Genomic DNA, 115,343 nt, shown 5'->3' with positions numbered 1-115,343 from the left:
CGAGGACGTGTCGCGTTCCTGGCCCTTTCCCTTGTGTCCGGTGTGTTTGGCGCTGACCGTCTCGGACGTGAGGCCGTGACGGTCGCCGTTGCATCAGACCGCGATTTCTGCGTTCTGCGTTCTGCGTTCTGCGTTCTGCATTCTGCGTTCTGCGTTCTGCATTCTGCGTTCTGCGTTCTGATTTCGGTTTCTCTGTCTCTCGCTTCGATCGCCCCCGCCCAACCTGTCCTTCCGTCCCTGTCGAATCGGTCAACCCCGAGGTCAGCAGACTGCGATCTTGCGACAATCCCCCTCGGCGGATCACTCGGGACGGCCGAAGACCTGGACGTAGTACGGCCTCCCGACCGCGTCGGTGGCAATCGCGACGCCGAGTTGCTCGTACGAGTCGTCCAGGAGGTTGCGCCGGTGCCCATCGGAAGCGAGCCAGCCGTCGACGGCCAGGGCGGGGGAGTCGTAATTGAAGCCGATGTTCTCGCCGATGGCCGAGAACGCGTAGCCGACGGCCCGGGCGCGATCTTCCAGGGTCGGCGTACCGGTCTCGGTCTGATCATGGGAGAGCCGGCCGAGCCGGGCCATGTTCTCCGCCTGGATCCGAGCCGCCTCCTGCAACCTGGGATCGACCTCGAGCGGGGCCAGCCCGGCGTCGACTCGGGCCTGGTTGGTCCGGTCGATCATGACCTGGAGGCCGAAGTCGTCCGGGACCGGGGGAGAGGCCAGGGGCGTCGGCTCGGCGAATGGTGAGGACGAAGCAGGCTCCGGTTCCGGCGCCGGCACCGGCCCCGAGGAATCCTCGAGCGGAGCCGGCTCGGGGACGCCGTCGATGAGGTCGGTCCCTGGGCCGCCGTCGATGAGGTCCAGCCCTCCTCGGCCGAAAATCGCATCGGAGCCGGGGCCGCCGATCAGGACATCGGCCCCGGAGCCTCCGAGAATCGTGTCGTCCCCGTCACCGCCGACGAGCCCCATCGGCAACACGGCTCGGCCGCGGTCGTCAACCGCAACGAGGTCGTCTCCGCCTTTCGCGTCGACGACGACCGAGGCGAACTGCCTTGCCACGAACCACCGGGGGATGCCGGAAACCCGGACCAGGGGGAGTTCCCCCCGGGGGGACCGGACGGATCGGATCGTCACCTCAACCGCGTCGGGGCCCTCGGTCCCGCTGACGAGCAAGACATCCCCGACGATCTCGACGGTTGGCGAGGCCGAAGGCAGCACCCGGGAGCCGAGGGAATCGACTCGGGGCGTGAAGGGGCGTCGTCGCTTCCAATGGGGCACGAGGGATCACCCGGTCGGGGCCAGTCGGCCGGTCGGGCGCCGGGACGCTCAGTCCCCGGGCCGATCGGCCAGTGCGGTTCGATGCGACGCTCCAAGCGCGCCCGATCCGGCGCGCCCGGCAAGCCTTCCAATTCTCGATCATCGACCGCCGAGGGTCGCCGGCTTGAGCGTTTTCGGCCCGGCTTGACCGCCGCACCGGGCCGCGCTACGATGGACAGATGTTGACGCAACCTTCGATCGGCCCGGCCGATCCGTCTCCCAGCGTGCCTCCCCCCCGAGGGCTAGTTGCCGTGACCATCACCCTCAACGGCGATCGTCGAGAACTCCCCGGTCCGCTGAGCGTGGCCGAGGCGCTCCGGCACTGGAACCTGCGGCCCGAACTCGTCGCCGTGGAGGTCAACCGGACGCTCGTCCCCCGCGTTCGGCACGCCGAGACGACCCTCAGCGACGGCGACGAGGTGGAGGTCGTCACCCTCGTCGGCGGCGGGGCCCCGGACGAGGCCCCCGGCCCGTTCGGCCCCGACGAGCTGACGATCGGATCGCACCGCTTCCGCAGCCGCCTGTTCGTCGGCACGGGCAAGTACGCCTCGATGGAGTTGATGCGCGACTGCCTCGACGCCAGCGGCGCCGAGGTTGTGACCGTCGCGGTCCGCCGCGAGCGGCTGTTCGACGCCGAGGGCCGGAACCTGCTCGACTACCTCGACCCCCGGCGCTACACCATCCTGCCCAACACCGCCGGCTGCTTCAGCGCCGAGGAGGCGCTCCGCACCGCCCGGCTCGGCCGAGAGTTGCTCGAGGGGCTGGGCAACCCGGGGGCCGACTGGGTGAAGCTGGAAGTCCTCTCCGACCCCCGCACCCTGCTGCCCGACCCGGTCGCCACGCTCCGGTCGACCGAGGTGCTCGTCAACGACGGCTTCAGCGTCCTCTGCTACACCAGCGACGACCCGGTCATGGCCCGCCACCTGAAGGCCGCCGGCGCCGCCAGCGTGATGCCCGCCGGCAGCCCCATTGGCAGCGGACAGGGAGTGCTCAACCCGAACAACATCCGGATCATCCTGGAGGATCTCAAGGCGGACGACCCGGCCTACCCCGTCATCATCGATGCCGGCGTCGGGACCGCCAGCGATGTGGCGATCGCCATGGAGCTGGGCTGCGATGGCGTCTTGCTGAACACCGGCATCGCCAGGGCGGCCGACCCGATCCGAATGGCCCACGCCATGCGCCTCGCCTGCGAGGCCGGCCGGCTCGCCGGCGGCGCGGGGAGGATCCCGAGAACGCTCTACGCCACCGCGTCGAGCCCGACCGAGGGAATGATCCATCGATGAGCCGTCGCCGGAGCACCGCCAGGTGACTCCCGGCCGCCGCTCCGATTCCCCCTCGCCGAGACCCGACCCATCCGTAATGGCTGCCAGCCGGTCGGGAGGCCGGGCATGACCGAACTCGACTTCGACCCGAGCCCGATCCTCGGCCCCGGCGGCGCCGTCAGCCGGCGACTGCCCCGCTACGAGCCTCGAGCCGAGCAACTGGAGATGGCCCGGGCCGTGGCGAGGGCCATCGTCGAGGGAAGTCACCTCGTCGTTGAGGCGGGGACCGGCGTCGGCAAGAGCTTCGCCTACCTTGTGCCGAGCATCCTCGCGGCCTCGGAAGCAGGGAAGAAAGTCGTTGTCTCCACGCATACGATCAGCCTTCAGGAGCAATTGCTGCACAAGGATCTCCCCTTCCTCCGCGCCGTGATGCCTTGCGAGTTCACGGCCTCGCTGGTCAAGGGCCGATCGAACTACATCAGCCTGCGTCGGCTCGAATCGGCCGGCGCTCGCGCCCTTGCGACCTTCCAGCACCCGGACGAGTTCGACCACTACCACGCCCTCCGCTCCTGGGCGAAGGAGACCGACGACGGCAGCCGCTCCGACCTCGACTTCCGCCCCGCCGCCGCCGTCTGGGACGCCGTCGCCAGCGAGAACGGCAACTGCCTGGGGAAGCGCTGCCCCCGGTTCAACGACTGCTTCTACTTCAAGGCCCGGCGCCGGATGCGGACGGCCAACATCCTGGTCGTCAACCACGCCCTCTTCTTCAGCGACCTCGCCCTTCGGGCCGAGGGGTTCGGCCTGCTGCCGGATTACGACGTTGTCGTCTTCGACGAGGCGCACACGTTGGAGGCGGTCGCCGGCGACCACCTCGGGCTTCGGATCACCTCGGGACAAGTCGACTACCTGCTGACCCGGCTCTACAACGAGCGCTCGCGCAAGGGACTGCTCGCCCATTTCGACCTTGACGAGGCGATTGACGCGACCCGACCGGCCCGGATTGCCGCCTCGGCCTTCTTCGGGGAGATCGCCCGGTGGCGGGAGTCCGACGGCCGGCCGAACGGCCGCCTGCGAAGTCCGATCGGCCTGCAAACCGAGCTGCCGGAGGCCCTCCGGCGGCTCGGGTCGAGCATCCTCGAAGGGGCGAAGGAGATCGAAGACGAAGGCCAGCGGCTCGAGCTCACCGCCGCTGGCGACCGCTGCGACCTGACGGCGGAGATGATCGACCGCTGGCTCCAGCAGTCGGAGCCGGATGGCGTTTACTGGGTCGACCTCGAAGGGAGCCCCTCGAGGCGCCGGACGGTGCTCGCGGCGGCTCCGATCGAGGTCGGCCCGGTGCTCAACCGCCTGCTCTGGCAGGAGGGGCCGACCTGCATCCTCGCCTCGGCGACGCTCTGCTCCGGGTCGCCGCCGGACACCCGGTTCGTCCGGGGCCGGCTGGGGCTCTCGGGGGGCCAGTCGCTCCAGTTGGGGAGCCCGTTCGCCTACCGGGAGCAAGCCCGATTGCACATCGCCCGGGGCATGCCCGACCCGTCGGAAGACGCCGACGGCTTCGAGCGGGCCTGCCTGAAGGCCATCCCCCATTACGTCGAGCTGACCGGGGGGCGGGCCTTCGTGCTGTTCACCTCCTACCGGTTCCTGGAGGCGGCCTCCCGGCTGCTGCTCCCCTGGTTCGTGGACCGGGGGATCCCGCTCGTCTCGCAGAGCGACGGACTGCCCCGGTCGAAGATGGTGGAGTCGTTCCGGTCGCGGCCGGGCAGCGTGCTGTTCGGGCTGGATAGCTTCTGGCAAGGGGTCGACGTGCCGGGAGAGGCGCTCTCGAACGTCATCATCACCAAGCTTCCCTTCAGCGTCCCCGACCGCCCCCTGCTGGAAGCCCGCCTGGAGGCGATCCGACGCCGGGGAGGCAACCCGTTCGTCGAGCACCAGGTGCCCGAGGCGGTCCTGAAGCTCAAGCAGGGCTTCGGTCGGCTGATCCGGTCCCGGGAGGACCGGGGCATCGTGGTGATCCTCGACCCGAGGGTCCTGACCAAACCCTACGGGAGAACCTTCCTCGACGCGTTGCCGGACTGCCCCCGGTCGATCGACTCGGCGAGGTTCGACGGCCCGGCCCGCTGAGGCCGGCAGCGGTCGGCATCGGATCAGCGGGATCGATTTCTGGAAAGAATCCACAGATTCTTGTTGGCCTCCTGCCTCAGGGGTGTTAGATTCGCGTTTGGTGTCCCCCGCTTGACACCTCGCCCTTGGGTCATCACCTCGTGTGACCAATCGATCGGAGCCCCCCTCTCCCCGGCACCGCCGGGGAGGCCGGAGGAGGAGGATCCGTTATGCAGCGGCACATGGACCATTTCCGGGACGCGAAGCTCCTGCTCGACAACCAGCCGATCCTCGAAGGGTTCGAGGGATACATCGGCAGCCGGGAGAAGTCGGGCCGCCGCAAGGAATGGCATGGGTACTTCCTGGCCGAGGCAACCGTGCACCTCGACCCGGAGCAGAAGTACACGCTCGTCCTCGGAGACGGCACCACCGCCATGATCCGAGGCTCCGACATCGCCGCGTGCGAGGCGGACGGCGGCACTCGGCACGCGGTCGAGTTCTACGTCGTCGGAGATCTCCGAGGAACCGGCCGACGGCACCACGGCCTGGAGCACGAGGCACGTCGGCCGCTCTCTTGAGCCGGACACGGCCGCCGCTCGGGGCCTCCCGAAACAGCCCGGCGGAAGCAACCCGTCCCGATGGGCCATCCCCGCTGCCCCTAGGATTGCGCTCCCTCTGGGGGTACAATTTCAGGCGTCGGAGGCTGGCCGATCCCGATCCCGATCGCGGATCGCAGCGGGCTCCGGGCTGTATCGCTGTCCGTCCGGGCTGACGGCCAATGCTCGCCAAGCGGATCATCCCCTGCCTTGACGTGGACGCGGGCCGGGTCGTCAAGGGGACCAACTTCCTCAACCTCCGGGACGCCGGCGATCCGGTCGAGGTCGCCTCCCGGTACGACGCCGAGGGGGCCGACGAACTGGTCTTCCTCGACATCACCGCCAGCCACGAAGGGCGCGGCATCCTCCTCGACGTCGTCCGCCGGACGGCCGAGGTCTGCTTCATGCCCCTGACCGTCGGCGGCGGCATCAAGTCGCTCGACGACATCCGCGCCCTGCTCAACGCTGGGGCCGACAAGGTGTCGATCAACTCGGCCGCCGTCCGGGATCCGGAGTTCGTCCGGCGGGCCGCCCGGCGGTTCGGCCGCCAGTGCATCGTGGTGAACATCGACCCCAAGCGGGTCGACCGCGACGGCCGGGAGGTGTGGGAGGTCCACATCAACGGCGGGCGCGTGCCGACCGGGCTGGAGGCCGTCGCCTGGGCCCGGGAGGTCGAACACCTGGGGGCTGGTGAGATCGTCCTCACCAGCATGGATGCCGACGGCACGAAGAACGGGTATGATTTGCCGATGACCCGGGCCGTCAGCGACGCGGTCACGATCCCGGTGGTCGCCTCCGGCGGCGCCGGGAGTCCGGAGCACTTGCGGGCCGCCCTGGTCGAGGGAGGGGCCGACGCGGCCCTCGCCGCCAGCATCTTCCACTACCGGGAATACACCATCGCCCAGACCAAGGACTACCTCGCCCGTCACGGGGTGCCCGTTCGCCAGCCCTCGGCCGCCTCGTCGGAGCGCCGGCCTCCGAATTGATCGTCCGATCGTCCGTCACCCACTCTCGGAGCGCACTCATGGCCACCGGCATCGAAGCGCAGACCCTCGAGCCCGTCTCCCCCAGCGAGCCGGAAGCCAACAAGCTGTTTCGGATGGTCATGAAGCACAAGGGCTCCGACCTGCACCTGAAGGTCGGCCTGCCGCCGGCCATGCGGCTCACCGGTGTGATTCGGTCGATGGCCCTGCCGCCGCTGACGACCGCCGACATGGAACGGCTCATGTTCCCGCTGCTGACCACCCGCCAGCGGGCCATCCTCGAGGACGAAGGGGGCGTCGACTTCGCCCACGTCGTCGTCGACCCCGACGGTCGTGAAACCCGCTTCCGCGTCAACCTGTTTCGCCAGCGCGGCAAGCTCAGCCTCGTCGCCCGCCGCGTGAACAACACCGTACCCGACTTCGAGGGCCTTGGCCTGCCCCCGGTGCTCGCCGAGATCGCCAGCCACGACCAGGGGATCGTCATCCTCGCTGGCGTGACCGGCTCGGGCAAGAGCACGACGATCGCCTCGATGCTCCAGTACGTCAACCAGCGTGAGCGCTGCAACATCGTCACCATCGAGGACCCGATCGAGTTCACCTTCGTCGACGAGAAGTCGATCATCCACCAGCGTGAGGTCGGCATCGACGTCATCGACTGGGACACCGCCCTGAAGCACGCCGTGCGGCAGGACCCGGACATCATCCTCGTAGGCGAGATGCGCGACCGCGACACGTTCAACGCCGCCATGCACGCCGCCGAGACCGGCCACCTCGTCTTCGGGACGATCCACGCCTCCAGCGCCCCGTCGACCATCGGTCGTATCCTCGACCTCTTCCCCCGGGACATGCACTCGGCACTGCGGCAGTCGCTGGCCTTCAACCTCAAGGCGATCATCGCCCAGAAGCTGCTGCCGACCGCCAAGGACTGGGCCGAGAAGACCGGCCAGACCCGCATCCCGACCTGCGAGATCATGCGGACCAACCCCACGGTGCGCAAGCTGATCCTCAACGAGGAGGACGGCAAGCTCGGCGACGCCATCCGAATCGGCAAGGAGGACGGGATGCAGGACTTCACTGAGAGCCTCAAGCAACTCGTCCAGGCCGAGAAGATCGAGCGTTCGACCGCCTTCGAAGTCGCCCCCAGCCCCGAGGCGTTGAAGATGGCGCTCAAGGGGATTACCATCGCCCAGCCCGGTATCCTCTGACCCCCGGAGCCGGTGTCGGGGCCCGCTCGGCGGAGCGGCCCCGACCCGTCCCGGATGCCCCCAACCGCCGCCTCCCCCTCCCCCACCGGAGCCCCCCACGATGATCCGCCCGCGCCTGGTCCTGGCGACGCTCGCCCTCGCCATCCTCGGCGTCGCCGCCGGGGCCGAGGCCGCCGAACTGCCGGCGCTGCTCTTCGCGCAGTCCGGCGCCATCAACGCCCTGCGCGGGCCCGGCCTCTACATCAACCTCTTCAAGTTCGTCCCGGTCGTCTTGATCTACCTCGCCTGGGTCAAAACCGTCGACTGGGTCGACGACGACATGAGGGAGCTGCAGAACCTTCGGTTCGAGATGTGGAACTCCCTGGTCTTCTTCTCCGGCGTGCTCGGGTTCCTCCTGGTCTGGATCCTGCCGGTCTACCCGATCGGCCTCCTGCTGCTGTTGATCGCCTACCTGGCCCCGACACTCACCTACGTCTACTCGCGCAACCAGACCGTTCCCGACGACCAGAAGGTCCTCACCCCCTACCACTTCGGCGAGCTGCTCAACCAGCTCTTCCGCCGCCGGATCTTCAACGTGGAGCAGGGGGTCGACTACCAGGGCGGCCCGCCGATCACCTTCATCGGGAAGACCTCCTCCGGCAAGGTGGAAGACGACCGCGTCGCCCGGGCCGAGGGTTCGGGCCAGTTCATCGCCGCCAAGGAGCTCGTCTACGACGCCATCCTCCGCCGGGCGACCGACATCCACCTCGAGCCCTCCCCCGACCAGCTCTCCGTCCGCTACCGGATCGACGGCATCATGCACGCCGCCGAGCCGTTCGACCGGCCGACCGGCGACGCGGTGGTGAACATCTTCAAGGTGCTCTGCGCCTTGGACATCGCCGAGAAGCGCAAGCCGCAGGACGGCTCTTTCGCCGCCAAGTTCGAGGGGCGCGAGATCGACTTCCGCGTGGCCACCTCCGGCTCGAAGGCCGGCGAGAAGCTGGTCATGCGGATCCTCGACAACGCCGCCACGATCGCCCGGCTCGAAGAGGTCGGCATGCGGCCGAAGATGGTCGCCCAGATTCGAGAGATCGTCACCCAGCCGCACGGGATGTTCCTCTGCTGCGGCCCCACCGGGTCGGGCAAGAGCACCACCCTTTACGCCTGCCTCCGCGAAATCGACCGCTTCCAGAAGAACATCATCACGGTCGAGGACCCGGTCGAATATCACATCGACAACGTCACCCAGATCGAGATCAACACCAAGGCCGGCCAAACCTTCGCCCAGCAGCTCCGCTCGATCCTCCGGCAGGACCCGGACGTGATCATGATCGGCGAGATCCGAGACCAGGAGACCGCCACCATCGCCTGCCAGGCGGCCACCACCGGCCACATGGTCTTCTCCACCGTCCACGCCAACGACACGGTCACCGCCCTGTTCCGACTGCTCGACCTGGGGGTCGAGCCGTTCATGATCTCCAACTCGATCACCGCCATCCTCGGGCAACGGCTCGTCCGCCTCCTCTGCGAGACCTGCAAGGAGCCCTACAAGCCCAAGGCCGAGTTCCTCAAAAAGGCGAACCTGCCTCCCGAGAAGGTCGACGTCTTCTACCGGCCCCCCAAGGAGCCCGAGCAGGTCTGCCCCACCTGCGGCGGCACCGGCTATATGGGCCGCACCGGCATCTTCGAGTTGCTGGTCATCACCGAGGCCATGCGCGAGCTGATCCGAGAAAACCCCTCGGTCAAGGCGATCAAGGACGAGGCGCGCAAGAACGGCATGATCTACCTCACCGAGGATGGCCTCCGCCAGGTCATCCAGGGGAAGACCTCGATCGAGGAGCTGATGCGCGTCGTCAAGTGACCGCGCCCCCGATCGCCGAGTCCCGGACCTCCGCCACCGTCATCACCCCCTCCTCCACCTCCAGACCCGTCCCGATCGGGCCGCAGCGATCGGCCGCCAGGGAGCCTTCCTCATGGACATCGCCGTCAACCTCGGCCTGGTCGTCATCATCCTGGGCCTCACCTACGCCATCATGAGCGAGGGGCTCTGGGGGGCGGCGCTCATCTTCTTCAACGTCCTGTTCGCCAGCGTCATCGCGTTCAACTTCTACGAAACGCTCGCCGGGCTCATCACCCAGAACGCCGGCTCCTGGTCCTATGGCTATGCCGATCTCGTCAGCCTGATGCTCCTGTTCCTAGTCTCGCTCGTCCTGCTGCGAGTGACCACCGACTCGCTCGGGCCGACGATGATCCGCTTCCCGCTCCCGGTCTACCACGCCGGTCGCATCCTCTTCGGCCTCGGCGCGGCCACGATCGCGACCGCCTTCATGATGGTCGCCTTCCATACCGCCCCCGTGCACAAGAAGATCTTCGGCGTCGTCGGCCACGACACCAAGCCCCCCTTCGGCCTCGGCCTCGACCACCGCTTCCTCGCCTTCTTCCAATACACCAGCGGCTACCCCTTCTCCACCTACGACGAAACCGCCTACGACCCCTTCGGGGAGTTCCTGAACAAGCGGGTCTTCGACCCCGAGGGCCGCTGGCTGATCGACCACGAGGATGCCCGCCCCTTCGGCGAAGGCTGGCGCGAGGAGGCCGGCTCCTCCCCCGGCGCCAGCCCCGGAGGAGCGGCCGGGGCCGGGGGTGATTCCGGCCTCTCTTCCTCCAGCGGCAACGGCCCCGGCATTCCCGGCGGCACCGCCGGGGCCGCCGCCGGCCTGGCCCCAACCAACACCGGCTTCTGATCGATCCCCGATCATCCCCCCGAACCCAAGGCGGCCTCGGGTGTCGTCTCGCGTCGACGGTTTACTCGGCCCCCGAGTCCGAGGCGGCCTCCTCCTCGCCGAGCCTCCCCATCCGGCCCAGCGCCGCCTGGGCCTCTCGGTGGAAGGGATCCCCCGCCAGGGCGACCTGATACCAGGCCCGGGCCTGGGCTTCGAGCCCGATCGCCTCGCATGCCGAACCGATCTCGACATAGCGGTCGGGCGATCGGTCCGCGTCCACCCGGGCAAGCTGGTGGAGCAGGTCGTTCAGGTCGTTGATCCGGGTCAGGCGGGCGACCGCCTCGGCGGCCTCCTCCCGGTGGCCCGCCTGGTTCAGCGCCTGGGATAAGCCCGAGAGGGCGTCCCGGTCGTTCGGCCTCAGCTCAAGCGCCCGGCGATAGGCCGAGACCGCTGCTTCGGGGTCTCGGCGGCGGAGGGCCAGCTTCCCCCGCAGCAGGGCGAGGCCGGCATGATCCTCCGGGGCATCGGCGAGCAACTCGGCCAGCAAGCCCACGTCCCCCCGCTCCAGGGCCAGGCGGCCGAGGGCGGCCCTCGCGTCGGCGTCGGCCGGGTCGAGCGGCTCCAGGATCGCGGCGGCCTCATCGAAGCGATTGAGCTCCAGCAGGGCATCAGCCAGCGCGATCCTCGACGCCGAGTCTTCCGGCTCGGCCGAGACGGCCGTCGACAGCCGATCGACGATCTCCTCCGGGGTCCACTGCACCCCTCGGCTGAGCGACCAGAGGAACGTATCGTCCGCGGTCAGCAGGCCCGACTCCGCCAGGCCCCGGAACTGCTCCCCCATCGCCACGGTCTGAGATCGATACCCGTAGATGTAGATCAGCTCCCGACGCGCCTGGGACAGGTTCGGATCGAGCTCGAGGGCCTCCGAGAAGGCCCGCTCGGCGGACCGCAGCCGATCCCTTCTCAGCTCGAGCTGTCCGACCAGCAGCAAGGCCCGGGGGGTAAGCTCCCCCTGCTTGGGGAATCGCCGGAGGATCGCGATCGCCTCGTCCGTCCGATTCCGGGCGATGGCGACCTGGGCGCGGAGCATCCAGTCCCGCTCGGTCGGCTCCCGGAGCCGGGAGAGCCGCTCGGAGGCCCGCTCGGCCTCGTCGATCCGGCCGGCCTGGAGGTGGCTCTGCGCCTCGATCCAGACCGCCTCGGGGTCGGGACGAGGCCAGAGCAGCGCCAGCCCAGCCCCGATCGCCAGGACGATCGCGGCGATGACCGCCGCCCGCCGCCCGATCCGGAAGCCCGGACCCCGCCCGCGCTCCTGAGGAAGCCTGGGGGACAGGGACACCGGCTCTCCTCGGTCGGGAGGGTTCATCGGGGAGTCGACACGAAGGGCCTCGGGAGGGATCCCGGCGGCGACCCGCCCGGGGATCGACTCGGATCCCCTTCATTCTCCGAGCCTCCCGACCCCTCGGCAAGACTCGGCAGGTCGATCAAGGGAGCTTCTTCAGCTCGAGTAACTCGAAGACGGGGGGCTGGACCCCACCTGCCCGAACCGGCCCCTGGGTCACGCGGTAGGTGGCGACCTGGCCGGTCGTCGTCTCGATCACGAACAGCGGCGCCCAGCCCCCGCCAGGACCGAGGCCAAGTTGGCCGACCGTCATCAAGAACCGAGGCGTCGTCCCCCTCGGCGGCTGGAAGTCGGCCACGAGGTCCCGCACGGCGAAGTCCCCGAGCACCTGCGTCCCCGCCGTCGACTGGCGGAGCGTCGGGATGGTCGCCATCAACCGACCACCCGCATAATCGAGGTAATACAGCGCATCGGTCTGGCTCGCCTGCCGGGAGAGGCGGTCGAACTCGACCGAGACAGTACCGGTCGCCACCACCGATTCCCCCGAGCGATCGGCCTGACCGGCCCTCACCCGCGGGGTAGAATACGACGACGCCACCCAGCCCAGGGCCAGGCCCGCCATCAGGCATGCGACGCTCGGCACGACGGATCGAATCGCCATGATCTGGATCCTCCCCCGTTCGGTTCATCCTTCCGAGCCGGCCCGGCATTGTGCGGCGAACCGAGCAAACGGTCCAGCCGGGTTCTTCTCGGGCCAAGCGGCCTTGGCCTGCCTCGCGGCCACGGCGATCGCCCTGCCCCCGGCCGCCGCCGGTCCCTCGTCGGACGCGATCACTCGAGACCGCCTGCGCCTGAACCGCTCCGAGATCCGGGAGGCCGAGTCGACCGCCCTCTCCTCGATCGCCGACCGCCTCGACCGCCAGGGAGACTCCTCCCGGGCCGCTCGGGTCCGCGACCTGATCCCTCCCCCTCCTCCGATCGAGGGGCCCCGGCGGTTCGACCCGCTCCCCGAGATCGTCCCTCCTGCCGAGCCGTCGGCTCCCGACGCATCGCCGGACGACCCGATCGCCGAGGAGATCGCCACGATCCGGAACAAGGCGGCGGACGCCTATGCCGACCTCGCCCGCCGCGCGTTCGAGGCCGAGCGGCTCTCCCTGGCGGATGCGTGCTTGCGCGAGGTCCTCCGCCGACGCCCGGACGACCCCGAGGCGAGGCGCCTCCTCGGCTTCGTCCCGCACGAGGGAGGCTGGGCCACTCCCCATGCGGTGTCGCGCCTGAAAAACGGCGACATCCTTCACCCGATCTACGGTTGGATCCCCTCCGAGTACCTCCCCGAGCTCGAACGCGGGCTCCTCCCCGCGCCGAGCCGACCCGGACGGCCCCCCAGCCGCTGGCTCCCCGCCGAGGAGGCCGACGCGATGCGGCTCGGCTCCATCTCCTCCGGCTGGCAGATCACCACGCCGCACTTCAAGATCCAGGCGAGCGTCCCGCTCGCCGAGGGGATCGCGTTCGCCCGCCGATTGGAGGCGTTCTACGACCTGTTCACGTCACTGGCGGCCGATGTAATCGGCCCCCGCCTCCCCCTGGCCCAGCTCTTCCGGAATCCGGACGCGACGGCTCCGGCCGTGGCCGCCCGGCAGCACCAGGTCCTCTACTTCGGCACGAAGCGGCAGTACGTCGACTACCTGACCTCCTTGCTCCGCGACACCAGCATCGAGAACACGCTCGGCGTCTACCTCGACGACCGCAAGGTCAGCTCCTTCTTCAAGGACGAGGGCGGCGACCTCGCCGTCGAGGCGACGCTCTATCACGAAGTCTCCCACCAGCTGCTCTTCGAGCTGGCTGGTCCCTCCGGCTACCGCCGGAATGCCGGGGATTACTGGGTCTTCGAAGGGCTAGGCACCTACTTCGAGACCGTCGAGGCCCAGCCCGACGGCTCGCTCCGCTACGGCGGCCGGATCGGCCCCCGGGTCGCCGAGGCAAGAACCCGGCTCGTCGAGCGCGGGGAGCTGGTCCCGACCGACCGCTTCGTCCGCTTCGACCGAGAGGAATGGAGCCAGGACACGGACCTGCTCCCGCTCTACTACGCCCAGGCGATCGCCCTGACCATCTTCCTGATGGACGACGATCTGGCCTCCCTCCGGGACGCCTTCCTCGATTACGTCGCCGACGCCTACCGGGGCCGGCTCCGGGCCGGGGCGTCGGCCTCCCTCTCGTCCCACCTCGGGATGTCGTACGACGAGCTCGACCGGGCGCTCATCGCCTTCCTCTCCCGGCCTCCCGCCCCCGGGGCCCCCACCGATCGGTGATCGCCCCGGGGCCGATCCTCCCGCCGGACCTCGGCTCGTCCCGGCGGATCGGCCGGGAGATCACTCGCCGACGTAGGGCAGCAGGGCCATGTAGCGGGCCCGCTTGATCGCCTCGGCGGTGGCGCGCTGGAAGGCGGCGCAGTTGCCGCTCCGCTTGCGGGAGAACATCTTGCTCTGATTGGTCAGCATCTTCTTCAGCAGGCCAATGTCCTTGTAGTCGACATAGGCCGGGCGCGGGCAGCCTTCGGGGGTGCAGAAGCGGCAGCGATTCTTCCGGCTTCGACCGAACCGTTTCCGGGGCATTGAGGTTGCGTCCTATGACGTCGGGATCGAGGGAGGCGAACCTGTCCTGTTCGCTCGGGAGCGAAGAAACGGGCATCGTACCGTCCCGGGCCTTCTCGTTCAAGGTCAACCGAACAAGCGCCGAACGGCCATCCCGGGTCGTCGAGCAGGTTGGATCAGAAGAGGGTCTTGCCGAGGAGGACCATGGCCACCCAGGCGATCGGCCAGGTGAGCATCAGCCCGAAGGCGACCCGGTCGGTCCAGGAGCGAGCCCTCAGGCGGGCCTCGGGGGACCGGGGGCCGACGACTCGGAGCACCAGCGCCGCGGCCACCGGCAGGACCCCGAGCAGCGGGTGGACGGGGAGCCGGGTCGGCACGACCAGGGCGGTCAGGGCGAGCCAGTAGGCGCCGATCAGCAGCCAGGCCACCTGGGCCCAGCTCAGTTGCCGGGTGGCGTCTCCCAGGCCGCGTCGGTCGATCAGCAGCAGGACCGGCCCGGCCATCGCCAGCCCGAGCCAGAGGTGCAGCAGCCCCAGCACGGCCCCCACCCCCGGCGTCATCGACCGGCTCGACGGCCAGAGCGATCGCAGCAGCAGCGCCGCCGCTCCGAAGCCGACCATCAGGCCGATCAGGTCGATCACCCGGGGGCCGGGCGGTCGGGAGGGATCAAGGGGAGGGTTCGGCACGGGAGACTCCGTCCGGTCGACGTTCGGCCCGGGGGGAATCACCCCTGGGCCCCCAGGACCACCATGCCCAGGCCGCATTGCACCGGCCAGGCGACGCCGAGGGCCAGGCCGATCCGGTGGGACCAGCTCCCCGGCTCCTCGACCTCCCGGGCACCGGGGGGGACCATCACCCATCGGGCCCAGACGATCGCCAGCGCCGAGACCGAGGCCACCGCCAGGCCGGCGACGAGCACCAGCTCGTAGAGCGGATCGCCCCCCTCACCGCCCGGGGGAGGAGCCGAGGCGACCCTCGAGAGCGCCGCCAGCACCCAGGGGGCCCCCATCAGCGCCCAGAGCCGGTCGCCAAGCCGGCAGGGCGGACCAGGACGGCCGGAGAGGCGGCGAACCGCCGCCAGGAACGGGCCCGAGGCGGTCAGGGCGACTCCGGCGAAGGTGAGCCAGAGCAGAGCCCAGCCGACGGGGGCGAGCTCCCCCCCGGGGATCGCCTGCCGGAAGTGGACCGAGGCGATCGCCGCCCCGGCCACCAGCGCGATGCCGTCGAACAGCGTGACCCCCCCGGGTTCCGCTCGGGCCTGGTCGGCCAGTTCTCCCCCGCCCTGTGTCATCCGATCGGGTGCTCCCGGCGTTGTCCGGCCCCTGGAGTCGGTCTACAATGACGCAAGTCCCGAAGCGGCCCGTCGCCCCCCGAGGGGAGGCCGATGATCGCCCCATCGGATCGACCCGCCGCGACTCCCCCATTATAGAGGATCGCCCCGCGGCCGAGTCCCGCGGCCGGCCTCCCCGGCCGCCCCCTCGGCCGGGGAGCCCCACCGCCATGCCCCTGCCCCGCGTCGTCATCGTCGGCCGCCCGAACGTCGGCAAGTCGTCGCTGTTGAACTGGCTCGTCGGCCGCCGCATCGCCATCGTCGACGACGTCGCCGGCGTCACCCGCGACCGAGTCGCCGCGCTCGGTGAGATCCCCGACGGCAAGCAAACCCGGTTCGTCGAGCTGATCGACACCGGCGGCGTCGGGATCGTCGACCGCGACGACCTCAGCGAGCACGTCGAGCGTCAGATCGAAACCGCGCTGGGCGAGGCCGACGTGGTCGTCTTCGTCGTCGACGTCCGCGACGGCCTGATGCCGCTGGACGAGGAGGTCGCCCGCCGCCTCCGCTACGTCCACGCGCCGGTGATCCTCGCGATGAACAAGGCCGACGACCCGAAGTTCGACGAGCAGGGCCAGGAGTTCTACAAGCTCGGCCGAGGCAAGCGCCTGCCCATCTCAACACACCAGAACCGCAACAAGGACGAGCTCTTCCGGCTCATCGCCGAAGCCCTCCCGCCGGAGGAGGACGGCTCCCGGGTCGAGTCGGAGGCGATGAAGATCGCCGTCGTCGGCCGCCCGAACACGGGGAAGTCGACCTTCATCAACACCCTCGCCCACGCCGAGCGGATGATCGTCTCCGAGGTCGCCGGCACCACCCGAGACTCGGTCGACGTCCGCTTCGAGCTCGATGGCCTGCCGTTTGTCGCCATCGACACCGCCGGCGTCCGCCGCAAGGCGAAGATCCGGGACAACCTGGACTTTTACTCGATCCACCGGGCCGAGCGCTCCATCCGCCGTGCCGACCTCGTCCTCCTGTTCCTCGACCCGACCCAGGGGATCACCCGGCTCGACAAGCAACTGGCCGACTACATCGCCAAGCAGTACAAGCCCTGCGTCTTCGTCGTCAACAAGTGGGACCTGATCCTCTCCGACCTCTCCGGCCCCTCCCGGGGCGAGACGGGCCGCTACGCCACGTTCGTGCAGCACGCCTTCAAGGGGATGTCCTACGCCCCGATCGCCTTCATCACCGCCAAGACCGGCAAGAACGTCAAGGCGCTGATCAACCTCTGCCAGGCGATGTACAAGCGAGCCAACCGCCGCATCAGCACCGGCACACTCAACCGGGTCCTCCGAGAGGCGGTCGAGGCCCACGCTCCCCCTGTCCGAGAGAACCGAGTCCCGAAGATTTACTACGCCACCCAGGTCGGCGTCGCTCCTCCGACGATCGTGCTGTTCGTCAACCGCCCGGGCCTCTTCGAGCCCCCCTATCAGCGGTACCTGCTGAATGTCTTCCGGGAGCGCCTCCCCTTCTCCGACATCCCCCTGAAGCTCTACCTCCGAGCCCGCACCCAGACCGATCCCTCCCGCCCCCGCGTCGAGGCGGACGAGCCGCCGGAGATCGTCGAGCGCTTCACCGGCGAGGACTTCCACGTCGACGACCTGGACGAGGAGATCAACGAGATGCTCGGCGGCCGGGACGAGGGCTGAGCTCCGATCCCCCCGAGGCCCGGCCCCGATCTCGGGTCCCGGCTGGCAGACCGGGACGAATCATGCAATGATGGTTCGCGGATCGACCCCGGATGCAATTCGCCCAGCCAGCCACTTCTCGCCCTCGGGGGAATCATGCGCACGGTCCTCATCGCTGCCGTCGTGGTCCTCGGTGCGGGCATCGCCACGGCGGTGATCGTCGGCGCCCTGGATCGTCCCGATCAGGAAGCCCCCCTGGTCTCCGCCCCTGATCCGACTCCTCCTCCGGAATCGCCGCAGGCGCCGGCGCCTCCCCCCGGCCCGGATCGTCCGGCCAAGGCCCCGATGACGCTCCGCGATCCGGACCTCATCGTCATCCCGCAAGACGAGTCGAAGAGGGAGGAACGCAACCAGGGCATGATCGCCTGGACGCGCCGGACCCTGGCCGACCCGTACGATCGCGTCGGCTCCCGGGACCCGCGCTGGGATGACCAGGTCCACTCCCTCATGGAACTCGCGGCCAACCGGTTCAGCGGCCAGGCCGCGGACGGCGTCTCCTTCGCCGAGGTCTTCGAGGCCGCCAGGGCGGCCCTCGACGCCGGGTGCGACGACCCGATGGTTCGTTATCTGTATGCCCGCACGTCGATCGCGGAGAACGACCCCGGCCCCGTCGAATACCGCCGTCGGATGGACGACGCGGCGGACGCGCTCGAGGCGAGCGCGTATCCTCCGATCCGGAGGGCCTCGGCCCTGATCTACGCCGCCATCGAGAACGCCCGGGTCCAGGACGATCCCGAGGCGGCCGCCGAGGCGTCCCGGCAGGTTGACGCGGCCCTCGCGCTGCTCGGCGAGAGCGTCGAGCAGGACGGCTTCGGCCCGGAAGCCGCCACCACCTGGTTCTCGATCGTCTCGCAGGCGATCGCCCTCCGCCAGGCGATGCTGGGGGACAGCGCCCAGGGGTATCAGACGGTCGCCGATGCGATCGCCGATGTGCCGGGTGTCGATTCCCTTCGCCAGAAGGCCCGGGGCAGCTTCCTCATCGACCATGCCTGGGAAGCCCGGGGCAACGACTTCGCCCCCATGGTTTCCGAGGAGGCCTTCCGGGTCTTCCACGAGCGGCTCCAGCAGGCCAGGACCGCTCTGGAGGCCTCCTGGGAGGCCAGTCCCGGAGACTCGGTCACCGCCCAGAAGATGCTCTCGGTCGAGCTGGGCCTCGGCGAGGGGGACCGCGAGCGCGTCACCCTCTGGTTCCGCCGGGCGATGGAGGCCGACCCCGATAACTACGACGCCTGCATCGGCCTCCTCACCTGGCTCGAGCCCAAGTGGTACGGCTCCGCCGAGGAGATGATGACCTTCGCCCGAGCCTGCCGGGCCACGGACAACTGGGAGGGAAGGCTCCCCCTCGTCCTGGCCGAGGCCCACCTTCGCCTCATGTGCTACCTCGACTCGTTCAATCAGAGCCTCTACCTGCAAAAACCGGAGGTTCAGCAGGATCTCGGCGAGATCTATTCGGAGTATCTCGAACGGCAGCCCGACGACGTCGTCGCCCGCACCAACGCCGCCATGACCGCCGTCATGTGCGGCCAGTTCGTCGCCGCGGCGGAGCACTTCGACCGCCTGGGGCCGAACCTCGTGGCAACGCCCTACTTCACGATCGATTCCGTGCTCGAGGCCCGGGAGAAGGTGCGGGCGCACCTCGCCTTGTTCGAGTCGCTCGAAGACGAACCGGCTCCGGAGTGATGCGAGAGGCCCCGCCCCCGATCGGCCGCGATCCGGCGCGATCCAGGGCGGGGCCCCTTCGATCCCGGGAACCAGGAACACGTCAGGCGACGATCGCCAGCGCGTCCTCCTCCTCGTCCTCGGGCAGGTCGGACCACTCCTCCGGGTCGGCGGCGTCGGCCCGGAGCTGGGCCTTCAGCCGCTTGCGGGCGGTGTGGAGCCGACGCTTGACGGTGCCGATCGGGACCCCGAGATCCTCGGCGATCTCAACCAGCGACAGACCCCGGATGTAAAAGGCCACGAGGGCCTCGCGGTCCAGGGGCTTCAGGGTGTTCATGGCGTCCCAGAGCCGCCGGGCGCGCTCTCGGGCGATCAGCTCGTCGATCGGCTCGTCGCGATGGGCGGCGGCGCCGTCGAGCACCTCGTCCTCGATGCTGGCCGGCGGGACCCGGCGGGTGGCGCGGTTGATCGCCATCCGCACGGTGACCTGCCGCAGCCAGCCGGCGAACCGCTCAGGCTCCCGGAGCTGGTCGAGCCGGCCCATGACGTGGAGGAAGACCTCCTGGGTCAGCTCCATGGCCTCGCTCGCGTTGCCCAGTCGGGAAAGGGCCACGGCGTACACCGTGCGCTGGAACTGCTCGACCAGCTGGCCGAACGCCTCGCGGTCCCCCTCCCGGGCGCGGACCACGAGGGCCGCAACGTTCGACCAGCGGACGGAACGGACCTGCTCCTCCGAAACGGTGGCGATCACGATCGTGCGTCCCCATCCTCAGGGGTCTCACCCGCCCGCCCCGGCCGTTCGTGGTTCGGCTGGGCGCGAGGTCGGACGGGCGGCGTCGGTGGTCCACGGGTCCGGACACGGGCTCGGGGCGGCCTCGGCCTCGGGGTCCCGGGGCGGGGGAGCGGCTCGCGGGGAGACCGATCAGTCTCCCGTCGCGGCGCAATCCGGCCGGGAGTCGGAGGCGGGCCGGGCCCCGGAAACGATCCGGACCCGACGGTTGACGGCTCGGGCACGCGACACCAGCGCCGGTGCGGCCCCGATCGGCGAAAGCTCGCGATCGAGACGGCGGCGCGGTGTCCCGCGCGGGCCGACCACCCGCTCGGCTCTCAGGGCGTCGGCGACCGGAGGCGTCCAGGGGCCGAATCAGCCCGCTCCCGACGCTCGGTCGGGGCGGATCGGCCCGGGACGAGCTCCCGGCGCGACGGTTCCATCAAGGGATGAGCTGGGGGTCGACGTTCACCCCCCCGTCGGGGCGGGCCGTTTCGAAGCGGCCTTGACCTTCTCGGGGGCGAGGGCTCGGACAGGCTCGTCCGCTCGGGCGGCCGCGGCGGCGACTGCGGGTGCGGGGCGTGCAGGTACTCCTACGACGACCCCGACCGGGACGACTCGACATCCAAAAACGTCGCGTCGCCCCTCGCGCCGGACGCCCGAAGGCGACGGGCTCGAGGACCTCGAGCTCGACGGTTGGGACTGGCCAAACCTCAGCCAGTCGCCGCCGAGCGGCGAACCCGGGATGCGACCGCCCCCATCGATCCAAATCAAATCCGGATCGATCGGTTCGGACGGGATCCCGGCGGGCATCGACGGCCCGAAGTGGAGGATGGAGACAGGGCGGCGGCGCGCGGAGCGAGCCTGCAGCATGTTGACATCCACCACCGGGGCGAGCGCCCGCGTGCCGTTGGTCAGCAGGGTCTGCGTGGCCGAGCGGGTCAGGTTGGTGAGATTGGTCAACATCGCAGGGGCCCTCACAGCCGCCTCAACGAGGCGGGAAGATGGTGAGGCGACGTTCAGAGCGGCGGCGTTCGGCCGCCGTCGGATGGCCTCTCCCGGAAGAAAAAAAGGGAGGAGCCGTCGCGGGGGATAAGTCCTCGGACTGACTCGGACGAATGAGGAAACGGCGGTACCAGCTCCCCGCCCGATCTCCTCAAGGGATGGTCGGGACGAGGATTCCGACAGGACGGACGACGGCCCGGGGGTGCGAATCCCGGCCACCGCTCGCGACCCTAGACAGCGACCGCCACCAGGAGGTTCGCGCCTTGGGCGAGAATCTTCCGAAAAGGGTGATCGCGACGGCCGCCCATCCCTGATCGATATTCTAGCCGATTGGCCGACACCGGGCGACGTTTCCTCCGCCGATCGTCCCACCCCCCTTCCGGAGATCGAACCCCGGCGGCCGCTCCCCCGCTCCCCCGAGCCATCGGCCGGCGAAGCCATCGCGACCGATCCCGACCCGACCGGGCAGGTGGCGTTCGGCGACCTCCGCCATGCGGTCCCGGTACTCGATCGTCAGCGAGTCCGGATCGATCTGGGCCATCGCGGCTGGAAGCCCGGTCTGCAAGGTCCGGGAGCCGGCCGGGCTGCCGTCCCCGCCGATGAAATGGTCGAGCACGACGGCATCGGCGGCCTCGGCGACCCGGGAGAAGAAGCCGTCCGGGTCGGCGATCGGCAGGAGCGGGGCGACCGTAACCACCACGTGGAGCCCCGATCGCTTCAGGAGGGCCGCCGCCTCGAAGCGACGGGAGATCGGACTGGCATGACCCGGGAGGCCCGGAAGGCGGTCGCGATCGGTCTCGATGGACAGGTGCACCCGAAGCTCGCAGCGTCCCGCCAGGTCGACCAACAGCGGCGCCTCGGCCGAAACCCGGTGCGAGTGGGTCTGCACGATCAGCAGGTCGGGGGGCTCGTCCCTCAAGGCGCCCAGCACGCTTCGGGTGATCCCCAGCCGGTCCTCCTGGGGAGGGAAGGGCTCGGTCGCGCTGGAGAGGAAGATCCCGAAGCGTCCCCGAGATCGCCTCGCCCACCGGCGTTCGCGGTCGACCTGCTCCCGGTACGCCTCAGCGGCGTTGACTCGGGCGTCGAGGAACGTCCCCCAGACCCGTCCTCCCATCAGGTGGCGAGCGTGCCGCACATAGCAGCCAACGCCGCAGAGCGAGGTCCCGAACGGGCAGCCCCGGTACGGCTGCAACGAGTGCGAGGCGATCCCATCCAGGTAGCCGGACGCCCGGGTCAGGATCGACCGGACGGTCGTCGCTTCCACCCGCATCGGATCCCTCCCGCTCCGTCCCGAGGCGGCCCCTTCGACCGGGGCCCCAGCCATGATTATAGTGAGGGGGATCGGCGAGGGGTCGAGGACGAGCCGTCGGGTCGCCCCCAGCCGAGGGTTCGGACGGGGAGGTTCGCGTGAGGCTGGGCCGCGTCGCCATCTTCGGCGCCGGGGGGATGGGCACCGCGATGGCGGTCCTCCTGGCCCGATCCGGCCATGAGGTCTGGCTCTGGGCCCGCAGGCCGGAGTTCATCGCGGAGCTGGCCGGCTCTCGAGAGAACGCTCGCTACCTGCCCGGGGTCCCGCTCCCCGAGCCGATCCGGCTGACGAGCGACCCCGAGCAGGCCGCCCGGGGCTCAGACCTGATCGTCGCCGCGATCCCCTCGTCGTACCTCCGGGCCACGCTCCGAGCGGTCGCCGGTGCCATTCCCCCCGGGGTTCCTGCGCTGAGCGTCATTAAGGGGATTGAGCAGGGAAGCCTGCTCCGGCCCAGCCAGGTCATCCGGGAGGAGCTGGGGCCGAGGCCGATCACCGTCCTGAGCGGCCCGAGCCACGCTGAAGAGATCGCCCGGGGACTGCCGGCGTCGGTCGTGGTCGCCGGGGAGAGCCCGGAGCTGAACGTCCTGATCCGCGACGAGCTGACCACGGGGAGATTCCGGGTCTACAGCAATCCCGACGCGGTCGGGGTCGAGCTGGGAGGGGCCCTCAAGAACGTCATTGGCGTCGCCGCCGGCATTTGCGATGGCCTGGGCTTTGGCGATAATGCCAAGGCGGGTCTGCTCACCCGGGGCCTGGCGGAGATGACCCGGTTCGGCACCGCCCTGGGGGCGAGCCCGGCCACCTTCCTCGGCCTGGCCGGGGTCGGCGACCTGATCACCACCTGCTTCAGTCCCTTCGGCCGGAACCGGGCCCTCGGTGATCGGATCGGCCGGGGAGAGACGCTCGAGCAGATCGAGGCGTCCACTCCCAAGGTCGCCGAGGGCGTACCGACGTGTCGAGGAGTCGACGCGATGGCCCGGCAACTCGGGATCGAGATGCCGATCACCGCGGCGCTCCGCGAGATCCTGTTCGAGTCCAAGCCTCCGCTGGAGGCCGTCTCGGAGCTGATGGAACGACAGACGAAGGACGAGTGGCCGTGACCGCCGAGCAGCCCATCCCCCCCCCCTGCCCCATCGCCTTCAAGGAGTGGGCCGGCGTCTGCTCGGCACTGGCCGACGGCCGCCAGTCGCTCATCCTCCGCAAGGGGGGCATCGACGAGTCGGCCGGCGAGTTCCGCCCCGAGCATCCCGCCTTCTGGCTCTACCCGACCCACCTCCACGAGGCCCAGCAAGGGCTCCGGGACTCCTCGGTCCCCGAGCCGATCCCCGACGAGCCCGGTATGATCCCCCTGCCGGCCCTGGCCGTGGTGGAGGAGGTCGCCTGGGTCGACCGCGACGAGGTGCTGGAGGGTCTGGCCGACCAGCATGTCTGGACCGAGGAGACCGTCCGGAAGCGGTTCCATTACAAGCGTCCGGGGCTCTGGGTGCTTGGCGTCCGCGTCTGGCGGGCGGAGCCTCCTCCCCGGGTGGCGATCACCCCCGAGCATGCCGGCTGCAAGAGCTGGGTGCCGCTGGAGGAGCCTCCCCCGATGACCGGGCTGGTCCCGACGCTCGACCCGGCGACCCTCGCGTCCCGAATGGCCCGGATCCGAGCGATCGCCGCCCCGGAGGCGCCCTGATGCCCGTCGAGGAGCCCGACGGGGAGGTTCGGCCCGGCATCCTCCAGGCCCCGGCGACCCTGTCCCTCGCGATCGCCTGGGTGGTCGTCTTCCTGGCCCTGGCCGTCGTCCGGGGAGGACCGATCCCGATCCCGACCGCCCTTTACGGCGGCTACATCCCGACGAGCGTGAGCCACGCCTTCGGCGACGTCACTCCGGTGGCCATCTACGGCGGGCAGCTTTGGCGAGCCCTGACGGCCACCTTCATCCACTTCAACCTGCTGCACCTGACGCTCAACCTGATCGCCTTCGTCCAGCTCGGCCGGGTTGTCGAGGAGTGGTATGGCTCCTGGACGCTGCTGGCGATCTACCTGGTGCTCGGAGTGGGGGGGAACCTCCTCGCCAACCTGATCCGCCCGTGGATGTCCGGCCCCCCGGCGCTGCTGATGCACAGCGGCGGCGGCTCGACGGTGGTCCTGGGCCTGATCGGCCTGGTCACGGTGGTCGGCTGGCGGAACCGATCCGAGTTCCCCCGGCTGGCGCCGATCTGGATGGTCGTGATCCTGGGGGTCAACGCGCTGCTCGGCGTGCTCGTGCCGAACATCGACAACCTCGGCCACGCCAGCGGGGCGGCCGTTGGCGCGCTGGTCGGGCTGGCCGATCGTCGGCTGATCCGATGGGCCCGCTCCCGACCGTCGAGGCTGGCCGGCGCGATCGCCCTGGTCGCGTTGCTCGGATCGGTCGCCGTCCAGTTTGATCAGTCAAGGAGGGAGTCGCTGGCCGCCGGCCGGTTCGCCGTCCGGGACGCGGTGGTCAAGGCGCTGATTCAGCTTGACCTGAGCTATCATCAGCTCGCGGCCCGGGGGCCGCACCCGGCGTTCCTGATCCCCCCGAAGCCGCCGAACCCGCTCGGCCGGGGGCCGCTCGTCGTGCCGGAGGATCCGCGGGTCGCCCAGCTCTTCAAACTGGCGATCCGGTCGGCGCTGGGCCAGCTCGACGCACTGCCGGACGAGTTCAACACTCCGGAGATGGCCGAGGCGTACCGAACCGTCCGGAGGCTCGCCTGCCGGGCCTACTTCAAACCGCCGACGCCGGAGGAGCTGGCCGAGTTCGAGCAGCAGATGCCGAAGCTGACCGGGCCCTCCTGGGCCCGCTGGACCGCCGCGAGCCGGGAGCTGGAGCGCTTCCGACGCCCCGAGCCCCGGTTCGCCTCCGGGTTGCTCAAACGACTGGCCCGCCCACCAGCGCCACCCCCTGGCGATGCCTCGGCCGCCCGGATCGGGCCTTCAACGCCGAGACGAACTCCGCCAGCGTCCGGATCGAGCCCGGAAACTCCGTGAAGTAGCAGCCCACGGTCATCGGGTCGTGGGCGTCGCTGGAGCCGGTCGCCCCCATGCTCGGGAAGCGGCCGAGCATCGCCTCGATCTGCTCCCTCATGTCGGGGGTGACGTTGTTGCTCACCAGCTCCAGGGCGTCGAACACCGGACCATGCCGCGCGACGATCCCCTCGAAGTCCTGATCCCAACGGAAGGGGTGGGCCGCGACGATGGCCGCCCCCTGGGCCTCGACCACCTCCAGCAGGGTCTGCAGCCGGACTCCCGGCGGACACTCGTCGAGGTCGGTCAGCCCGTAGACGAGGAAATGCCCCTCCCGGGCCGAGACCTCGACGCCGGAGAGCACCGTCAACTCGCCGGCTCGGGCCTGCAACTCGGCCAGCTCGTCCGGCTCCCAGAGGCGGTCGTGCTCGGTGATGACGACGCCGTCGAGCCCGGCCTCCCGGGCGCGATCGATCAGGTCGTCGGGGTCAATGAAGCTGTCGGGCGAATGCCTGGTGGTGTGGATGTGGTGATCGATCCTGGCCATGAATCCGCTCGCGGAGGGTCCGAAGGAGGGAGCCGGGAGGAGGGTCGCCGGGGGTTCGAGGCCCGGTGCGCCGACTCGGTGGGAAGGAACGGGGGAGTTCGGAGGCAGGCGAAGGGAGTGCCGTCACCAGCCCCGATTGTAGCCCAAGGCGGGGTCCAGGGGGGAACGTCCTCACAAAACCGACAATGGCACCGTCGAAGCCAGCGGCCGATCGGCGACAAACTGGACGCCGGAATCGTCGATCCGGGCGTGGCTCGACCCGCCAATCCAGTCGCCGAGCACGATCATCCTGCCGGCTCCGATCGGCTCGTCGAAGACGTCGTGCACGTGGCCCAGGAGCACCAGGTCGGCGGCACCGGCGTCGATGAGGGAACGGGCATGGGAGCGGTATGTGACCAGGTGGCGGCGGTGCGTCCGTGCGAGCGACCGCGAGTTCGAGCGTTCCAGGCGGCCGGCCAGCCCCCGGGCGATCGGCCCGGGCAGTGCCCGGAAGCCCTGCAAAAACGCCCGGCCTTCCATCATCCCCTTCCACGGCGATCGGGCCCCGAGCCGGTGGCCGTGGACCGCCGAGAGCCGGACGCCGAAGCTCGATCGCTCCAGGGCCCCCTCGACCCACTCGGCCCCCAGCGCCTCCTGGTAGAACGGGCCGAGCCAGGCGTCGTGATTCCCTGTCAGGATCGTCAGCCGGCCCCCCCGATCCCGGAACCTCGCCAGCGAGCGCAGGCCGGGGCATCGCATCGGGTCGAGCCCGAGCTGCCGGCTGGCGAACCAGAAGTCGCAGAGGTCGCCGACGACCGTCAGCGAATCATCCGCCTCCAGACCGAGGACGAAGGCCGAGAACCGGGACGAGCGCTCGGGCCGGTCGAGCCTCAGGTGGACGTCGCTGACGAAGTAGTCGGGCACGGCCTCGGCCCCGGGGGGTCCCGATGGTGGATCCGTCTTGTCACGATTCCCAGGGGAAACCGGCGGGGGAGGGAGCCCTCGGCCTCCGGGCGGGTTTCACCCAGAGGTCCGACAGGGGGGCGGCCTGCGTCGCGGCGAAGACCGACGCCCGGCGCCCCGACGCCTTGAGGGCCTCCGTTGCCGTCTGGACGGCCAGTCCCGGCCGGTTGCAGTCCTCACTCAGATGCAGCAGGACGACCTGCCTCACCGCCCCCGGGCCCGACCGGGAGAGCACGGCCGACAGCAGCGCCGCCCCCTGATCGTTCGAGAGGTGGCCCCGATCCCCCAGGTTCCTCCAGATCAAGGCGGGCGACCGGCCGGAGTTGCGCTCCATCTGCTCGTCGTGGTTGAATTCGAGGCCGAGCAGGTCGACGTCGGCCAGGGCGTCGGCCACCCGGGAGTCCCAGCACCCCGTGTCGGTCAGGTAGCCGATCGAGGAGGGCCTCCCCGAACGGCCCAGTCGTCCCTGGAGCCGGAAGCCGAAGGTCGGGCCGCTGTGCTTCAGCTCGAACGGCTCGGCCCAGAGCCCGGGGCCGACGAGAAACGGCCGGTCGTCGAAGGTGCGGATCAGGCCGACCCGGGCCAGCTCCCGGAACCCGGGGCGGTGGCCGGCCTCGTCCAGGTGGGCGGGGTGGCAATGGAGCGGCACGCCGTGGCGGGCCATCCAGCGGAGGGTCAGGTCGTGCGCGTGGTCGCCGTGCGTGTGGGTCAGCATCACGCCGCCGAGGTGCCGACGGTCGGCGCCGACGCGCTGGAGGCGGGCGTCCAGCGTCCTGGGTCCGAGCCCGGCGTCGATGAGCACGCTCGCCCCTCCCAGGCGGATCAGGGTCGCGTTCCCCTTCGAGCCGCTGGCCAGGACCGAGAACCCGATCGCCATCGACGGCCTCCGAATCCTCCCTGACTCTCCCGACCAGGCGGCCGGGATGCCGCCCGATCGCGCCGCGCTCCGGTTGCCTTCCGGCGTCCTCATTGTAACCTGGTGGCCGGACCTGTCCACCCGGCCAGGGGGGACCAACCGACTCCTCGGCAACAACAAGGGGGAGCCTCGTGCCCTTGGTCTCCGAATCGACCCACCCGCTGGTCAAGCAGAAGCTCGCGATGCTGCGGGCGGCCGACACCCCTCCTTCGGTCTTCCGGCAGCTCGTCCGCTCGCTAGCGACCATCCTGGGGGTCGAAGCCACCGCGTCGTTGCCCACACGCCCGACCGTTGTCCGCACCCCGCTGGGCGACGCCCCCGGCGTCGAGCTGGACGGCCCGGTCGCCATCGTCCCCATCCTCCGGGCCGGCCTCGGCATGGCCGACGGCCTGCTCGACCTGATCCCCGAGGCCCAGGTCTGGCACATCGGCCTCTTTCGGGACGAGGCCACCCTTAAGCCGACCGAGTACTACAACAAGCTTCCCTCCCGCTGCCAGGCCCGCTGCGCCCTGGTCGTCGACCCGATGCTCGCCACCGGAGGATCGGCCGTCCGAGCCTGCGAGATCCTCCGGAACTCCGGCGTCCCGTCGCTCACCTTCGTCTGCCTGATCGCCGCCCCCGAGGGAATCGCCCGGCTCTCCGGGGCGATGCCCGACGTGCCGATCGTCGCCGGTGCGATCGACGAGCGCCTCACCGACATCGGGTTCATCTACCCCGGCCTCGGCGACGCCGGCGACCGCCAGTTCGCCACCGGCTGATCCCCCCTCCCGGACCCGGGCCCTGCGAGGCGTCCCCATGACCATCCGAGCCGTCGACCTGATCCGCCGCAAGCGCGAAGGCGGACGCCTCGAACCGCCGGAGATCCGGTGGCTCGTCCAGGGCCTCCTCTCCGGGGAGGTACCCGACTACCAGTGGACCGCGCTGCTCATGGCCGTCCTCTGGCGAGGCATGGACGCGGAGGAAACCGAGGCGCTCACCGCCTCCATGATGCGGTCGGGCGAGGTGGTCGACCTCTCGATGATCCCCGGCCGGAAGATCGACAAGCACAGCACCGGGGGAGTTGGAGACAAGACCTCGCTGATCCTCGCCCCGATCGCCGCCGCCTGCGGCGTCCCCGTGCCGATGGTCTCCGGCCGGGGCCTGGGCCACACCGGAGGAACGCTCGACAAGCTGGAGTCGATCCCCGGCTTCCGGATCGACCTCGACCTGGCAGGCTACCGCCGCGTGCTCGCCGACTGCGGAGTCGTCCTCATCGGACAGACCTCGGAGATCGCCCCGGCCGACAAGCGGCTCTACGCCCTCAGAGACGCGACCGCCACCGTCGAGTCGATCCCGCTGATCACCGCCTCGATCCTCTCCAAGAAGCTGGCCGAGGGGATCGACGGCCTGGTGCTCGACGTCAAGACCGGCGACGGCGCCTTCATGGAACGGCTCGACGACGCCCGAGCCCTCGCCGAGTCGATGTGCCGCATCGGCCGGGGCCTGGGAAAGGAGATCGTCGCCCTCATCACCCGGATGGACCAGCCGCTCGGCCGGGCCGTCGGCAACGCGGTCGAGGTCGCCGAGTGCGTCCGGGTCCTCCGAGGGGAGGGGCCCGACGACCTGAGGGACCTGTCGATCGCCCTGGCCTCCGAGATGCTCGTGCTCGGCGGCGTCGCCGCCTCCCGGGAGGAGGCCAGGGAACTTTGCTTCCGATCCATCTCGAACGGTCTGGCGCTGGACCGGTTCCGGCGGGTCATCGAGGCCCAGGGGGGCGACCCGAGGGTGGTCGACGACCTGACCCTGCTGCCGGTCCCGACGCTCCTCCGAGACGTCCCCTCCCCCCGGAAGGGGGTCGTAACCGCCGCCCGGGCCCGGCCGATCGGCCGGGCCGCCATGCTCCTGGGCGCCGGAAGAGCTCGGGCGGAGGACGGCATCGACCACGCCGTCGGGGTGCTCTTGCACAAGAAGGTCGGCGACCGGGTGGCCGAGGGAGAACCGCTCTGCACCGTGCTCGCCAACGCCGAGGGACCGGCGCTCGACCGGGCGCTCGCCGAGATTGCCTCGGCGTTCGAGGTCGGCGACGGGCCGGTCGTCGTGCCCGATCTGATCGTCGATCGCCTCTGAGCCGGCATGCCGACGGGCATCGGGGATGAGTCCCGGGGGCCCTCGGGTTAGACTGGCGGTCCGAATCATCCGGACGACCGCGGCGGAGCCCGGTCCTCCCGCGGCTCGGCCCCTCGGATGCCCCCGGCACCGACGACGGAGCGCCTTCGATGCCAACGACCACCGGCTCGTTCACCATGTTCGACGTACCCGAGGATCTCAAGGCTATCCTCGACGCCTGCCCCGGCTGGCAGGTCGCCGGCAGCGTCGCCGAGCTGACCGAGCTGGCCGTGGGCGACGCCGTCGACGGCTGGCATGAGGTCGCGTATGACGTCCCCGGCCGGGGCCCGGTCGTCGAGGCACGGGTCTGCCGGGTGAACAACGGGATCGCCGCCAACTACCTCGAACCCTACATGAGGCGGCGCGACCCCGACTGCATGGTCATCGGCGACGCCCGGCCCACCAACAAGCCTCGCTACGCGGAACGCTTCGGCGTCGGCTTCGAGCAGACCCGCGCCGAGACGTTCGACTGGCTGAAGACGCAGCCCCTGGCCCTCTTGCCGTTCATCTCCGGGGTGCCCGGCAAGGGGATCGACGCAATTGCCGTAGTGCCGGCCAACGCCGGCTTCTTCGCGCTCGGCCTCGCGCTGTTGCAGGGCATCCTCGGCCCCGACGAGATCCGCCCCGACTTCCACCCTCGGGCCGTCGTCTACGTCGCCCCGCCGTTCCGGCACACGCACTTCGACGGCAAGCAGGTCGTCGTGCACAACCGCCTGGAGCACCTGCACGAGCTGTTCAGCTACAACCTCTACCCCGGCCCGAGCGCGAAGAAGGGCATCTACGGCGTCTTGCTCGCCCTTGGCGAGCGCGAGCAGTGGGTGACGGCCCATTGCTCGACCGTCCGGATCATCACCCCCTACGGCAAACGCCTGACCGTGATGCACGAGGGGGCCAGCGGCGGCGGCAAGAGCGAGATGCTCGAGGAGATCCACCGCGAGCGCGACGGCCGCCTGCTGCTCGGTCGCCGCCTGGCCGACGGCGATGAGCGCCACCTCATCCTCCCCCGGGGCTGCCAGCTTCAGCCGGTCACCGACGACATGGCCCTCTGCCACCCCAGCCTCCAGGACGGCGACGGCCGCCTCAAGCTCATCGACGCCGAATCCGCCTGGTTCGTCCGCGTCAACCACATCGACCGCTACGGCGTCGACCCGCACCTGGAGGAGCAGACGATCAACGCCCGGGAGCCGCTGCTGTTCCTCAACATCCGCGCCGTCCCCGGGGCGACGGCCCTGATCTGGGAGCACATCGAGGACGAGCCTGGCAAGCCCTGCCCGAACCCCCGCGTCGTCATCCCTCGGCAGACGATCCCCGGCGTGGTCAACGGCCCGGTGCGGGTCGACGTGCGGTCGTTCGGTGTGCGGACGCCCCCCTGCTCCCGGCAGGCCCCCAGCTACGGCATCATCGGCCTGTTCCACGTCCTGCCGCCGGCCCTGTCGTGGCTCTGGAGGCTAGTCGCCCCGCGGGGGCATGCGAACCCGAGCATCGTGCAGACCGAGGGGATGAGCTCCGAGGGGGTCGGCTCCTACTGGCCCTTCGCCACCGGCCGCCGGGTCGACCAAGCGAACCTGCTGCTCACCCAGTTCCGGGAGGGCCGCCGGATGCGCCACGTGCTGATCCCTAACCAGCACATCGGCGGCTGGAAGGTCGGCTTCATGGGCCAGTGGATCGCCCGCGACTACCTCGCCCGCCGCGGCCCCGACCCGTTCGACCCCGATCAGATCACCCCGGCCCGCTGCCCGTTGCTGGGGTACGCGTTGAACAGCCTGGTGATCGAAGGCCAGGACATCCCCCCCATCTTCCTCCAGGTCGACCGCCAGAAGGAGGTCGGCGAGGACGGCTACGACGCCGGAGCCGCCATCCTCACCGACTTTTTCCGCAAGGAGCTGGCCAACTACCTCGTCCCCGACCTCGACCCGCTCGGCCGCCAGATCATCGAGTGCATGCTCGACGGCGGCACCGTCCGGGACTACGAGGCGCTGATCCCCGGCCTCGCCATCGTTGCTGACGAGGACCTCTGATGGCCCCCCGCCGCCCGGCCCGGGCCCCTGCCCCTCGCCCGAAGGAACGCCTATGCCCCGATCGTCGCTGCTGATCCTGCCGATGCTCGTCGCCCTGATCGCGGCGGGGGCCTCGGCCGGTCGACCCGCTCCGCAAGACGACCCCGAGGCGGGCGATCCCCCCGCGGCGGCCGGGACTCCTGCTGACCCGGTCCCCGAGCCCGATCCAATCGGCGCCGGCCGGTTCCGGAGCTTGCTGGGGATCGCCGCGATCCTCGGCGTGGCCGTGCTGTTTTCCGAGAATCGCCGGGCGATCTCCATCCGGACGGTCGCGCCCGGGCTGATGCTCCAGGTCGGGCTCGGGCTGCTGCTGATCCTCGTCCCGAGCGGACGCCAGGGGATGAAGGCGGCGTCGGAGTTCGTCGTGGTCGTGCTGAACTGCGCCATCGCCGGCGCCGAGTTCGTCTTCGGGCCGACCCTGGTCGACCCGGCAGGGCCGGCCGGCTTCGTGTTCGCCTTCCGGGTCCTGCCGACGGTCATCTTCGTGGCGGCGCTGTTCGCGGTGCTCTACCAGATCGGCCTAATGCAGCTTGTCGTCCGAGGCTTCGCCTGGGGAATGGCCCGGCTGCTTGGGTCGAGCGGGGCCGAGTCGCTCAATGTGGCCGCCTCGCTGTTCCTCGGCCAGACGGAGGCCCCGCTGACGATCCGACCGTTCCTGGCCGGTCTGACGAGATCGGAGTTGATGGTGGTGATGGTTTCCGGCATGGCGCTCGTCTCCGGAGGCGTGCTGGGTGCCTACATCGAGGCCGGTGCCGATCCCGGCGCGTTGCTCACGGCGATCCTGATGAACGCTCCCGCCTCGATCGTCCTGGCCAAGATCCTTGTCCCCGAGACCGGCCTGCCCGAGACGCTCGGCCGGGTCGACGCCGACGCGACCCCAAAGGACGCCAACGTCATTGACGCCGCCGCCCGGGGAACCCGGGAGGGGCTCCACCTGGCGCTGAACATCGCGGCGGTGCTGATCACCTTCATCGCGCTGATCACTCTGGTGGACGCCGGGCTCGGGGCATTTGGCCGAGCCGTGGCCGGGTGGTCCGGCGGCCGGCTGCCGCTGGAGGGGCTGTCGCTGGGGGGGATCCTGGGGGTGCTCCTGGCGCCGTCGGCCTGGCTGATGGGGGTGCCGTGGAGCGATTGCGTCGAGGTGGGCGGTCTACTGGGCGCTCGCCTGGTGCTCAATGAGCTGGTCGCCTACGGCCTGCTCGGCGAGGCGACCTCGCAATTGCATGCCCGATCGGCGACAATCGCCACGTTCGCCCTCTGCGGCTTCGCCAACCTCAGCTCCATCGGCATCCAGGTCGGCGGGATCGGGGCGTTGGTCCCCGAGCGTCGCACCGACCTGTCGAGGCTTGGGTTGAAGGCGCTGCTCGCGGCCACCCTGGCCAACTTCCTTTCCGCCAGCATCGCGGGGACGCTGCTCTCGTGAGGACGACGATGCTCTATACCCGGGCCTCCGAGGCCGCCAACGTCATCGCCGGCCGGGCCCCGGGTCCGATTGGCGCCGGCGTCGTGCTCGGCTCGGGGCTGGGAGGGCTGGCCGACCGCCTGTCGGATCCGGTCGCGATGCCCTATGCCGAGCTGCCCCACTTCCCCATGACCACGGTCGCCGGCCACCCCGGACGGCTGCTCATCGGCGGCATCGGCGGCCTGCGCGTCGCCATGTTCCAGGGCCGGTTCCACCACTACGAAGGGCACGACCTGGAATGCGTGACCTTCCCCATTCGGGTGTTGCACCGGCTGGGAGTTCCCCGGGTCATCCTGACGGCGGCGACCGGAGGGATCCGGGACGACCTCGGACCCGGCTCGATCGTCTGCCTGTCCGACCACCTGAACCTCATGGGGGTTTCCCCGTTGCGGGGCCGCAACGACGACCGGCTCGGCCCCCGCTTCCTGGACCTCTCCGAGGTCTACTCCTCCCGGCTCCGGTCGCTGGCCCGGGAGGAAGCCGCCCGGCTCGGCTTCGTTCTGCCCGAGGGGGTCTACGCCTGCATGCCCGGGCCGAACTACGAGACACCGGCCGAGATTCGGATGCTCCGAGCCCTCGGCGCCGATGTGGTCGGCATGTCCACGGTCCCCGAGGCGATCGTCGCCCGTCACAGCGGCCTGGAGGTGCTGGGCCTGGTCATCGTCACCAACTGGGCCGCCGGCATCAGCCCGGCTCCCCTCTCCCACGCCGAGGTGATCGAGGCGAGCCTCGCCGTCGGAGGCCGGCTCGCCGACCTGATCGACGCCGTCCTCCGCCGGCTCTCGACGGAACCGGACGCCGGTCGCTCCCCCGTCCCCGTCCCCGTCCCCTGAGCCGGCCGGGCGTTCCCTCTCTCCCCTGGAGACGACCCGATGCGTCGCCCGAACCTCCTCTTCACCCTGCCGATGCTCGCCCTGATGGGTTGCAGCAACGCCGCCGCCCCAGTCGAGGCCCCCGACCTCGACGCCGTTGCTCCCGGAGCCGGAGCCGGTGCTGGAGCCGGAGAGGGGAACGCCTCCTCCCCCCCAGTCGGGCCCGGGGCCGACGATTCCCGACCCGACGCCCCCGACCCTGCTTCCGGGGAGGCCAACGCCGCCGACGGCGCCGGCACCCCGTTCGGCACCGAGGACGGGCCCGTCCCCTTCAATCTCAGCCCTCCCCGAGACCTGGAGGACCTGCCTCCCGCGCCGGAACCCTTGGCCGAGCCGGAGGCCCCGGCCGAGGAGCCCGCTCCCCCCGTCATCGACGACCCCGAAGGTCCGGGAACCGGCCGGTCCTGAGGGCCGATGATCGGATCGAAGCGATGCGAGCGGGAGGACCGATCGGAGGGGGTCTTGCCGCCCTTGAGCCCGTCGCTGAGGGAACCGAGCGCCCGGGGTCCGGTCATTCACGCCGGGCTCGGGGGATCGCTTCCGGCTTTCCCTCCCTCAGCCAGTCCCCTTGTAGGCCCGGTCGAGCAGATCGATCGGGTGCTCCACCTGGATCGAGCTGCCGGCTTCCTTCGCCTTCCGGGCGATCTGGAGGATGCAGCCCACGTTGCCCGTGACGACCGCCTCGGCCCCTGAGGCGAGGATGTGCTCGATCTTCCGCCTCCCGAGCCGCTCGGACATCTCCGGCTCGGTCAGGTTGTACGTCCCGGCGGCTCCGCAGCAGATCTCCGTCTCCTCCAGGGGCACCAGCTCCAGGCCGGGGATCAGTTCCAGCAGTTGCCTCGGCTGCGACCGGATCTTCTGGGCGTGCGCCAGGTGGCAGGCGTCGTGGTAGGTGACTCGGGAATACGACACCGGGTGGGACGGCGGAATCGGCCCGAGCTGGACGAGGAACTCGGAGATGTCCTTCACCTTGGCGGCGAACTTCGCCCCGAGGGCGCGATCGGCCTCCGGGAGGAGGTGGCCGTAGTCCTTGAGCATCGCTCCGCAGCCGGCGGCGTTGACGATGATGGCGTCGACCGAGTCGAGGTCGAAGGCCCGGAGGTTGGCCCGGGCCAGGTCGAAGGCGGGCCCCTCGATGCCCGAGTGGTAGTGGATCGCCCCGCAGCAGGCCTGGGAGCGGGGGATGACCACCTCGCAGCCGTTGCGTTGCAGCACTCGGGCGGTCGCGGCGTTGGTGTCCGGGAACATCGCGTCGGCGACGCATCCGAGGAACAGCGCCACCCGGGCCCGCTTCGGCCCGATCGGCGGCAGGACCTCCGGCAGCTTCCTCCCTCGGCCGGAGAGCCGGGGGAGCATCGCCTGCATCCGGCGCAACGTCGGCGGTAGCAGCCTGGTCAGGCCAAGCGTCTCCGCCGCGTCCAGCGCGCCGACCCGCTGCAAGAGCCGGGCGGGGGCCAGGGCCAGCCGCACGCGATTGCTGTAGGGGAACAGGTGGCGGAGGATCATCGCTTGCAGCCAGCTCCTCCGTCCCGGAGGGGCCGTCTGCCGCAGGGCGACCTTGAACGGTTCGATCAATTGCCCGTACTTCACCCCGGAGGGGCAGGCCGACTCGCAGGCCCGGCAGTCGAGGCACAGGTCCAAATGCCGGCGGACCTGGTCGCTCGCCGCCATCCGGCCGTCGACCACCGACCGCATCAGGTAGATGCGTCCCCTGGGGCTGTCGTTCTCGTTGCCGGTTTCGACGTAGGTCGGGCAGCTTGCCGTGCAGAGCCCGCAGTGGACGCACTCCTGGAACCGGCGGTAGTTGATTTTCGAGGCAAGCCAGTCCAGGTCGACGCCAGCGTCGGTCGGCCGGGAGAGGCCGGAGGGGGCCGGGCCCGGTCCCGGCTCGGGGGCCGAGTCCGGCCGATTCGGAGAGGCGACGGTGGTCATGGCTCGGCTCGCAATCGGGAGGGTCGTGCGTTCGATCGGATCGGGTCCAATCCGGGCGGGGCGGGGCGGGAGTCGGCCGACGGTCAGGGGTCGATTGTATCAGAGGAAGCGGCCCGGGTTCATCGCCCCGGCCGGGTCGATCGCCCGCTTGACCATCCGGGCCAGCTCCCAGTCTCCCCGGGGTGCCCCCCAGATGCCCAGGGAAGGCTTCCGGTCGGTCGGGCAGCGGGGGAGGATCAGGTTCCCCCCGGCCGACACCGCCGCCTCCCGGAGGCGGGTCACATCCTCCGCCAGCCGGTCGACCTCGATCCCCGGGCGGCCCAACCCCCAGACAATCCCGTTGCCGGCGTGGCTCTGCACCTCCCATCGGCCCGGGTCGATCGACTCGACGAAGGCCACGACCGACGACGGCAGCAGATTCGCCTTGAAAGAGAGCGCCGAACTGGCCTCCCCCTCTCCTCCGAGGGCCAAGCCCCCCGCCGGGTGGTCGGTGAGGGCCCCCCAGAGCCGATCCGCGTCCGATCCCCGGACGGGGACGAGCCCCGACGCCCCTCCAAGCTCGGCCTCGAGGACGTCGAGCTGCCAGGAGACGAGCGTTTCGGTCCCCTCCAGCCCCACCGCGAGCACCACGCCGCCGGCCGGCAGGTCGAGCCCCGATCGTCGGGCGACCGCCTCCGCCGCCGGGCCGTTGAGCAGCTCCAGCGCGACCGGCCGCGTCCTCGAGGTGTTCAAGACGCCGAGCACTTCTTCCAGCGGCTCCATCCCCGGCCAGGTCGACCAGCAGAGCGCCGTCGCCTCGGGGCGGGGCCTCGTCTTGAGCGTCAGTTCAACGATCACGCCAAGACTCCCCATCGAGCCGGTGAGCAGCTTCGGCAAGTCGTAGCCGGCGACGTTCTTGACCACCCGGCCGCCCCCCTTGACCAGCTCCCCCTTCGAGGAGGCGAAGGCGACCCCGATGATCAGGTCCCTCGGCCGGCCGTTGCCGAATCGGCGAGGCCCGCTGGAGTCGGTGGCGAAGACGCCGCCGATCGTCGCGAGATCGGCGGCCGGCGCCTCCAGCGGCAGCCGCTGGCCCTGCGCCCCCAGGGTACGCTGCAACTCGGCCAGGGTGAGGCCGGCCTCGACGGTGATCGTCATGTCGGCGGCCGGGTAGTCGACCACCCGGGAGAGGCCGGTCACGTCGATGGCCACCCCGGGCCGGGCCGGGATGCCGCCGCACTCCAGCGCCGTCCGGCCTCCTTGCGGGTAGAGGCCGATGCCCTCGGCGGCCAGTCGGCCGAGGGCGTCGGCCAGCTCCTGGCGGTCGGTCGGGCGCTCGACGGCCGAGGCGAAGCGGCCGTCGCCGAGGGGAGTGTCGTTCGGGGAGTCGGGCCAGTTCATCGGGGCGATTCCGGAGGGGACGCGAGGGTCGGATGCGGGGAGGAGGCCGAGCCCGCCGGCTCCGCCGCCTTGAGGGAGGGCCGGGAGGGGGGCCGCAAGGGCAAGCGGATGGTGAAGCAGGACCCCTCCCCCGGCTGGGAGGAAACCTCGATCGTCCCGCCGTGGTCCTGGATGATGCCGTAGCTGATCGACAGCCCCAGCCCCGTGCCGATGCCGACCGGCTTGGTCGTGAAGAACGGGTCGAAGATCCGGTCCCGGATCGTCTCGTCGATGCCGCAGCCGTCGTCGATCACCTCGATGCGGACCCCCTCCTCCCCCGGACAGGAGCGGGAGCGGATGATGACCCGGCCCTCGGGCTCGCAGGCATCGATCGCGTTTACGATCAAGTTCATTAAAACTTGATTGATCTTCGCCGCGTGACACTGCACCGGCGGCAGCTCCCCCAGTTCCCGGATGATCTCGACCTGCTGCTTCTTGGCATATCCGAGGATGATGTTCACCGACGACTCGATCCCCGAGTTCAGGTCCACCTCGGTTAGTTCCCCCTCGTCGAGCCGGGCGAAGACGCGGAGGTCCTTGACGATGTCGTGGATCCGGCGGAGGCCGTCCCGGGTCCGCTGGAGCAGGCCGCCGAGATTCTCGAGCGTGTAATCGACGTCAATCTCTTCGCAGTAGCGCCGGATCTCCGCCGCCAGCTGAGGGGCGTGCTCATCGATCAGCCCGTCGGCCGTGCGATAGAGCCGCAGGAGTTGGTGCAGCTCCCCCAGGTCGCGCTGCAATACCGCGACGTTGTTGCCGACGAAGGCCAGCGGGTTGTTGATCTCGTGCGCCACCCCGGCGACGAGCTGCCCGAGCCCGGCGAGCTTGGCCGACTCGACCATCCGACTCTGGGCCTGCTCGCGCTCCTCTAGCGCCCGGCGCTCGGACTGGGCCATCTCCTGGAGCAACTGGTTCTGGGCCCGGAGCAGGTCCTCGGCCATCTTGCGGTCGTGGATGTCGCTGATCGAGCCGGCCATGCGGATCGGCCGGCCGCTCTCGTCCCAGACCGCCTGGCCCCGGGCGAGGAACCAGCGGTACGGCCCGGTCTTGGTCCGGAGGCGATACTCGACCACGAACGGCTCCCGGTCCTTCAGGTGCCGGGCCGCCGCCCGGCGCACCGGATGCCGATCCTCCGGGTGGAGGTACTCCAGGAAGGTCTCGATCCGGTGGGGGAATTCGTCCTCCCCGAAGCCGAGCAGTTCCTTGAAGCGGGGGGAGTAATACGTGTCGTTGGTGCGGAGATCCCAGTCCCAGAGGCCGTCGTTGGTCCCCCGGACGGCCAGCGCGAACCGCTCCTCGCTGGCGGCCAGCGCCTCCAGGGTGCGGTACTGCTCGGTCACGTCCCAGAAGATGCACTGAAGGCCAACGACCCGCCCGGAGGGGTCGCGCAGCGGCGACTTGGTCACCTGGACCCGGCGGATCTCCCCCTCGCTGGTGACGTGGGCCTCCACATCCTCCACGACTTCTCCGGTCCGCATGACCCGGAGGTCGTCCCGGCGGTACTTCTCGGCCAGCGCCTCGGGGTAGAAGTCGCGGTCGGTCTTCCCCTGGATCTCCTCCAGCGTGCGGCCGAGCGAGGCGCAGAACCGCCGGTTGGCGAAGGTGAACCGCCCCTGGGCATCCTTGCGGAAGATGTTCTGCGGCAGATTCTCGACGAGCGAGTGGTAGAACGCCTCGGAGGCCAGCCAGGCGTCCTCGGCTCGGTCCCGCTGCAACGACTGGGCGCGCAGCTCCTCGCGCAGGCGGCTGGCCCGCTGCCGGAGCATCCGGATCGCCAGCACCGCCCCCATCAGCAAGGCCGCCAGCAGCACGATGCTGGCCAGGGCCAACGGCTGCTCGTAATGCAGCGTCAACTGAGCCAGCAGCGGCAGCATCGGCATCGGCATCGGCATCGGCGACGCCGAGGCGGTGCGGGAGACGGCCGGTCGAGGGCGGGGGGCGGGGCGGCGGCGGTTCATGAAGAGGAATAGTACCGGATGTCCTGGCCCGAGAGGACCCGATCGACCCCCTCCTGGACCAGCCGAAGCAGATCCACCGTCTCCTCGTCCACGCTCACTCCCGCCTCGGTTGCCAGCACCTGCCCCTCGAAGGCGAGCTTATGCAGGGCGTAGGAGAGCCCGCGATCGAGGAGGGAGGCCCCCCGATGCTCGACCTCCAGGTCGACCAGTGCCCGCATCAGCTCGCGGCCGATCTCCGCCGGGATCGGCGCCCCGGCCCGCAGCAGCGTCAGGAAACCGCCGGGGGAGTCGCCGAGCAGGCCGGCGTGGTGGAAGATGACCTCGGCGGCCGGACGTTCCACGATCGCCTCCGGTGACGGCCTTCCCGCCTCAGCCTCAGCCTCGCCGTCTCTGTCGCTGTCGCCGTCGCCGGGAACCCTGGCGATTGGGGAGGGGGTCCCCCCGCCGGGAGGCCTCCGGAGCGAGGCGGTCCATTCGACCAGATAGTCCGGATCGTCGGCGATCGCCAGCAGGCGATCCAGCCGTCCCCGGCGGGACTGGTCGGACTGGTCGCGGTCCAGGGTATCCTGAGCCTCGATCGCCCTCATCAGCAGCGCCTCGCAGTAGCGTTGCACCGATTCGACCCCGGCGAGCATCGCCTGCCGCTCGGCCCGGTCCAGGGCGGCGATCGGCAGGTAGAGGACGATCCGCTGCTCCTCGGCCTTCGGATCCGGCCCCTTGCGCTCGAAGGGCCGGAACGTGCCGGGGACGTGCCTCCTCCTGGGGATCCTCGGACGCTTGCTCACGACGCCTCCTCGCCTGGAGGACACACCGGAGGCCCTGCCCGGTCAGGCCGGCGCGTGCCGGCCGGGGCTCTTGCGCTCGATGCAGCCAACACCGATCGGCAGCATTTTGCCGGGGCTACACCGCCCCTGGGGGTTGAACACCTCCCGCAGGGCGACCATCGCCGCCAGGTCGCTGGGAGAGAACAGCCTGGGCATGAACTCCATCTTCTCGACGCCGATGCCGTGCTCCCCCGTCACGCTGCCGCCGCAGGCGATGCACTCCTCCAGGATCTCGTGGCTGGCGTCGAGCACCCGGCGCACCTGGGCCGGGTCGCGCTCGTCGAACAGGAGGATCGGGTGGATGTTGCCATCGCCGGCGTGGAAGACATTGGCGATCCGCAGCCCGTTCTTCGCGCCAATCTCGGTGATCCGACGCAGGATGTGCGGCAGCTTCGTCCGAGGGACCACGCCGTCCTGCGTGCAGAAGGTCGGGCTCAGCCGGCCGATGGCCCCAAACGCCGACTTTCTCGCCTTCCAGATCGCGACGTACTCCGGCTCCTTGCGCGTCGTCCAGGCGATCGCGTTCTTCACCGACCCGCCGTTGCGGCGGACGACCTCGGCCACCGCCTCCGCCTCATGCTCCAGGCCGGCCTCGAGGCCGTCGACCTCGATGATCAGCACGGCGCCGGCGTCGGTCGGGAAGCCGAAGCCGAAGGCCTCTTCGAGGGCCTGGATCATCAGCGTGTCGAGCATCTCCAGCGCCGCCGGCACGATCCCCGCGGCGATCAGGCCGCTGACCGTCTCCGTCGCCTGGTCGACCGACTCGAAGACGCCCAGGAAGGTCCGGCCGGCCTCCGGGTCCCTCGTCAGGTTCACGATGACCTTGGTGACGACGCCGAAGGTCCCCTCGTTCCCCACGACCAGGCCGGCCAGGTCCAGCCCGGGAGTGTCCTCGGCCTTGCCGCCGATCTCGACTACGCGGCCATCCGGCAGGACGAGCTCCACCCCTCGGACGTGGTTGACCGTCACGCCGTACTTGAGCGTGTGCGGTCCTCCCGAGTTGGTCGCCACGTTGCCGCCGATCGTGCAGGCGGTCTGGCTCGACGGGTCCGGGGCGTAGTGGAACCCCGAGCCGGCCAGCGCCCGGGTCAGCCAGACGTTGACCACACCCGGCTCGACCACCGCGTAGCGGTCCCGGGTGTTGATCTCCAGGATCCGCTTCATGCGGGTCAGGCAGATCATCACCCCGCCGCCGACGGCCAGCGTGCCGCCGGCCAGGCTCGTGCCCGCCCCTCGGGGGACGAAGGGCACGTCGTACGTGTTGCAGAGCCGGACCACCGCGACGACCTGCTCCGTCGAGGTCGGGAAGACGACCACGTCGGGCACGTTCTTCTCGATGACGTAGCCATCGCACTCGTAGACGACCAGCTCGTCGCGGTGGTGCAGCAGGTTCTCCGGGCCGACGGCCCGGGCCAGCTCGGCTCGGAGGGATTCGGAGATGTCGACGGACTGGGCGACGGCCATGGCACTCGATCGGGGTGGGGCCGGCGGGGGTTCCGACAACCTCGGCTCCCCCCGGGGGTCGGGCCTCGCGGCAAGGTCCCCAGTCTACCACCGATCGCTCGGCCCGGGCCACAGCGCCCCTCCCCAATCCGGCTCGGGGCGGTCCCCTACGCCGGACCCGTCCCCTCGCAGCGGTCGCAGCGCCCGCAAGGCCCGCCCAGCACGTCCTCGTTGCCGAAGTAGTCCAGCAGGGTCCCCCACCGGCACGACCGGGACTCGGCGTACTCGGTCATCTGGTGCCGCTTCAGTATGCCCCGCTCCTCCCGCTCCCGGAACCGGGAGGCGATCCGGGTGGCCTCCCCCAGCGAGAGCTCGCGACGCGAGAGCCGATAGCGCCGGCCCGGCTCCCGACTCACCAGGCCGAACCGCTCCAGCAGGCCCAGGCAAACCCGGAGCCGGGTCTTCGAGAGCGGGCTGATCTTCAGGAGTTCCGAGAGGGTCGGCCCTCCTGGCTCGTCCTCCCATCGGGAGAGGGTGTGGTGGGCATTCACCAGGTCCTCGGCGTCGGGCATCCTCCCCCGGAAGAACGACTGCAAGGCGCGGTCGGCTGGGTCGTAGATCAGGATGCCTCGGGCCGGCTCGCCGTCCCGGCCGGCCCGGCCGAACTCCTGGTAGTACGCCTCGAGCGTCCCTGGCAGGTGATAATGGATCACGAACCGGATGTCCGGCTTGTCGATCCCCAGGCCGAAGGCGTTCGTGGCGACCATCGCCCGGACCTCCCCCCGCATGAATCGATCCTGCGCCTCGACCCGCTTCCGGAGCGGCATCCTCCCGTGGTACGACGCCACCGGCAGCCCGAGTCCTCCGAGGAATTCCGAGAGCTCGTCCACCGCCTTCACCGTCGCGCAATAGACGATCCCCACCCCCTCGGCCTCCTGGAGCAGGTGCAGCAGTGCGTTCTGCTTCGCCTCGGCCCCGGCGGCATTGATGACCGACAGTCCCAGGTTCGGCCGGTCGAAGCCGGTGTGGACCAGCTCCGCGTCGGGGATGCCCAGGGACTCGACGATGTCGTCGATCACCTCCGGGGTCGCCGTCGCCGTCATCGCCAGGACCGGGGGATGCCCGAGGTCGGCGATGGCGAGCCCGAGGTCGAGGTAGTCCGGCCGGAAGTCGTGCCCCCACTGGCTGATGCAATGCGCCTCGTCGATCACGAACAGATCGAGCCGCCGCCGCTTGAGCACGGCTCGGAACGCGGGGTCGGCCATCCGCTCGGGGGTCGTGAAGACGAACTCCGGCAGGCCGACCTCGATCGCCTCCTCGGCCAGTCGCGACTGCCGGTCGTTGAGCGAGCTGTTGACCTCGGCCACCGGGAAGCCTCGCCTCGCCAGCGCGTCGGCCTGGTCCTTCATCAGGGCCAGCAGCGGGCCGACGACGACGGTCGTCCCCTCCATCGCCAGCCCGGGGAGCTGGTAGCAGAGGCTCTTGCCCGACCCGGTGGGCATCACCACCACGGTGTCCTTGCCCTTCAGGGCCGAGGCGGCGGCCTCCTCCTGCCCGGCTCGGAACCTCCTGAAGCCGAAGTGCTCGCGGAGGTGACTACGGAGCGACCGACGCTCTTCCGGCGTGACGATGATCGACATGGAATGTCTCGGCCTGGACGGCAATCGACCCTCGGGGGCATCCCGCTCCCCGGTCTTGTGCCCGGCCCCGGTGCAAGTCGCGGGCCGCTCCGAGCCCTCACTGCTCGATCGCCGAGCGATCAAAGGCGACCGGCCCCTCCGGCACCAAGTCCGGTTCGAATCGCCGGAGGTACTCCGACGGCGACGCCGGCTCCCCGCTTCCCATCCCCAGCGTCTCTCCGATCCACCCGACCAGCCTCCTCGGGTCCATCCCCCCCTCGCGAAGGGTCGACAGCTTGATCGACTCGTCCCGCTTCGCCAGCCGACGGCCATCCGGCCCGAGGACCAGCGGAACATGCCCGAACCGGGGAGGCACCAGCTCGAGAGCCCGGTACAGCAGCAGTTGCCTCGGCGTGCTGGAGATCAGGTCGTCTCCCCGGATGACCTGCGTGACCCCCATCGCCGCGTCGTCGACCACCACCGCCAGTTGATATGACGGCGAGCCGTCGGAGCGGCCGACAACGAAATCCCCCTCAATGGCCGAGGGGACCATCTCCAGCCGGCCCCGGAACAGGTCGTCCCAGGCCACCGGCTCCTCCCCGGCTCGGAACCGCCAGGCGAACGGCCGGTCTCGGATCAACCGGGCGTCTCCCGCCGACCGCTCGGCGCAGGTCCCCGGGTAGACCGGCCCCTCCTCCCCGAGGTGAGGAGCGGAGGCGGCCCGACGGATCTCCGACCGGGAGCAGGTGCAGGGATAGACCAGCTCGGCCCGCTTCAGGAGGTCCAGCGCGGCCTCGAACCGATCGAACCGCTCCGACTGGAGATAGGGCCCGTGGGGCCCCCCCACGTCCGGACCCTCGTCCCAGTCGATCCCAAGCCAGCGCAGGTCGGCCATCGCCTGCTCGGCCATCCCGGGGCGGACCCGGGAGGCGTCGATGTCCTCGACCCGGAACACGACCCTCCCCCCGGCTCTCCTGGCCATCAGCCAGGCCACCAGGAACGTCCTCGAGTGGCCGACGTGGAGCCCTCCCGTTGGCGACGGCGCCAGTCTTCCGACCTCGCCGGCACACCCGACCTGCCCCGTCTCTTCTCCCGGAGCCGACATGATCGCCACGGCCCCTCTCCCGGGCCAATCCCCCCTCCCCGATCGGCGGAACGGCCTCCTCGGCCAGTTCGCCTGTTCCCCTCCCGACCGGCGCCGTACAATCCTAACGTCGAGCCGACTCGGCGATCGACCCACACCACCAGCGAGCCCCCGGAGCGTCCCCCCGATGGATGCCGACCTGAAGCGCGAAGCCCGCCTCGTGATCGACCGGATCGTCCATCTGCGAGACTCTCTTTGACTTGGGCGACAAGCAAGCCCGGCGCGACGAGCTCGAGCAGCGGATGGGCCAGCCCGACTTCTGGAACGACCAGGAGAAGGCGCAGGCCGTCATCGGCGAGCTGAAGACGCTCAACTCCGTGATCAAGCCCTTCGAGGAGCTGATCGCCCAGGGGGATGACCTCGAGGCCATGATCGAGCTGGGCGAGGAGGCCGGCGACGACTCCTTCGACGAGGAGCTGAGGCAGGCCACCGAGCGCGCCCGCAAGGACTTCGACGCCTTCGAGCTCCGCTCGATGCTCTCCGGCCCCAACGACCACCGCAACGCTTACGTTACCATCCATGCCGGAGCCGGCGGCACCGAGGCCTGCGACTGGGCCGAGATGCTCCTGCGCATGTACATGATGTGGGCCGAGTCGCACGGCTACAAAGTCGAGATCACCGACCGCGAGGATGGCGGTTCGGCCGGGATCTCGATGGCCACGCTGCACATCATCGGCAACCTCGCCTACGGCTACCTTAAGAGCGAGGCCGGCGTGCACCGCCTGGTGCGCATCAGCCCGTTCGACGCCCAGGCCCGCCGCCAAACGTCGTTCGCCTCCGTCGACGTCCTGCCCGAGGTCGACGACACGATCACCGTCGAGATCCGCGACTGCGACCTCGAACGCGAGGTCTTCCGCTGCGGAGGCCCCGGCGGCCAGCACCAGAACAAGACCGAGTCGGGCGTCCGCTACCGGCACATCCCGACCGGCATCACCGCCGAGAGCCGATCGGAACGGTCGCAGTTCAAGAACGACGACAACGCCATGGCGCTACTCAAGGCCAAGCTCATCCGGATGGAGGAGATGAAGCGCGAGGCCGAGTACGCCAAGATGTACGACGAGAAGGGGGAGATCAGCTTCGGCAGCCAGATCCGCAACTACGTGTTGCAGCCCTACCAGCTCGTGAAGGACCTCCGCACCGGCTTCGAGGTCGGCAACCCCCGCGCCGTGCTCGACGGCGACCTCGACGGCTTCATCGAGGCCTACCTCCGCATGAAGCTCGAGCAGGGAGAGGCCGCCCCGACCTCCTGATCCCCTTCTCCGATCGCCCCGGAGGGCTCTTCCTCCGGGGCGATCGCTTCCCGCCTTCCCCGAATCCGCTGCCCACCCGCGATGCCCACGATCGACGAGTCCGAAGGCCGCCTCGCCCTGCTTGCCTCCGGGTTCCGGCTGGTCTTCCGATGGCTCGACGACCGCTGGACCCACGCCCTCGAGCTCGACGACGGCTCGTCGGAAACCTCGCTCGCCTCCTCCATCGAGGGAGCGGCCGACCCCTCCCGGCTCGTCAGCCCGGCCTTTCAGCAGATTCACGCCCTCCGCCCTGCCGACGATCCCGAGGCGGTTCGGGCCCTGCTCCTCGGCCAGGTCGGACCCCACCACACCTCGGCCGCCTTCACCCTCCGGGAGTCGAACTCGGGCGTCCTCGTCTCGGTCGAGGTCGCCGACCGCTGCCGATCCGAGATCGTCGCGCTCGCCAGCACCTACGCGGTTGACCTGCCTCCGGGGAACCTCCGAGCCGCCGACCCGTCCTCCATCCGCTGGGACCTTTCCCCGGGATCGCTCTCGCTCTGCTTCGAGGCCGCCCCCCCCGCCCGAGTCGGCCTCCGGGAGGCCGGCCGACGGGGGGTCCAGGTCCAGGCCGCCGCCCTCGTCTCGCCAGGAGAATCGACCTTCACCTGGTCCTATTCCTGGATGGCCGAGCGCTCCCGCTGACCACGATCGCCGCCGCCCCCAACCAACCCGGATCTCGCCCTCGCCCGGGATGCGACAGGACCGAGATCGGCCGACCGCATCCGCGCCTCCTAGCCAGCCGGAGACCCCGCATGTCCCGCACCCTCCCCGACCGCGACCCCGACGTCTTCGAGGCCATCACCGCCGAGGAGCGCCGCCAACGCGACGAGCTGGAGCTGATCGCCTCGGAGAACTACACGAGCCGAGCCGTCATGGAAGCGGTCGGGTCGGTCCTCACGAACAAGTACGCCGAGGGGCTCCCCGGCCGACGCTACTACGGCGGCTGCGAGCACGTCGACACCGTCGAGCGCCTCGCCATCGACCGCGCCAAGACCCTCTTCGGGGCCGACCACGCCAACGTCCAGCCCCACTCCGGTGCCTCGGCCAACATGGCGGTCTACTTCGCCAGCCTGGAGATCGGCGACACGGTGCTGGCGATGGACCTCGCCCACGGCGGCCACCTGACCCACGGCATGCCGCTGAACTACTCCGGCCGCTGGTACAACACGATCGGCTACGGCCTCGACCGCCAGACCGAGCGGATCGACTACGACGCCATCGCCCGCCTCGCCCGGGAGCACAAGCCCAAGCTGATCCTCGCCGGCGCCAGCGCCTACTCCCGGATCATCGAGTTCGACCGGATCGCCGAGGTCGCCCGCGAGGTCGGCGCCGTCTTCTTCGTCGACATGGCCCACATCGCCGGCCTCGTCGCCGCCGGCCTGCACCCGAACCCCGTCCCCGAAGCCGACTTCGTCACCACAACCACGCACAAGACCCTCCGAGGCCCCCGCGGCGGCATCGTCCTGTGCAAGTCCGATTGGGCGAAGAAGCTCGACTCCGCCGTCTTCCCCGGCCTCCAGGGAGGCCCGCTGGAGCACGTCATCGCCGGCAAAGCCGTCTGCTTCGGCGAGGCCCTCTCCGACGACTTCAAGGCCTACTGCTCCCAGGTGATCGCCAATGCCCGCACCCTCGGCGAGGAACTCACCCGGGCCGGCTTCCGCCTCATCTCCGGAGGCACCGACAACCACCTGATCCTCGTCGACGTCACCACCAAGGGCCTCACCGGGAAGATCGCCGAGGCCGCCCTCGGCCGGGCCGGAATCACGGTCAACAAGAACCTGATCCCCTTCGACCCCCGCAAGCCCCTGGACCCCAGCGGCATCCGCCTCGGCACCCCCGCCCTGACCACCCGCGGGATGAAGGAGGACGCCATCCGCCAGGTCGCCTCCTGGATCGTGACCATCCTCGACGCCCCCGACGACACGCCCCTCGCCGCCCGCGTCCGAGGCCAGATCGCCGAGTTCAGCCGAGACTACCCCGTCCCCGCCGACGCCTCCTCCCCGGCCGTCGCCTGACCCTCCCCGCCGGGGGCGAGGCGGAACCGCCTCGCCCCCCTCCCCTCGACTCCCCGGCGATCCTCCCCCCCGGTCGGGGCCGCCCTTCCCCCTTGTCCCCGGTCTGGCCGGTTGACCATCATCACGATGATGGCTAAGATTGCGACGATTCGCGATCCGACGAGCCGGGGAGGGAGGAGCCATGACGGTCGAGACCGCTTCGGGGCCGAGGATTGACCTGGAGGAGGCGAACCGTCGTCTGGACGGGGCCTCGGCCTGGGATATTCTGCGCTGGTCGGTCGAGACGTTCGGCCCGAGGCTGACGATGGCCACCGCCTTCGGCCCGGAGGGCTGCGCGATCCTGCACATGCTCTCGCACGTCGACCCCGATCGGCAGGTCCGCGTCTTCAACCTCGACACGGGCTACCAGTTCCCCGAGACCCTGGCCCTCCGAGACCGGATCGCCGAGCGCTACGGCATCGAAGTCGAGCTGGTCCGGGCCGACACTACGGTCGAGCAGTTCGAGGAGAGCAACGGCGGGCCCGTCTACGCGACCGATCCGGATCGCTGCTGCTTCGAGCGGAAGATCGTCCCCCTGCGCCGGGCGGTCGTCGGCTACGATGCCTGGATCTCCTCCATCCGGGCCGACCAGTCCGAGCACCGGGCCCGGGCGAGCCTCGTCGGCTGGGACCGGAAGTTCGACCTGGTGAAGGTCAACCCGCTGCTCCGCTGGTCCCGACGCGACGTCTGGGCGTTCGTCGTCGCCAACAAGGTGCCGTACAATCCCCTGCACGATCAGGGGTATCCTTCGATCGGATGCTGGCCGTGCACCCGGCCCGTCGCCGAGGGGGAGACCGACGAACGCGCCGGCCGATGGGCCGGCCAGGCCAAGACCGAGTGCGGCCTCCACTCCCTCGACAGCAGCCAGCTCTGACGGGGCGTTTCCGTTCGTGACGGGCTGGCGGCATCAGGGCATGGCTCCTCCCCGGCCCGCCACGCCGGATCGGGGAGGCCGCCTCAGGAGGCGGCCCCGAACGCAACCTGATCCTTCGCCTCCCCACCGCCGGTTGTTGGTTGCTCTCTGATCTCCTCCGCCCTCATGAAGCGCTCCGCCAAGGCCGAATACGCCTGCCTCGCCATGCTCGCCCTGGCCCGACACCGGCCAGAAGAGCCGCCGATGCGCATCCGGGAGATCTCCGAGGCGCAGGGGATCCCCGAACGGTACCTCGTGCAGATCCTGCTTTATCTGAAGGGTGCGGGACTCGTCTCCAGCGTCCGGGGGGCCTCGGGAGGCTACCGCCTGACCCGTCCTCCGGACCGGATCTCGATCGCCGAGGTCCTGATGGCGATTGACGGGCCCGAGGAGCACCCGAGGGAGCCCCAGAACCCCGAGGCGAGGGCCCTGACGTCGGTCTGGGAGGAGGTCCGCCGCGCCGAGCAGGCCGTGCTTGACCGCATCAGCCTGGCGGACCTCACGGAGCGGGCCGCTCCCCGAGACTGGGTGATCTGAGGGGCCGTCGATTCTGGTCATCGGCCGGGATCCGGCGTCGCCCCCGCTCGCTTGTATCTGTTATCATACGCAACAACGTGTGCGAACGACCGACCGCCGCCACCACCCCGAACGAAGGAGACCCTGACGATTCCTGCCTCAACCCCCGTCGCCGGTCCGAACACCCCCTACGGCGGATCGCTGGTCAACCTGATCGTCGACGACGCCCGAGCCGCCGAGATGCGGGCGACCGCCAAGGATTATCCCAGCCTGACCCTCGACGAGCGGGGCCTCTGCGACCTCGAGCTGCTCGCCACCGGCGGCTTCTCCCCGCTGACCACCTTCATGGGCAAGGCCGACTACGACCGAGTGGTCGCCGAGATGCGGCTGGCCGACGGCACGCTCTGGCCGCTCCCGGTGACCCTCCCGGTCGACCCCTCGCAGGTCGTCGAGGGGAAGCCGCTGGCCCTCCGAGACGTCTACGGCAACCTGCTGGCCTTCCTCCACGTCGAGGAGGTCTTCGCCTGCGACAAGGAGGCCGAGGCCAAGGGGGCTTACGGCACCACCGACGCCAAGCACCCCTCCGTCGCCTATCTGGCCAAGCTGCCCGGCCATTACGCCTCCGGCAAGCTCGAGGTCATTCGCGTCCCGCCGCACTACGACTTCGTCGAACTCCGCCAGACTCCCGCCGAGCTCCGCAAGGTCTTCGCCGAGAAGGGCTGGTCCAAGGTCGTCGCCTTCCAGACCCGCAATCCCCTGCACCGCGCCCACGAGGAGCTGACCAAGCGCGCCGCCGCTCAGGTCGGCGGCGGCCTGCTGATCCACCCGGTCGTCGGCGTGACCAAGCCCGGAGACGTCGACCACTTCACCCGGGTCCGCTGCTACCGAGCCCTGGTCGACGACTACTACGACCCCAACACCGCCGTCCTCAGCCTCCTGCCGCTGGCCATGCGCATGGCCGGCCCTCGCGAGGCGCTCTTCCACGCCATCATCCGCCGCAACTTCGGCTGCACCCACCTGATCGTCGGCCGGGACCACGCCGGCCCCGGCAACGACTCCTCGGGCAAGCCCTTCTACGGGCCGTATGACGCCCAGGAGTACATGCAGAAGTACGGCGACGAGATCGGCATGGGCATGGTTGACTTCAAGTTGATGGTCTACCTGCCCGACGAGGACCGCTACTGCGCCGTCGACGAGGTCCCCCAGGGCGCTCGGACCGCCAACATCTCCGGCACCCAGGTCCGCGACGACTACCTCGCCAAAGGGATCCCCCTGCCCGAGTGGTTCAGCCGCCCCGAGGTCGCCGAGATCCTCCGCGAGACCAACCCGCCGAAGTTCGCCCAGGGCTTGACGATCTGGTTCACCGGCCTCTCCGGCTCGGGCAAGAGCACCATCGCCCACGCCCTGACCGAGCGGCTGGCCGAGTACGGCCGCAACGCCTCGATGCTCGACGGCGACGAGATCCGCACCCACCTCTCCAAGGGGCTCGGCTTCTCCAAGGAGGACCGGGACACCAACATCCGTCGCGTCGGCTACGTCGCCGGCCTGGTCGCCAAGCACGGCGGCACGATCCTCTGCTCGGTCATCAGCCCGTACCGGAGCACCCGAGACGAGGCCCGAGCGATGTCCCAGGGGAACTTCGTCGAGGTCTTCTGCGACACCCCGATCGAGGTCTGCGAGCAGCGCGACGTCAAGGGGCTCTACGCCAAGGCCCGCAACGCCGTCGCCGAAGGCAAGGGGATGGGCTTCACCGGCGTCGACGACCCGTACGAGGCCCCGCTCAACCCCGAGGTCACCCTCGACACCAGCAAGCTCTCGGTCAGCGAATGCGCCGACCGGATCATCGACAAATTGCTCGAACTCGGGTACATTCAACCTCACGGCCACCGCTGATCCCCTCCCGGGTCGGCGGCCGGACCCCCGCAAACAGGAAGGGACGCCGACGAGGACCACGGAGGGTCCGACATGCCTCATCCCACCCGATCCCACGGACGGGCCCCGGATCCGGCCTCTCCGGCCGAGTCTGGGGTCCGTGTCGATTCCCCCCCCTCCCCCGACTCCCGCACCGACCTCGACCGCTGCGCCGCCCTCGCTGCCGATCGCCTGGTGCCGATCGCCACCGCCGGGCTCTGCCTGCTCATGCTCGCCTGCTGGGTCCCCCACTATCTGACCTGGCCCTGGTGGCCCGATCTCGACACCTTCGCCGCCGCGGCCATCTGCTGGGCACAGGGGATCCGGCCCTACCGCGACATCCTCGGCTATTCCTTCCCCGGGCCGATCTACCTCTTCTACGGACTCGATGCCACCCTCGGCGCCGGCTCCACCTGGCCGATCTACGCCCTCGACGCCGCCATGGTCGCCGGCCTCGGCCTGATGCTCGCCCTCTGGTCCCGGCGCCGGTTCGGCCGGTGGTGGCCGGGGCTGATCGGCGCGGCATCGATCTTGAATCATTACACGAACTTGAATTTCTCGCTGGTCGCCCAGCGCGACTGGCAGACGATCTGGTTCGTGGTCCTCGCCCTGCTCTCGCCCTCGGTCTGGCCCGGCCGACCCGGCCGGATCGCCTCGGCGCTGGCGACCGCCGCCGCCCTCGCCTTCCGGCCGCATGCCGTCCTGTTCGTGCCGGCCCTCTTGCTCGCGGTCGCCCAGGGGGCCGGGGATCAGGACCGAGGGGAACACCGCCGACGTCTCCGCGCGCTGCTGGAGTGGGCGACCGCGGCGGCCCTCGCCACCGCCCTGGCGTTCTCCCCTCTGATCGCTCAGGGGCTGCTCGACGACCTGGTCCGCAACCTCCGACTCGCCTCCTACGGCAGCCACTACAGCCGGGCCACGCCGGCCGGGATGCTCGGGGAGGTCGTCCGCCAGCTCTCCGCGCTCGGCTGGGTTGCCGTGCCCGCGGCGGTGGCCCTGCTCGCCGGGGGAGTCGGCGAGCCGATCCGACGCGAGGCCCGCACCTGGCTCCTTGCCGCCTCCTGCGTGCTCCTGTACAAGCCGCTCCACCCCCGGTCGCACGACTACCTGGACCAGCCCCGCTGGGTCGTCTGGTCCGTCCTGCTCGCGATGCTCTCGGCGATCGTCTGCTCGCTGCCGATCCGATCGAGCCGCCTCCGCCTGGCCGCGGCGATCGCCCTGCTGGCCGTCGCCGTGCCCTCGAAGCCCACCTTCTGCAACCCAGGAGCCTCGCTCGCCGCCCTCTCCTCCCTGATCGGGGGCCCGCTTCCCTCGGGGCCGGCCGAGGCCCCTCCCGGGTATCTCCATCACGGCACGCCCTACGACGCCGCCCTCTACCCCTGGGACGACTATCGCCGAGCCCTGGACCACCTCCGGCACGAGGTCCCCCGCTCGACCGCGGTCGCCAACCTGATGGGCTACCAGCTCGCCGCCGTTGGGGCCACGGGCCATCGTCCCGTCTTCCGGAACGAGTCGGGCCTGCTCTGGAAGAGTCAGGTCGGGCTCGACGACTCCTATTTCATCGCCCAGCTCGAGGAGGAGCCCGACTCCGTCGTCCTCTGGACCCCCTCCGCCGAAGGGCCTGAGCCCGGCCTCGTCTCCCCGGCTCTGTCCTCCGCGGTCGAACGGCTCTACGAGCCGGCCGAGCGGTTCGGGGTCATCGAAGTCTGGCGGAGGAAGCCGAGTCTCCCCTGAGTCGATGCCCGATCAACCGAGCAGCATCGCCCGGATCCCCTCGGTCGAGACGGGGGCGATCACCCCCTTCTCGGTGATGATCCCCGAGATCAGGCGAGCGGGGGTCACGTCGAAGGCCGGGTTGTAGACGTCGACGCCGTCGGGCACCGTCTGCCGGCCGAAGCCGTGAGTGACCTCCCGGGGGTCGCGCTCCTCGATCGGGATGAGGGAGCCGTCCGGCAGCGCCAGATCGAACGTGCTCGAGGGGGCCGCCACGTAGAACGGGATCTCGTGGGCCCGGGCCGCCAGGGCGACGCCGTAAGTGCCGATCTTGTTCGCCGAGTCGCCGTTGGCCGCGATCCGGTCGGCCCCAACGACGACCGCCTGGACCCTCCCCTCCTTCATCACCTGAGCAGCCATGCTGTCGCAGATCACGGTCACCGGGATGTTCCGGCGTTGCAGCTCCCAGGCGGTGAGCCGAGCCCCCTGGAGCAGGGGCCGGGTTTCATCGGCGTACACGTGAACGCTCTTACCCTGTTCGGCCGCCGAGAAGATCACGGCCAGGGCCGTACCGTAATCGGACGTCGCCAGGCCTCCGGCGTTGCAGTGGGTCAGCACCCCCTGCCCCTGCCCGATCAGCTCGGCGCCGTGGCGGCCGATCGCCCGGCACATCGCCCGGTCTTCCTGCTCGATCGTCTTTGCTTCGAGCAGCAGCCGATCGAGCAGGGCCGCCGGGGAATCGGCGAGGGCCGCTTCGGCCTCGCCGACTCGGTCCATCCGGTCGAGCGCCCAGAACAGGTTGACCGCCGTCGGTCGGCTGGTCCGGAGGCGAGCGGTCGATGCTCGGAGGGCGTCCCGCACCGTCTCGATCGACGCCAGGCCCCGCCTTCTCGCCCCGAGCACCGCCCCGAAGGCCGCGGCGACGCCGATGGCCGGCGCGCCGCGGACCCGGAGCATCGTGATCGCCTCCCAGACCGTCTCCACGTCCGGGCAGTCGATCTGAAGAAACTCGGAAGGCAATCGGGTCTGGTCGATCAGCCGGACGACGCCCTCGCCGGCCGATCCGACCCAGCCGACGGTCTCCAGCGTCGGCCCGACGGTGGGACCGGTCGTCGGCTCGACGCTCATTCGTCCTCGTCCTCGTCGTCCTCCTCGATCTCCTCGGGGTCGATCCAGGAGTAGAACTCGGAGTACAGCTTCCAGATCGTCCGCATCGCCTTCTCGGACTCGTCCCCCTTCAGGGGGGCGTGCTCTCCCGAGTAGCCGGCGACCCGGGAGGCGAGGTCGAGCAGCTCGAGGTTCTGCTGCCGCATCGACAGGAAGATCTGGGTGCGAGACTCGGCGCCGAGTTCCTGGAGCAGCTCGCTGGGGTCGATCTCTTCGTGGTCGTGGTGCTCGTGCTCGTGGCCGTTATCCATGGGGGGCTCCGGGGAGGAGAGGGTCAGAGAGGGGCGGGTGGCTCGGGTCGATCAGGCCGCGTCGGTCCAGGGAACGAACGGCAGGCCAAAGGTCTCGGCGACGGGCAGGTTGGTGACCCGTCCTTCGATCACGTTGATGCCCCGGGCGATGCCCGGGGACTGCTCCGCGACGGCTCGCCAGCCCCGGTCCGCCAGCTTCATCGCGTAGGGAAGCGTGACGTTGCAGAGGGCGTAGGTGCTGGTTCGGCCGACGGCGCCGGGCATGTTCGTCACGCAGTAGTGGACCACGTCCTCGACGACGAAGGTCGGGTGCCGGTGGGTCGTCGGCTTGCTCGTCTCGAAGCAGCCGCCCTGGTCGATGGCGACGTCGACGATCACCGCCCCCGGCTTCATCCGCCTCAGGTCGTCCCGGGTGACGAGCCGGGGGGCTCGGGCTCCGGCGATGAGCACGGCGCCGATGACCAGATCGGCCCGCTCGATCGACTCCCGGATCGTGTGCCGGTCGGAATAGAGCGTGGTCACGTTCGGGGGCATGATGTCGTCGAGGTAGCGCAGGCGGTCGAGGTTGATGTCCAGGATCCGGACGTTCGCCCCCAGGCCCGCGGCCACCTTCGCGGCGTTCGAGCCGACGATGCCGCCCCCCAGGATCGCCACCTCCGCCGGGGCCACGCCGGGAACGCCCGCCAGCAAGATCCCGCGCCCTTCCTGCGGCCGTTCCAGGAACTTGGCCCCTTGCTGGATGCTCATCCGGCCGGCGACCTCGCTCATCGGCGTCAGCAGCGGCAGGTGCCCGCGGTTGTCGGCGATCGTCTCGTAGGCGATGGCGACGATCTTGCTGTCGATGACCGCCCGGGTCAGGGCCTCGTCGGCGGCGAAGTGGAAGTAGGTGAAGACCACCTGGCCGGGACGCATCATCGGCCATTCGGCCGGCTGCGGCTCCTTGACCTTCACCACCAGGTCGGCCTTCGACCAGATCTCGGCCCGATCGGCGACCACCGTCGCGCCGACGGCCTCATAATCCGAATCGAACAGCCCGCTGCCCGAGCCGGCGCCCGACTCGACCAGCACCGAATGCCCGGCGGCGGTCAGCTCCTCGGCCCCAACCGGCAGCAGCCCGACCCGGTACTCGTCCTCCTTGACCTCCCGGGGCACCCCGACGATCATGGCTCGGCTCCGAACGCGAGACGGGCGAGAAGGTGATTCCCTATTCGACCAGAGCGCAGGGCATCACCGCAAGCCGGGCCTCGAACCGGCCCGGCGAACCGACCGAACCGCTTCGGGACGCGCCTCGAGACCCGGCGCTGTGGAGAGCGAGGCGGGGGGGACAATCCCCCCTTCCCGCCTCGATCGGCCGGGAGACGATCGGTCTCCCAGCCTTCGAGTTGATCGAGGCCCCGGGGACCGGCCCTCTCGGCGCGGGGGGGATCAAGCCTGGGCCGCCGCCTTCGGATTCTTCCGGCGCGCCTGGTCGGCCCGCCAGTCGTCGAGCAGCGCCTTCAGCTCCTCGAAGGTGACGCCGCCGTGGTCATCCCCCGACTCCCACCGCTTGAGCAGCTCTCGGTGCCGCTCTCGGAGCGGCCCCTTGGGCAGAAACTTCCCCCGGAACTTCTTGAGCACCTTCAGCCGGGGGTCAGGCGCGGGGCGTTCGGCGTTCTCTTGCGCGGCCATCGGGATCGTGTCCGTTTCGGTGGATCGACGAACGAGGCCGCGCAGGCGCGCGGCCGCTGAAGCGAATCACTATACCGGGAGGAAGCCGCCCGCTTCAAGGTGAACCCAGGAGGCCAGGAGGAGACGCGGTAACGGATTCTGGTCGTCCGGAGGACGGTCTGGCCGAATCGCCTGGGATTCTCAACGGATCGGTCTTCGGCCCTACCGAGGAGGCAAGAATCGGGGTGCTCCCTCCAGGAGCACGCACGGTCGCCGGAACCCGGGTGCCTGGGATCGGCTGGGAACTCAAGTCGTGGTCCGGTGTCGCCAGACGGCGATGGCCCCGGCCCCTCGGGCGAGAAGCCGACCGATCACCGCGATGCGCCTCGCAACCAGCCCCCGAGGAGACGGCCTCAGCCCAATCCTACGGTGGTTCCACCGACCGGGAGCTTCAGGAGATCGGATCAGCGGCTCAACACGATCGTCAACAAGATCGAGGAGTCGCTGATGCTCCGAACCGAATGAGGCTCCCCGGCATTGAGATACAGCATTTGTCCCGCCTGAAGCACGCGAGTTGTTCCCAACACGGTCAAGGCGATCTCTCCTTCAAGACAGTGCACCGTGATCTCGCCGGGGGCTCTGTGTTCCGCGATCTCCTTCCCCGCCGCCATCACCAGCCGAACGACTTCGATGGCCTGGGTTTTGAACAGCGTCTTGGTTCTCTCTGTGGTCAAAGACGTTCCCAGGGGGCGCAGGTCAATCACCTCGCCGGGAGCCGCATGGGGAATCGCCATCACTCACCTCCTTCGGATTCCGCCATCAGAGTTTCCTCTCAATTGTCAGAAGCCGATACAAGCGATTCAACACCATTCTCTCATCCAGCCCCCGTTCCTGGCACGCATAAGCCAACGACTTGCCGCCGCAGCAGTAATCAATCCCCAATGCTCGGAACACCGCCAAGGTTTCGGGATGCTCGATGACCCAATCGGGGACCGACGTATCGAGATCGCACGAAGTCATTCCGTTTCCACCTTGCGGAACGAATGGCCGGTCTTCAACCCGGCCACGAAGACGACGAGGGCCACGGCTCCCAGGAAAAAGAGTGTGTCTCCCGGCACTCGCATCCAACGAAGCCATTGCATGAGGTCCGTCTGCATGAACTCCGGGCTTCGGGCATACCAGTAACCATGCTCGACCGAGGCCCACGTCTGCATCAGGCCGACCGGTAAGAGGCTTAAGACACACATCGCCATCAGTCCCCCGTTCATCGCCCAGAACGAGAACCTGAGCGTTCCGTCCTTCCACTCCCTTCCGGGGATCAAGGCGCGCAAGCAGACGAGCATCAAGCCGATGCCGAGCATCCCGTAGACCCCGAACAGCGCCGCATGACCGTGGACGGGGGTCGTGTTCAGCCCTTGCATATAATACAAGGCGATCGGCGGATTAATCATGAACCCAAACAATCCGGCCCCGATCATATTCCAGAAGGCCACCGCCACGAAGAAGTAGATTGGCCACTTGTACCGTTGGACCCACGGTGTCAAATGGGACCGCCGCAGGTCTTCCATCGCGTCGAATCCCACCAGCGCCAACGGCACCACCTCAAGAGCGCTAAAAACCGACCCCCATGCCAGGGCTACCGTGGGTGTCCCGGAAAAATACAAATGATGGCACGTTCCGATGATCCCTCCCGCTAGAAAGATCGTCGCCGAGAGCAGCGCGGCCGCCGCCGCAACGCCAGGCCGGATCAAGCCGAGCCTCATGAAGAAGAAGGCGATGACAGTCGTGGCGAACACCTCGAAGAAGCCCTCGACCCACAGGTGCACAACCCACCACCGCCAGTATTCGACCATCGACAGATGAGAATGTCGTCCCCATGTGAGTCCAGCCCCATAAAAAAGGGCGATGGCGGCAGTCGCCACGGCCAGCAGTGTCACGAGTTGCTTCTGCTCCCCCCCGCGTCGGAGCGCTGGCAGCAGCGCCCGCACCATGAGAATCAGCCAAAACAAGAGGCCGAGAAAGAGTGCGATCTGCCAGGCTCGCCCCAAATCAACGTATTCGTACCCCTGATGACCAAAGTAGAATGAGGTGCGATCGGTGAGCTGATTCCGCACGCTCAGCCATTGACCGGTCAACGACCCGCCCACCACCAGCAACAAAGCCAGGAAGAGTAGGTCGACGCCAAGGCGTTGTCCTCTTGGCTCGTGCTCGCTCACCAGCGGGCCGATGAAAAGTCCCGCCGCCAACCAAGCGGTCGCGATCCAGAACAAGCCCGTCTGCACATGCCAGGTTCGAGTGACACTGTACGGCAACCATTTCGAGAGCGGGATGCCGTAGAATCCATCGCCTTCGACTCCGTAGTGCGCGGTGACTACTCCCAGCAACATTTGCACGAGAACCAGCGCCGCGACAACCCAGAAATATTTGATTGTAGCCCGTTGCGATGGCGTGGCGACCCATTGGCCGAGCGGGTCCGAGTCGGGTAATGACGAAGACACATTCTCTGACTTACGGGCGGCGTACCACCAGACCATCGCCGAGATGCCCGCCAGGAGCATGATGATGCTCACGCCGGTCCAGACCACGGTTTCGCCCGTGGCTCGATTGCCCACCAGGGGTTCGTAGGGCCAGTTTTGCGTATAGGTGACGTCGGAACCGGGACGATTTGTGGACGCCGCCCACGAGGTCCAGAAGAAAAACGCCGACAGCGTCTTCATCCGGTCGGCGTTAGTCACGGTGTCTTTGGGGATGGCATACTCGGCTCTGCCGTTGGCGAACACGTCCGAATAGTGTTCGAGATTGGCCTCGAATGCCTCGGCCCGAATGCTGGGCAGAGAGATGGTTCTTGAGTCGGGGTCGAACGTGTTGCTCCTCATGACCTCCGCCAAGCGGCCCTGAAGCTGGGCCTGCCGCTCTTCATCCAGTCTGGCATACTCCGCGCCAAACTCATCGGTCGCCCAGCGGTCGAGAATGAACGTCGCCTCCCGATGCAGCCAATCCGCTGTCCAGTCCGGAGCGACGTAGCTGCCGTGTCCCCAGACGGAGCCGACCTCCATCCCTCCCAGCGATTGCCAGACGTTCTGACCTGCCAGAATCTCCCCTTCATCCGTGAGCATCTTCCCATCGTTCGACACGACTTTGGCGGGGATTGGCGGCATCTCCTGGTAGATCCGTGTGCCGATCCAGCCCAGGACAAGGAACGATGCGCCCATGACAATGATGAAGGCAATCCAAAGTCGCCGCATCGAATCTCCTCCGCGATCTCGTGTCGACCTCTTGGGCCGATTCCTCGACCTGCGAACGAGCAGGCAATCCTCGATCAGACGGTTGCAGTGAGGCCCCCGCGTTCGAGATCGCTCGATCCCGATGTCACATTATGGAACAACCAAACCATGACATGAGCTTGTTCCTTTTCTTGTGGGAGGACCGGCGTCGGATCGTGGTTCATCCAGGCGAGACGGTCGTCGAGGGTCCGTTCGATCCGCTCGAGGATGGAGTGGACGCCCCTCTTTCGAGGCCCGCTTGCATCTGGCCGACATCTCAGTACGACTCTAGGGTGTCCTTGCCGTACCTCAGGACTCTCCTCGGCTGCTCGACGAACTCGTGATCCAGGACCCGTCCGCGACCTTCCATCCGGATCGCTCCCCGTTTCGGCGTCCTGCCGACTGAGGAACGCCCTGGCCGAGATCCGACAGCCCTGGGTGGCGTCGAAGATCTCGGGTCGCCCTCCCTTCAACGGGTCGTCGTCGAGAGCCCGCGAGCGGGAGCGGCTGTCACTGACGTTTGACCACGTCCAACAGAAGGTGACGGGGCCGGTCGTGTCAAGGACCACGGCCCGGAACGATCTCACCGCGCTCCCCTGGCAGATCGGTCGCACTCGGAGGCCAGTCCTGATCGAGCCGGTCGTTCGCCACCGCTGAGGGCAGGTCTGGACGGCCCTCATGGTCGGGGTTGCTGGTTGTGGTGTGCCCCAAACCCTGACGAGCCGTTGAGCAGCGTCTGGAATCGGGAAACGAGCGTCCTCAGGTCGATTCCATCCGGACATCGCACCGAATCGGTCTGCCGACCTTAAGAAAAGAAGGCCGAGGCGATCAAGCCCGGCGAGCCCCGTTTACCTGGCCCAGTTGTCGCTGATGACCATGGTCAGAGCGGCGAGATGTCCTCGATCGCGTCAAGACGAATCTCGCTGGTTCTTAACGCGTCGTCCAATGAAGGCTGCCGATCGTCCGGCTGCCCCATCACGGGTGCCGAAACGAGACACCGAGCCGATCCGCCAGCTCGACGAGCTTGGCCCAGTGGCCTTCGGAGAGCGGAATGCCGTCCCGGGAGCGGGCCTCCAACACCGAGCGTTCCGGGTCGCCGGGCAGGGTGATGGCGTCGACCCCCTCGGCCGTCGGGGTGTTGCGGACGAACCGGCAGACGCCGGTCGACTCCCGCAGCATCGCCTCGGTCCCGGCGAACCGGGCCGGGTCGAGCAGCAGGAACAGCACGTTGTTCCCCCGGGCCGGCGGGGCCCCCTCGTGGCAGGCCCTCCCGCCGGAGAAGCCGGCCGAGAGCATGTCCAGCACCAACGCCAGGCCAAACCCCTTGTAGGCCTGGGCGCCCCCCATCGGCCGGATCGACCCGGAGGGCTGGGTATAGAGCACGCTCGGATCGGTCGTCGGCTGGCCCTGGGAATCGAGCAACCAGCCCTCGGGCACGGGCTGGTTGTTGATGTGGTAGACGCGGACCTTCCCCTCGGCCGCCACGCTGGTGCCGAAGTCGAGCACCACGGGGCCGTCCTCGGTGGGGACGGCGGCGCAGAGCGGGTTGGTCCCCAGCCTCGGCTCCAGGCCGCCAGGGGGAGCGACGCGCTGCCCGGCCCCGTTGTTGTTGACGGTCGCGATCAGCACCATTCCCTGCGCCGCCGCCCGCTCGGCGTACTCCCCAAGCCGGCCGATGTGCCCGCAGTCCTTCGCCGCTCCGGCGGCGACTCCGAGCTGCCGGGCCTTGGGGATCAGCAGGTCGAGCAGCCGGTGCGCCTGCACCTGCCCGAACCCCCATTGCGCATCCGCAACGACCGTTGCCGGTCCCTCGGACTCGACCTTCAGCCCCGCCCCCGGCCGATACACCCCCTCCTCGACGAACCCGACATACTGCGGCACCCGCATCACACCGTGCGAGTCGTGCCCCCTCAGGTTGGCCCCGACCAGTCCGTCGGCGACCACCTTCGCCTCCTCGGCCGGCACGCCGCAGGCCTCGAAGATTCGCACGGTGAAGTCGGTCAGGTCCTCGGCTCGGATGACGGGCACGGCGGGAGGCTCCGGCTCGGGTGGAGGGGGTTTTTCGGGCCCCCCGATGATACGATGGCCCTCCCCGATTGCAACCAGCGGGACGGGCCGCCGCCCCTCAGCAGAGCTCCCCTCGCAGCACCGTGACCGCCGAGCCGGCCAGCTCGACCCGGTCCCCGGCGACCCGGACCCGGACCGTCCCGCCCCGGGCGGAAACCTGCTCGCCGACCAGCTCCGATCGGCCCAGGCGATCCGCCCAGAACGGCCCGAGCGCGCAGTGCGCCGAGCCCGTCACCGGATCCTCGTCCACACCCGCCGCCGGGGCGAAGAAGCGGGAGACGAAGTCAACACCGGGCCGCTCGCATCGGGACGTGACGATCACCCCCCGGGTCGGGATCCGGCGCAGGAGGCCCGGGTCCGGGGCGAGCGATCGGACCTCCTCCTCGTCCTGGAGCAGCACCAGCAGATCCATCCGATTCCGGAAGGCGGGCCGGTCCGACTCCCCGATCGCCTCCAGGAGCCCGGCCACAGGCGGGCACCCGGCCACCGGCTCGGCCGGGAAGTCCAGGGCGATCAGACCGCCCGACCGGGTCGCGGAGAGCCGGCCGGAGCGCGTCTGGAAGGAGATCGGCGCGCCGATGGGCCGGTGGCCGTCCTCCCAGAGCACATGGGCGGCGGCCAGCGTGGCGTGCCCGCAAAGGTCGACCTCGACGGTCGGCGTGAACCAGCGAAGGCGGTAGGAGTCGGGAGCGTCCGGCCGAGGCTCGGGATGGAGGAAGGCCGTCTCCGAGAGGTTCATCTCCCGGGCGACCGCCTGCATCCAGCCCTCGTCCGCCGGCTGTTCGAGCACGCAAACCGCCGCCGGGTTCCCGGCGAACGGGCGATCGGTGAAGGCGTCGACCTGGATGATGCGCTGACCCATTGGCTCGGCTCCCCGGCAATCGGGACGGCCCCCTCGGGATCAATCGGGGGGCGGCGGTCCATCGGGCGATCGAGATCGAAGTCCAATCCCCACCTCCCCGAGCCGGACGGCGGCCCTCGGGTTCGCGGCGAGGCGCTCAGGCCGGCCAGCGGCCAAGGATCAAGAGGAGGCCAGCATCTCGGCGATCTCTCGCATCGAGATCGTCCGGCGGGCCGGGTCGGGAGCCAGCGCCCGGAGAAGGATCGGGGCGAATCGCGGGGGCACCTGCGCGGCGAGGTCCTCGGGGCGAATGGTGCGGATCGCCTCGAACACCTGGAGCACGTTCTTGCCCCCAACCGTGCGCCGGCCGGTGAGCAGCTCGAAGAGGATGCACCCCAGGGCGAAGACGTCGGAGGCCATCGACGACGGCTCCCCCCTCGTCTGCTCCGGGGCCATGTAGCCCGGCGTCCCGGTCAGGCCGGAGCCGTGAGCCCCCCAGCCGTCGGCCGTCTCCATCGGGTCGACGGTCGGCCGGATGCGCCGGGCCAGGCCGAAGTCAACGATCTTGGCCCGATCGGCGTCGTCCACCAGGATGTTCTGCGGCTTCAGGTCGCCGTGCACCACCCCCGCCTCGTGCGCCGCCGCCATCCCCGAGGCAACCTGTCCGGCGATCGCCGCCGCCCGGGGAACCGGCAGCCCCCCGGCGGCCATCAGGCGGTCGAGCCGGGTGCCGTCGAGGTACTCCATGGCGATGATCGGCACCCCCTCGGCATCATCAACACTGTAAATAATGCAAATATTGGGATGATTCAGCGCCGCGGCGGTCCTCGCCTCGTCGAGCACCGCCCGGGGCCTCGCCGCGGCCCGGGGGCGGAGCACCTTTAGCGCCACCCGGCGTTGCAGCGTGGTGTCCAAGGCGAGGAAGACCGAGGAGAAGGAGCCCTCCCCCAGCCTCCCCTCGATCCGGTAGTGCCCCACCACCCGGCCGGGCCCGAGCACCCGGGTCGGGTCGAGCACCTCGTCGCCGGGGGCCCACGACGACGGGCACATGCCGCCACTCCGTAACGCCCCCAGCACCCGGAGCACCTCCTCGGCGTTGCGCCCCACGCCGAGCGCGTGCACCACCTGGTACTGGATCCTCCCCTCCGGGTCGACCAGGAACAGCCCGCGCAGCGCCACCCCCGGCGGATCCTGGTAGACCCCCAGCGCCCGGCTCAGCTCCCCGCCCTCGTCGCTGGCCAGCGGGAAGGGCAACGGGCCGATCCCCCCCCGAGCCGGGTCCGACTCCAGCCAGCGGCGGTGCGACTCGAGATCGTCGCAACTGACCGCCAGCACCTCACAGCCCAGCCGGCGGAACTCGTCGAAGCGGTCGGCGAGGGCCGTCAGCTCGGTCGGGCAGACCAGCGAGAAGTCCCGGGGATAGAAGACCAGCGCCAGCCATCGGCCGCGGTAGTCCGCCAAACGAGCCCGACACGCCTCTCCCCCCGAGACGGCGGCGGGCAGGTCGAATTCCGGGACCGGCTCGCCAATCGTCGCTCCCCCCGCCACCGTCACCCCCCGGCCCCGCCCCCAACCGCCACCTCACACCGCTCCCCGGCCGACCGCCTCGGCCCGACACCACTCTACCATCCCCCCCCACCCGCTCGCACGGCCTGGACCCGAACCACTGGCGGAACCATCTTGACCAGACAATACCATCGATGGTACCATGCAATATCAGCATCGATCCTCCGGGCGACGCATTGGACTTCGACCGCCCCGAGGACGATACAGAGGGTAAGATGTACCTGGTGCGAGGGCGCCAGCCCGGCGGAGCCCGCAGGCCAGGGCGTGCGATCGCGAATCACAGCTAGCTCCCCGGAGAGGACCCATGAGCAGCCTCCCCCTAGGCCGCCGCGCGGGTGATCGTTACCGCCCCTCGAAGCATCGCCCGACGGTTGAGTCGCTGGAGCGGAAAGCCCTGCTGGCGACCTTTACCGTGACGAGCAACGCGGACACGGGGGACAATAACAATCCCGGCACCGGCACGCTCCGCGCCGCGATCCTGGCGGCCAACAACAACGCCGGCCTGGATACAATCGCCTTCAATCTGCCTGGCGGTCAGACGACGATCACGATGGCCTCCCAGCTCCCGGCCATCACCGACCCGCTGACGATCGACGGCACGACACAGCCCGGCTTTCAGCCGGGCCGGCCGCTTGTCGAAATCGCCGGCGGCACCGGCACGCAGACCGGGGCCGGCGACGGATTGGTGATCACCGGCGGGGCCTCCGGATCCACGATCCGAGGACTGGCCATCAATCGCTTCAGCGGCAATGGCGTCTCGATCGTCGGGGCGGGGAACAACCGCCTGGAGAGCAATTTCATCGGCGTCGGGACCGACGGCGTCACCGATCTGGGGAATGAGGGACACGGCGTCCTGATCCAGTCCTCCAGCGGGAATGTCATCGGCGGCGACCCGACCCGCAGCAACACCATCTACTTCAACGGCCGCGACACCTCGTTCAACGGCATCACGATCATCGCCGTCAACAACCCGGCGATCAATAACCGGATCGTTTACAACGCGATCGCCTTCAACGGCGGCCTGGGGATCGACCTGGGTAACGACGGTGTCACGCCCAACGATCCGGTCCCCGACAGCGACTCCGGCCCCAACCGCCTGCAGAACTTCCCGATCATCACCCAGGCCGTACGGATCGAGCCGCTCAACGGCCAGCCCAGCTCGACGATCTCCGGCACCTTGAGGGCGGCGCCGAATACCTCCTACACCATCGAGTACTATGAGAGCTCCGGCGCCGACGCCAGCGGCTTCGGCGAGGGGGAGCAGCCCCTGTTCATCCGGCAGGTCAGCACCGACGCCAACGGCTTCGCCTCCTTCACCGATACCCCGTCCCGGCTGCTGACCGCCAATGCCTTCCTCACCGCCACCGCCACCGACCCCCAGGGGAACACCTCCGAGTTCTCTCCCGCCCAGCCGATCGAGCTCCGATCCGGCCGGGTCGACCTGGCGATCCTCGAGGTCAAGGATTCCCCCGACCCGGTCGAGGCCGGGCAGGTGCTCACCTACGAAGTCACCATCGCCAACCTGAACTTCTCCAATCCCTCCGGCCCGGCGGAGCTTCAGGTCCGGCTCCCCCAATCGGTTTCTCCGGTCACTCCACTGCCCCCCAACTTCACCCAGGACCCGAACGACCCAACCCTGCTGATCGCCGACCTTGGCCTGCTCACCGGTGGTCAGCGCCTCACGGTCACCCTGCCGGTCATCCCCTCCCAGGCCGGGATCGTCCAGAGCACCTTCTCGGTCACTGGCGGCATCGCCGACCCCAACACCCAGAACGACCGGGCCACGGCCGACACCCAGGTCACCCTCAGCCCCGACACGTCCATCGTCAGCTTCCGCATCCGGGACTTCTCGGTCAGCGAGGCCGGCGGCCTGGCCACCATCGAGGTCGAGCGGTCCAATTCCCTCGTTGGCACCGTCGACGTCGACTACACCACCACCGACGGCTCGGCCACTGCCGGGACCAACTACCAGGCCACATCCGGCACCCTCTCCTTCGGGAACAACGAGCGGACCAAAACCTTCACCATCCCGATCCTCGACAACGACACCATCGACCCGAACCGCACCGTCAACCTCATCCTCAGCAACGCCCGACGCACCGACGACCCGAGCGGCACAGCGCTGGTGGGCGTGCCCAGCCGGGCCACGCTGACCATCTACGACGACGACCCGGTTCCCGCCCAGCCGCAATTCCTCTCCTTCTCCGCCGCCAACGTCTCGGTTCAGGAGAACGGCGGCCAGGCCTCCATCGTCGTCCGGCGCAGCGGAGGAACCGCCGGGGTCGTCTCGATCCCCTACACCACCGCCTCCGGCTCGGCCGTCGCCGGCGCCGACTTCGTCTCGACCTCCGGAACCCTGACCTTCGGGAGCGGGGAGCTGGAGAAGACGATCACCGTGCCGATCATCGACAACTCCCAGCGCGACGGGAATCGCTCCTTCACCGTCTCCCTTGGCAATGGCACCGGCGCCGCCCCGGGCCAGCCGAGCACCACCACCGTCACCATCATCGACGACGAGACGCCGCCGGCCGGCTTCTTCCAGTTCTCGATGGCCGACTACACCGCCAACGAGGCCGACGGCAAGGCGACCATCCGAGTCACCCGGACCGACGGCTCCGGATCGGCGACCGTCTCCTATGCGACGACGCCGGGCTCGGCCCAGCCGGGCGTCCGCTATCAGCCCACCTCCGGCACCCTGACCTTCGGCGAGGGCGAGACCGAGAAGACCTTCGACATCCCGCTGATCGACACCGGCACGTTCGAGGGTCCCCAGACGGTCAATCTTCAGCTCGGCATCGGAGCCGGAGCCGGAGCCGGGCCGATCACCCAGGCGACGCTGACGATCACCGACGACGAGACGCCCCCCCAGAGCGTCTTCCAGTTCTCCTCGAGGCTGGTCGACGTCGAGGAGTCGGCCGGGGTCGTCCGCCTGACGATCAACCGGACCGGGGGCACCCTCGCCACTTCCGAGATCAGCGTGGCCACCTTCGGCGGCGACGCGGTCCCCGGCGTGGACTATCAGCCCCTGGCCACCCGCGTCACCTTCGCCCCCGGCGAGACGCAGAAGACCATCGACATCCCGATCCTCGACAACGCCGTCTTCGATGGCGACCGCGGCTTCGCCGTCTTCCTCGGGTATCCGGACGAGAACTCCGTCATCGGCGACCCGGCCGGTGTGATCGTGTCGATCCGGAACGACGACCCCGATCCCGTCACCCCGCTGGTCCTCGACGTCCGCTCGGTCAGCCCCGGCGCGGCGACCTCGGTCGTGGCCATCAACTTCAGCAAGGCGATGGACCCCGCCACCACCCTCTCGACGGCCAACTACACCGCCGTCGCCCTGGGACGGGACGGCCTCCTCGGCACCGCCGACGACCGTGCCGTGCCGATCGCCGGCGTCGAACAGTCGGCCGACGGCACGATCGTCGCCCTGACCCTCGCCGTTCCGGTGCCTGCGGGTGAATTCGTCTCCATCCGCCTCAACGGCGAACCCGGCGGCCTGAAGGACATCACCGGCAACCTGCTCGACGGCGACGCCGACGGCGTGGCCGGCGGCACCTTCGCCACCACGCTGGCCCGGGCCTCCCGGCTCTCGTATCGCGATACCGATGGCGACATGATCACTTACGCCTCCACCGGAGGAGGCCTGGTCGAGGTCGTCCGAGGCGCCCCCGGGGCCGGCGACCTCATCCGGATGGTCAATTCCATCCCCGGCCGGACCGTCCTCCGGGGTCAGGTCGTCCGCCAGCGGGGAGGCGACGGGCTCGCCCGGATCTCCCACATCGAGGGGATCGACCCCTTCGGCCGAGTCCGGTCCGCTCTCCGGACTCCCCCCTTCCTCGACCTCAGCCAGCTCTCGCCGGCCGCGGTTGACGCCCTGCTCGCCTCGGCCACTCGACGAGCCCGGCGCTGACCCCTCCCTGGGACCTCGACCACCGAGGCCCCCCTCGACTCCCCCGCACCGCCCCCCCGACCGGCGCCGACCCCTCGGCATCGATCGAGGGGGCGGGCTTCGTTCGGGCCCACTCGCTCCCGAATCCCGGATCACCGGAGAGCCGGCCCCTCGGGCGTCGCCGAGCCAGGGCGGATTGCTCGGGTCCCGGTCAGTCCGATCGACCGGGGCCGGAGTCCTGCCGGGATCGGAGCGACGGCCCCGGGGTCTGGCCGTCTCGCGGGGCGATCGAACCAGTCGTCCGGGATCCAGACCCGACGGCCCGCGTCCAATCGATTGCCAAGGAGCAGGCCAGGAAGACCGGCCCGGCCACAAGCCCGGCGCGCCCTCCCGCGAACGCGCCGAGAGCCGCCAGGTCGAGGAGCCCGATCGCCAGTTCCGATGGCGTGGTCGTCCAGAGGCCGTCCCGGAAGAGAATCGGGGAGGCCGCTGCGATCGAGCCGCCGGCGCCCCCTCCCCAGAGGATTCCCCGCACCACCCCGCCGGTCCCCCGTCACCTCGATCGAGAGACGCCGATCGCGATCGCCCCGAGCACGACCCGGACCGGATCGAGCTGACTTGCCGGAATCCCCCACTCCTCGATCAGAAGGGAGAGCCCGAGGCGATCATCGCCACGAGGACCATCATCCTTCCAATCGTGAACCTCCTCCCGCCGGCCTGTTGCTCTTGGCTCAATCGCATCGCATGATCCCTCCAGCATCCCGATCGAAGGCGTCGAGGCCGCGTCACCCATGTCGACTCCATCCCAGAGCGAGGTTGCCAGCCTCTGGACCTTCGTCCCCTACGTCTCCCCGATGCTGGCGTACGTCCTGCTGACTCAGGCTGAGGCGTACATCCCGGAGGATCGGCAAGCGACCTGGTACCCGGTCGCCTACGCGATCAAGGCGGTCCTCGTCCTCGCGATCCTCGTTCTCCTCGGCCGGAGGTCCTTCGCCGACCTGAAGCCGATGCCCGGCCCCGGGGGATGGGCGCTGGCGGTCGGGATCGGCCTGGCGGTGACGGCGGTCTGGGTGGGAATCGACGGGCACTATCCTCCCCTCCCCTTCGTGGGGGGAACTCGAGAGGCCTTCGACCCGAGCGTGCTCCCCCCGGCGGGCCGCTGGGCGTTTCTCGCCGTCCGGTTGTTCGGGCTGGTCCTGCTGGTGCCGGTCTTCGAGGAGCTGTTCTGGCGGTCCTTCCTGATGCGAGTGGTCATCGATCCCGACGACTTTCGTCGAGTGCCGATCGGCCGGGTCACACCCCTGGCGGCGGTGATCACCTCGGTCGGTTTCATGCTCGTCCACCCGGAATGGCTACCGGCCCTGCTGACCGGACTGGCCTGGGCCTGGCTGTTGCACCGGACCAGGAGCGTCTCGGCCTGCGTCGCCAGCCACCTCGTCGCGAACCTGGCGTTGGGGATCTACGTGATGGCGACCGGATCGTATCAATTCTGGTGACAGACCGGCACACCGGGCTCGCGTCCGAGGGGGTTGGATCCCCGTGGCGCCCCTTCCCCCGGGACATGCGATCGGCATAATAGATCTGTCGGGCCACGCCGCGACCGATCGTCCCCGGGGCCGCTCCGCACGCCCCCCCCTCCGACGGCCCGCGCCCCCCTTCCCTTACTCCTGCCGGAGGACGAACACCCATGAGGCGCCTCTTCGCGACGCGGACCGGAGTCCCGGTCGCCGCCCTCGCCCTGCTGTTGGCCGGTTGCGGCGGCGGTTCGGGCGGAGGGGACGAATCCCTGGTCGTCGACCTGCGGGATCCCTCGTTCGCCGGCCCCCAGGGCGGCGGCCCGGCGGCCCCCGCGGCCGCTCCGCCGCAGGCCCCGGCCGCCGCGGCGGAGGCCCCGGTCGAGGGAGCTCCCGTCTTCTCTCCCATCGCCCAGGGATCGGCCCCCGCAGGAAACGCCTCCGGCCCGGTGGCCGCTCCCGGTTCGCCGGTCGCCTCCGGTTCTCCGATCGCCGCGGGCCCGTTCGGCGTGACCTCCGGCCCCGCGGCCGAAGGGGCCCCGGCCGGGCCGTCCTCCTCGCCGACCGCGGCCGGCCCGGCCGGCGACCTGGCCCTGAATGAGATGCTCGCCGCCGCCACCGCCGCCAGCGACCCGTCCGCCTCCCGAGGCCGATCCGACGCCGTCGCTCCCGCCTCGGGCGGCCCGGGGGGCTCCTCCTCCTCCGGCATGCCCCGAGGCGGCATGAACGAGGAGATGATGGAGATGATGGCCGCGCAGGGCATGGGCCCCGGCGGCTACGGCGGTCCCGGAGGCTACGGCGGTCCTGGAGGCCGCCCCGGAGCCCCGACCGGCCCCGGCATGGAAGGCTTCGAGGGGATGGAAGGCTACTACCAGGGGAACCCGGGTGGCGGGCTCCAGCCCGGCATGGAAGGCGGTTTCGGCCCCCAGGCCGGTTTCCCCGGCGCCGGCGGCTCCAACGAACCGGCCGACTTCACCTCCCCCCAGGGGGCCGTCGAGGCCTTCCTCAACGCGGTGAAGGCGAAGGATCTCCAGCTCCTTCAGGAGGCCACCGCCCTCCGCGCTCCCCGAGAGGCCGAAACCGCCGCCCGCCGCAAGGTCTTCCAGGCGATCCGGGAGATGAGCCTCACCGACCAGGAACTCGCCGACATCGCCGAGGGCCTTGACGGCTTCCAGATCGCCCAGATGGCCCCGATCACCGAGCGAGGGATCGTCACCTTCATCCTGCGCAAACAGGGCGAATACGGCAGCATTCTCCAGCGGACCATCGACGTCCGCAAGGAGCGAGCCGGCTGGAAGGTCAACGACGTCAGCGGCGTGTCCGAGATCAAGCAGGTCGGCGGCCGGGCGATGCAGCAGCGATACGGTCGGGACCGGAACACGTCGGGCAACAACACCCCCTGACCGCACCTTCTCGATTGACCAGACGAACCCTTTCTATCGCGCCGGTCGCCGCGATTGAAACAATGTCGTCTCCCTTCTTACGTCAAACCGCCCGCCGACCCGAAAAAATCCGGGTCGGCGGGCGGTTTTCCTTCAAGTTCTCGGGTTGAACTGCCGAAGAATGGCGTTTTTCCTCGGTTTGGCATTCGGGGTGCACGGGACCCCGGCATCACCTCTCGCCATTCCGACGCAGGACGCGATGGAATCGGATCCCGGAACCCAACCCGGCCCCGACCGGCGAAGCTTTCCGGTCGTCGACCGCCGCCCAAGGAGGGAGCGCGCATGGACTGGACTCTCGTCCGCTTCGGCATCGTCCTCGATTCGATGGTCATTCTCTTCCAGGTCTTCGGTGTGTTGGCACTGTGCCTGACCCGCTTGTTCGCCGCCCCGCGCTGGGCCCAGCGCGGCCAGTGGGCCTTCGTGGTCGCGGTCGTCGGCCTCGGAGTGGCCGGCGCTCTCTGCGGCCACCAGGACTCCGAGTTCGGTCTCTTCGCGGGAATGACCATGACCGGCCTGCTGATCGCCATGACTCTGGGAGGCGGACACGACTACTCCGAGCCGCCGGCCGTCTTGTCCGCCCCCGAAGGCCCGGCCTCCCCCTAATCCCTCCGCGATCGGGTTAAGGGACCCGGACAGGTTTCCCTGACCCGTTCCATCCTCATCGGGGCCGCAAGGCCCCGTTTTTTTTTCCGCCGACGCGGTTTGCCGCGCACCGATCAGACCACCAGCGTTCGCTCATCGGCCCGGAGGGAGGCGATCGGCCTCGGGCGTTCCCTGGCCGCGATCGGCCAGGAGGAGGCCGGGGCTGGGGGCCTCGGGGACCTCGACCTCGGCGCGGGGCGGTTGGCCTCGGCCGCGGGTCCGGGTCCGGAGGGACCGGGACGGCGAGCGATCCGGGACGGGCGTCCTCCCGCTGGACGCCCGGGCCGGCGGACGGTCGGCATCGGCGGGAAAGGATGGATCTCATGATCGCGATGCAGAAACGGATTTCGATCGCATCCGGCGTGCTGGCCGCGGTCGTCGCCGCGGCGAGCCCGGCCCTGGCCGGGGACCGCTTCTCGAATCAGCAGACGGCCGACTCCGTCGCCGCGGCCCTGCGCTCCGTGCCGGCCCTCTGGGGCCAGCAGATCTCGATCGAGGCCCGGGACGGCGTGGTCACGCTCTCCGGCGTCGTCGCCGAGGACGGCCAGCGCACCGCGGCGATCGAGCGGGCCCGGAACCTGGCCGGTGTCTCGGCCGTCGTCGACGCCATCCGAGTCGGCGCCGACGCCGGGCTCGACCAGACCCAGTACCAGATCGCCCGCGGCGGCCACCTCCCCGGGACCGTCATGGACGGCTCGTACCTCGGGGGCGCCCCGGCGATGGACGGCGCCACCTACGTCGGCGATGCCGGCATGGGTGGCCCGATGCCCGAGGGCCCGGCTGGCTTCGGCGGCGCCACCCAGGCGTCGACCCCCGGCTACCCCAACTACGCGTGGCCCAGCTACGCCCCTTACCCCAACTTCTCGGCCGTTGGCTACCCGACGGCCTACCCCTGGCAGGCGTGGCCGAACATCGGCCCGTTCTATCCGTACCCGGAAGTCCCCCTCGACTGGCGCGCGGTGACGCTGCGGTGGGATGACGGCATCTGGTTCCTCGACTTCAAGAAGCACTACACTCGGCCGTTCTTCACGCCCTACCCGTTCGGCCTGTTCGCCTACTGAGATCGGACCCCGGCCCCCGGGAACCGGCGAGAGCGGCCACCGGAGCGTTTTCCCGACGCCCCCAAATGGCCCCCGCCCCCGGGGACGGACCGATCGGCCGACGGGGCCCCGCGCAATGGCGGGGGGAGGCACTTCCGAGGCCCGGGGTCGGGCGTCGCTTCGGCGGCGTCCCGGCCCCGGGCCACTTTTCGTCCCCGCCTCCCCGACCCCCTCCTCCCCGACAGGACGCTCCTCCAGGCGCCTCCAGCCTCCCTCCGGGGCTCCTCCTCGATCGATCGCTTCGGGAACCGAGCGATGATGGCGTCGCTCCTCTCACCGATCGCTCGACAGGGGATCGCTCGACCCGCTTCGATGCTCGCCCCGGTCCTCGAGGCTCTCCCCGTGTCGGATCGCGAGGGAGGGCCTTCCACAAACGGAACGACCCCGGCCGAGCGCCGTCGGGGCGGCTCGCGGCCGGGGTCGAGCAGCAACATCGGGGGCGTCTGCCTCGGGGCCCGACGCCTTAAGGATTAATACTGGTCGGCGCTAACAACCTCGCCGCCGTCCCGGCTGCCCAGGGACATCCAAACCTGCTGGCTGACCGTGTCCTTGACGAACCGGACCGAGCCGTCGCCGAACATGACGTTGACGCCGCCCGGGTGGATGCTGGAGGGGACGAACAGGTGGCCGAAGTCGGTGCCGCAGCCGGAGCTGCAATCCCATCGGCAGGCGCTGAAGGGGAATTGCTTCGAGTTCGGCGTGAGGATGATGTTCGTCAGGGTCAGGCCCGGCGAGCCGGTCTGCCAGCGAGCACCCCGGTTGGAGTTCGAGCCGGGGGTGGACAGCATGGTCTGCAGACACTGCTGCGCCTGCTGGATGATCAGCGGCATGTTCGAACGCGCGTCGTACATGCTCCAGCCCCCAGGCTGACCGATGCCGGAGGCCATCATGCGGTACTTCTTCTGCAACTGCTTATAATCGCCGGTGAGAGCCTCGACGTAGGCAATTGTGTTCGACGAGCCGTCGAGGATGTCCTGGATGCCGTAGGCGTTGTACCTGGGGGCGTAGATGCCGTTGGTGTCGGTCGCCCAGGGATCGGTGCCGGTGCCGAAGGAGCCGTGATAGCTGTTGAAGTGGTCCTTGCCGGCGTTCGGGTCGGAGGGGCAGAGGAAGCTCGCCACCTTGATGTTCCAGACCGTCCGATTGACGATGTTGCCGTAGTCGTACCAGACCGTCCAGTCAAAATTGCAGGCGTTGTAGACCTGCGTCTGCTCCAAAAACGGGAGCATCATGGCGTGGGCGCTGAAGGTGCCCCAGTCGGTGGCCACACCCGGATTGGAATAGGCGCGGGCGTTCCCCATGGCGAACGTGCCAACGGCCTGGTGATAGTTGTGCATCGCCAGGCCCATTTGCTTCAGGTTGTTGACACACTGCGAGCGCCTGGCAGCCTCACGGGCCGATTGGACCGCGGGAAGGAGCAGGGCGATAAGGACGCCGATGATCGCGATGACCACCAACAGCTCGATCAGCGTGAACCCGCGACGATGGCGGATATGCATTCGAAAGTCTCCGAGCAGCATGGGTGGGAATGAAGGCGGTTCAACGCTGAGGGCCGCCACTCTTCATGTACTCTTCCATGGCCTTCTGACCGGCGTCATCGGCGGCCTCGGCTTCCGGAGAGATCTGGACTTCGCCATCGTCCCCGCCACCGCCGCACCCCGGCAGGGACGAAAGGCCAATGGACACCGCGAGCAGCAGGGCGATCGATACGAGGCGACTCATGAACGAATGAACTCCACCTGGATGCATACATGAAGTAGCCGACCCATCCCCCGTGAGGTGTCCACTGGCCCGATTCCCGGCAAATCGAAGCGGATCGATCTGCGGACGGATATCGCACGGAAGAGAAAAGGGAACGTACCCCAGAACGGGATAGGTCATTAGGAAGTCTACTCGAAACCATAGGGGTCTTTCCACTGGAGTCCAACCGTTTTCCAACACATGCAGGGCGGCGCCATCCCACGCGCGATGGCCTGGCGGGGGAGTGCGCACCGCTCCCGACTCGCCTTCGAGAGCCCGGGAGCGCTTTAATCCGAGCGGAGCGGGGCCTGATGGCTCCGGCGAGGCGACGTGGGTCATCCGGGCGACGAGCCCTCGCCTAGCGGGGGGAGTGCCTCGGCCTCGAGCAGCCCGCTCCGGGCCTCGTCGTCGAGCGGGTCTTCGCCGAGCGCCAGCTGGAACCAGGAGCGGGCCTCGGGCCGAAGCCCGGCGGCCAGACACGCCGAGCCGAGCCGCTTGTAGAGGGTGGCGTCGTCCCCTGAGCGATCGGTCCCCAGGGCCTGGCCAACCAGCTCGTAGAGCCGTCGGAGCGCATCGGCCCGCTCCCCGGCCTGGTCGGCGCGATCGTCCTCGCCCAGTCGGCGAAGGGCGAGGGCGAGGTTCCTGAGGACCTTCTCCTCGTCGACCGGGCCCGCCTTCAGGGCCGATTCCAGCGCCTGTTTCGCCTCGGGGTATTGGCCTCGAGCCAGGGCCAGCCGGCCCCGGACGTAGTCGAGTTGCGGGTGCCCCTCGGGGGCGTCGGCGAGCATCGCCTCGGCCTCCTCGATGTCCTGGCGTTCCAGCGCCAGTTCCACGCGAAGGGCGATCGCCTCCGGGTCCGACGTCGGCAGCGGCTCCAGCAGCCGGGCCGCCTCGTCGAGCCGGACCAGGGTGATCAGGTTCCGGACGAGGGCCACCCGGGACCAGCGGTCCTCCGGGTCGGCCTCGACGGCCTTCGCCAGGGTGGCCGCCGCCTCCTCCGGATTCCAGCTCGTCCGGTGGAGCAGGCACCAGACGAGCACCTCCGACGGCAGCAGCCGCATCGGGTCGGCCAGGGCGAGGAACTGCTCGCGCGCCGCCGACCGGCGGAGCTGGTAGCCGTAGATGTAGATCAGTTCACGGCGAGCCGTGTCGATGCTCGGGTCCAGCCGCAGGGACTCGAGCAGGGCAAGCTCGGCCTGCCGGAAGCGGTGCCGGCGCAGCTCGATCTGCCCGGTCCGCAGCCAGGCGACCCCGATGCTCGGGAAATCGTCCGGCACCCGATGCAGCAGCGTCCTTGCTCGCTCCGACTCCCCCCTCCCCAGGGCGACCCGGGCCCGGAGGATCAGATCCTCGGGGGCCGGCGGACCGGCCGCCTCGATCCGGTCCAGCAGCCGATCGGCCCGGTCGTACTGTTCCCCCTGGATCAGCCGCTCGGCCTCGGCGCGGAGCGCGCCCGGATCCCTCCGCGACCCGACGGCGAGGGCCGTCGCGATGGAGACAATGGCCAGCGCGACGACCACCGCCCGGGCGATCGCCCGGCGCCTCACCCCCCGTCGGGGATCGGAGACTCCGGGATCGGCGGGGGTTGGTCGTCCCTGGGTCGGGTCCATTGGCCCTCCGATCGATCGGTCGGGGCGGGGCGGGGCGGGCGGTGTGGGTGGGATCGGTTCAGAGCACGCCGGCGGTCATCTCGGTCAGCGCCCGCAGCAGGGTCTCGATGTCCTCGGTCGTGTTGAACGGCCCGGGGCTGACCCGCAGCGTACCGTCGGGAAAGGTGCCGAGCGCCTGGTGGATGTACGGTGCGCAGTGCAGGCCCGCCCGCACGGCGATGCCGTGTCCCGAATCGAGCGCCAGCGCCAGATCCTGAGACGGGAAGACCTCCGGGTCGGGCGGGATGAGCGACAGCGCGCCGACGTGAGCATCCCGGTCCCAACGCCCGGCGAACCGCCAGCCGTCGCCGTTCCCCTCGACCCAGTCGACGACCCGCTGCAAGAGGTCGACCTCGTGCGTCCGATTCGTCTCGACCCCCCGCTCGGCCACCCAGCGGACCCCCTCCGCCAGCCCGGCCACGCCGAGGACGTTCGGCGTTCCCCCCTCGAGCCGGTATGGCAGCTCCTCCGGCTGGACGGGGTGCTTGGAGTCCCCTCCCGTCCCCCCCTCGCGCCAGACCCGCAGCTCGGCCCGAGGACCGACGTACAGGGCTCCGGTGCCGGTCGGGCCGTACAGCGCCTTGTGCCCGGGGAAGGCGAGCAGGTCGATCGGCGTCCGCTTCAGGTCGATCGGCACCACACCCGCCGACTGCGCCGCGTCGACAAGCATCAGCGCCTCCGCCTCCCGGACGATCCGGGCGATGGCCTCGATCGGCTGCACCGTGCCCAGCACATTGGCCGCGTGCGTCACGGCCACGAGGCGGGTCTTCGGCGTCAGCGCCGCCCGCAGTTCGTCCGGGTCGAGGTAGCCCTCGTGCGACGCCAGGCGGGTCAGCGAAATGGCTCCGGCCCGCTCCATCGCCACAAGCGGCCGGCTGATCGAGTTATGCTCCAGATCCGACGTGATCACGTGATCGCCTGGCCGGATCGCCCCCTTGATGGCGATGTTCAGCGCGTCGGTGCAATTCAGGGTGAAGACCCAGCGCTCAGGAGCCTCTCCGTTGAAGAATTGGTTAAGCGTGTGTCGGGCCCGGTCGAGCTCCCGCTCCGCCTCGGTCGCCATCCGGTGTCCCGAGCGGCCCGGGTTGGCCAGTTGAGTCCGGGCGAAGCGGTCCAGCGCCTGATAGACAGGCTCGGGCTTGGGGAAGCTGGTGGCGGCGTTGTCGAGGTAGATCATGGGAACGGTGTCCGGGACGTTAGATTCGATGAGTCAGGCTGTCTGGTTCGAGGGGCGGGTGGTCACGGGCACGATTCGAGCGGCAAGAGAACGCGGTGTGGAGGACGGGGGGCAGAGGGCAGAGGCAAAAAGCACGAAGACAGAAAGCAGAAGGCAGAGGCAGAGGCAGAGGCAGAAGGCAGAGGCAGAAGGCAGAGGCAGAAGGCGGAAGGGGAGGATCGAGCGGACGGGTTCAGCGATTCGGATCGGACTGGGAATCAGGATCGGGAGGGCAATCGGAGGAGGATCGCAGCTGAGATTCCCAGGACCGGCGAGCGGCCTCCTGGAGTTCATTCAGCTGGGCCAGAAACTCGATCCGACGGGCATCCCTCGTCCGACGGTCGCGCGTGGCCTCATTCTCGAAGCGATTCCCCTTCCAGTCGGAGTTCTTCACCGCCTCGATCCAGGCTCCCAGTTGCCTGGAGATACTGAGTGCCCTCTGCCGCAGACGCTCGACCTCCTCCCGGATGGCGGACCACTCCGTCCCCCGCTCGAGAATCGCGAGCATCGACCGGACCTCACCCGCGGACCCTCTCGCGTAATACAGGAACGTCAGCAACTCCGCCGTCGAGCCCCGCTCGTACCCCTCTGCGATGTTGTTCGAGATCGACACCGCCGCCCGCTCCAGCTGATCCCTCAGCCCCGCATGAGGCCCGAGCCCTCCCCTGTTCGTCAGATCGAAGACCCCGACCGCCAGCTCGAGCGCCGCGTTCCAGACGGGGAGTTCTTCGATCGTCCTGTATGCCATGACCCCCTCCCTCGCCTCGAATATCTCCGATCCGCTCTCCGCGATTCACCGTCGCTCCGATCCGCTCTCCGCGATTCTCCAGTTTTCCGCTTCTCCGTCTCTCCGATCCACTCTCCGCGATTCACCGTCGCTCCGATCTTCTCTCTGTGATTCCCCGTCTCTCTCCGATCTGCTCTCCGCGATTCTCCGCCGCTCCGATCTGCTCTCCGCGATTCTCCGCCGCTCCGATCTGCTCTCCGCGATTCTCCGCCGCTCCGATCTGCTCTCTGTGATTCCCCGTCTCTCTCCGATCTGCTCTCCGCGATTCTCCGCCGCTCCGATCTGCTCTCCGCGATTCTCCGCCGCTCCGATCTGCTCTCCGCGATTCTCCGCCGCTCCGATCTGCTCTCCGCGATTCTCCGCCGCTCCGATCTGCTCTCCGCGATTCTCCGTCTCTCTCCGATCTGCTCTCTGATCTCCGCTCCTTCGCTCCCGCTCCCCCTCCTTAACTCCCCACGAACTGGGCGTACAGCGTCCTCGCCTTGGCGATATCGTTGGTCCCCTTGATGATCGCCCGACCGTCGGGAAAAACGGTGAATTCGTGCCCCTCGGTGGCGAAGCGGAGCATGTACTGATTATGGCGAACCTGGCCGAGCGGGGCGAGCCGTCCGGCGAGTTCGGCGAAGTCGAGCGGCTGGTCGCGGCGGACGGCCACCTGCACGGCGTTTCGGCCGCAGAGGGCGGTGGTGTGCGATCCCATCCGGCCCTCCAGCCACTCGAACTCGCGACGGCCGCAGCAGGGGCAGTCGACCTTCCCCTTGAGCGAGGCGATCTTCAGGCGGCGGAAGGACCAGTCCCACAGGTCCACCATGAGGAGTTCTCGGTTGATCGCCTCGTGCTTGCCGGCGAGGATCTTGATCGCCTCGACCGCCTCGAACGACGCGACCACCGCCACCGCCGGCCCGAGCACACCGGCCGTCTCGCAGGTCGGGGTCATGCCCGGCGGAGGGCTGGTCTCGATCACGCAGCGGAGGCACGGCGTCTGGCCGGGCAGGATGGTCATCGTCTGCCCCTCGCTGCCGATCACGCCGCCGAAGACCCAGGGCTTGCCCAGCTTCACGGCCGCGTCGTTGATCAGGTAGCGCGTCTCGAAGTTGTCGGTGCCGTCGAGGATCAGGTCCGCGTCGCCGACCAGGTCCAGGATGTTCGTGTGGTCGATGTCCGTGACGACCGGCTCGATGGTCACCTGGCTGTTGATCGCTCGGAGCTTCCGAGCGGCGGCCTCGGCCTTGGGCAGGTTCTCGGCGACGTCCGTTTCGTCGAAGAGGATCTGGCGCTGGAGATTGTGCGTCTCGATGAAGTCGCGGTCCACCACCCGGACGAAGCCGACGCCGGCCCGAACCAGGTGGTTGGCCAGCACCGTGCCCAGGGCGCCGCAGCCGCAGATGGTCACGCGGCTCCTCACGAGATTCCGCTGGCCGTCCTCCCCCAGATTCTGAAAGCGGATCTGGCGGCTGTAGCGCTCGAGTTCGGCGGGGACGTCGGCGAAGGGTTGCATGGTCGGTCCGGATCTCGATCCAGGGGTAAGGTTCGATCGGTCGATTGTCCGTCAGGGGGAGGCCGACGTCGCGGCCCGCGCCCGATCCGAGCGCGGGTGCCCGGCCACAGCGCGGGCCGCCAGGACGATCAGGGCGCCCAGCGTCCCGAGCAGCAGGGCCACCAGATGATGGCCGACGACAAGGAACGAGACGACCTGCCTCGTGAAGCCGGCGACCTGGTCGGGGGTCAGCGCGACCGGCGGGCCGATCAGCCGGTCGTAGGCCGCCGCGAGCCATCGCGTCGTCACCAGCCCGCTCGGCCTCCCGGCGTTCGAGGCGATGAAGTACGCCCAGGCCGGCACCGCGAAGCCCGAGGCCAGCGCCCGGGCCCGTCCTCGGGTCGCGATCGGCGCGACCGCCGCGACGGCCAGGATCGCCAGCGTCATCCCCGAGACGACCCGGGCCTCCAGCCGGGCCGCCGCCGCGAGGTACGCGCACGCGACGCCGGCCGCGGCCACGGCCGCCAGCAGCCTCCGAAGCGAGTAGCGGGGACGAGCCATCGGGCGATCATTCCTCGGCCCTCGGCCGGCTCAGCCCCCGGCGATCGCCGGGATGATGCCGACCTCGTCGGTCTCCTTGACGGGGGTGTCCAGATCATCCATGAACCGGATATCCTCGTCATTCACGAACACGTTCACATACTGGTGCAACTGGCCCTCGCCCGCGAAGAGGCGCTTCTGCAGGTCCGGGTGCTGTCGGGTGAGGTCGGCCAGGACCTCGCCGACGGTGGAGCCGGCGGCCTCGACGGTCGCCTGGCCGCCGGCGCTGGGACGGAGGGGGGTGGGGATGCTGACCTTGGCCATGTTCGGGCAGTGCCTCGCTGCGGAAAGGGGGGGGATCGGCCGGAGGGCGAAGGACTGATGCCGGGTGATCGGACGCGAATCGGGGGCTCCCCGATCGCCCGGCGTCGGCCGTCCGGCCTCGAACACCGGCTCAGGCGCCGGCGGGAGCCAGCTCGGCCTCCGCCGGGGAGGCGCCGATGAGCGACTCGAACTCGGCGAGCGTCGGCCTGATGACCGGAGGCCGAGCGATGCGATCGATCACCGCCTCCTGGGTCTTCAGGCCGTTGCCGGTGATGCAGACGACGGTGGAGCCGTCGCGGTCGATCTTGCCCTGCTCGATGAGCGTTCGGGTGACGGCCAGGGTCACGCCGCCGGCGGTCTCGGCCCAGATCCCCTCGGTCTCGGCCAGCAGCTTCATGGCGTCGATGATCGCCTCGTCGTCCACGTCCTCGCCCCAGCCGCCGGTCTCTTTCATGAGCTTCGAGGCGAAGAAGCCGTCGGCCGGGTCGCCGATGGCCAGGCTCTTGGCGATCGTCCGCGGGTCGCGCACCGGCTTGATGCGTTTCGCGTCGGTCTTCACCGCGTTGGTGATCGGGTTGCAGCCCGTGGCCTGGGCGCCGAACATCCGGGTGCACACCGGGTCGATCCAGCCGAGCCCCTCCAGTTCCTTGAACGCCTTGTGGATCTTGCCGATCAGGCTGCCGCCGGCCATCGGGACGACGATGTGATCGGGAGCCCGCCAGCCCAGGTCCTCGGCGATCTCGAAGCCCATCGACTTCGACCCCTCGGCGTAGAACGGCCGGAGGTTGACGTTCACGAAGCCCCAGCCGAAGCGGAAGGCGATCTGAGAGCAGAGGCGGTTGACGTGATCATAGTTGCCGCTGATCGCCACCACCTTGGCGCCGTAGATCGTGGCGCCGAGCACCTTGCCCTGCTCCAGGTTGTCCGGGATCAGGACGTAGGCCTCCAGCCCCGCCGCCGCCGCGTTGGCGGCCACCGAGCCGGCCAGGTTCCCCGTCGAGGCGCAGCCGACGGTGTCGAAGCCCAGCTCCACCGCCTTCGACAGCGCCACGGCGACCACGCGGTCCTTGAACGAGAGGCTCGGATAATTGACCGCGTCGTTCTTAATGTACAGCTCGCGCACCCCCAGCGCCTCGGCCAGACGGTTGGCCTTCACCAGGGGGGTACCGCCGACCTGCAGACCGACGGTCGGCTCCCCGTCGATCGGCAGCAGTTCCCGATAGCGCCACATCGTCCGGGGCCGGCGTTCGAGCGTCTCGCGGCGGAGGGACCGGCCGATCGCCTCGTAGTCGTACTCGACCTCGAGCGGGCCGAAGTCCTCGGTGCAGAAATTCAGCGCCTCCTTCGGGTAACGCTTGCCGCAGAGGCGACACGTCAGGCCGCGGACGAATTCGGAACTCACCGATGGTCCTCCCCAGGTCGGCTCGGCCCGCCGGGCAGCCGATTGTGCCGCTCGATCCGGGGAGGATCGAGGGGGATCGGGCCGGGAGGGCCGGCTCGGGTCCGGGCGCCCGGACGGCCATCGGGACGTCCCCGAGGCGGGCCGAGAGGCTGGGCGCCGTGGTCCGGTCCGGATCCGGGGCGCATCGCTCCGAGCGGCCTCGGGGGCGGGGGCGATCGAGCGGGATGGATGATGCGGCGGGGCCGGCTCGGTTCACCCGTCGGGGCGAACCGAGCGGACAGGAGGCCATCTCATCTCCCCCAAGGATCAGCCGATCGTGATGCCAGCGGCGTTGTCCGCGCCGGCCGGCACCGATCAGTTGGGCGGGAATTAGCACCAGCATCCGCCCCGTTGGCGGATCGGTTGCTGTGGCGTCACAGGGCCCGTCCCTCAGCCACTCTGGATAAGATGCGCGCCGGATTGAGAAAGTTGAACGAGGATACCCCGGGGAGACTCCCCGAGTCAAGGGGCCGACACGCCCGCCACCCGGCCTCGGCCCCGGCCGACCGCCTCTCGGGACCGGCCGGGCTCCGACCGGTCGGCGGGGCGCTGCTCGTCCCCGGGCCTCGGCCAGGTGAACAGGTAGCGGAAGCCGACGGCCCGAGTGATCGCCACCAGCAGCAGCGGTCCCGCCAGCCCGGCGGCCGTCCCCAGCAGGATATGCACCGGCAGCGCCTCCACCCCCATTCCCCGCTGCAGCATCAACCGGGTGGCCACCGAGGCGTGGCCGGCGGCCACGTAGAGTTGCAGCGAGTGCCGGCCGAAGTGCCGCAGCGCCTCGGCCGCCGCCAGGCGGTCCAGCAGCATCGCCGCGCCGAACATGCCGAGCGTCCCGCACAGCGCCGGCACGACGTCCAGCACCGGGTGGTCGGCCCACCCCAGCATCACCGCCCCCTTCATCATCGCGAAGGCCGTCGGCACCAGTAGCGCCAGCCTTCCGGGAGAGAGCCGCTCCCCGATCCCCCGGACGTGCTCGGCCAGCACCAGGCCCAGCCCGAAATACACCGAGAACCGGCCGACCTGCACCAGCATCGACGGCGCCCCGGCCCACATCGGCACCGCGGCGTGCAGCACCGCCCCGACCGCCAGGAAGCCCGCCGCCCCCCCTCCGATCGCCGACCAGAGGCCGAAGCAGGTCATCACCACGAACAAGACATAGAGGAACCAGACCCCCATCATCGGGTCGTACAGCATCTTCAGCGGCGCCATCGGGTCGGCCTGGTTGTTGGCCATCCCGGCGGCGAGTGACAGGCCCCCCCAGCTGATCAGGGACCAGATCAGGTACGGATAGGCCAGCGTCCTCGCCTTGTCCCCCAGGAACCTCGGCAGCCCCCGCTTCAGCGACCGGGCCGCGAACAGCCCCGAAGCCAGGAATAGCGCCGGCATGCGGAAGGTGTAGAGCAAGTCATAGGCGAACCAGAGCCGCTCCTTGGCCGGCTCGGGCACGAAGGCCGCGAAGGCCAGGCCCCCCAGGACGTGCCCGAGCACGACCATCGCGATCGACAGTCCTCGGAAGGTATCCAGCCAGGTCAGCCGGGCCGTCGGCGCGGGCACAGCCGCTGGATTGGGAGGGGCGACGGGTTCCGAGGCGGTGCTCATCGGGACGACCTCCGTGTCGGGCGATCGAGCGGGCGGGCGGGAGGGCGACTCGGATCGAGGCCGCCCGGTCCTCCGGCGCGGCCCCGTCGAGGGGCGTCTTCGGCGTCGCAAAGGGCGTCGCGACTCGGGTTATCGCGCCGACCTCCCCGACCGTCAAGGCCAGTCGCGGCCCGACGGCTCGGCCGGCCGGCGTCCCCGCCCCGGGGGCCGGACCGGGTCGCGGGCCGATCCCGGGCCTTCCGCTGGTCGTACAATGGAGGAGGACGCGCATGGGGAGGACGAACCCCCGGGAGGGTGCTGTCATGGCGACGACCATCGGACCGCTCGCGGCGACGGGAGGCCGGGCCGTCGAGGAGCGGACACTCGAGATCGGCCGCGGCCTGTTCCGAGCGATCGGCCGGGGGGGATCGCCGCTGGACCGGTCCTGGTGGGACGACCAGTTGTTGGGCCTGACCATGGACGACCCCGAGGTCAAGGTCCAACTCTTCCGCTTCATCGACGCGCTGCCCATGCTCATCGAGCCGTCCTCGGTTCGCCGGCATCTCCTCGAGTACCTCGCCGAGGCCGGGGCCCGCCTGCCGACGATCGTCGCCATGCCCCTGGCGATGGCCCCTCCCGGCCCGATCGGAGACAAGATGCTCGCCGGCATGGCCCGAGCCGCCGCCACCCGGATGGCCCGGCGGTTCATCGCCGGCAGCACGCCGGAGGAAGCCTTCCGCACGGTACTCGCCCTGCGCCGCCAGCGTGTCGCCTTCACCGCCGACCTGCTCGGCGAGGCCGTCATCACCGAGGACGAGGCCGACTCCTACCGAGACACCTGCATCGCCCTGATCCGGGGGCTCTCCGGCCCGCTCGCCGAGGAGCCCGAGATCCGCCAGATCGACCGAGACGACCGGGGCCCCATCCCCCGCGTCAACCTCTCGCTGAAGCTGACCAGCCTCACCGCCCGCTTCGACCCGACCGCCGCCGAGGCGACCTCCGATCGCGTCCTCTCCCGTCTTCGCCCCATCCTGCGTGAAGCGATCGACCGGGGAGCGTTCGTCAACATCGACATGGAGCAATATGCCTACAAAGATCTGACCTACTCCATCTTCCGCCGAGCGCTCGACGAGCCCGAGTTCCACGCCTACCCCCACTTCGGCATCGTCTGCCAGGCCTACCTCCGGGACGCCGAGGCCGACCTTCGCTCCCTCCGAGACTGGGTCGAGCGGCGCGGTACCCCGGTCACGATCCGGCTGGTCAAGGGGGCCTACTGGGACTTCGAGGTCCTCCACGCCCGACAGCTCGGCTGGCCCGTGCCCGTCTTCACCCGGAAGTGGGAGACCGACGCCTGCTTCGAGCGCTGCTCCGACTTCCTGCTCGACCACCGCCAGTGGCTCCGCCCCGCCTTCGGCAGCCATAACGTCCGCAGCCTCGCGCACGCGATGGCCGCCGCCGAGGTCCGATCCATCCCGATCGACGCCTTCGAGGTCCAGATCCTCCACGGCATGGGAGATCCGATCCGACGCGCCCTGCTCGGCCGAGGGCACCGAGTCCGGGTCTATACCCCCTACGGGGCGATGCTCCCCGGCATGGCCTATCTCGTCCGCCGCCTTCTGGAGAATACCTCGAACGAATCGTTCCTCAAGGCCAGCGCTCACGGCGATCTCCCCATCGACGAACTGCTCCGCAGCCCCCAGGAGGTCGGCACCATGCGATCCGCCGTCGTCCGGCCCCGGGTCGAGCCCGAGCCCGAGCCCGGCACGCTCCCCCCCTTCGCCAACCAGCCTCCGGTCGACTTCTCCCGGTCGGAGAACCGAGACCGCATGAGGGCCGCCCTCGGCTCGGTCCGCGAACAGCTCGGCCTCGACCTGCCGCTGCTGATCGGCGCCGAGCAGGTCAGGACCGACGATCGGATCGTCTCCGAGAACCCCAGCAACTCCCAGGTCGTCGTCGCTCTCGCCTCGAAGGCGTCCCGGGAGCACGCCGACCGCGCCCTGGCGATCGCCGAGAAGGCCGCTCCCTCCTGGTCGTCCCGACCGGCCCGGGAGCGGGCCGACGTGCTGCTTAGGGCCGCCGAGATCCTGCGCGGCCGCCTCTTCGAGCTGGCCGCCTGGGAGGTCTTCGAGTGCGCCAAGCCCTGGCCCGAGGCGACCGCCGACGTCGACGAGGCGATCGACTTCTGCGAGTTCTACGCCCGTCGCATGATCGAGCTGGCCTCCCCCCGACGCCGAGACGTGCCCGGCGAGACGAACCGGCTCGAATACTTCGGCCGGGGAGTCGCCGCCGTCATCCCCCCTTGGAACTTCCCCCTGGCCATCCCCTGCGGCATGACCGTCGCCGCCCTGGTCGCCGGCTGCCCGGTCGTGCTCAAGCCGGCCGAGCAGTCGCCGGCGATGGCCTGGCACCTCGTTCGGATCCTCCGGGAGGCCGGCGCGCCCCCCGAGGTCGTCCAGTACCTCCCCGGCGAGGGAGAGGAGGCCGGCGCCGCTCTGGTCGAGGACCCGAGGACCGCCATCATCGCCTTCACCGGCTCGAAGGCCGTCGGCCTGGCGATCAACCGGACCGCCGCCGAGGTGCGGCCCGGTCAGCCTCACGTCAAGCGAGTGATCGCCGAGATGGGCGGCAAGAACGCCGTGATCATCGACGACGACGCCGACCTGGATGAGGCCGTCGTGGGGGTGCTCTCCTCCGCCTTCGGCTACGCCGGACAGAAGTGCTCGGCCGCCTCGCGGGCGATCGTGCTCGAGGGGGTCTACGACACCTTCGTCTCCCGACTGGCCGCCGCCCTCCCCTCCTGGACCGTCGGCCCGGCCGACGACCCGGACACCGCCGTCCCCCCCGTCATCAACCGGGAGGCCCTCGATCGCGTCGAGCGGTACAAGCAGATCGCCCGGGCAGAGGGGCGCGTCGTCGCCGAGGCCGTCCTCGGCCCGCTCCGAGACCGAGGCCACTACGTCGGGCCGTTGATCGTCGCCGACGTCTCCCCCCACGCCCGGATCGCCCAGGAGGAGATCTTCGGCCCCGTGCTCGCCGTGATCCGGGCCCGGGACCTCGACGAGGCCCTCCAGATCGCCAACGGCGTCGAGTACGCCCTGGTCGGCGGCCTCTACTCGCGGAGCCCGGCCCACATCGAGACGGTCAGACGCCGCTTCCTCGTCGGCAACCTGTACATCAACCGCCCCTGCACCGGAGCCCTGGTCGACCGCCAACCCTTCGGCGGCTTCAAGATGTCCGGCATCGGCACCAAGGCCGGCGGTCCCGACTACCTGCTCGAATTCCTCCTGGCCCGCTCGATCACCGAGAACACCATGCGCCGCGGCTTCGCCCCCGACCTCGACGAGTTCACCGACGACGGGGCCGAGGCAGAAACCAAAGCCGGCCGCTGACGGCCCCCGAGCCCTGGCTCCCCGGGACCTCAGGCCCCGGCCTCCCGGCCTCCCGCCCCGGTCGTCCGAGTCCGGCTTCCGGGGCCGGGAACCGTCCCTCAGCCCGCTCTCCTGCCCAGCGTCCTCCCCTTTCTCGGGACAATCGGCCTCGCGAACCGGGCCCGGATCGGCCCCTCGATCGCCTCGAAATCGCGGTAGCGGAGCCGAAGATCCTCGTGCCGGAGGTTGGCCTCCACCACGATCTCCGCCCACGCCGCCAGGCTCGAGTCCACCACGGTGGTCAGGCCGTAAACGCTCCCGAACGGCGGCACGGCCCCGCGCTCGCAATCGGTGAAGATGCCGGCCAGCTCGTCCTCCGTCGCCAGGCGGACCCGATCGGCCTCCAGCACCGCCGCCAGGCGATCCAGCTCGACCCGGTGCGTGCTCGGCAAGACCGCCAGCACGAAGCGATCATCGGCCCGGACCAGCACCGACTTGGCCACCTGGTCGCCAGGCACGTGGACGCTCTTCGCCCGGCGCGAGGCCGTCGCCGCCGGCCGGTGAAGCATCGCCTCGAATCGCACCCGATGTTCCAGCAAGTACCCCCGGATGCACATCGCACGACCCTCCCAATCGGTGTGACTATCCCTTGTCAGTATAGCCGATCTGGGAAAAATGGGTAACATTTCCCGCGCCAGCGGGCGCGGCGAAGCGGCCGATCGGATCCTCTGGCTGAGAGGGATCCTCCGCCGGGAAGTCATGATCCGGGGGGAGTCCCGTACAGACTCCCCTTCTTCGGTCCGGTACAATTGGGGTGTGGTTCGTGGCGGGCGGATGACCGCCTCGGGGCCCAAGGCCGAGCGATCGGCTGTCGGGAACGTCCTGGGGAGGAAAGTCCGGACTCCGTAGGGCGCGATGGTGGGTAACGCCCACCGCCCGGCCCGGCGACGGGTCGGGTAGGGAAAGTGCAACAGAAAGTAAACCGCCTCCCTGGCCTCCCGGCTGGGGAGGTAAGGGTGAAACGGTGAGGTAAGAGCTCACCAGCAGGCCGGGCGACCGGCCTGGCTCGGCAAACCCCATCGGGAGCAAGACCAAATAAGGGGGCAGCGTTTTTGCCGATTCGTCGGCCGGAACCGCGGGTCGGCCCGGCCCGCCACCGACTCCCGGGTAGGTCGCTTGAGGCGCCGGGCAACCGGCGTCCTAGAGAAATGGTCATCCGAGGGCCACTCGGCCCCTCGACAGAATCCGGCTTATCGCCCGCCACGAACCCCGTCCCCGCCCCGTCGTGCCCGCGATCGACCGACCCGATACCCGGTGAACCGGGTGGATCGGGCCGCCTCGACGCCTTGGATCGCAGCGATCAATCCCGGGTTCTGGCCCAGGCTCTCCTGCCGGTTCGCCGGCCCCCGGTCGTCCTGGCCCGCCGCGTCGCCCCCTCCCTCCGGGAACCGCCCCGGCCCGGGACGGCGCCTCCTCGCCCCGCTCCCTCGATTCTCCTCGAATTCAACTTGTCGATCGTTCGCGGGCGCACTATGATGGATGCATCAGGGATCGATGATCCCGGACCGAAGACCGGTCCTCCCGCGATCCGTCGCGATCAGCAAGGAGTGAGGTGGATGAACGCCCTGGCCCCCAGCCCCGCGGAGCGAGCCTGTCGGGCCGCGATGGACCCGCCGGTTGACCTGGATGAAATCGCCGTCTCGGGCACCATCGTCGATTCTTGGGTTGAGCCGGCGGGTTCCTGCGACTGGGACTCAACGCTGGTCCTCCAGGTTGTCACCCGGGACCGCCCCCGAGAGCTGGTGACCGTCGAGGCGGAGGCGGTCCTTGTGCCCGACCTCGGCTGGCTGGCCGACCTCGGCGAGAACCTCTGTCACGGCAGCCCGGTCCGGCTCCGGGCGCAGCGCGGCCTGGGCGGGGAACTCGTGGTGACGTTCCTGGTCCTCGACCGCTGACTCCTCCCTCCTCATCCCTCCGACCCGATCGGCCTGGCGATCCGGGTCCCCCTCCGCGCTCGATTCCCTCCGCAGGATACCGATAACGAGGGTGAACCGAGTCCACCGTCATCGACGGGGGCGACGGGAACCCTCGCGTCCCCCCTCGTCCCCGATCCGCCCCGCCGGCCTCCCAGGGCCCCGCCCGCCGGCGCATCCGGCGATGGCATTGCCCTCCACATCGGTCTACAATAGTTCGGGCTCCGTCCCCTCGTCCCGGTCGCCCTCACTCCCGCCCGCACCGGGGCCGACGACGGCCCCGCGTTGGCTCCCGTTCCGGGGGCTCCCGACCCGGCCCGCCACCCGGCGCCCGGCCGAGATCGTTACGATCTTGGACTTCTCCCCCAGTAGGGTCCTGGCATGCTCCCCTCATCGATCGCCAAGAAGGCCGTCGTCGCCGTCACCGGCCTGTTGCTGTTCGGCTTCGTCGTCGTCCACATGATCGGCAACCTGCAGGTCTTCCTCGGCCGAGAGACGCTCAACAACTACGCCGAGTTCCTGCACTCGATGCCCGAGCTGCTCTGGGCCGCCCGCATCGGCCTGCTGACGGCCATCGTGCTGCATGTGGTCTTCACCGTCTGGGTCTGGCGAGAGAACCGCGCCTCCCGGCCGCAGCGCTACGCGGTCGAGCGCACCATCCGGGCCTCCCGAGCCTCCCGGACCATGATCCTGTCCGGGCTGCTGGTCCTCTCGTTCATCATCTACCACCTGCTTCACTTCACCGTGCAGGTGACCAACCCCGACTACCGGCAGTTCTACGAGCATCAGGGCCGACCCGTCACGCTGGTCAGCTACGAGCCGCCCCCTCAGCCCTCCTCCTCCCGCCCCGAGGCCGTCAACGGCGCTGAGGACGCTCCGGAAACGATCGCGTCCGAGGCCTCCCCCCGCATCGAGACCATCCCGGCCGAATCGGTCCCCGTCGAGGCCCGCCGGGACGTCTACCGCATGGTCGTCCTCGGCTTCCGCTCCCCTCTGATCGCGCTGACCTACATCATCGCCCAGCTCCTGCTCGGCCTGCACCTGAGCCACGGCGCCAGTGCGATGTTCCAGACCCTCGGTCTGACGACACCGAAATACCGCAAGGCGCAGTTCCTCTTCGGCCCGGCGGCCGCCGCGCTGATCGTCCTGGGCAACGTCTCGATCCCGCTGGTGATCCTGCTCGACCACTGGGCCGGCCTCGGCCTGTTCGACGTTTGAGCGAACCGGCTCGCCCCGCCCCCTCGGGCCGATCCCTCCTCGCCCCCGTCCGACCGACCAGGAAAGGCACGTTCATGAAGGTCCTCGAAGAGACGCTCAACGCCCGGATCCCCAGCGGGCCGCTCGACCAGAAGTGGACGCGGCACCAGGGCGAGCTGAAGCTCGTCTCGCCGAACAACAAGCGCAAGTACACCGTCATCGTCGTTGGCACCGGCCTGGCCGGCGGCTCGGCCGCCGCCACCCTGGCCGAGCTCGGCTACAACGTCCGGTCCTTCTGCTACCAGGACAGCGCCCGACGCGCCCACTCGATCGCCGCCCAGGGCGGCATCAACGCCTGCAAGAATTACCAGAACGACGGCGACTCGGTCCGCCGCTTCTTCTACGACACCATCAAGGGAGGCGACTTCCGCTCCCGAGAGGCCAACGTCTACCGCCTCACCGAGCTGTCCACCAACATCATCGACCAGTGCGTCGCCCAGGGCGTCCCCTTCGCCCGGGAATACGGCGGCACGCTGGCCAACCGCTCCTTCGGTGGCGCCCAGGTTTCCCGCACCTTCTACGCCCGAGGCCAGACGGGCCAACAATTGCTGCTCGGCTGCTACCAGGCGATGATGCGTCAGGTCAACGCCGGCAAAATCACCCTGCACCCCCGCACCGAGATGCTCGATCTGGTCGTCGCCAACGGCCGGGCCATCGGCATCATCACCCGGAACTTGGTCACCGGCCAGATCGAGAAGCACTGCGCCGACGCCGTCGTGCTCGCCACCGGAGGCTACGGCAACGTCTTCTACCTCTCGACCAACGCCAAGGGCTGCAACGTCACCGCCACCTTCCGGGCGTATCGCCAAGGGGCCTACTTCGCCAACCCCTGCTACACCCAGATCCACCCCACCTGCATCCCCCCCCACGGTGAGCACCAGTCGAAGCTCACCCTGATGAGCGAGTCGCTGCGCAACGACGGCCGCGTCTGGGTCCCCAAGAAGCCCGGCGACCGAAGGCCCCCCGACCAGATCCCCGATGAGGAACGCGACTACTACCTCGAGCGCCTCTACCCCTCCTACGGCAACCTCGCCCCCCGAGACATCGCCAGCCGGGCCGCCAAGCGCGTCGTCGACGAGGGCCGCGGCGTCGGCCCCACCGGCGTCGGCGTCTACCTCGACTTCCGCGACGCCATCCGCCGCCTCGGCGAACAGAACATCGCCGCCAGGTACGGCAACCTCTTCGATATGTACCAGCGCATCACCGACGAGAACCCCTACAAGGTTCCCATGCGCATCTACCCGGCCAGCCACTACACCATGGGCGGGCTCTGGGTCGACTACAACCTGATGAGCAACATCCCCGGCCTGTTCGTCATCGGCGAGGCGAACTTCTCCGACCACGGCGCCAATCGCCTCGGCGCCAGCGCCCTGCTCCAAGGCCTGGTCGACGGCTACTTCGTCCTGCCCTACACCATCGGCGACTACTTCGCCCGCTTCAAGAAACTCGACGCCACCACCGACCATCCCGAGTTCGACCAGGCCGAGGCCCGCGTCAAGGACCGCATCCGCACCCTGCTGTCCATCAACGGCCGGCGCACCCCCGACTCCTTCCACCGCCAGCTTGGCCAGCTCGTCTGGGACAAGTGCGGCATGTCCCGCAACGCCGACGGCCTCCGCGAAGCCATCGCCAAGATCCCCGAGATCCGCCAGGAGTTCTGGGAGAACGTCAAGGTCGTCGGCACCGGCGAAGACCTGAACATCTCCCTCGAACAGGCCGGCCGCGTCGCCGACTTCATCGAGCTGGCCGAGCTGATGTGCCGCGACGCCCTGGCCCGTGAGGAATCCTGCGGCGGCCACTTCCGCGAGGAACACCAGACCGAGGACGGCGAGGCCCTCCGCGACGACGAGCGCTTCTGCCACGTCTCCTGCTGGAAGTCCAACGGCCCCGACGCCGACCCCGACCTAATCATCGAGCCCCTGGCGTTCGAGAACGTCCAGCTTGTGACCCGGAGCTACAAGTAATCCCATGAACCTCACGCTTCACGTCTGGCGCCAGCAGGGCCCCTCCGCCCCGGGCCGCTTGGTCACCTACCAGGCCAAGGACGTCAGCCCCGACCAGTCGTTCCTGGAGATGCTCGACGGCCTCAACGAGGAGCTCATCTCCCGAGGAGAGGAACCCGTCGCCTTCGACCACGACTGTCGAGAGGGGATCTGCGGCTCCTGCGGCGTGGTCATCAACGGCGTCGCCCACGGCCCCGAGCAGACCACCACCTGCCAGCTCCACATGCGCAGCTTCAAGGACGGCGATGAGATCGTCATCGAGCCCTGGCGCGCCGACCCCTTCCCCGTCATCCGGGACCTGATGGTCGACCGCTCCGCCTTCGACCGCATCATCGCCGCCGGCGGCTACGTCTCCATCAACACCGGCTCCGCCCCGGAGGCCAACGGCATCCCCGTCCGCAAGGAGGACGCGGACATGGCCTTCGACTCCGCCACCTGCATCGGCTGCGGCGCCTGCGTCGCCGCCTGCAAGAACGCCTCCGCCATGCTCTTCACCTCGGCCAAGGTCGCCCAACTCGCCCGACTCCCCCAGGGACAGGTCGAGCGCAAGCGACGGGTCTTGAACATGGTCGAGCAGATGGACAAGGAGGGCTTCGGCAACTGCTCCAACTACCAGGAGTGCGAGGCCGTCTGCCCCAAGCAGATCAGCACTCAGAACATCGCCGTCATGAACCGAGAGTACCTCCGCGCCTCTCTCTCCGGTGCCTGAGCCCCGACCGATCCCTCCGACGACGTGGCCGAACCGGCCCCGCTCCTCAAGCGGGGCCGGCCCGTCTCCCCTCCCGGGCGATCAGCCCGCCGCCGGACCCCTCGGCTGGTCCCTCGTCAGGCAGTGCAGCGTCCCCAGCCCCCAGACCAGATCCACCGCGTGGATCCCCACCACCGTCCGCCCCGGGAACAGCCCGGCCAAGATCCCCAACGCCTCCCGGTCCTTCGGGTCGTTGAAGGTCGGAACAAGCACGACCGAATTCGCGATGTAAAAGTTCGCATAGCTTGCCGGGACCCGCTGGCCGTCGAACACGACCGGAGCCGGCATCGGCAGCTCCACCACACGCAACGGCCGGTTGTCCTGGTCGGTCGCCTCCCGCAGCCGCTCCAGGTTCTCCCGCAGCGGAGCGTGGTTCGGGTCCCCCTGGTTCTCCTCCACGCAGGCCACGACCGTCGTCGGGTCCACAAACCGGGCGATGTCGTCCACGTGACCGTGCGTGTCGTCGCCGACGATCCCCCGGCCCAGCCAGATCACCTTCGAGACGCCGAGGTATTCCGCCATCAATTGTTCATAGCCCGAGCGGTTGAGCCCCGGGTTGCGTTCTTGCTCGTGAGAAAGCAGGCACTCCTCCGTCGTGATCAGCGTCCCCAAGCCGTTCACATCGACCGCCCCGCCTTCGAGCACCACCCGCCGCTGTTGCCCGTCGATGGGCACCCTCGGCGACCAGCGGTCCATCCCCAGGCGATCGGCCACGAATTTCGGCAGCCGGTTGTCCCGTCGCCAGTTGTCGTACTTGGCCCAGGCGTTGAACTTCCAGTCGATCAGCGCCACCGGCGGCGGCTCCCCCTCGGCGCCGATCGACCGATCCCGCACCACGAACATCGGCCCCGAGTCGCGCAGCCACCCCCGATCGGTCCGGAACCGAACGAACTCGATCCGATCCAGGTCCACTCCCGACTTCTCCAGCGAGTCGCTCGCCTTCCGCTCCGCCTTCCCCGAGCCCACCAGCACCCGCACGCGCTCCGACCGGCTCAGGCAGCGCACAATCTCGGCGTACACCCACCGGATCGGCCCGAACTTCCCCGGCCAGTCCTCCTTGTTCCGCGGCCAGGCGATCCACGTCGCCTCGTGCGGCTCCCACTCGGCGGGCAGCCGGTAGCCCAGCGCCCCGGGAGTCGGACGGGGCGACGGCGGCGGTTCGTCGGTCGAGGACATCATTCGTCCTGCCCATTCCTGGAAGGTCGGAAGCGGTTCCACATCGTGACGGCCTCTCATCCTAGCCGATCGCGAGCGATCCGGACACGGACCGAGAGCAGGGCCGCAGCGCCGATCACAAGGCCCCCCCTGCCCCCCCTCCTCCTCCGATCCTCGACCCCGAGGCCCCCGACGAGGTCCCGTCCACCTCCCCTTGCCACCAATCGCCATCGGGCTAGACTGGACCCCCGACACTCGGTCCCACAGGCCCCGGGAGCACGGAGGCACCCTCTTGGACGACCTGCTCACCCCCTCCCAGCGCTCCTGGTTCGACGCCGCTGTCTCCTTCGCGAAGTCGGAGCTGCTCGACGACGTCGCCGCCCGGGACCAGGCCGGCACCTTCCACCGCGAGGGCTACCGCAAGTGCGGCTCCCTCGGTCTGCTCGGGCTCCCCGTCCCCCGAGACTACGGCGGCCAGGGGGATGACCTCGTCTCGGCCGTCGCCGCCGTCGAGGGCCTCGGCTACGGCTGTCCCGACACCGGCCTCGTGTTCGCCCTCGGCGCCTCGCTCTGGACGGTCACCATGCCGATCCTCGCCTTCGGCACCGAGGAGCAAAAGCGCCGATGGCTCCCCGGCCTCTGCGACGGCTCCCTCTTCGGCGCCAACGCCGCCAGCGAGCCCGAGGCCGGCTCCGACATCTTCAGCATGACCACCAGGGCCATTCGCCGAGCAGACCGCTGGGTCCTCAACGGCCGCAAGATCTGGATCACCGGCGGCGCCATCGCCGACGTGCTCGTCGTCTTCGCCACCGTCGACCCCGCCAAGGGGGCCCTCGGCCTCACCTCCTTCATCGTCCCGAAGGACACCCCCGGCCTCCGGGTCGTCCGGGAGATCCCCAAGCTCGGCATGCGCACCGCCCCGATGGCCGAGCTGGCCTTCGAGGACTGCGAGCTTCCCCTCGACGCCATCCTCGAACGCGAGGGGCGCGGGGCCCGCGTCTTCAACGCCGCCCTGGAATGGGAACGCGGCGCGATCCTCGCCGGCACCCTCGGCACCATGCGCCGACAGCTCGAACGCTGCGTCAACCACGCCCGCCAGCGCAAGCAGTTCGGCCAGGCCATCTCCAAGTTCCAGGCCGTCTCCCACCGCATCGTCGACATGAAGCTCCGGCTGGAAACCTGCCGACCCCTCGTCTACAACTTCGCCCGCACCAAGGCCCGGGGCGAAGACGCCACGCTCGAAGCCGCGATGGCCAAGCTCCACGTCTCCGAATGCTTCGTCGCCAACAGCCTCGACGCCGTCCGACTCTTCGGCGCCCAGGGCTACGTCGCCGAGAACGGGATCGAGCGCGACCTGAGAGACAGCGTCGGCGGCGTCATCTTCTCCGGCACGAACGACATCCAGCGCAATATCATCGCGGCCCGGATGCGGCTCTGATCCCGACGCTCGAGGGACGAGGGACAACGGCCGCTCGGGGAGGCCGGAGCCGCCCCGCTCCCGAGTCGTCGGCCAAGCGCCCGGCTCAGGACAGGAACCGCTCCACGATCGGAGCGTAGGCGTCGATCCGTCGATCCCTCAGAAACGGCCAGTGTCTCCGGGTCGTCTCCACAAGCTTCGGGTCGCACTCGACGACAAGCACCTCTTCCGAGTCGTGCCCCGCCTTCGCCAGGATGCGGCCGAAGGGGTCGGCGAGGAAGGTGCCTCCCCAGAACTCGAGGCCGCCGGCCGGGTCCCCCTCGTGGCCGATGCGGTTGACGCCAGCGACGTAGACGCCGTTGGCGATCGCGTGGGCGCGCTGCATCGTCATCCAGGCGTCGGCCTGGGCCTCGCCGAACTCGGCCTTCTCGCTGGGGTGCCACCCGATGGCGGTGGGATAGAACAGGATCTCGGCCCCTCGAAGGGCGGTCAGGCGGGCGGCCTCGGGATACCATTGGTCCCAGCAGACCAGGATTCCGACGTTCGCCTTGCTCGTCTCGAACGACTGAAAGCCCAGGTCGCCGGGCGTGAAGTAGAACTTCTCGAAATAGAGCGGATCGTCTGGGATGTGCATCTTTCGATACTTCCCCGTGATCGAGCCGTCCGAGTCCAGCACGACCGCCGTGTTGTGGTAGAGCCCCGCCGCCCTTCGCTCGAACAGCGAGGCGACGATCACCATGCCCGTCTCCCTCGCCACGGCGCCGATCGCCTCGGTCGATGGCCCCGGAATCGGCTCGGCCAGGTCGAACTTCGAGTGATCCTCGACCTGGCAGAAGTACTGCGAGCGGAACAGCTCCGGCAGGCAGGCCACCTGCGCCCCCTTATCCGCGGCCTGCCGGAGGAAGTCGCAGGCGCGTCGGAGGTTCTCGTCCGGGTCGGTCGAGCAGCGCATCTGCACGAGTCCGACGGTGAACGTCCTGGGAGATCGGCTCATCGCGAGGCTCCAAAAGAGGGGGCCAAACCTCGATCATCGTAGCATGGCAGGGAAGCCCCCGGGGCGATCCTCGGCCTCGGCTCCCGATGGCGTCCTCGCGTCCCTCGTCGCTCGCCGCTTCTCACCGCTGCGACCCTTCCCGAGAGCCGCCCTCCGTCCCTGCCAGGACCGAGGCCAGCGCCAGCAGGTCTCGGAAGACGCCTGGCCTCGGCTCCATCCGGCCGGAGCGGTCGATCAGCGCCGCGGCCAGCCCCGCCCGGAGGGCGCCGGCCTCGTCGTTCTCGGGATCGTCGCCGATCGAGAGCACTCGGCCCGGAGGCAGCTCCAGCCGCTCGCAGGCGGCGAGATAAAACGAGGGGTGCGGCTTGCGGTAGCCGACCTCCGAGGAGATGACCGCCGAATCGGCCAGCTCGGCCAGCTCGGGAAGGCCGAGCAGGACCTTGCGCAGCCGGCCGTCGAAGTTCGAGCCGACCCGGATCGCCAGCCCCGCCCCCCGCAGCAGGCGGACCGCCGGCGCCACGTCCTCGAAGCATCGCCAGGCCTCGGGGCGGCCGAAGTGCTCCCAGAGCTCCAGGAACGCCCGGTCCGGCTCGGGGAGCCCGGGCAGGACCGCTTCTACGATCCGACGCCAGCGCCGGTGCTCGATCTCCTCGTCGGTGATCATCGGCCCGCGCAGGTCGTCCACCTCGTCTCGGCGAACATGCTCCGAGAACCGAAGACGGACCTCCCCCGGGTCGAACACGACCCCCTGCCTCCTCGCCGCCTCGGCGTAGGCCTCGGCCACCGATGGCCTCGGGTCGATCAGCGTGCCGACCGCGTCCAGCACGACGCCACGGACCCCCTCGAACCCCCTCTCCTTGCGTCCCATCCCGCCCCCTCGTCCCCGATCGCTCGAGCCGCTCCCCTCCTCGGGGCGGCCAGGAGGGATCATTGTGGGCATTCCTCGACGGTTCGGGAAGGGTCGACGAATCGGAGGGTGGTTCCGGGGGTGATTCCGACGAGCCCTCCCCGTCCCGACGACGCACCCGGCAGACTTCGAGCGCCGACGACCGCCGGCTCGATCACCGCGTCGGGGGCCGGACCAGGCCCGGCGTCACGTCGATCTCCGGGTCGGCCACCTGCCCGGCGGCGAGCTTGGCGAAGGCCACGCCGAGCATCGCCGCGTTGTCGGTGCAAAGCGACAGCGGAGGGATGAACAGCTCGACCCCCTCCTCCGCCGCCATGGCCGAGACTCGCTCCCGGAGCCGGCCGTTCGCGGCCACCCCGCCGCCGATCCCCAGCCTCCGCAGCCCGGTCCGACGCAGCGCCTGGCGGCACTTGGCGACGAGCACGTCGACCACCGCCTCCTGGAAGCTCGCCGCCAGGTCGGCCGCCACTTGAGGGGGAGGTGGGCCGGGGTCGGCCCCGGCGCGTCCCCGCTGGTCCTGCCCTCGGAGGGCGTAGAGCACGGCGGTTTTCAGCCCCGAGAAGCTGAAGTCGAGCCGGTCGTCGCGCAGGAAGGCCCTCGGCAGGTCGTAGGCCGCCGGGTCCCCCGACCGAGCCGCCCGCTCCACGACCGGCCCCCCCGGATATCCCAGGCCGAGCAGGCTGGCGACTTTGTCGAACGCCTCCCCCGCCGCGTCGTCGATCGTCCCCCCCAGCGGCTCCGCCTCGATCGGCCCCCGGCAGCGGAACAGGCTGGTGTGCCCCCCTGACACGACCAGCCCGACGCTCGGGTAGACCTCCCGATCCGGGTAGGCGAGCTGGCACGCATAGAGATGCGCCTCCAGGTGGTCCACCGCCACCAGCGGCAGGCCCCTCGCCATCGCCATCGCCTTGGCCGCCGTCAGGCCAACCACCAGCGAGCCGACCAGCCCCGGCCTGGTCGCCACGGCGATCGCGCCGATCCGGTCCAGCCCCACGCCAGCCCTCCTCAGGGCCTCGTCGATCATCGGCAGCAGTTGCCGGACGTGCTCCCGAGACGCGATCTCCGGCACCACCCCACCGAACCGATCGTGCAGGTCGACCTGGCTCGCCACCACGCTCGACCGCACGACCGGCACCCCCTCGGCCGGCGGCCTCGGCCCTTCCAGCACGGCGGCGCCGGTCTCGTCGCAGGTCGTCTCGATGGCCAGCAGCAAGAGCGAATCGGTCACGGTCCCGGTCCCGGCGGTGACATCCAGGCGGCATCGCCCGGCGACCGGGCCAATCGTCCCCCGGCCTCAGCGATCTTGATCGAACTGCAACCCGTTCCCGTCCGGGTCGAACACGTGAAATTCCCGGGTGCCCCAGGGGGTCTCGCGGACCTCGGCGTGATCCGGCAGCACGCCGACCCCCTGGAACTCCTGGAGCAGGGCGTCCACGTCGTCGACCAGGAACCGATAGGTCGGCCGGTCGCCGGGGTGCGACCACTGCTCGGCGTCGTGCCATTGCAGGTGCAGCTCGACCCCTCCCCGGCGCACTCCGGCGTACTTCGGGTCGTCTTCCGAGTCGGCGAAGGCGAGAGCGAAGCCAATCCTCCCGAAGAAGAGAATCGAGGCCGCCACGTTGCTCGACATCAGCACAGGATGCACCGACTCAATCCGGGCGGCCATCGCGCTGCCTCCCCTGCCCTGTCAGAAGGGTCCGGCCCGTCAGGCCGCGGCGGCCTGATTCCCCTCGCCCTCGGGCCCCGGATCGCCCTCGCTCTCGCCCTGATCCTTGTCCTCAGGCTCGCCCTTGTCCTCGGGATTGCCCTGGTCCTGGCCATCCTCCCGAGTGGACAGCTCGGAGCGAAGCGCCTCCAGCGCCGAGTCGAGCTGCCGGTCGGGGGGCAGGTCGGCGGCCTGGTCGTCGTGCTCCTCCCCCTCGACGGCCCGACGGGCGATCCGGGAGGTGATGTCCCGGCGTCGGCGGGAGAGTTCCCAGCGGGCGTACTCCTCGGGGTCCAGCTCGACGGCGAGCCCCTCATCCGGAGAGACGCCCCACTCGTCCTCGTCCGTCATGTCCGGGAACTTGTGGATATTCCCCCCCGAGGGGCGGTAGTAGCTCTCGACGGTCAGCTTCAGGAAGCTGGCGCCCCCCTCCAGCGGGATGATGTTCTGCACCGACCCCTTGCCGAACGACCGCTCTCCCGCCACCTTCGCCCGGCCCGAGTCCTGCAGGCAGGCCGAGACGATCTCGGCCGCCGAGGCGGAGTGCTGGTTGACCAGCACGATCATCGGGAAGCCGGTGTAGGTGCCCGGCCCGTTGGCCAGGAACCGCCGCTCCCGGGTGTTCCTCCCCTTGGTGCTGACGATCAGGCCGCCGTCCACGAACAGGTCCGACACCTCCACCGCCGCCGAGAGCAAGCCGCCGGGGTTGGTGCGCAGGTCCAGGATCAGCCCGCGCATCCCCTCGGACTGGAGCTGCTCCAGCGCGCGGCGGACGTCCTCCGCCGTGGTCTGATAGAAGCTGCTGATGCGGATGTAGCCGATCTTGGCGTCCGGATCGAGGAAGTACTCCCACGAGTCGTCCGGCCGGCGCTCGACGCCCAGAACGCTCTCCGACTCGATCACCTCCCGGGTCACCTCCAGCGTCTCGGCCTTCTCGCTGCCCGGGTGCAGGACCGTCAGCGTCACCGAGGTGCCGGGGCGGCCCTGGAGCATCTCGACCGCCTTGTCCTGGTTGATCCCCTCGGTCGACTCGCCGTCGACCTCCAGGATCAGGTCGCCGGCCAGCACGCCCGCCTCATACGCCGGGGTGCCGATCAGCGGGGCCAGCACCTTCAGACGCTTGCTCCTGGGATCGATCTCGACCTGGATCCCGATGCCGCTGAAGCTCCCCTCGAAGGTGCGCTGGAACTGCTTCCACTGGGCCTCGCTGTAATAGGTCGAGTGCGGGTCGAGGCTCTGGAGCATTCCCTGCAACGCCGCCTCCAGCAGCTCTCGGCGAGAAACCTCGCGGACGTAGTTCGACTCGACCTGCTCCACCGCGTCGACGAAGACGCCGTAGAGTTCCATCATCTCGTCCTTCGAGTCACCCCGGCTGCTCTGCCAGCAGAGGACCGAGGCGAGTCCGACGGCGGCGATGGCCGCGAGGTTCCGTTGCGGCATGGTCCGGGATCCTCCTGGCGGGTCGGGACGAGTCGGGGAGGAAGGGGGAGCAGGCCCTTCGGGCCCGAGGGCCCCGGGCTTCCGACGAATCGGCGGCTGGGGCGGTGTCCGAGCGGCAAGCACCTCGTTATAATCGTAGCCTCGTGACGGTAAGGCGGGCAAGCGGTCGCGCCAAGGCGGGGAGCGTCATGGAGGAGCGACACGACCGGGGGACCCCCCGACCGATCGGAGGCATCGACGAAGCCGACGTCGATCGGCTGCGCCGCGCCATCAGCGGCTCGACCGAGGGGCTGTGGGAGTGGGACGTGCCGACCGGGATGGTCTGGTTCTCCCCCCAAGCGATCGCCCTGCTGTCTGATCAGGATGCCGACTCCCCCCCCCTCGACTGGGGGGCCGTGCGCCGCCGGCTCCACCCCGACGACGCCGACGACTTCAACGCCGCCCTCGACCAGGCCGCCGACCAGGGCGAGCTCGACGTCTCCTTCCGCCTCCGACTGGCCGACGGCGACCGCTGGTTCCGGGCCCGGGGCGCCATCCCCGAGGCCGCCGGCAAGGCCCCCCCCGTCACCCTGGCCGGCTCGATCCAGGACGTCGACGAGCTTCACCGTGCCCTGGACCGCAACGCCTACCTCGCCGCCATCGTCGACGCCGCCGACGAGGCCATCATCGGCCTGGACCGAGACGCCGCCATCGTCTCCTGGAACGGCGGCGCCTCCCGCCTCTTCGGCCGGCCCGCCGCCGAAGTGCTCGGCCAGCCCGCCGCCCTGCTCGCCCCCTGGGTCCGCCTCGACCTGCTCCCCGACCTCTTCCCCCGCGCCCTCCGGGGAGAAACCGTCACCGGCCAGTTCGTCGAGCACCGCCGCGACGACGCCACCCGACTGGACCTGGCCCTCACCCTCGGCCCCGTCCGGAACGCCCGGGGGACCATCGTCGGTGCCTCGATCATCGCCCGGGACGTGACCAGCCGCCGCGCCATGGAACGCCGCCTCATCGCCGCCGGCCGAGACCTCCGCCGCCGCAGCGACGAACTCGAGCAGTTCGTCTACACCGTCTCCCACGACCTGAAAAGCCCCCTGGTCACCTGCACCGGCTACGTCGGCCTGCTCGAGGAGGACCTCAAGGCCGGCGACTCCGACGCCGCCGTCGACTCCTGCCGGCGCGTCCGGAACGCCGTCTCCCGGATGAGCCAGCTCATCGACGACCTGCTCTCCCTCAGCCGCATCGGCCGCCCCGACAGCCCCCCCCGCCGGCTCGACCTCCCCCGCCTGCTCTCCGACCTGGCCGACACCTTCGGCCCCCGCTTCCAGGAACGCTCCGCCCGCCTCGAACTCGGCCCCAACCTCCCCCCGGCCGTCTTCGCCGCCGAACGCGACCTCGCCCGGGCCCTCGAAAACCTGCTTGAGAATGCCCTGAAATACGCCTGCGACACCCCCGGTACCCTCGTCACCCTCGGCGCCCTTGCCGAAGACGGTCAGACCCGGATCTTCGTCCGGGACACCGGCCCCGGCATCGACCCCGACTACCACCAGAAAATCTTCGGCCTCTTCCAGCGGCTCGACGCCAGCAAGCCGGGCACCGGCGTCGGTCTCGCCTCCGTCGCCAAGGTCGCCTCCGTGCTCGGCGGCCGAGCCTGGGTCGAGTCCGAGCCCGGCCTCGGCGCCACCTTCTGGATCGCCCTCCCCGACCCCTCCGATCCCGAAGACTCCCCGCACTGACCCCCTAGGGTCGCTCCCCCCTCCCCCTCGGCTCCTGGACCGCCTCCCCCGGCCTCCGTTCTCCGCCCTCCTCCCCTTTTTCCTGGAATCTCGAAGCCCGACTCTGAGATCATATCTCCACCCCCTTCCCTCCCCGACCACAACTCCAACCCTGACCCTGACCTCGACTCTGACCCTGATTTCGACCCCGAACCCGACCCCGACCCCGAACCCCGACCGACAAGGATCTCTCCGATGAGCCGACTGGTCAGGTTCCTGCTCGTGGAAGACGACGAGGACCACGCCGAACTCGTCAAGCGGAACCTCCGACGCGCCCGGGTGGCCAACTCGGTCTCCCACGTCCTCGACGGCGCCGAGGCCCTCGCCTTCCTCCGCCGCCAGGAGCCCTACACCGACGCGGAGCGCCCCGACGTCGTCCTGCTCGACCTGAAGCTGCCGAAGCTCGACGGCCTGGAGGTGCTCGCCGCCATCCGAACCGACGAGGACCTCCGCGACCTCCCCGTCGTCATCCTGACCACCTCCGACGCCGAGGCCGACCGCGAGCGCGCCTACCAGCACCATGTCAACAGCTACCTTGTCAAGCCGGTCGACTTCGAGAAGTTCCGCCAGATGGTCAACGACCTAAGCCTCTACTGGGGCGTCTGGAATGTATTGCCGCCCCGGACCGACGAGTGAGCCCCGCCATGCCCCTGACCCCGCTGCGCGTCCTGCTCGTCGAGGACGACCCCGATCACGCCGAGCTGATCCGGCGACACCTCGACCGCTCCCGGGCCAAGGGGCCGGCCATCCTCCTGGAGCGGGTCGATCGCCTTCAGGCCGCGCTCGATCTCCTAGCCCATCGCGACTTCGACGCCCTACTGCTCGATCTGGTCCTACCCGACGGCGGCCTCGAATCCACCCTCGACGCCGTCCTCCAAGCTCGTCCCGAACTGCCCGTCGTTGTCCTCACCTCGCTCGACGACCTGGACTTCGCCGCCGTCGCCGTCCAGCGCGGCGCGCAGGACTACCTGGTCAAGTCCGAGATCACCGGAGAGATCCTCAGCCGCTCCCTCCGCTACGCCGTCGAGCGCAAGGCCTCCCAGCGGCAGCTCCGCGCCTACGCCGCCCTGCTCGAACGCCGCAATGAGGAACTCCGCCGCTTCGCCCACCTGATGGCCCACGAAGTCCGCAACCCGCTCAATGTCGTCTCCATGAACCTCACCCTGGCGCGTCGATGCTTCGATCGGCCGGAGATCGTCTCCGAGGCAATCGAGCAAGCCGAGGGCTCGGTCAAGGGACTGGCCTCCCTCGTCGTCGACCTGCTCCACTTCGCCGACGCCGAGGCCGACCCGGCGGCCGGCGAGGTCGTCCCCATGAACGAGGTCCTCGACCACTGCCTGCTGGTCCTCCGCGAAACCCTCCGCGAAGGGCACGCCCGCGTCGAGCGCTCCCCGCTGCCCGCCGTCCTCGGTCAGCGCACGCAGCTCGACCACCTGCTGCAGAACCTCATCTGCAACGCCGTCAAGTACCGAGGCGACACTCCCCCCGTCATCCGGGTCGAGGCCGATTCCCCCGGCGACGGCTGGGCCACCTTCCGCGTCATCGACAACGGCCGGGGCATCGCCCCCGCCGACCGCGAGCGCGTCTTCGACATGTTCTGCCGCCTCCACGACCCCCGCCGCATCCCCGGCACCGGCATCGGACTGGCCTTCTGCAAACGCGTCGTCGAGGCCCACGGCGGCCGCATCTGGGTCGAATCCGCCCCCTCCGGCCCCGGCAGCGCCTTCTGCTTCACCCTCCCCACCGCCGACCCACCCACCGTGACCTCCTCGTAACCTTTTCTGTACAATATTCCCTGCAATCGGTCGCCTCCCTCCCTCCCAGAGAGGTTTCGGGATCACCTCCTGAGGGAGATGACCGATGCGAGACGGCTTCGACTCCCTGGACCACGACCACCGCTGGGCCGACCGCCTCGTCCTCGACACCCGCCGGGGTGCCTGCCCCGAATCGGGGGGCACGTGATCGATCCCAGCCGCTCCGACCGCCCCTCCGGATCGGGGGATCATCCCCCTCCCAGGGCCTCCGCCAGCCGATCCACGAAGACCGGCTCCTGGCACGTGAAGTTCTCGCACACGTAGATCGTTGCCCGTCCCTGCTTCGCCGGGCGATCGATCAGCAGCGGCACCAGCCGAGCCGCCTCGGCCTGGTCGTCCGGCTCCGGAGGCGTCGGCGCCACGACCGCGAGCGGCAGGAACCGCGACCGGATCGCCCGCAGCGCGGCGACCTGCTCGTCCCGATCCTCCCCGCCGATGACCGCGATCTCCCGAGAGGGCCCGATCAGGAAGTCCAGCGCGATCAGGCTTTGCCCCGCCGCCATCGGCGCCTGCTCCAGCACCAGTCGGACAGATCGGAGCGTGCGCCGGGCCTGCTCCTCCAGGTCCGATCGGCCCGAGAGCCGAGCCAGCCGGGCCAGCGCCGTCGCCGCCATCGCGTTGCCCGAGGGGGTGGCGTTGTCGTAGACGTCCTTGGGCCTCGTGATCAGCGCCTCGTGGTCGACCCCCGTGTAGAAGAACCCCCCTTGCTCGGCATCGAGGAACTGCGCAACCATCACATCGGCCAGCGCCAGCGCCGAGGCGACCCACCTCGGCCTTCCGGTCGCCTCGAACAGCCGGGTCAGCCCGTCGATCAGGTTCGCGTAGTCGTCCAGGTAGGCGTTGAACCGCGCCTTCCCGTCCTTGTAACAGTGCAGCAGACGGCCGTCCGACGTCCGGAGCCGGTCCAGGATGAACCCGGCCGCCCGCTCGGCCGCGTCGAGGTAGCGTTCCTCTCCCAGCGCGTGGGCCCCGTCGGCCAGCGCGGCGATCATCAATCCGTTCCAGGATGTGAGAATCTTCGTATCCTTCCCCGGCGGAACGCGCCGCGCTCTCGCCTCGAGCAACCGCGCCCGGTCCTCCGCCAGCTCCCGACGCAGGTCCTCGGCATCCTTCCCCAGCGCCGCCGCCGCCTCGTCCAGCGGTTTCGGCAGGCGCAGAATCGTCTTCCCCTCCCAGTTCCCCCGAGCGGTCACGTCGTACACCGAGGCGAACACGTCGGCCCGATCCGGCCCCAGCACCGACCGGATCTCGTCCAGCGTCCAGACGTAATACTTCCCTTCCTCCCCCTCGCTGTCGGCGTCCTCGGTCGCATGAAAGCCCCCTTCGGGATCGGTCATCCGGCCGATCACGTAGTCGAAGACCTCCCGAGCCACCCGGGAGAACTCGGCATCCCCGGTCAGCTGGAACGCCTCGACGTAGGTCGATCCGAGCAGGGCGTTGTCATACAGCATCTTCTCGAAGTGAGGGACCAGCCACTCGTCGTCGGTCGAGTACCGCGAGAAGCCGCCGCCGAGGTGGTCGTAGATGCCTCCCCGGGCCATTGCGTCCAGCGAGAAGCGGACCATGTGCAGGGCGTGCTCGTCCCCGGAGCGGGCGTGCGCTCGGAGCAACACGCGGAGGTCCATCGGGTGCGGGAACTTCGGCGCGGGGCCGAACCCGCCGTGCCTGGGATCGAACGCCCGGGTCAAGTGCCGGGTCGCGTTGTCGAGCAGCGAGGCGTCCAGCTCCCCGTCCGAGGCTGGGATCTGGCCGATCGAGCCCAGGTGTCCGGTCAGCTCCCCCGCCGCGTTCAGGATCGATTCCTTCCGATCGGTCCAGGCCTCGTGGATGCTCCGCAAGACCCTGGGGAACCCGGGTCGGCCCGGGATGTCTCGCGGGGGGAAATAGGTACCTCCCCAGAAGGGCCGGCCGTCGGGCGTGAGGAAGACCGACATCGGCCAGCCCCCCTGGCCGCTCATCGCCTGCACCGCGGCCATGTAGATCTGGTCCACGTCGGGCCGCTCCTCGCGGTCGACCTTCACATTGATGAAGAAGTCATTCATCAGCCGGGCGATGTCGTCGTTCTCGAAGCATTCCCGCTCCATCACGTGGCACCAGTGGCAGGCCGAGTAGCCCACCGACAGGAAGATCGGGCGGTCCTCGGCCCTCGCCCGGGCGAAGGCCTCCTCTCCCCAGGGATACCAGTCAACCGGGTTGTGCCGGTGCTGGAGCAGGTACGGGCTCGTCTCGGAGGCGAGGCGGTTGGTCGGCCGGTCGGTCGGGTGGTTCATCTCGGGTCGCCTTGGTGCGGATCGCGGCGGGGAGGGCTCGGGCCGTCCGGTCGGGGAGCGGCAGGCGGAGCGACAATTCGAGCCGGGACGCTGGACGGGGCCCCGGTTCGACCGATTATAATCCCCGGTCGAGCCCTGCCGGTCCCCGCAATGGCCCCCCCGACGCGGGCCATCCCCTCGGGGATCCCGGCCGAGGCCCGACTCCCTTCGGATTCCCTCCCTCGCGAGCGGGGAGGGCCGGACGCCGATCGCCCTCCCCCCACGACGGGGAGCCCATCCGGGCGACGGTCCTCGATCCCCGTTGCCGACCGCGAGCGGTCCGAGCGCGCCCATGTCGTTCCGCGGTGTCTTCGTCGCCGTGTTCCTTGGCACGGCCTTGATCGTGGCCGCCTTCCTGCTCAACGCCCGGAGGCCCGAGTCCGAGGTCCGCCGCCCGACCCCCGCCCTCGTCAAGGCGAACGGCCGCTGCGCCCAGTGCCACGAGCACGAAACCGGCGCCGTCATCCACGAGTTCGAGATGAGCGCCCACGCCGCCGCCGGCCTGAACTGCCTGGACTGCCACACCCCCCTCGAAGGTCAGGAGATCCTGCCGCACAAGGGCTTCGAGATCGCCCGGCAGGTCACCGCGCTGAACTGCGCCGGCTGCCACAAGGACCAGTACGACCAGTACCTCCGCTCCCGACACGCCGCCCCCTCCTGGGCCGCCGTCACCGGCTCGACGGACTTCACCGCCGAGCAGATCGCCTTCGCCGAGGAGCACCACCCCGGCTGGGTCGACCGCGATCCCAACGCCCTGGCGCAGCTGGAAGGCCCCGCGGCCATCACCAAGGGGTGCCAGAAGTGCCACGACATCGGCAAGCCGAACGCCGACGGCTCGATCGGCTCCTGCACCTCCTGCCACGCCCGCCACGTCGCCTCCGTCGAGCTGGCCCGCACCCCCCAGACTTGCGGCCAGTGCCACATGGGGCCGGATCACTCCCAGCTCGAAATCTACAATGAGTCCAAGCACGGCGTCCTCTTCACCGCCCAGCATGCCCAGATGAACCTCAAGGCCGACCCCGAAACCCTCTCGGCCGCCGACATGCCCGTCCCCACCTGCTCCACTTGCCACATGAGCGGCATCGGCGAGCGCCTCGATCCCACCCACGACCCCGGCGAGCGCCTCTCCTACTTCCTCTTCGCCGACGTCTCCGACCGCCGAGACGACTTCCGCAGGGCCCAGCAGAACATGAAGGCCGCCTGCCTGGAGTGCCACACGAATAACCGCATCGGCTCGTTCTACCGAGAGGCCGAGTCCGTCGTGAAGTCGACCAACTCCCTCGTCAAGCAAGCCCGCGAGGTGATCGACGGCCTCCGCCAGGACGGCCTGCTCACCCCCGCCCCCTTCGACGAGCCGATCGAGTTCGCCTACTTCGACCTCTGGCACTACTACGGCCGCACCGCCAAGCACGGCGCCTTCATGGGGGGAGCCGACTTCGTCCAGTGGCACGGGTTCTATGAACTCGTGAACAAGCTCGCCGAAATCAAGCACCAGGCCGCCGAGCTGCGCGGGGAGGTTGCCGCGGATGACGCCCCATCCGACGCCGACACCGACACCGACACCGACACCGAGTGAGCCCGCCTCGCCCCCCGACGCCGAACCCCGCTGGTGGGCCCTCCCCGCCTGCTGGGTCGAGCTGTTCGCCGCCGGGAACCTCGGGTTCCTGACCCTCGACATCGCCCTGGCCCACTCGATGAACGCCTTCGAGCGCCCCGCCGAGTGGATCCCGGTCGCCTATTCCCTGGCGGCTCCCCTGCTGCTGGTGCTCTGCTGGCTGCTCCAGGGCCGGCTCCTCCCGGTCCTCGAGGGGGCTCCCGCCCCCAATCCCGGCCGCCCCGGCTGGCGGCGCGTGCTTGCCCGCCAGGTCGGGCTGCTCGTCGGCTGGGCCGGCGTGATCGTCGGCGTCTCCGGGGTGATCTTCCACCTCCAGAGCCACTTCTTCCGAGCGCAGACGCTGCACAACCTCGTCTACACCGCTCCCTTCGCCGCCCCCCTGGCCTACACCGGGCTCGGCCTGCTGGTGATCCTCAACCGCCTGGAACGCCCGACGACCCTCGAATGGGCCCGATGGGTCCTCCTCCTGGCGATGGGAGGCTTCCTCGGCAACTTCACGCTGAGCCTGGCCGACCACGCCCAGAACGGCTTCTTCCACCCCATCGAGTGGCTCCCGGTGGTGTCCGCCTCCTACGCCGTCGGCGCCCTGATCGCCGTCTCGATCTTCCCCGGCAGCCGATCCACCTGGTTCCTCGCCGCGGCGGTGCTGCTGCTCCAGGTGGCCGTCGGCCTGATCGGGTTCATCGACCACCTTGTCCCGAACGTCCGGGGCCCCATGCCGACGCTCTGGGACGCATTCGTCTTCGGCGCTCCGCTCTTCGCCCCGCTCCTGTTCGTCGACCTCGCCCTCCTCGCCGCCCTGGGCCTCCGGTCGGTCGCCCTCGTCCGCCCGGACGTCCTCCCCCGCCGCTGCCCCTCGGGTTCCCTAACGCGGGGGACCACACCTTGATCCCCCGGGAACATCGACAGGACGTCCGAGTCCGTCGCCGATCAGTCCCGAGTTCCGACCGCCGAGGGCAACTCGATCAGGAAGCAGGCCCCGGGCTCCCCGGCCGGAGAGCGGACCAGCCGGAGCGTCCCCCCTTGCGACCGGATCGAGTCCCGGGCGATCACCAGTCCCCGGCCCCGGCCCCTCCCCTTGGTCGAGAACCCGGGCTCGAAGACCCGAGCGGCGACCCCCTCCGGGATCCCCGGCCCGTTGTCCCGCACCCCGATCCGGACGATCGCCCCGGCCTCCTCGACCGAGAGGGCGATCCTCGGCCGATCGCCGGCCGGCGCTCTCGCGGTCGCCTCCAGCGCGTTCTTCAGCAGGTTGACCAGCGCGTGCACCAGCAAGCGACGGTCGGCCAGCACGGACACGACCTCCGCCCCCTCCCCCGGCCGATCGACCTCCGCCATCGCCGACTCGATCCTCGGCCCCAGCAGCGTCAGCGCCTCGTCGATCGCCTCCAGCACCCGGGTCGGCGTCGGCTCGACCGGCATGGTGGACTGCTTCAGGAACCCGTCCAGCTCCCGGACCGTCAGCGCGATGTACTGCGAGCAGACGTCGATCTGCCGGGCCACGTCCCGGGCGATCCGAGCCCCGTTGCGCAGCTCGACCTCGGGGTCGAGCCCCTCCTCCGCCAGCCTCCGATCCAGCGCCCGGAGGGCCCGGGACGCTGCTCCCGGCTCCAGGCCGGCGTCGGCCAGCGCTGTCCGGACGGCGACGGGAAGGCGGTCGAGCAGCAGCTCGAACTGGTCGAGGTGCTCGGCCAGGTTCCTCCGCTCGTTGGCCAGCACGAAGACAACGTTCCCCAGCTCGTGGCAGGTCCGGTCGGCCAGGTCCAGCGTCGCCACCTGGGCCGACTCCCGAGCGGCGCGGTCACTGAGGATCCGGGCCTGGACCACCATCGCCCCCAGGCAGAGCAACGAGTACCCCGACAGCCCCAGCACCGCCAGCAAAAGCCTCCGGTACGAGGTCTCCAGGCGAGCCAGCGCCTCCTCCACCATCGCCCCCGGCCGGTACCCGGCGATCAGGACCAAAGGCGCCTCGGCCCCCCCGTCGAGCAGCAGGAACCGATGCTCCCGCTCCGGGATCCCCGGGGGTGCCGGCGCCGGGCTGAACCAAGAGGCGACCGGAGCGCCCCCGGGCCGGGAAACCTCCAGGCGAGCGACCGAGACGACCGCGAACCGGCGGTCCTGCCGCTCCCCGGCCACCCCCAGCGCCGCCAGCGCCCCCCGAAGCAGCTCGACCCGGGCCGAGTCCCCCTCGGCCGACCGCCAGGAGTCAGCATAGTCCACCACCGTCCGGCCGACCTCGTCCACCGCCGTCGACCGGACCCAGTCCTCGATCGCCCGCTCCGAGAGCTCCCTCCCGGTTCGGCGCAGGAGGTCGTATTCCCGGGCCTGCACGATGAGGCTGAACCCCAAGGCCGCCACCGAGACGACCCCCACGATCATCCCCGGCGCCCCGAGGATCTCCATCGGCCGCTCGGCGGCCCCGATCAGGCGGCGGGCGAGGCTCATCGGGAGGGTCCGTCGTCGGCGAGGGGTCCGCGGCTCATGAGGAGGGAGCCCGTTGGAGGGTGGGCAAGATCGCTCGACCGACCGATGATACCGTCATCGGCCTCCTCGCTCCGCTCCGTCCGGGATTCCGGCGGTTCGACGCCGGGTCCTCAATCGGGAACCGCTCCTCACCGATGAGCCAGCGTTCCCTCGATCTCCCCGGCCTCCCGAAGCCTCCCGACCTCCCCCGGGGAGACCGGCCCGAAGGCGAGCACCCCCTCCTGACCCGGCAGGATCGCCAGAACGTGGCCAAGGTCGGCCGCCCGACGCTCGCCGGAGGGGTCGAAGGCGAGCGATCGGCCGAAGGCGAAGGGGTGGTCGGCCGGCAGGTCGATCGCCGCCAGCGCGGCGGCCAGGTCGGGGACCTCCTCCCCCGGGCGGTCGAGCACCAGGGCGATCGCCGAGACGATCTCCGCCAGCACCTGCGCCCCCCCCAGCTCGTCGGCAGCGCCGGCATCGTCCTCCGGCAAGGCGCTGCCCGAGACGCACCAGACCGGCAGCGTGCACCGGCCGGCCAGCTCGGAGAGGGTCGTCCGGCCGATGCCGTCGCCGCAGAGCACCTGGAGCCGGCCGAGCACCCGGGGGCCGATCGGCCCGGAGCGGTCGACCAGCGCCCGGATCATCCGCCGGGCCGGCGTCCCCTGCAACGGCAAGACGGCCCAGACCGGCCCGTCTCCAGGAACCTCCTCGGCGAACCGCCAGATGCGGTCGGCCTCGGCCAGCTCCGCCGGCCCTGGGCGGTCGTCGGGGCCGATGGCGCCGGGCCCCGACAGGTCGAGCCTCCGCAGCACCAGCTTCGCTTCGGGGGCCGTCTCCGCCATCGCCGCCTCGAAGCCGGCGGCCAGGTCCCGGGAGTACGGGTCGTTGCCGTCGATCACGACCACCGCCCCCCCCGGCACCCCCTCCCGGTCGGCCGCGACCCGGGCCACCAGCGCCGCCTCCTGCCGGTTGTTCGGGCAGAACCGGAAGGTCCGGCCCGGATACAGGCCCAGCAGCGGCACCGAGGCCGCCCCCGGCCGGTCCACCTTCACCGAGGTCGCCCAGGGGACCAGCAGCACCGGCCCGGCCCCCCCCGAGGCGCTCCGGCCCCCCCGTCGCCCGACCTCCTGGTCCAGCGCCTCGGCCAGGGCGGCCGTCAATACCGTGTTGTTCGACCCCACCACCGCCGCCGGGCCCCCCGGCCGGCCGACCAGCCGGGTCACCCGATCTCGGGTCGCCACCACTCCCCCTCCCGGGACCCAGGACAGCCGCACCCTCCGGCCAGACCGCTCGGTCCGGAAGGAGATCCCGTCCGGCCGCTCGACCACCTCCCGGATCAGTCCCCGGCGCCGGCAGGCCGAGACCCCTTCCCGGACGTCGTCCCAGTCCCCTGGCTCGGGCAGGAACACCGCCACTTCGACCGCTCCGGCCGGCGCCCGGTCGTCTCCGGTCCCCCCGACGCCGTAGGTCAGGGCGAACCCCATCCAGCCGACCAGGGCCAGGCCCCCGATCAGCAACAGGATGGTCCCGGCTCGTCTGGGCAACGGCATCGCTTCGCTCCTCGTCGGGAGTCGGGTCGGACGATCTCGGGACCGGCGCCTCGTCGCGACGGCCGAAGGCCCTGGCCTCGATCGCCCGGCCTCCAGGCACGAGACATGCCGAAGCGCTCCCCGTCTGGCCGGCGGGAGGGTGGATCGGACGTGCAAGATCCCTCCATTTCTTGAGGATACAACGCGATCCGGGCGATGATCTTCCTGGAAGCCACCGCCCCTGGCCGACCACCGGGCGCGAGGATCCTGGCGGAGCCGCCGGGAAGCTCACGCCAGGCCTCCCCACTCCGGGGGGCGATCCCCCGACGATCGGCTTGCCCGTCCGGCGGGACCGTCATAGAGTCTGGGGATCGGATCGAATCAGCGGCAGTCGGGGCGATCTCCCGCAATCGCATCGGGGACGGGGAGCGACGATGGGGACTCGGATCGCCAGCATCTCGGGGCTTCGCGGCATCATCGGCGACGGGCTCGACCCGGTCGACGTGACCGCCTTCGCCGCCTCCTACGCCGCCGAGGTCGCCTCCCGATCCGGCAAGGACGCCCCCGGAATCCTCGTCGGCCACGACGCCCGCCGATCGGCCGAGATGATGACCGCCGCCGTGCTCGCCGGCCTCTCGGCCTCGGGATGCAACGCCGTCGCCCTCGGCCCGACGGCCACCCCCACGCTCGGCTTCCTCGTCAAGGAACGCGGCGCCGACGGCGGCATTCAGATCTCCGCCTCGCACAATCCGGCCGAGTACAACGGGTTGAAGTTCTTCCGGGCCTCCGGCTCGGTGCTCGGGCCCGACGAGGGCCGCGCCGTGCTCGACCGCTTCGAGCGCCGGGCCTTCCGCTGGGCCCCGGCCGACCGCCTGGGGACGATCTCCCAGGACCATTCCCTGCCCGTCTCCCACGGGCTTCGAATCCTCGGCCTCGTCGACCCGGAAGCGGTCCCCCGCCGCAGGTTCCGCGTGGTGCTCGACGCCGGCCACGGCGCCGGCGGCCGGCTGGCGGTGTGGATGCTCCGCCAACTGGGGTGCTCCGTCCGAGTGCTCGGCGGAGAGCCGGACGGGCGCTACGACCACCCCCCCGAGCCGACCGAGGAGAACCTCGGGGAGCTGTCGGCCGTCGTCCCCGCCCTCGACGCCGACGTCGGCTTCGCCCAGGACCCCGACGCCGACCGCCTCGCCATCGTCGACGAGACGGGCCGATACATCGGCGAGGAGCTGACCCTCGCGCTGGCCGTCCGCCGCCGCCTGGCCCAGCAGCCCGGCCCGGTGGCGATGAACCTCTCCACCTCCCGGGTCGCCGAGGAGGTGGCCAGGGGGCTCGGCGGCGAGGTCGTCCGCACCCCGGTCGGCGAGATCAACGTCGTCGAGGCCATGCGGGAGCACGACGCCGTGATCGGCGGCGAGGGGAACGGCGGCGTGATCGACCCTCGCGTCGGCTGGGTCCGGGACAGCTTCGTCGGCATCGCCCTGGTGCTCGACCTGATGGCCGCAACCGGCAAGAGGCTCTCCGAGCTGGTCGACGAGCTGCCGAGCTTCGCCATGGTGAAGGCCAAGTTCCCCGCCGGCCCGGAGCCGATCGCGGCGACCCTCGACCGGATCGCCGCCGCCCACCCCGAGGCAGCCGCCGACCGCCGCGACGGGCTCCGGCTCGACTGGCCCGACGCCTGGGCGCACGTCCGGGCCAGCAACACCGAGCCAATCGTCCGAGTGATCGCCGAGGCCCGAGCCGCCGACCGCGCCCGGTCCCTGGCCGAGGCGCTCGGCCGCCTGGCCGGCGGAGGAGGCCCCTCGTGACCTGGCCGAACTTCGACGAGCCCCCCTCGGTCGCCTTCCTCGACGTCGACGGCACGCTGCTCGCGGAAACGACCTCGTACCTCTACGCCAAGCTCCTCCGGCGCCGGGGGATGATCGACCAGTCCATCCTCCTCCGCGCCGCCCTGCACGGCTTCCGCCACAAGTTCGGCCGGCTCGACTACGGCCGGCTGCTGGAATACGGCTTCCGCCTCATCCGGGATATCCCCCTCGTCGAGCTGGAACGCGCCGCCTACGAGAACTTCAAAGACCACGTCCGCCCCCGGCTGTACGAGGGAGTCGTCGACCACCTCAACCGGCTCCGGGCCGGCGGCACGCCGCTGGTCCTCGTTTCCTCGTCGCCGGCCGCCGTCATCTCGCCGCTGGGGATCTACCTTGGTTGCAGCGACCTGATCACCACCCCGATCCGGGTCGAGGACGGTCGCATCGCCGGGCTGGGGCCTGGACCTCCCTGTTATGGCGAAGGTAAGCTTTATTGGGCCAGCCGTTGGGCCGAGGAGCGTGGGATCGCGATGGACGCGGCGGTCGCCTATGCGGATAATTGGAGCGACCGGGCGTTGCTGGAACGGGTCGGCCGGGCGGTGGTGGTCGGCCCCGGGAGGAGGCTTCGGAAACTGGCGATGCTGCGTGGGTGGACGATCGTCACCCCGCGCAGCCCCCGGATCGGTCGCCGGGCCTCCCCGGGAGAATGACGAAGAAGACAAGGCCCCCCGGAGCCGAGGCCGAGACGGATCAGATCAGATCAGATCGGATCGGTACGAAAATCCCGAGCAACCCCGGCCAGAACGGGCGGCCGGGCCGTCCGATGGTCCGGGACGGCCCGCTGCCAAACGGGTCGCACGACGCGGCCCCGGCCGCTTCGAGGCGGAGTCCAGAGCCTATGACCGACGATCCTCGCACCCCATCCCCCCCGAAGCCGGGCCCTCCCGCCAAAGGAGGAGCCCGGCGCACCTCCGCTCCGGCGGTCACCGCCCTGGTCATCGGCCTGGCGGCGTTCACGGCCTCGGCCCGCGAGTCGGAGCTGGTCCGCGACATCCAGCGGTACTGCACCGTCTGCTGGAAGAACGCCCACCTCGACCCCAGCCTCTGGGACGACTGCACGCAGGAGGTCTGCTGCCGCCTGCTGACCAAGGCCCGCGCCGGAGAGCTCGACCTGAACCTCGTGCTGGCCGACGACACGCCCGAGCGCCGCGAGCTCGTCCGCGCCATCGACATGGTCCGCAAGCGCGTCCAACGCTCGCGAAAGTACCAGCCGCTCGATGAGTCCTCCCCGAGCTTCGCCGCCGGGGAGTTACGCGACCGCGACCGCCTGGAACTGGGGGAGATCCTCGAGGCCGCCCGGCGCGCCGTGCTCTCTCCCCGCCAGGACCGGATCGTCGAGCTCTGGACCCGAGGGTGGACCGTCCCCGAGATCGCCGAGGCCCTCGACCTGAACCCCGCCCGGGTCAGCGACGAGAAGTACAAGGCCCTCCGCAAGCTCGAACGGCACCTCGCCGGCCGCAGAGACGAACTGGACCTGCCCACCCCCCCGGGACTCGAAGTCAAAAGCCAGGACGAGTTCCGCCGCGTCGGCTGACCGACCCGCCGCAACCACTGACCCCTCACCCCCGGCCATCCCAGCCCAAGCGGAAGCACCCCACGGAGTCACTCCGATCCGATTCCCTCGAGGCCCGGCCTCGAGAGATCGTGGCCCGACTCCCCGAGGGCTCCGGCCCCGACCTCGCTCGCGAGCACGAGCCGACAATCGCCCCCCCTGCCCCGGCTCCGGTACGCTCGGGATCGCTCCGGGGGAGGGCTTCCCGATCGGGCCCGCCAAAGAGATCGACCAGGACGGCCCCGATCGGCCAAAGCCCCCCGGCCCGGGCGATCCCCTCCGCTCCCGGAGGACGGACCCCGGCATCGCCTTCCGGCGCTCAGAGGGACCGAAGAGCCTCCAGCACCTCGGCGACGTGACCCTGAACCCTGACCTTCGGAAAGACCTTGCGGACGATGCCGTCCGAGTCGATCAGGAACGTGGTCCGCACCACCCCCATCGACCTCTTCCCGTACAGGGTCTTCTCCTGCCAGACGCCATACCGTTGACAGACCTCCTTCTCGGCGTCCGCCAGGAGTGAGAACGGCAGGCCAAGCTTGCCGGCGAATTTCTGATGCGAGGAGACGCCGTCCGGGCTCACGCCGAGGACGATCGCCCCGGCCTTCTCGTACTCGGCGATCGCGTCCCGAAAGTCGCAGGCCTCGGTGGTGCACCCCGGGGTCGCGTCCCGGGGATAGAAGTAGAGCACAACGGGCTTCCCCTTGAGCTCCTTCAGCGACACGGCCTTGCCGTGCTGATCCAGCAGAGAGAAGTCCGGTGCGGGCGTACCTGCTTCGATCATGGGAGGGTCCCCTCCGTGGTCCGGGCGCCCCGAGACGGCCGCCTTGGCC

At 69.9% G+C, this 115,343-nt stretch carries 95 protein-coding genes, 1 other RNA gene and 1 riboswitch; of the genes, 47 read left to right on the top strand and 49 right to left on the bottom strand.

Features of this window, described 5'->3' with window-relative positions:
• Nucleotides 1–300: 300 nt before the first annotated feature.
• Complete coding sequence (locus tag TsocGM_RS00715; RefSeq protein WP_126723395.1) at nt 301–1,272, bottom strand: CAP domain-containing protein; 972 nt, start codon at nt 1,270–1,272, stop codon at nt 301–303.
• A gap of 221 nt (nt 1,273–1,493) precedes the next feature.
• Here TsocGM_RS00715 and thiS point away from each other — a divergent pair, with 221 nt between their 5' ends.
• The 7 genes from thiS to TsocGM_RS00680 all read left to right on the top strand — a co-directional run bounded on the left by thiS (nt 1,494) and on the right by TsocGM_RS00680 (nt 10,180).
• Nucleotides 1,494–2,597: a sulfur carrier protein ThiS gene (gene thiS / locus TsocGM_RS00710; protein ID WP_391731112.1), complete on the top strand. Its 1,104-nt coding sequence runs from the start codon at nt 1,494–1,496 to the stop codon at nt 2,595–2,597.
• A gap of 105 nt (nt 2,598–2,702) precedes the next feature.
• The gene (locus tag TsocGM_RS00705) at nt 2,703–4,694 is read left to right on the top strand and encodes an ATP-dependent DNA helicase (RefSeq protein WP_126723393.1); all 1,992 of its coding nucleotides are present in this window, start codon (nt 2,703–2,705) and stop codon (nt 4,692–4,694) included.
• Between the two features lie 209 nt (nt 4,695–4,903).
• Nucleotides 4,904–5,251, top strand: a complete 348-nt coding sequence (locus tag TsocGM_RS00700; RefSeq protein WP_126723392.1) for an HAD family hydrolase — start codon at nt 4,904–4,906, stop codon at nt 5,249–5,251.
• A 200-nt stretch (nt 5,252–5,451) separates the two neighbouring features.
• Nucleotides 5,452–6,255, top strand: a complete 804-nt coding sequence (hisF, locus tag TsocGM_RS00695) for an imidazole glycerol phosphate synthase subunit HisF (protein ID WP_126723391.1) — start codon at nt 5,452–5,454, stop codon at nt 6,253–6,255.
• 38 nt (nt 6,256–6,293) lie between these two features.
• On the top strand, nt 6,294–7,457 hold the full coding sequence (locus TsocGM_RS00690; protein WP_126723390.1) for a type IV pilus twitching motility protein PilT: 1,164 nt from the start codon (nt 6,294–6,296) through the stop codon (nt 7,455–7,457).
• A gap of 100 nt (nt 7,458–7,557) precedes the next feature.
• Nucleotides 7,558–9,297, top strand: coding sequence for a GspE/PulE family protein (locus TsocGM_RS00685; RefSeq protein ID WP_126723389.1), 1,740 nt, complete (start codon nt 7,558–7,560; stop codon nt 9,295–9,297).
• A gap of 112 nt (nt 9,298–9,409) precedes the next feature.
• Nucleotides 9,410–10,180, top strand: a complete 771-nt coding sequence (locus TsocGM_RS00680) for a hypothetical protein (RefSeq protein ID WP_126723388.1) — start codon at nt 9,410–9,412, stop codon at nt 10,178–10,180.
• A 61-nt stretch (nt 10,181–10,241) separates the two neighbouring features.
• On the opposite strand, the gene TsocGM_RS00675 is transcribed toward TsocGM_RS00680, so the two are convergent.
• Nucleotides 10,242–11,498 (bottom strand): tetratricopeptide repeat protein, encoded by a 1,257-nt coding sequence (locus TsocGM_RS00675; RefSeq protein WP_158633318.1) that lies wholly within the window; start codon nt 11,496–11,498, stop codon nt 10,242–10,244.
• Nucleotides 11,499–11,643: 145 nt separating this feature from the next.
• Complete coding sequence (locus tag TsocGM_RS00670; protein ID WP_126723386.1) at nt 11,644–12,162, bottom strand: hypothetical protein; 519 nt, start codon at nt 12,160–12,162, stop codon at nt 11,644–11,646.
• 103 nt (nt 12,163–12,265) lie between these two features.
• Between TsocGM_RS00670 and TsocGM_RS00665 the strand changes: the two genes are divergently transcribed.
• Complete coding sequence (locus TsocGM_RS00665) at nt 12,266–13,810, top strand: DUF1570 domain-containing protein (protein WP_158633317.1); 1,545 nt, start codon at nt 12,266–12,268, stop codon at nt 13,808–13,810.
• A gap of 60 nt (nt 13,811–13,870) precedes the next feature.
• Here the strand turns inward: TsocGM_RS00665 and rpsR are convergent, their stop codons facing one another.
• The 3 genes from rpsR to TsocGM_RS00650 all read right to left on the bottom strand — a co-directional run bounded on the left by rpsR (nt 13,871) and on the right by TsocGM_RS00650 (nt 15,383).
• Nucleotides 13,871–14,113, bottom strand: coding sequence for a 30S ribosomal protein S18 (gene rpsR, locus TsocGM_RS00660; protein WP_126723384.1), 243 nt, complete (start codon nt 14,111–14,113; stop codon nt 13,871–13,873).
• Between the two features lie 155 nt (nt 14,114–14,268).
• Nucleotides 14,269–14,778, bottom strand: a complete 510-nt coding sequence (locus TsocGM_RS00655; protein WP_126723383.1) for a hypothetical protein — start codon at nt 14,776–14,778, stop codon at nt 14,269–14,271.
• A 38-nt stretch (nt 14,779–14,816) separates the two neighbouring features.
• Nucleotides 14,817–15,383 carry a hypothetical protein gene (locus TsocGM_RS00650; RefSeq protein ID WP_126723382.1) on the bottom strand — a complete coding sequence of 189 codons (567 nt, stop codon included), beginning with the start codon at nt 15,381–15,383 and terminating at the stop codon, nt 14,817–14,819.
• Nucleotides 15,384–15,592: 209 nt separating this feature from the next.
• On the opposite strand from TsocGM_RS00650, the gene der reads away from it, so the two are divergent.
• Both der and TsocGM_RS00640 read left to right on the top strand, forming a co-directional pair.
• Nucleotides 15,593–17,071 (top strand): ribosome biogenesis GTPase Der, encoded by a 1,479-nt coding sequence (gene der / locus TsocGM_RS00645; protein WP_126723381.1) that lies wholly within the window; start codon nt 15,593–15,595, stop codon nt 17,069–17,071.
• Nucleotides 17,072–17,206: 135 nt separating this feature from the next.
• The gene (locus TsocGM_RS00640; protein WP_126723380.1) at nt 17,207–18,790 is read left to right on the top strand and encodes a DUF4034 domain-containing protein; all 1,584 of its coding nucleotides are present in this window, start codon (nt 17,207–17,209) and stop codon (nt 18,788–18,790) included.
• An 82-nt stretch (nt 18,791–18,872) separates the two neighbouring features.
• Here TsocGM_RS00640 and TsocGM_RS00635 read toward each other — a convergent pair whose 3' ends face one another.
• Both TsocGM_RS00635 and TsocGM_RS00630 read right to left on the bottom strand, forming a co-directional pair.
• A complete protein-coding gene (locus TsocGM_RS00635) occupies nt 18,873–19,520 on the bottom strand; it encodes an RNA polymerase sigma factor (RefSeq protein ID WP_233578122.1) in 648 nt (215 codons plus the stop codon).
• Nucleotides 19,521–20,865: 1,345 nt separating this feature from the next.
• Nucleotides 20,866–21,813 (bottom strand): radical SAM family protein, encoded by a 948-nt coding sequence (locus TsocGM_RS00630; protein WP_126723378.1) that lies wholly within the window; start codon nt 21,811–21,813, stop codon nt 20,866–20,868.
• A gap of 137 nt (nt 21,814–21,950) precedes the next feature.
• On the opposite strand from TsocGM_RS00630, the gene TsocGM_RS00625 reads away from it, so the two are divergent.
• The 3 genes from TsocGM_RS00625 to TsocGM_RS00615 are packed head-to-tail and all read left to right on the top strand — an operon-like array spanning nt 21,951 to nt 24,849.
• The gene (locus TsocGM_RS00625) at nt 21,951–22,952 is read left to right on the top strand and encodes an NAD(P)H-dependent glycerol-3-phosphate dehydrogenase (protein ID WP_233578120.1); all 1,002 of its coding nucleotides are present in this window, start codon (nt 21,951–21,953) and stop codon (nt 22,950–22,952) included.
• On the top strand, nt 22,949–23,530 hold the full coding sequence (locus TsocGM_RS00620) for a DUF1802 family protein (protein ID WP_158633316.1): 582 nt from the start codon (nt 22,949–22,951) through the stop codon (nt 23,528–23,530). The genes TsocGM_RS00625 and TsocGM_RS00620 overlap by 4 nt, the downstream gene beginning before the upstream one ends.
• Nucleotides 23,530–24,849 carry a rhomboid family intramembrane serine protease gene (locus TsocGM_RS00615; RefSeq protein WP_126723376.1) on the top strand — a complete coding sequence of 440 codons (1,320 nt, stop codon included), beginning with the start codon at nt 23,530–23,532 and terminating at the stop codon, nt 24,847–24,849. Before TsocGM_RS00620 ends, TsocGM_RS00615 begins: the two co-directional genes overlap by 1 nt.
• Here the strand turns inward: TsocGM_RS00615 and TsocGM_RS00610 are convergent.
• From TsocGM_RS00610 to TsocGM_RS00600, 3 genes are all read right to left on the bottom strand, one after another.
• Nucleotides 24,731–25,372 (bottom strand): PHP-associated domain-containing protein, encoded by a 642-nt coding sequence (locus TsocGM_RS00610; protein WP_126723375.1) that lies wholly within the window; start codon nt 25,370–25,372, stop codon nt 24,731–24,733. The genes TsocGM_RS00615 and TsocGM_RS00610 overlap by 119 nt on opposite strands.
• Before the next feature lie 171 nt (nt 25,373–25,543).
• The gene (locus tag TsocGM_RS00605) at nt 25,544–26,275 is read right to left on the bottom strand and encodes a UDP-2,3-diacylglucosamine diphosphatase (protein ID WP_199756666.1); all 732 of its coding nucleotides are present in this window, start codon (nt 26,273–26,275) and stop codon (nt 25,544–25,546) included.
• Between the two features lie 40 nt (nt 26,276–26,315).
• Entirely contained in the window at nt 26,316–27,191 is an 876-nt protein-coding gene (locus TsocGM_RS00600) for an MBL fold metallo-hydrolase (RefSeq protein ID WP_158633315.1), read from the bottom strand.
• Between the two features lie 170 nt (nt 27,192–27,361).
• Here TsocGM_RS00600 and upp point away from each other — a divergent pair, with 170 nt between their 5' ends.
• The 6 genes from upp to TsocGM_RS00570 all read left to right on the top strand — a co-directional run bounded on the left by upp (nt 27,362) and on the right by TsocGM_RS00570 (nt 34,174).
• Nucleotides 27,362–27,988 carry a uracil phosphoribosyltransferase gene (upp, locus tag TsocGM_RS00595; RefSeq protein WP_126723373.1) on the top strand — a complete coding sequence of 209 codons (627 nt, stop codon included), beginning with the start codon at nt 27,362–27,364 and terminating at the stop codon, nt 27,986–27,988.
• A 37-nt stretch (nt 27,989–28,025) separates the two neighbouring features.
• On the top strand, nt 28,026–29,336 hold the full coding sequence (locus TsocGM_RS00590) for a thymidine phosphorylase (protein WP_233578119.1): 1,311 nt from the start codon (nt 28,026–28,028) through the stop codon (nt 29,334–29,336).
• Nucleotides 29,337–29,485: 149 nt separating this feature from the next.
• Nucleotides 29,486–31,393 carry a DUF4914 family protein gene (locus TsocGM_RS00585; RefSeq protein WP_199756665.1) on the top strand — a complete coding sequence of 636 codons (1,908 nt, stop codon included), beginning with the start codon at nt 29,486–29,488 and terminating at the stop codon, nt 31,391–31,393.
• Between the two features lie 52 nt (nt 31,394–31,445).
• Nucleotides 31,446–32,855: a NupC/NupG family nucleoside CNT transporter gene (locus TsocGM_RS00580; RefSeq protein WP_199756664.1), complete on the top strand. Its 1,410-nt coding sequence runs from the start codon at nt 31,446–31,448 to the stop codon at nt 32,853–32,855.
• Between the two features lie 8 nt (nt 32,856–32,863).
• Nucleotides 32,864–33,727 (top strand): purine-nucleoside phosphorylase, encoded by an 864-nt coding sequence (locus tag TsocGM_RS00575; protein WP_126723470.1) that lies wholly within the window; start codon nt 32,864–32,866, stop codon nt 33,725–33,727.
• A 39-nt stretch (nt 33,728–33,766) separates the two neighbouring features.
• Nucleotides 33,767–34,174 carry a hypothetical protein gene (locus tag TsocGM_RS00570; protein WP_126723372.1) on the top strand — a complete coding sequence of 136 codons (408 nt, stop codon included), beginning with the start codon at nt 33,767–33,769 and terminating at the stop codon, nt 34,172–34,174.
• 147 nt (nt 34,175–34,321) lie between these two features.
• Here TsocGM_RS00570 and TsocGM_RS00565 read toward each other — a convergent pair whose 3' ends face one another.
• The 7 genes from TsocGM_RS00565 to gluQRS form a co-directional block, all read right to left on the bottom strand.
• Nucleotides 34,322–35,698, bottom strand: a complete 1,377-nt coding sequence (locus tag TsocGM_RS00565; RefSeq protein ID WP_126723371.1) for a (Fe-S)-binding protein — start codon at nt 35,696–35,698, stop codon at nt 34,322–34,324.
• A gap of 99 nt (nt 35,699–35,797) precedes the next feature.
• Nucleotides 35,798–37,078 (bottom strand): FAD-binding oxidoreductase, encoded by a 1,281-nt coding sequence (locus tag TsocGM_RS00560; protein ID WP_126723370.1) that lies wholly within the window; start codon nt 37,076–37,078, stop codon nt 35,798–35,800.
• Nucleotides 37,075–38,997 carry a PAS domain-containing sensor histidine kinase gene (locus TsocGM_RS00555; RefSeq protein ID WP_158633314.1) on the bottom strand — a complete coding sequence of 641 codons (1,923 nt, stop codon included), beginning with the start codon at nt 38,995–38,997 and terminating at the stop codon, nt 37,075–37,077. The genes TsocGM_RS00560 and TsocGM_RS00555 overlap by 4 nt, the downstream gene beginning before the upstream one ends.
• Before the next feature lie 74 nt (nt 38,998–39,071).
• Entirely contained in the window at nt 39,072–39,860 is a 789-nt protein-coding gene (locus TsocGM_RS00550) for a hypothetical protein (RefSeq protein WP_126723368.1), read from the bottom strand.
• 42 nt (nt 39,861–39,902) lie between these two features.
• The gene (locus TsocGM_RS00545) at nt 39,903–41,363 is read right to left on the bottom strand and encodes an FAD-binding oxidoreductase (RefSeq protein ID WP_126723367.1); all 1,461 of its coding nucleotides are present in this window, start codon (nt 41,361–41,363) and stop codon (nt 39,903–39,905) included.
• A 146-nt stretch (nt 41,364–41,509) separates the two neighbouring features.
• Nucleotides 41,510–42,982: a RecQ family ATP-dependent DNA helicase gene (locus TsocGM_RS00540; protein WP_126723366.1), complete on the bottom strand. Its 1,473-nt coding sequence runs from the start codon at nt 42,980–42,982 to the stop codon at nt 41,510–41,512.
• 97 nt (nt 42,983–43,079) lie between these two features.
• Nucleotides 43,080–44,066, bottom strand: coding sequence for a tRNA glutamyl-Q(34) synthetase GluQRS (gene gluQRS / locus TsocGM_RS00535; RefSeq protein ID WP_126723469.1), 987 nt, complete (start codon nt 44,064–44,066; stop codon nt 43,080–43,082).
• Between the two features lie 166 nt (nt 44,067–44,232).
• On the opposite strand from gluQRS, the gene prfB reads away from it, so the two are divergent.
• The 7 genes from prfB to TsocGM_RS00500 all read left to right on the top strand — a co-directional run bounded on the left by prfB (nt 44,233) and on the right by TsocGM_RS00500 (nt 52,522).
• Nucleotides 44,233–45,355 (top strand): peptide chain release factor 2 gene (prfB, locus tag TsocGM_RS00530; RefSeq protein ID WP_126723365.1). Its coding sequence is split into 2 segments (ribosomal slippage): nt 44,233–44,301 and nt 44,303–45,355, totalling 1,122 coding nucleotides; the frame shifts between segments, so codons are not numbered across the junction.
• Nucleotides 45,356–45,436: 81 nt separating this feature from the next.
• Nucleotides 45,437–46,036, top strand: coding sequence for a hypothetical protein (locus tag TsocGM_RS00525; RefSeq protein ID WP_126723364.1), 600 nt, complete (start codon nt 45,437–45,439; stop codon nt 46,034–46,036).
• A gap of 110 nt (nt 46,037–46,146) precedes the next feature.
• A complete protein-coding gene (gene glyA / locus TsocGM_RS00520) occupies nt 46,147–47,409 on the top strand; it encodes a serine hydroxymethyltransferase (RefSeq protein WP_126723363.1) in 1,263 nt (420 codons plus the stop codon).
• Between the two features lie 181 nt (nt 47,410–47,590).
• Nucleotides 47,591–48,322 (top strand): phosphoadenylyl-sulfate reductase, encoded by a 732-nt coding sequence (locus tag TsocGM_RS00515; RefSeq protein WP_126723362.1) that lies wholly within the window; start codon nt 47,591–47,593, stop codon nt 48,320–48,322.
• Nucleotides 48,323–48,487: 165 nt separating this feature from the next.
• A complete protein-coding gene (locus TsocGM_RS00510) occupies nt 48,488–48,898 on the top strand; it encodes an RrF2 family transcriptional regulator (protein WP_126723361.1) in 411 nt (136 codons plus the stop codon).
• A gap of 129 nt (nt 48,899–49,027) precedes the next feature.
• Complete coding sequence (locus tag TsocGM_RS00505) at nt 49,028–50,770, top strand: bifunctional sulfate adenylyltransferase/adenylylsulfate kinase (protein WP_126723468.1); 1,743 nt, start codon at nt 49,028–49,030, stop codon at nt 50,768–50,770.
• Between the two features lie 72 nt (nt 50,771–50,842).
• Nucleotides 50,843–52,522 (top strand): hypothetical protein, encoded by a 1,680-nt coding sequence (locus TsocGM_RS00500; protein ID WP_126723360.1) that lies wholly within the window; start codon nt 50,843–50,845, stop codon nt 52,520–52,522.
• A gap of 12 nt (nt 52,523–52,534) precedes the next feature.
• Here TsocGM_RS00500 and mtnA read toward each other — a convergent pair whose 3' ends face one another.
• The 10 genes from mtnA to TsocGM_RS25700 all read right to left on the bottom strand — a co-directional run bounded on the left by mtnA (nt 52,535) and on the right by TsocGM_RS25700 (nt 63,285).
• Nucleotides 52,535–53,629 (bottom strand): S-methyl-5-thioribose-1-phosphate isomerase, encoded by a 1,095-nt coding sequence (gene mtnA, locus TsocGM_RS00495; RefSeq protein WP_126723359.1) that lies wholly within the window; start codon nt 53,627–53,629, stop codon nt 52,535–52,537.
• Complete coding sequence (locus TsocGM_RS00490) at nt 53,626–53,919, bottom strand: hypothetical protein (RefSeq protein ID WP_126723358.1); 294 nt, start codon at nt 53,917–53,919, stop codon at nt 53,626–53,628. Before TsocGM_RS00490 ends, mtnA begins: the two co-directional genes overlap by 4 nt.
• Nucleotides 53,920–53,970: 51 nt before the next feature.
• Nucleotides 53,971–55,083, bottom strand: a complete 1,113-nt coding sequence (gene ald, locus TsocGM_RS00485; RefSeq protein WP_126723357.1) for an alanine dehydrogenase — start codon at nt 55,081–55,083, stop codon at nt 53,971–53,973.
• Nucleotides 55,084–55,344: 261 nt separating this feature from the next.
• On the bottom strand, nt 55,345–55,587 hold the full coding sequence (locus TsocGM_RS00480) for a hypothetical protein (RefSeq protein ID WP_126723356.1): 243 nt from the start codon (nt 55,585–55,587) through the stop codon (nt 55,345–55,347).
• 443 nt (nt 55,588–56,030) lie between these two features.
• Nucleotides 56,031–56,360, bottom strand: a complete 330-nt coding sequence (locus TsocGM_RS00475; RefSeq protein WP_126723355.1) for a cupin domain-containing protein — start codon at nt 56,358–56,360, stop codon at nt 56,031–56,033.
• Between the two features lie 25 nt (nt 56,361–56,385).
• The gene (locus TsocGM_RS27835) at nt 56,386–56,586 is read right to left on the bottom strand and encodes a DUF542 domain-containing protein (RefSeq protein ID WP_126723354.1); all 201 of its coding nucleotides are present in this window, start codon (nt 56,584–56,586) and stop codon (nt 56,386–56,388) included.
• Nucleotides 56,583–58,811, bottom strand: a complete 2,229-nt coding sequence (locus TsocGM_RS00465) for a nitric-oxide reductase large subunit (protein WP_126723353.1) — start codon at nt 58,809–58,811, stop codon at nt 56,583–56,585. Before TsocGM_RS00465 ends, TsocGM_RS27835 begins: the two co-directional genes overlap by 4 nt.
• Before the next feature lie 993 nt (nt 58,812–59,804).
• Nucleotides 59,805–60,857 (bottom strand): Ldh family oxidoreductase, encoded by a 1,053-nt coding sequence (locus TsocGM_RS00460; RefSeq protein WP_126723352.1) that lies wholly within the window; start codon nt 60,855–60,857, stop codon nt 59,805–59,807.
• Between the two features lie 97 nt (nt 60,858–60,954).
• Nucleotides 60,955–61,758 carry a PhzF family phenazine biosynthesis protein gene (locus TsocGM_RS00455; protein WP_126723351.1) on the bottom strand — a complete coding sequence of 268 codons (804 nt, stop codon included), beginning with the start codon at nt 61,756–61,758 and terminating at the stop codon, nt 60,955–60,957.
• Between the two features lie 159 nt (nt 61,759–61,917).
• The gene (locus TsocGM_RS25700) at nt 61,918–63,285 is read right to left on the bottom strand and encodes a protein kinase domain-containing protein (protein WP_158633313.1); all 1,368 of its coding nucleotides are present in this window, start codon (nt 63,283–63,285) and stop codon (nt 61,918–61,920) included.
• A gap of 322 nt (nt 63,286–63,607) precedes the next feature.
• Between TsocGM_RS25700 and TsocGM_RS00445 the strand changes: the two genes are divergently transcribed.
• The 5 genes from TsocGM_RS00445 (at nt 63,608) to TsocGM_RS00425 (ending at nt 71,854) form a co-directional block, all read left to right on the top strand.
• The gene (locus TsocGM_RS00445) at nt 63,608–67,216 is read left to right on the top strand and encodes a Calx-beta domain-containing protein (protein WP_126723350.1); all 3,609 of its coding nucleotides are present in this window, start codon (nt 63,608–63,610) and stop codon (nt 67,214–67,216) included.
• A gap of 770 nt (nt 67,217–67,986) precedes the next feature.
• Complete coding sequence (locus TsocGM_RS00440; protein ID WP_126723349.1) at nt 67,987–68,691, top strand: CAAX prenyl protease-related protein; 705 nt, start codon at nt 67,987–67,989, stop codon at nt 68,689–68,691.
• 191 nt (nt 68,692–68,882) lie between these two features.
• Nucleotides 68,883–70,112, top strand: a complete 1,230-nt coding sequence (locus tag TsocGM_RS00435; RefSeq protein WP_126723348.1) for a hypothetical protein — start codon at nt 68,883–68,885, stop codon at nt 70,110–70,112.
• A 321-nt stretch (nt 70,113–70,433) separates the two neighbouring features.
• A complete protein-coding gene (locus tag TsocGM_RS00430; RefSeq protein ID WP_126723347.1) occupies nt 70,434–70,754 on the top strand; it encodes a hypothetical protein in 321 nt (106 codons plus the stop codon).
• A gap of 362 nt (nt 70,755–71,116) precedes the next feature.
• Nucleotides 71,117–71,854, top strand: coding sequence for a BON domain-containing protein (locus TsocGM_RS00425; protein ID WP_126723346.1), 738 nt, complete (start codon nt 71,117–71,119; stop codon nt 71,852–71,854).
• 509 nt (nt 71,855–72,363) lie between these two features.
• Here the strand turns inward: TsocGM_RS00425 and TsocGM_RS00420 are convergent.
• From TsocGM_RS00420 to TsocGM_RS00400, 5 genes are all read right to left on the bottom strand, one after another.
• Nucleotides 72,364–73,392 (bottom strand): DUF1559 domain-containing protein, encoded by a 1,029-nt coding sequence (locus TsocGM_RS00420; RefSeq protein WP_126723345.1) that lies wholly within the window; start codon nt 73,390–73,392, stop codon nt 72,364–72,366.
• A 40-nt stretch (nt 73,393–73,432) separates the two neighbouring features.
• Nucleotides 73,433–73,615: a hypothetical protein gene (locus TsocGM_RS00415; RefSeq protein ID WP_126723344.1), complete on the bottom strand. Its 183-nt coding sequence runs from the start codon at nt 73,613–73,615 to the stop codon at nt 73,433–73,435.
• A 353-nt stretch (nt 73,616–73,968) separates the two neighbouring features.
• Entirely contained in the window at nt 73,969–75,243 is a 1,275-nt protein-coding gene (locus tag TsocGM_RS00410; protein WP_126723343.1) for a tetratricopeptide repeat protein, read from the bottom strand.
• 58 nt (nt 75,244–75,301) lie between these two features.
• Entirely contained in the window at nt 75,302–76,459 is a 1,158-nt protein-coding gene (locus TsocGM_RS00405; RefSeq protein WP_126723342.1) for an aminotransferase class V-fold PLP-dependent enzyme, read from the bottom strand.
• 232 nt (nt 76,460–76,691) lie between these two features.
• Complete coding sequence (locus TsocGM_RS00400; protein ID WP_126723341.1) at nt 76,692–77,246, bottom strand: four helix bundle protein; 555 nt, start codon at nt 77,244–77,246, stop codon at nt 76,692–76,694.
• Nucleotides 77,247–77,537: 291 nt separating this feature from the next.
• On the opposite strand from TsocGM_RS00400, the gene TsocGM_RS27830 reads away from it, so the two are divergent.
• On the top strand, nt 77,538–77,792 hold the full coding sequence (locus tag TsocGM_RS27830) for a pentapeptide repeat-containing protein (RefSeq protein ID WP_126723467.1): 255 nt from the start codon (nt 77,538–77,540) through the stop codon (nt 77,790–77,792).
• Here TsocGM_RS27830 and TsocGM_RS00390 read toward each other — a convergent pair.
• The 5 genes from TsocGM_RS00390 to TsocGM_RS00370 form a co-directional block, all read right to left on the bottom strand.
• The gene (locus TsocGM_RS00390; RefSeq protein WP_126723340.1) at nt 77,731–78,783 is read right to left on the bottom strand and encodes a ThiF family adenylyltransferase; all 1,053 of its coding nucleotides are present in this window, start codon (nt 78,781–78,783) and stop codon (nt 77,731–77,733) included. The two genes, TsocGM_RS27830 and TsocGM_RS00390, sit on opposite strands and share 62 nt — an antisense overlap.
• A gap of 51 nt (nt 78,784–78,834) precedes the next feature.
• Nucleotides 78,835–79,323, bottom strand: a complete 489-nt coding sequence (locus TsocGM_RS00385; protein ID WP_126723339.1) for a hypothetical protein — start codon at nt 79,321–79,323, stop codon at nt 78,835–78,837.
• A 30-nt stretch (nt 79,324–79,353) separates the two neighbouring features.
• Nucleotides 79,354–79,626, bottom strand: a complete 273-nt coding sequence (locus TsocGM_RS00380; protein ID WP_126723338.1) for a ubiquitin-like small modifier protein 1 — start codon at nt 79,624–79,626, stop codon at nt 79,354–79,356.
• Nucleotides 79,627–79,756: 130 nt separating this feature from the next.
• Nucleotides 79,757–81,028: a threonine synthase gene (gene thrC / locus TsocGM_RS00375; protein ID WP_126723337.1), complete on the bottom strand. Its 1,272-nt coding sequence runs from the start codon at nt 81,026–81,028 to the stop codon at nt 79,757–79,759.
• 348 nt (nt 81,029–81,376) lie between these two features.
• A riboswitch (SAM riboswitch) is annotated at nt 81,377–81,477 on the bottom strand.
• 52 nt (nt 81,478–81,529) lie between these two features.
• Nucleotides 81,530–82,666, bottom strand: coding sequence for an acyltransferase family protein (locus tag TsocGM_RS00370; protein ID WP_126723336.1), 1,137 nt, complete (start codon nt 82,664–82,666; stop codon nt 81,530–81,532).
• Nucleotides 82,667–82,968: 302 nt separating this feature from the next.
• On the opposite strand from TsocGM_RS00370, the gene TsocGM_RS00365 reads away from it, so the two are divergent.
• Nucleotides 82,969–86,034, top strand: coding sequence for a proline dehydrogenase family protein (locus TsocGM_RS00365; protein ID WP_199756663.1), 3,066 nt, complete (start codon nt 82,969–82,971; stop codon nt 86,032–86,034).
• Nucleotides 86,035–86,132: 98 nt separating this feature from the next.
• Here TsocGM_RS00365 and TsocGM_RS00360 read toward each other — a convergent pair whose 3' ends face one another.
• Nucleotides 86,133–86,630: an aminoacyl-tRNA deacylase gene (locus TsocGM_RS00360; RefSeq protein ID WP_126723334.1), complete on the bottom strand. Its 498-nt coding sequence runs from the start codon at nt 86,628–86,630 to the stop codon at nt 86,133–86,135.
• Between the two features lie 205 nt (nt 86,631–86,835).
• Here TsocGM_RS00360 and rnpB point away from each other — a divergent pair.
• From rnpB to TsocGM_RS00335, 5 genes are all read left to right on the top strand, one after another.
• Nucleotides 86,836–87,282: RNase P RNA component class A (gene rnpB / locus TsocGM_RS00355), an RNA gene on the top strand.
• A 347-nt stretch (nt 87,283–87,629) separates the two neighbouring features.
• The gene (locus TsocGM_RS00350) at nt 87,630–87,968 is read left to right on the top strand and encodes a hypothetical protein (RefSeq protein ID WP_126723333.1); all 339 of its coding nucleotides are present in this window, start codon (nt 87,630–87,632) and stop codon (nt 87,966–87,968) included.
• A 399-nt stretch (nt 87,969–88,367) separates the two neighbouring features.
• Complete coding sequence (locus tag TsocGM_RS00345; protein WP_126723332.1) at nt 88,368–89,204, top strand: succinate dehydrogenase cytochrome b subunit; 837 nt, start codon at nt 88,368–88,370, stop codon at nt 89,202–89,204.
• Nucleotides 89,205–89,278: 74 nt separating this feature from the next.
• A complete protein-coding gene (locus tag TsocGM_RS00340) occupies nt 89,279–91,207 on the top strand; it encodes a fumarate reductase/succinate dehydrogenase flavoprotein subunit (protein WP_126723331.1) in 1,929 nt (642 codons plus the stop codon).
• A 4-nt stretch (nt 91,208–91,211) separates the two neighbouring features.
• Nucleotides 91,212–91,955 carry a succinate dehydrogenase/fumarate reductase iron-sulfur subunit gene (locus TsocGM_RS00335; protein ID WP_126723330.1) on the top strand — a complete coding sequence of 248 codons (744 nt, stop codon included), beginning with the start codon at nt 91,212–91,214 and terminating at the stop codon, nt 91,953–91,955.
• Nucleotides 91,956–92,036: 81 nt separating this feature from the next.
• Here TsocGM_RS00335 and TsocGM_RS00330 read toward each other — a convergent pair whose 3' ends face one another.
• Entirely contained in the window at nt 92,037–93,170 is a 1,134-nt protein-coding gene (locus TsocGM_RS00330; RefSeq protein WP_126723466.1) for an agmatine deiminase family protein, read from the bottom strand.
• Between the two features lie 271 nt (nt 93,171–93,441).
• Between TsocGM_RS00330 and TsocGM_RS00325 the strand changes: the two genes are divergently transcribed.
• On the top strand, nt 93,442–94,587 hold the full coding sequence (locus tag TsocGM_RS00325; RefSeq protein WP_126723329.1) for an acyl-CoA dehydrogenase family protein: 1,146 nt from the start codon (nt 93,442–93,444) through the stop codon (nt 94,585–94,587).
• Nucleotides 94,588–94,672: 85 nt separating this feature from the next.
• Here the strand turns inward: TsocGM_RS00325 and TsocGM_RS00320 are convergent, their stop codons facing one another.
• The 5 genes from TsocGM_RS00320 to TsocGM_RS00300 form a co-directional block, all read right to left on the bottom strand.
• Complete coding sequence (locus TsocGM_RS00320; protein ID WP_126723328.1) at nt 94,673–95,560, bottom strand: carbon-nitrogen hydrolase; 888 nt, start codon at nt 95,558–95,560, stop codon at nt 94,673–94,675.
• A gap of 121 nt (nt 95,561–95,681) precedes the next feature.
• A complete protein-coding gene (locus tag TsocGM_RS00315; RefSeq protein ID WP_126723327.1) occupies nt 95,682–96,428 on the bottom strand; it encodes an HAD family hydrolase in 747 nt (248 codons plus the stop codon).
• Between the two features lie 193 nt (nt 96,429–96,621).
• Nucleotides 96,622–97,695, bottom strand: a complete 1,074-nt coding sequence (gene tsaD, locus TsocGM_RS00310; RefSeq protein ID WP_126723326.1) for a tRNA (adenosine(37)-N6)-threonylcarbamoyltransferase complex transferase subunit TsaD — start codon at nt 97,693–97,695, stop codon at nt 96,622–96,624.
• A 66-nt stretch (nt 97,696–97,761) separates the two neighbouring features.
• Nucleotides 97,762–98,133 carry a glyoxalase superfamily protein gene (locus TsocGM_RS00305; protein ID WP_126723325.1) on the bottom strand — a complete coding sequence of 124 codons (372 nt, stop codon included), beginning with the start codon at nt 98,131–98,133 and terminating at the stop codon, nt 97,762–97,764.
• Nucleotides 98,134–98,172: 39 nt separating this feature from the next.
• Nucleotides 98,173–99,612, bottom strand: a complete 1,440-nt coding sequence (locus TsocGM_RS00300) for a S41 family peptidase (protein ID WP_126723324.1) — start codon at nt 99,610–99,612, stop codon at nt 98,173–98,175.
• Between the two features lie 188 nt (nt 99,613–99,800).
• Here TsocGM_RS00300 and TsocGM_RS00295 point away from each other — a divergent pair, with 188 nt between their 5' ends.
• The 3 genes from TsocGM_RS00295 (at nt 99,801) to TsocGM_RS00285 (ending at nt 103,141) form a co-directional block, all read left to right on the top strand.
• Complete coding sequence (locus tag TsocGM_RS00295; RefSeq protein ID WP_126723323.1) at nt 99,801–101,327, top strand: sensor histidine kinase; 1,527 nt, start codon at nt 99,801–99,803, stop codon at nt 101,325–101,327.
• 234 nt (nt 101,328–101,561) lie between these two features.
• Nucleotides 101,562–102,002, top strand: coding sequence for a response regulator (locus tag TsocGM_RS00290; RefSeq protein ID WP_126723322.1), 441 nt, complete (start codon nt 101,562–101,564; stop codon nt 102,000–102,002).
• A gap of 8 nt (nt 102,003–102,010) precedes the next feature.
• Entirely contained in the window at nt 102,011–103,141 is a 1,131-nt protein-coding gene (locus tag TsocGM_RS00285; RefSeq protein WP_126723321.1) for a sensor histidine kinase, read from the top strand.
• A 227-nt stretch (nt 103,142–103,368) separates the two neighbouring features.
• On the opposite strand, the gene TsocGM_RS00280 is transcribed toward TsocGM_RS00285, so the two are convergent.
• The gene (locus tag TsocGM_RS00280) at nt 103,369–105,450 is read right to left on the bottom strand and encodes a thioredoxin domain-containing protein (RefSeq protein ID WP_126723320.1); all 2,082 of its coding nucleotides are present in this window, start codon (nt 105,448–105,450) and stop codon (nt 103,369–103,371) included.
• Nucleotides 105,451–105,781: 331 nt separating this feature from the next.
• Here TsocGM_RS00280 and TsocGM_RS00275 point away from each other — a divergent pair, with 331 nt between their 5' ends.
• Nucleotides 105,782–107,065, top strand: coding sequence for a multiheme c-type cytochrome (locus TsocGM_RS00275; protein WP_126723319.1), 1,284 nt, complete (start codon nt 105,782–105,784; stop codon nt 107,063–107,065).
• Nucleotides 107,016–107,993: a hypothetical protein gene (locus TsocGM_RS00270; RefSeq protein ID WP_126723318.1), complete on the top strand. Its 978-nt coding sequence runs from the start codon at nt 107,016–107,018 to the stop codon at nt 107,991–107,993. Before TsocGM_RS00275 ends, TsocGM_RS00270 begins: the two co-directional genes overlap by 50 nt.
• Before the next feature lie 41 nt (nt 107,994–108,034).
• Here the strand turns inward: TsocGM_RS00270 and TsocGM_RS27490 are convergent, their stop codons facing one another.
• Nucleotides 108,035–109,549, bottom strand: a complete 1,515-nt coding sequence (locus TsocGM_RS27490; protein ID WP_126723317.1) for a sensor histidine kinase — start codon at nt 109,547–109,549, stop codon at nt 108,035–108,037.
• A gap of 167 nt (nt 109,550–109,716) precedes the next feature.
• Nucleotides 109,717–111,117: an ABC transporter substrate-binding protein gene (locus tag TsocGM_RS00260; protein ID WP_126723316.1), complete on the bottom strand. Its 1,401-nt coding sequence runs from the start codon at nt 111,115–111,117 to the stop codon at nt 109,717–109,719.
• Nucleotides 111,118–111,530: 413 nt separating this feature from the next.
• Here TsocGM_RS00260 and glmM point away from each other — a divergent pair, with 413 nt between their 5' ends.
• From glmM to TsocGM_RS00245, 3 genes are all read left to right on the top strand, one after another.
• Nucleotides 111,531–112,901, top strand: coding sequence for a phosphoglucosamine mutase (gene glmM / locus TsocGM_RS00255; protein ID WP_126723315.1), 1,371 nt, complete (start codon nt 111,531–111,533; stop codon nt 112,899–112,901).
• Complete coding sequence (locus TsocGM_RS00250; protein ID WP_126723314.1) at nt 112,898–113,611, top strand: HAD family hydrolase; 714 nt, start codon at nt 112,898–112,900, stop codon at nt 113,609–113,611. Before glmM ends, TsocGM_RS00250 begins: the two co-directional genes overlap by 4 nt.
• 188 nt (nt 113,612–113,799) lie before the next feature.
• On the top strand, nt 113,800–114,495 hold the full coding sequence (locus tag TsocGM_RS00245; RefSeq protein ID WP_233578112.1) for a sigma-70 family RNA polymerase sigma factor: 696 nt from the start codon (nt 113,800–113,802) through the stop codon (nt 114,493–114,495).
• A 337-nt stretch (nt 114,496–114,832) separates the two neighbouring features.
• Here TsocGM_RS00245 and bcp read toward each other — a convergent pair whose 3' ends face one another.
• Nucleotides 114,833–115,294 carry a thioredoxin-dependent thiol peroxidase gene (gene bcp / locus TsocGM_RS00240; RefSeq protein WP_126723313.1) on the bottom strand — a complete coding sequence of 154 codons (462 nt, stop codon included), beginning with the start codon at nt 115,292–115,294 and terminating at the stop codon, nt 114,833–114,835.
• Nucleotides 115,295–115,343: the final 49 nt, after the last annotated feature.

Source organism: Tautonia sociabilis, from assembly GCF_003977685.1.
Lineage (GTDB): Bacteria > Planctomycetota > Planctomycetia > Isosphaerales > Isosphaeraceae > Tautonia > Tautonia sociabilis.
The sequence above is the reverse complement of the archived record's forward strand: the minus strand, read 5'-3'. Positions and strand labels throughout refer to the sequence as shown.

Excerpts from the sequence above, each read along its gene's own strand:
- TsocGM_RS00705 (WP_126723393.1), top strand. The coding sequence starts at position 2,703 with ATGACCGAACTCGACTTCGACCCGAGCCCGATCCTCGGCCCCGGCGGC.
- TsocGM_RS00700 (WP_126723392.1), top strand. The coding sequence starts at position 4,904 with ATGCAGCGGCACATGGACCATTTCCGGGACGCGAAGCTCCTGCTCGAC.
- hisF (WP_126723391.1), top strand. The coding sequence starts at position 5,452 with ATGCTCGCCAAGCGGATCATCCCCTGCCTTGACGTGGACGCGGGCCGG.
- TsocGM_RS00690 (WP_126723390.1), top strand. The coding sequence starts at position 6,294 with ATGGCCACCGGCATCGAAGCGCAGACCCTCGAGCCCGTCTCCCCCAGC.
- TsocGM_RS00685 (WP_126723389.1), top strand. The coding sequence starts at position 7,558 with ATGATCCGCCCGCGCCTGGTCCTGGCGACGCTCGCCCTCGCCATCCTC.
- TsocGM_RS00680 (WP_126723388.1), top strand. The coding sequence starts at position 9,410 with ATGGACATCGCCGTCAACCTCGGCCTGGTCGTCATCATCCTGGGCCTC.
- TsocGM_RS00670 (WP_126723386.1), bottom strand. The coding sequence starts at position 12,162 with ATGGCGATTCGATCCGTCGTGCCGAGCGTCGCATGCCTGATGGCGGGC.
- rpsR (WP_126723384.1), bottom strand. The coding sequence starts at position 14,113 with ATGCCCCGGAAACGGTTCGGTCGAAGCCGGAAGAATCGCTGCCGCTTC.
- TsocGM_RS00650 (WP_126723382.1), bottom strand. The coding sequence starts at position 15,383 with ATGACACAGGGCGGGGGAGAACTGGCCGACCAGGCCCGAGCGGAACCC.
- der (WP_126723381.1), top strand. The coding sequence starts at position 15,593 with ATGCCCCTGCCCCGCGTCGTCATCGTCGGCCGCCCGAACGTCGGCAAG.
- TsocGM_RS00640 (WP_126723380.1), top strand. The coding sequence starts at position 17,207 with ATGCGCACGGTCCTCATCGCTGCCGTCGTGGTCCTCGGTGCGGGCATC.
- TsocGM_RS00630 (WP_126723378.1), bottom strand. The coding sequence starts at position 21,813 with ATGCGGGTGGAAGCGACGACCGTCCGGTCGATCCTGACCCGGGCGTCC.
- TsocGM_RS00615 (WP_126723376.1), top strand. The coding sequence starts at position 23,530 with ATGCCCGTCGAGGAGCCCGACGGGGAGGTTCGGCCCGGCATCCTCCAG.
- TsocGM_RS00610 (WP_126723375.1), bottom strand. The coding sequence starts at position 25,372 with ATGGCCAGGATCGATCACCACATCCACACCACCAGGCATTCGCCCGAC.
- TsocGM_RS00600 (WP_158633315.1), bottom strand. The coding sequence starts at position 27,191 with ATGGCGATCGGGTTCTCGGTCCTGGCCAGCGGCTCGAAGGGGAACGCG.
- TsocGM_RS00590 (WP_233578119.1), top strand. The coding sequence starts at position 28,026 with ATGACCATCCGAGCCGTCGACCTGATCCGCCGCAAGCGCGAAGGCGGA.
- TsocGM_RS00585 (WP_199756665.1), top strand. The coding sequence starts at position 29,486 with ATGCCAACGACCACCGGCTCGTTCACCATGTTCGACGTACCCGAGGAT.
- TsocGM_RS00580 (WP_199756664.1), top strand. The coding sequence starts at position 31,446 with ATGCCCCGATCGTCGCTGCTGATCCTGCCGATGCTCGTCGCCCTGATC.
- TsocGM_RS00575 (WP_126723470.1), top strand. The coding sequence starts at position 32,864 with ATGCTCTATACCCGGGCCTCCGAGGCCGCCAACGTCATCGCCGGCCGG.
- TsocGM_RS00570 (WP_126723372.1), top strand. The coding sequence starts at position 33,767 with ATGCGTCGCCCGAACCTCCTCTTCACCCTGCCGATGCTCGCCCTGATG.
- TsocGM_RS00565 (WP_126723371.1), bottom strand. The coding sequence starts at position 35,698 with ATGACCACCGTCGCCTCTCCGAATCGGCCGGACTCGGCCCCCGAGCCG.
- TsocGM_RS00560 (WP_126723370.1), bottom strand. The coding sequence starts at position 37,078 with ATGAACTGGCCCGACTCCCCGAACGACACTCCCCTCGGCGACGGCCGC.
- TsocGM_RS00555 (WP_158633314.1), bottom strand. The coding sequence starts at position 38,997 with ATGCCGATGCTGCCGCTGCTGGCTCAGTTGACGCTGCATTACGAGCAG.
- TsocGM_RS00545 (WP_126723367.1), bottom strand. The coding sequence starts at position 41,363 with ATGGCCGTCGCCCAGTCCGTCGACATCTCCGAATCCCTCCGAGCCGAG.
- TsocGM_RS00540 (WP_126723366.1), bottom strand. The coding sequence starts at position 42,982 with ATGTCGATCATCGTCACGCCGGAAGAGCGTCGGTCGCTCCGTAGTCAC.
- gluQRS (WP_126723469.1), bottom strand. The coding sequence starts at position 44,066 with ATGTCGGCTCCGGGAGAAGAGACGGGGCAGGTCGGGTGTGCCGGCGAG.
- TsocGM_RS00525 (WP_126723364.1), top strand. The coding sequence starts at position 45,437 with ATGCCCACGATCGACGAGTCCGAAGGCCGCCTCGCCCTGCTTGCCTCC.
- glyA (WP_126723363.1), top strand. The coding sequence starts at position 46,147 with ATGTCCCGCACCCTCCCCGACCGCGACCCCGACGTCTTCGAGGCCATC.
- TsocGM_RS00515 (WP_126723362.1), top strand. The coding sequence starts at position 47,591 with ATGACGGTCGAGACCGCTTCGGGGCCGAGGATTGACCTGGAGGAGGCG.
- TsocGM_RS00510 (WP_126723361.1), top strand. The coding sequence starts at position 48,488 with ATGAAGCGCTCCGCCAAGGCCGAATACGCCTGCCTCGCCATGCTCGCC.
- TsocGM_RS00500 (WP_126723360.1), top strand. The coding sequence starts at position 50,843 with ATGCCTCATCCCACCCGATCCCACGGACGGGCCCCGGATCCGGCCTCT.
- mtnA (WP_126723359.1), bottom strand. The coding sequence starts at position 53,629 with ATGAGCGTCGAGCCGACGACCGGTCCCACCGTCGGGCCGACGCTGGAG.
- TsocGM_RS00490 (WP_126723358.1), bottom strand. The coding sequence starts at position 53,919 with ATGGATAACGGCCACGAGCACGAGCACCACGACCACGAAGAGATCGAC.
- ald (WP_126723357.1), bottom strand. The coding sequence starts at position 55,083 with ATGATCGTCGGGGTGCCCCGGGAGGTCAAGGAGGACGAGTACCGGGTC.
- TsocGM_RS00480 (WP_126723356.1), bottom strand. The coding sequence starts at position 55,587 with ATGGCCGCGCAAGAGAACGCCGAACGCCCCGCGCCTGACCCCCGGCTG.
- TsocGM_RS00475 (WP_126723355.1), bottom strand. The coding sequence starts at position 56,360 with ATGGCGATTCCCCATGCGGCTCCCGGCGAGGTGATTGACCTGCGCCCC.
- TsocGM_RS27835 (WP_126723354.1), bottom strand. The coding sequence starts at position 56,586 with ATGACTTCGTGCGATCTCGATACGTCGGTCCCCGATTGGGTCATCGAG.
- TsocGM_RS00465 (WP_126723353.1), bottom strand. The coding sequence starts at position 58,811 with ATGCGGCGACTTTGGATTGCCTTCATCATTGTCATGGGCGCATCGTTC.
- TsocGM_RS00455 (WP_126723351.1), bottom strand. The coding sequence starts at position 61,758 with ATGGGTCAGCGCATCATCCAGGTCGACGCCTTCACCGATCGCCCGTTC.
- TsocGM_RS00445 (WP_126723350.1), top strand. The coding sequence starts at position 63,608 with ATGAGCAGCCTCCCCCTAGGCCGCCGCGCGGGTGATCGTTACCGCCCC.
- TsocGM_RS00440 (WP_126723349.1), top strand. The coding sequence starts at position 67,987 with ATGTCGACTCCATCCCAGAGCGAGGTTGCCAGCCTCTGGACCTTCGTC.
- TsocGM_RS00435 (WP_126723348.1), top strand. The coding sequence starts at position 68,883 with ATGAGGCGCCTCTTCGCGACGCGGACCGGAGTCCCGGTCGCCGCCCTC.
- TsocGM_RS00430 (WP_126723347.1), top strand. The coding sequence starts at position 70,434 with ATGGACTGGACTCTCGTCCGCTTCGGCATCGTCCTCGATTCGATGGTC.
- TsocGM_RS00425 (WP_126723346.1), top strand. The coding sequence starts at position 71,117 with ATGATCGCGATGCAGAAACGGATTTCGATCGCATCCGGCGTGCTGGCC.
- TsocGM_RS00420 (WP_126723345.1), bottom strand. The coding sequence starts at position 73,392 with ATGCATATCCGCCATCGTCGCGGGTTCACGCTGATCGAGCTGTTGGTG.
- TsocGM_RS00415 (WP_126723344.1), bottom strand. The coding sequence starts at position 73,615 with ATGAGTCGCCTCGTATCGATCGCCCTGCTGCTCGCGGTGTCCATTGGC.
- TsocGM_RS00410 (WP_126723343.1), bottom strand. The coding sequence starts at position 75,243 with ATGGACCCGACCCAGGGACGACCAACCCCCGCCGATCCCGGAGTCTCC.
- TsocGM_RS00405 (WP_126723342.1), bottom strand. The coding sequence starts at position 76,459 with ATGATCTACCTCGACAACGCCGCCACCAGCTTCCCCAAGCCCGAGCCT.
- TsocGM_RS00400 (WP_126723341.1), bottom strand. The coding sequence starts at position 77,246 with ATGGCATACAGGACGATCGAAGAACTCCCCGTCTGGAACGCGGCGCTC.
- TsocGM_RS00390 (WP_126723340.1), bottom strand. The coding sequence starts at position 78,783 with ATGCAACCCTTCGCCGACGTCCCCGCCGAACTCGAGCGCTACAGCCGC.
- TsocGM_RS00385 (WP_126723339.1), bottom strand. The coding sequence starts at position 79,323 with ATGGCTCGTCCCCGCTACTCGCTTCGGAGGCTGCTGGCGGCCGTGGCC.
- TsocGM_RS00380 (WP_126723338.1), bottom strand. The coding sequence starts at position 79,626 with ATGGCCAAGGTCAGCATCCCCACCCCCCTCCGTCCCAGCGCCGGCGGC.
- TsocGM_RS00370 (WP_126723336.1), bottom strand. The coding sequence starts at position 82,666 with ATGAGCACCGCCTCGGAACCCGTCGCCCCTCCCAATCCAGCGGCTGTG.
- TsocGM_RS00365 (WP_199756663.1), top strand. The coding sequence starts at position 82,969 with ATGGCGACGACCATCGGACCGCTCGCGGCGACGGGAGGCCGGGCCGTC.
- TsocGM_RS00360 (WP_126723334.1), bottom strand. The coding sequence starts at position 86,630 with ATGTGCATCCGGGGGTACTTGCTGGAACATCGGGTGCGATTCGAGGCG.
- TsocGM_RS00350 (WP_126723333.1), top strand. The coding sequence starts at position 87,630 with ATGAACGCCCTGGCCCCCAGCCCCGCGGAGCGAGCCTGTCGGGCCGCG.
- TsocGM_RS00345 (WP_126723332.1), top strand. The coding sequence starts at position 88,368 with ATGCTCCCCTCATCGATCGCCAAGAAGGCCGTCGTCGCCGTCACCGGC.
- TsocGM_RS00340 (WP_126723331.1), top strand. The coding sequence starts at position 89,279 with ATGAAGGTCCTCGAAGAGACGCTCAACGCCCGGATCCCCAGCGGGCCG.
- TsocGM_RS00335 (WP_126723330.1), top strand. The coding sequence starts at position 91,212 with ATGAACCTCACGCTTCACGTCTGGCGCCAGCAGGGCCCCTCCGCCCCG.
- TsocGM_RS00330 (WP_126723466.1), bottom strand. The coding sequence starts at position 93,170 with ATGTCCTCGACCGACGAACCGCCGCCGTCGCCCCGTCCGACTCCCGGG.
- TsocGM_RS00320 (WP_126723328.1), bottom strand. The coding sequence starts at position 95,560 with ATGAGCCGATCTCCCAGGACGTTCACCGTCGGACTCGTGCAGATGCGC.
- TsocGM_RS00315 (WP_126723327.1), bottom strand. The coding sequence starts at position 96,428 with ATGGGACGCAAGGAGAGGGGGTTCGAGGGGGTCCGTGGCGTCGTGCTG.
- TsocGM_RS00305 (WP_126723325.1), bottom strand. The coding sequence starts at position 98,133 with ATGGCCGCCCGGATTGAGTCGGTGCATCCTGTGCTGATGTCGAGCAAC.
- TsocGM_RS00300 (WP_126723324.1), bottom strand. The coding sequence starts at position 99,612 with ATGCCGCAACGGAACCTCGCGGCCATCGCCGCCGTCGGACTCGCCTCG.
- TsocGM_RS00295 (WP_126723323.1), top strand. The coding sequence starts at position 99,801 with ATGGAGGAGCGACACGACCGGGGGACCCCCCGACCGATCGGAGGCATC.
- TsocGM_RS00290 (WP_126723322.1), top strand. The coding sequence starts at position 101,562 with ATGAGCCGACTGGTCAGGTTCCTGCTCGTGGAAGACGACGAGGACCAC.
- TsocGM_RS00285 (WP_126723321.1), top strand. The coding sequence starts at position 102,011 with ATGCCCCTGACCCCGCTGCGCGTCCTGCTCGTCGAGGACGACCCCGAT.
- TsocGM_RS00280 (WP_126723320.1), bottom strand. The coding sequence starts at position 105,450 with ATGAACCACCCGACCGACCGGCCGACCAACCGCCTCGCCTCCGAGACG.
- TsocGM_RS00275 (WP_126723319.1), top strand. The coding sequence starts at position 105,782 with ATGTCGTTCCGCGGTGTCTTCGTCGCCGTGTTCCTTGGCACGGCCTTG.
- TsocGM_RS00270 (WP_126723318.1), top strand. The coding sequence starts at position 107,016 with ATGACGCCCCATCCGACGCCGACACCGACACCGACACCGACACCGAGT.
- TsocGM_RS27490 (WP_126723317.1), bottom strand. The coding sequence starts at position 109,549 with ATGAGCCTCGCCCGCCGCCTGATCGGGGCCGCCGAGCGGCCGATGGAG.
- TsocGM_RS00260 (WP_126723316.1), bottom strand. The coding sequence starts at position 111,117 with ATGCCGTTGCCCAGACGAGCCGGGACCATCCTGTTGCTGATCGGGGGC.
- glmM (WP_126723315.1), top strand. The coding sequence starts at position 111,531 with ATGGGGACTCGGATCGCCAGCATCTCGGGGCTTCGCGGCATCATCGGC.
- TsocGM_RS00245 (WP_233578112.1), top strand. The coding sequence starts at position 113,800 with ATGACCGACGATCCTCGCACCCCATCCCCCCCGAAGCCGGGCCCTCCC.
- bcp (WP_126723313.1), bottom strand. The coding sequence starts at position 115,294 with ATGATCGAAGCAGGTACGCCCGCACCGGACTTCTCTCTGCTGGATCAG.